Genomic DNA, 115,343 nt, shown 5'->3' with positions numbered 1-115,343 from the left:
CGCAGGCACTTCGTCGCCCGTCGGCTGCGACTGCGGCTGGACGGTCGATCGCGGCGCAGGCGCGATCAGCGCGTGCCGCAATTCATCGATCCGGGAGATCGTTTTCTGCTCGCGATCAGCGCGGCCTGGCACGCGCGCCACCCAGTCGGACAGCAAGCCCTGCCCATGGACCGTCACCAGATGCTTGCCAAGAGCGACGGCATCCGCGACGCCTATGACGCGACAAATCCCGTCGAGCGTTGCAGCGTTCCAGCGCGCGATCGGCTTGATGGCATTTTCGATGCGAGAGACCATGACCGGAGGAAGGCCATAGTCTTCCTCCAGCTGATGCAGGGACAGGGGGCGATCCATCTGTCGTGTGCGACGGAACAGCGCGGCGAGCAGAATAGCCTGTTCTTCTTCCCGCCAGTCAGTCCGCGTTGCGGGACCACGACGCTCAGACCATGAAGCGATATCGAAACCGGGATCGCGAACGTCGATCAACAAAGCCAGCGTATCGGCGTTCAGGCGCTGGCTGATAAGGCGCAATTCGTCGGCTTTGGCGAAAACTTCCCCCCGTTCGATCTTCGACAGGCGGATATAGGGGATTTCGGGAATATGTTCGGCCAGCAACAGCAGCGACTCATAGCCCGCCTGCCGCCGCATATCGCGCAGATTGTTGGGAAACAGGATAGTCCGATAGGGATCGACCGGGACGGACATGTCGACGTCGGTCACCAGCCGCAATGACGATTTGGCACCGCCCTTACGTCGCTTTACCGGCGTTGCCGTTTTCCCGTCCGTCACGTCTGGCCTCCTGTTCGCGCCCTGATACCGCCGTTGCGAGGCGATCTCAATGCGCAGGAGATGTAGCGGATGAAGTGAGACAACTCGCGCAGCAATCTGCTGCGGCCGCAAGCGATGGGCGTGATTGAAAATCATGTCAAAGCCATTACCGGCTTTGTCAACAAGATCGCGAGCTCGGCCCAGGAACAAGCAGCCGGGTTAGGGCAGGTCACCCACGCTATGGGGGGGCCTTGATCAGGCCACGCAACAAAATGCAGCGATGGGGGAACAATGTAATGCCGCCGCCCGCATGTTGCAGTTGGAAGCGGGACGACTGCGGAACCTCGTCCGCGAATTCGAGACATCGGCCAGTCGATAACAGGATCATTTCTTACGAAGCGAAAGGCTCCTTGCGCGTAACGCGGCACCTATCTGGCCGCCGCCGCAGCCTCTCCCGCGTGCTGCATGGTTCTGGCCAATATCAGCCCGGACACGACGGCGACCGCGCCAATCATCACGCCCGGTGTTGCAGGCGAATTTGACCAGTTCTGAAGCAGATATGCCGCATAGGGGGCAGCGCCGCCGAACACAGCCGTCGCGGTGGTTGCGCCCAGCGCCAAACCGCTGAGGCGGACGCGCGCGGGAAATTGCTCGGCCGTTGCGACCGCGCCTACGGCGCTCACCCCGCCTGCTAGCGCGGCCAGCAGCATGACCGCGAGCAGAGCGAGCGTCCTGTCACCATGGGCAATGAGCGAAAACATCGGCACCGGCAGTATGGCGCATAGCAGGCACAGGGCCAGCAGAACTGGCCTGCGGCCGATGCTGTCGGACAACCATCCGATACAGGGCGTGACCAGGATGACAACGAGCGCAGCAACGGTCGATAGCTCCAGCGCCGCCGCTTCGTCCGCCGATTGGACCAGACTGACGAAGGAAGGCACATAGGTAATGCCGACATAATAGGAGATCGAACCGATCGCCGATATCGCAAAGCCGATGCCGATGCCCCGGCGCTGGTTCAGCAGAGCGTCGCCCATCGGCGAACGGCTTGAGGCATTCAAACCTCTATCCGATATGAAGGCAGGCGGTTCGGGGATGATCTGGCGGACCAGCCAAATCCCGGCAGCCAGGGCGGCACCGAACAGGAACGGTATGCGCCAGCCCCAGCTATCAAGGCTTTCCTGCGGTAGCGTGTTGGTGAGCCACGCGCAGAGCCCGACAGCCAGCAGCCCGCCAATCTCGCTCGCGGCTGCCGCACTGGACGTCACAAGACCGCGCCGGTGTTTGGGCGCTGTCTCGAACAAATAGGTCACGACCGCTGGATACTCGCCGCCCACGCTAAAGCCCATGAGGCAGCGCATCACGATCAGCAGCCAGCCCGCACTGGCGCCGATCTGGGCGTGGGTGGGAAGCAGCGCCAATACCAGCATGGAAACCGTCATCAGCGTCATCGATAGGAGCAGGGTAGGCTTACGGCCCCGTCTGTCACCGAACTGACCAAAGGCAATCGCCCCAAGCGGGCGCATCAGATAGGCGATCGCAAACCCCGCGAGCGTTTTGCCCAGACTTTCGCCACCAGCCCCGAAAAACACTCGTGCCAGGGTCGGCGCAAAATAGAGACAGAGTGTGAAATCATACCATTCCACCACCGTGGACAGAGCAACCGCTATCATGGAACGGCGGGGAATGGGTTCGGTGGGGGCAGTCACGCCATGTCTCTGGCCAGCCGCAGTCCCATGAATTGCCAACGGTGATGGGGATAGAAGAAGTTGCGATAGCTTGCGCGCATATGGCCGCGGGGTGTCGCGCAACTGCCGCCGCGCAACACGCACTGTCCGCTCATAAACTTGCCATTATATTCGCCAATCGCGCCATCGGCAGCGCGAAATCCGGGATAGGGACGAAAGGCACTGCCGGTCAATTCCCAAACATCGCCGAAGAAGGAAGGGCCATCTTGCGCCGGACGCGGGCGGATGTCCCCGGCCCTATCCAGCAAATTGCCGCGATCTGGATCATGCTGCGCAGCCGCCGCTTCCCATTCGGCTTCGGTCGGCAGCCTCGCTCCAGCCCAGGTGGCGAAGGCATCCGCTTCATAAAAGCTGACATGACAGACAGGAGCGGCCGGATCGACGGGATTGCGGCCCGATAATGTGAAACTGGTCCAGCCATTTTCACCATCCGCCCAATAAAGAGGGGCCTGTATATCGTTAGCCTGACGCCAGGCCCACCCATCGGACAGCCACAGACGCGGATCATCATATCCCCCGTCTGCCATGAAGGCGAGCCAGTCCGCGTTGGTGACCTGTCGATCGGCGATCTGATGCGGATGCAACAACGCGGTGTGGCGCGGTCCTTCACAATCGAACGCGAATTCCTGACCCCCGGTCGTGCCAGCGCCGATTTCGACCAACCCCTCTTTACCGTCCAACCAATTGAGCGGACTGGGATGCCCGTGAGGCGCGCCACTTTCGCGCGGCCAGAGCGCATTTTCCAGCGGATTGAGGGAAAAGGCATGAAGGATATCCGTCAGCAACAATTCCTGATGCTGCTGTTCATGCTGACATCCCAGGTCCACCAGCGCCAGCACTTGCGGCGAAAGCTGCCCTATTGCGCGATCCATCGCCGCGTCCACCGCGGCGCGATAGTCAAGAATGTCGGCAAGCGAAGGGCGCGACAACATGCCACGCGCCCCGCGCGCCAGTCGCGCGCCTTCAGCTTCATAATAGCTGTTGAACAGAAACGGCCAGTCCGCGCGATAATGGCGGTAGCCCGGTACATGGTCGCGCAGGATGAAGGTTTCGAAAAACCAAGTCGTATGCGCCAGATGCCATTTGGCCGGCGACGCATCGGGCATGGATTGTATCGTCGCATCCGCGTCCGAAAGCGGGTTTGCCAGGTCTCCGGTCAGTTTGCGGACAGAATGGTAGCGATCCTGCGCAGCGCTCATCAGCCCGCCACGCGCAGCAGGTGAACGCTGAACAAGGCGTCCTCGTCCGTCCATACGTCGACGCTATCGAACCCGGCTTCTTTGGCAAGAGAAGCAAATTCGCCGATTGTATATTTGTGCGAATTTTCGACATGGATCGCTTCGTCCCGCGCGAAATCGAACGACCGGCCATCAAGCCTGACCGTCTGATCGCGACGGCTGACCAGCGAAATTTCGATATGACCAGGCTGGCTGACATAACGAGCGCGATGCACAAAGGCGCCAGTGTCGAAATCGGCGGCCAATTCCCGATTGGCGCGATGCAGAAGGTTGAGACTGAACTGCGCCGTTACCCCTTGTGCATCGTCATATGCATCCTCCAGCAGGGCGATGTCCTTCTTCAGATCGACGCCAATCAGCATCAGGCCATCCTGGCCCAGGCGCTGGCTCCATCGGCGCAGGAATGCGCGCGCATCGTCCCGGTCGAAATTGCCGATGGTCGATCCGGGGAAGAAGCAGACGTCGCGCAAATTCCCGCGCGTCGGCAGATCAAGCTCTCCAAGATAATTGCCGCAAACCGAATCGACTTCGATAGCGGGATAGCGCTTCCGCACGGCGGCGGCCGCCGACGCAAGCGGGACAGGCGATATGTCGATACAGATATAGGCGCGCACCTGCTCCATCGCATCAAGCAGGATTTCGGCCTTGCCTCCCGATCCTGCGCCCAATTCTATAAAGCGTATGTTACCGCGGATCGTTTTAGCGATCGCCTTTGCATGCGTCTCCAATATCCGCCGCTCGGTTCGCGTCGGATAATATTCCGGCAATTCGCAAATACGGTCGAAAATTGCCGATCCCGCTGCGTCATAGAGGAACCTGCACGGGATCGCCCGGTCCGGTCTGGACAATCCCTCCACCACTGCCTGTCGAAATTCGGCTGTATCAGAGACGGGCGCGGGGGTGACCAGATCGATCAGCGTTTCATCATTTTCGATCGCATTGCGCGCCATATTGTACATGCAGAGTTCCTGTTAGCTTCAATGGCCGGGGATAAAGCGTGATTCATATCTGAGCCAACAGGAAGGACCGAGCGAGGAAAGCCGTTGGCAACAGAGGAGTCTCATTGTCCTGTTGTGGTTCGATTACAAAGACCCGCGTGGAAGTCGAAATAGCAAAACGATCGCCACGCGATAGCGTTCCGCGGTATGTGACAGGCCAGTTGTTCCAGACCATTTGTCGGTTGCTGCAATGGCGACATCGCGCCTTCCATGTCGTGGACAATGCAGCAACGATACCGGAGCGATGGCCCCAATCTTGCAAAAATCCCATGTCACCGCCATCTCCCCGCTGCATCGTGACATAAGGGGAGTAACATCGTGACCACCGAGACTGCATCGCGGCCTGAGACCCACGCTTTTGAGGCTGACGTGTCAAAGTTGCTGCACATGATGGTGCATTCGGTCTATTCCGACCGCGACGTCTTTTTGCGCGAATTGATTTCAAACGCAGCCGACGCCTGTGAGAAGCTGCGTTATGAAGCCATTGCCACGCCTTCGCTGCTGGGGGACGATCCGCAACCGCGCATCAGCCTGACACTAGATGCTGAACAGGGGCGGTTGACGATCGAGGATAATGGCATCGGCATGACCGCAGCGGACATGGGCGAGACGTTGGGGACGATCGCGCGGTCCGGAACAAAAGCGTTCATGGACAGGCTGGCAGCGGACGCAGGCAAGGCGGATTCGCAATTGATCGGCCAGTTTGGCGTTGGTTTCTATTCAGCTTTCATGGTGGCACGCGAGGTAGAGGTCTTTTCCCGCCGGGCGGGCGCCGACGATGCGGCATGCTGGCGTTCCGACGGGCTGGGAACCTATACGATCGCCCCCGTGGGCCTGGACGATGCGCCGCAACGCGGCACCCGCGTCGTCCTCCATCTGCTAGATGATGCCAAATCCTATGCGGAGCGATCAACCGTAGAGCGGATCGTCAAGGCGCAGTCTGGCCATGTGCCCGTGCCTATCACCCTGTTCGAAAAGGCCGATGGCGAAGGCGCACTCGTCGCCGATGGCGCTGCATTGTGGCTGAAGCCCCGTTCGGAGATCAGCGAAGCCGACTATGCCGACTTCTACCGCAGCGTTGCCGGGCAGTATGATTCACCTGCATATACCATTCACTATAAGGCCGAAGGACGGTTTGAATATTCGGTCCTGACGTTCATTCCGCAGAGCAAGCCGTTCGATCTGTTCGATCCCGACCGCAAAGGGCATATCAAGCTCTATGTGCGCCGGGTCTTCATCACGGACGAAGCACCTGTATTGCCGCGCTATCTTCGCTTCGTACGCGGGCTTGTGGATTCAACCGACCTGCCGCTCAACATGTCGCGCGAGATGATCCAGGACAGCCCGGTCTTGGCAGCCATTCAAAAGGGCGTGACGGGCCGCGTGTTGAACGACCTGCAGAAACTCGCCGACAGCGACAGCGACGCATATCTGCGTATCTGGGAGAATTTCGGGCCGGTTCTCAAGGAGGGCCTTTACGAGGATTTCGAGCGGCGCGACACGCTGCTTGGTCTTGCCCGCTTCAAGACCACGACGTATGGTGATGACTGGCGTTCGCTCAAAGATTATGTCGCGGATCTGCGGGAGAACCAGACGGCCATCTATTATGCCACCGGCAGCGATCTGGATCGGCTCTCAACATCCCCGCAGCTGGAAGGCTTCCGCGCCCGTGGCATAGAGGTGCTGCTGCTTCCTGACCAGGTCGACAATTTCTGGACCTCGATTGGTGTCGACTTTGAAGGCAAACCGTTCAAGTCGGTGACGCAGGGGGGTGCCGATCTTACCCTCATCCCACTGAGCGACGATGCCCCATCGTCGCCTCAGGCAGAGGCAGGCGCGCTGGATAGCTTCATTGCCTTTGCCAAAGAGGTGCTCGCCGGATCCGTATCCGACGTACGCGTGTCGGAGCGGCTGACAAGCAGCGCGGTCTGCCTGGTCGCGTCGGAAAGTGGCATGGACCGACAATTGGAGAAGCTGCTCGCCAATGCCGGGCAGTTGCCACAGGCAAGCCTGCCTGTGCTGGAAGTCAATCCCGGCCACCTGTTGATCCAGAAGCTCGCGACGACCGATGATGCGAATGCGATGAAGGCCGATCTGGCCCATCTACTGCTGGATCAGGCGCGGATCGCCGATGGTGAGCAGCCGAGCGATGCCCGGGCGTTTGCGGAGCGGCTCGACAGGCTCATGCGCCGCGCCGTCGATTAGGCCATGGCCGCGCGGGCACCTTATCGACGGATCGGGATCATAGGCACTGGCCGGGTTGCTGCGGCAATCGGGCTGGTGCTTGCCCGCCAATCTGGCGATCCACTCCATATCTGGGGCCATAATCCGGCAAATTCGGCTGCTCTTGCCGCATCAATCGGCCGGACCAGCGCCGTGACGCAGTTGGCCGATATAGGTGATGGGTGCGATCTGATCATTCTGGCTGTTTCGGACGATGCGCTAGAACCTTGCATCCATCAACTTGCAGCGGTTGCCGGATCGGCACCGGCCTTTGCCTTCCATGTCAGCGGACGCAGTGGCGCAGGGATACTGGCCCCGCTCCATGCCAAGGGCTGGGGTACCGCGGCTGTCCATCCGGCCATGACCTTCACCGGCGATCCGATCGCCGAAGCGCAGCAGATGATGGGCGCGCGTTTCGCCGTGACGGCCAGCACGGCGCAGTCTGTTGCGAAGGCGCGGGCCATAGTCGCGATCCTGGGCGGCGTGCCGGTCGAGATCAGCGAAGCGCACCGACCGCTCTACCATGCCGCGCTCTGCCATGGCGCCAACCATCTGGTTACTCTGATTGCGGGCGCCACAGAAGCCTTGGCGGCGGCAGGCGTTGATGATCCTGCCGCACTGCTGGCACCGCTTGCCCGTGCCGCGCTGGCGAACGGACTTGGCAAGGGTATGGCTGGCCTGTCGGGTCCCCTGCTGCGCGGCGACGCAGCAACGATCGGCGGGCATCTGGTCGCCTTGCGACAGGACTGCCCCCCTCTCCTGTCGCCATATCGTGCCATGGCCTCCGCCACGCTTGACGCGCTGGAAAGGGCAGAGGGGTCAAGCAGGTCTGATGCCTGTCGCTCACTTCTGGAAACGGATGAATGAAGGCGCCGATAATGGATTCGCCACCCTATTGAGCGAGTGGTAATTGGCGGAAATCACGGGCAATGCCGCTTCTGGCCGCAACCGACATCTGCCCCAAATGGAAACAGGGGACGCCTTTCGGCATCCCCCGCTCCTCCCGCTCACAAGGAGTGATCAGGCCTTCTTGGTGCGCCAGCCGTCGGCATAATTGTCGCGAGCAGCTTCCGAATAAGGGACCGAGGAAACGATCGCCTTGATTTCCGTCTGGACGTGAGGCTCGACGGTCGGCTTGGAGGTGCCGCCATTGGGTTCGCCCCAGAGCAGGGTCACTTCGGTGCCCGGTTCAGCGAACTCGGCATCGACCATCGCCAGCGCCAGGAAGCGACCTGCGTTGATGGTATAACCGATCCAGGTGGACAGACCGATGGTCTTGCCGTCCTTCAGCACTGCGTCATAGGGATGCATGCAGTAGACCGCGCTGGGGAATTCAAGGAACTTGGCCTTGTCGCCGGTCTGGAGCATCGAGCTCATGACGCGTACAATATCTTCATTGTCCAGTGCCAGCGTCACCTTCTGGCGATGGGGCTTGTCCTTGATCTTTTCCAGCGCTTCGCGGCCGATGAAGTCATGGTCGAACTTGACCATGATGCCATAGCCCAGCTCCCACGGGTTGAGATAATAATCCTCGATATTGTCGGACACGAAGCTGCCGCCAAGCGAACACATGCCTTCATAGGATTTGGCGGGCAGCCATTCGCGGAACGCCTTGGAGCCTTCACCGGTATAGGTGGCGGGCAGCGGAGACGGGATCCAGCCCGATTCCAGCGTGTTCGAGGAATAGGTACGGCCGCCGCACAGGGTGAGGCCGTAATCCTTGCCTGCTTCGATCAGCGCATTGCGGACGGTGTCATAATCCTTCCAGGGACCAAACAGCTCGTAACCCGGCTGACCGGCCATGCCGTGGCGCAGCGCGCGCACTTCGACGCCCGCGATCATGATCGGCGCCATGTGGAAGAATTTGAGATCCGGCGGGGTTTCGCCCATCGCCTTTTCCAGCACAGGCATGGCGTTTGGCCCCTGCAGCTGGAAGCGATAGTTGCGACGGTAGCCCTGCTGGTCGAGCGGGCGGGCAGCAGTACGCTCGTCGCGTTCGACCTTTACGTCCCACTTGCCGGTCGAGGCCCAATATTCGACCCATTCGATCGAGGGCGCGCGACCGACCAGCTCGAACTTTTCTTCTTCGAGATAGAAGAGGATGACGTCGCCGATGACATAGCCTTCGGGCGTGACGGGAGCGAACTGCTTGGCGCGGTTCGGCACGAAGCCCTTGAAGCTGTTGGGGGCGAGATAGGCCAGCATGTCGAACGCGCCGGGACCGGTGACGAGCAGGTCGACCATGTGGAAGCTCTGGTTGAACAGGACCGAGCTTTCCGCCCAGCTGCGCTGTTCATCGCGCCAGTTGCTATATTCGCCCGGAACGCCCGGATAGGCGTTGGGGCCAACCTGCTGGTTACGCAGGAATTCAACGATGTCGCCCTTTTCGTCGAGCAGTTGTTGCAGGGACTTGTCGGTCATTCAAACCTCTCCTTTGGGATGATGTGCAATGTGAGGGGAAATCATGGGGCTGGGGCGATGGCGAGCCATTCCCCGACCAATTGGTTGAAAACCTGCGGCGCTTCGGCGGGCATCATATGGCCTGCGCCTTCGACGATGCGCAGTTGCGCGCCGGGGATGGCAGCCACGATCGCTTCATGCTGGGCGACCGGCGACCACTGGTCCTGGCGACCGACCATGGCGACAGTCGGACACGCAATGGTCGGCAACTGCGCATCGACTGACGGACGATTGAGCAACGCCTCGATCTGCGCCTCGAACGTTGCAAGGCCAGCCGAGACCGCCATGGCGTAGAGACTGTCCATAAGCGGTTCGTTGCGAAGGCCAGCGAAGCCCATCATCGGCGGCAGCCAGTTCGCGACCAGCGCGGCCATGCCCTGTTCGCGGCCAAGATCGCGCAGCGCATAGCGCGCGTCGCGTTCGCCCGGCTTGGGGCCATGAACGCCAGTATCGACCAGCGCCAATCGCTCGACCCGGTCAGGCGCCTTGCGCATGACTTCCAATGCGATGCGCGCGCCCATGGAATGGCCAAGTAGCGAGACGCGCGCTGGCATACGAGCAAGCACATAATTTGCCATCGCCTCGATCCGGTCGCAGCCGGCATAAAAACCGTCAATCACCTGGGCTTCGGGGAAAGCCGACAGCAGTTCAGCAAACATGCGCGAATCGCACATCAGCCCCGGAAGGATGATGAGGGGTGCGGCTTTGCTGCCCTGATCGGATGATTTCGTATCCATGAAGTTTTCATCTATACGAATGTTTACGGATAGGCTAGGGGAAAAATGCGCCGGGGAGAGGCACGCCGCATCCGTTTTGCGGGCCGCCCCTGATCGAACGCTACCGGGAGAGAGACATGAGCCTGCCGTCGATCCATCCAAACTGGGATTTGCCGCCAAAGGGCATGACCGATGGCTATTCGCTGGAAATCACGGCGAAAGACATTGACGCTCTGCGCGAAGCAGCGCCTGCCATGGCCCCTGAAACCCCGGTCGCCGTGACCTTTCTGCCGGGCGAATCGCTGGAGGCGCGAATCGAGGCCGCACGGACGGTGCGGGCTCTGGGCTTTGAACCGATGCCGCATTTTTCCGCGCGCAGGCTGGAGTCGGGCGACGATTTCGAGGCCTATCTGGCGGCAGTCGTGCGCGAAGCAGGCGTAACCCGCTGCTTCATCATCGCTGGCGATCCGCCTGAAGCCGCCGGTCCCTATTCAGACAGCATGTCGCTGATCCGTACCGGTGCGTTCGAGCGCGCCGGGATCAAGGCGATCGGCGTCGGGGGTCATCCTGAAGGCCATCCCAATATGACGCCTGACCAATGTTTCGACATATTGATCGCCAAATGCGCGGAAATCGAAGCGCGCGGCATGGCCCCACTGATCGTCACCCAGTTCAGTTTCGACGCAGCGCCAGTGCTGTCCTGGCTGGAAGAGTTGCGCGGGCGGGGCATAGATGCGCCGGTACGCATAGGTATTCCTGGGCCTGCCGGGATCAAGACGTTGATGCGCTTTGCCGCACGGTGCGGCGTGGGGGCTTCGGCTTCGGTGCTGACCAAATATGGCATTTCGATCACCAAGCTGATCGGCACCGCGGGCCCAGACAAGTTGGTCGACGCCCTTGGCAAAGGGCTGGGAAGCCAGCATGGCAAGGTTCGGCTGCATTTCTATCCGTTCGGCGGCCTCGCCCGGACGGTCGAATGGATTAATAATTACACAAAAAGCCGCTAAGGGCGGCAAGACTTGAGCGGAGAAGCGATGTGACCGAGATTTGCACCCTGACCCTGCAATGCGACGACCGGCCAGGCCTGGTGGCCGATGTTGCCGGCTTTCTGGCGCAGCAGGGCGGCAATATTACCGACGCCCAGCAGTTTAACGACAAGCTGACCGACCGCTTTTTCATGCGGGTGGAGTTTGAAGCGGCCGACGACAGCGTGGACGGGCTGCGTACGGCCTTCACCAATGTGGCGCAGAAACGCGGCATGGAATGGAGCCTGCGTCGCCGCAGCGAACGGCAGAAGGTTCTGCTGCTGGTCAGCAAGTTCGACCATTGCCTGGGCGATCTTCTGTATCGCTGGCGCATCGGCGAACTGGACATGGATGTCGTGGGCATCATCTGCAACCATCCGCGCGAAGCGCTGACCATATCGCTGATCGGGAATATCCCGTTCCATCATCTGCCGGTGACAAAGGACACAAAGGCGGAGCAGGAAGCGCAGATCAAGGCGATCGTCGAGGAGACCGGCGCGGACCTGATCGTGCTGGCGCGCTACATGCAGATATTGAGCGATGATCTGGCAGGATTCGTATCCGGCCGATGCATCAACATCCATCACAGTTTCCTACCCGGTTTCAAGGGCGCCAAGCCCTATCATCAGGCGTATGAGCGTGGGGTCAAGATGATTGGCGCGACGGCGCATTATGTGACCGCGGACCTGGATGAAGGTCCGATCATCCATCAGGATGTCGAGGCGATCGGCCATGCCGATACGCCCGACGATCTGGTGCGCAAGGGCCGCGACATTGAGCGGCGTGTGCTGGCAAGCGCAGTGCAGCATCATCTGCAAGGTCGGGTGTTCCTGAACGGCGCCCGCACCGTCGTATTCAAGGCCTGACCATGGCGCAGGTCATTGACGGGCGCGCGATGGCGCGCGCCCTCTCGGACGAAACCGCCGCACGGGTGGCGGCGCTGGTCGACCGGACCGGCCAGCCACCCGCGCTGGCGGTTGTGCTGGTTGGCGACGATCCGGCGAGCCATGTCTATGTGCGCCGCAAGATCAGCGAATCTCGCCGCGTGGGCATTACATCGATCGAACATCGATTGCCGGTCGATTGCCCGCAAACAGAGTTGCTGGCGCTGATCGACGCGCTGAACGCAGATGCCCGCGTCCATGGCATATTGATACAGCTGCCCTTGCCAGCCGGTATCGATGCGGCGCTGGTGCTGGATCGGATCGACCCGGCGAAGGATGTCGACGGATTTCACCCGGTCAATGTCGGACGCCTGTCCACCGGGACCGGGGGGCTGGTGCCTTGCACGCCGCTGGGGATCATGAAGCTGCTCGACAGCGTGATCGACGATTATCGCGGTTTGAACGCGGTGGTCATCGGCAAGTCCAATATTGTCGGCAAGCCTGTCGCCATGCTGCTGCTGGAACGGGAGGCGACAGTCACCGTCACCCATATAGAAACGTTGAATCTGCCCGACATTGCACGCAAGGCCGATATCATCGTTGCCGCCGCTGGTGCGCCCAACCTGGTGCGCGGCTATTGGGTCCGCCCCGGCGCGATCGTGATCGACGTGGGGATCAACCGCATCACCAGAGATGACGGCAGCACGCAAATCGTGGGCGATTGCGCCACCCATGAGCTCGACCATGCCAAGGCCGTGACCCCGGTACCGGGCGGCGTCGGACCCATGACTATCGCCTGCCTGCTCAGCAACACCGTGCTCGCAGCCGAAAAGAGCGAAGATGCCTGAGCCAATCTGCACCACCCGCGTCAAGGTGCGCGACCTGCCCTTGCTGGCCGATATCGGCATCAACCCTGACGAGATCGGCCGTCGCCAGCCGCTGGTAATCTCGGTCGACCTGCTGCTGTCCGCCGATCGGGTGGACGGGATCGGCGACACGGTCGATTATCGCAAGGTCGCGCAAGCGGCCGAGGATCTGGCCCTGGTCCACATTCCGCTGATCGAGACATTCGCGCAGAAGCTGGGCGAGCGCTGCCTGGAATTTGCCTGCGTGGTCGAGGCGCAGATCAGGGTCGACAAACCCTTTGCGCTGACGCGGGGGCTGGCAGGCGTCGAGGTGACGGTGCAACGCGCCTAATTTTCGTCGGCAGGGCGAATCCGCGAGGCTAGCAGGACGAAAGCGGCGATGCCCGATCCCAGCGCCAGCAGCAGGGAAGTCGTCCCCCGCCCTGCCCCGGCCGCGAGCAACTGACCCGCCGCGAAGGGGCCAAAGGCAGCGCCAAAGCGCCCGAAGCCTATGACCGCGCCAGTGCCTGTCGCGCGCAGGGTGGTCGGATAGACATTGGCGATGAGCGCGTAGAGGCCGACCACCGACCCGTTGGACAGAAAGCCAAGGACGAAGGCCGCGCCCTGGAGCAGGACAAGTTCAGGTGGCACGGCGCCGAAGGCGGCGACCGCTAGCGCTGCGCCGGCAAGACCAAAGATGACGAGCGGGCGCAGGCCAAGGCGGGGTGACAGCAGGCCCAGGACCAGCCCGCCGATCGCGCCGCCCGAATTCATGAATACCGACACGATTGTCGCACGCGACGGATCGAAACCCAGCGCCACCACCAGCGAGGGCGCCCAGCCAAGCGCATAATAGAAAGTCATCATGTGCAGGCCATACATGACAATCAAAGCAATGGTGACGGCGCGGTAGCGATCGGCAAACAGTGACCGCATGGAGGCTTTGGGTTCCTCCAGCGCGATCAATTGCGCGGCCTGCGGCTGGCCCAGGCGTCGCAGGATCGCGTTGATCCGCGCCAGTGCATTCGGACCACCGCGCGTCGCCAGCCAGCCGATCGATTCGGGGAGAAACGCCAGCACGAGCGGCACCATGGCCAGCGTTGCCACGCCGCCGAACAGGAAGATCGCTTCCCATCCGTGCGTCCGCAACAATTGCGCCGCACCCCAGCCGCCGATGATGCCACCGACCGGATAGCCTGCCGCCATGATGCTGACGGCGAGGTCGCGGCGGCGGCGATTGGCAAATTCCGCCGACATGGCGTTGATCGCCGCCAGCATCGCGCCCAACCCCAGGCCGGTCAGCACGCGCAGCAGGCCAAGCGACACCACGCCCGTGGCAAAGGCGGAGGCGAACATGCCGATGGTCATGATGCCAAGGCAGAGCAATATCTGGCGGCGGCGACCGATGCGATCGGCCAGTTGGCCCAGCGTCAGCGATCCGATGACCATGCCGACAAGTCCGGTCGACACGATGATGCCGATCGCCCCTGGCCCGACCGCCCAGTCCTTCGCAATGCCCGGCGCAGCGAAGGTAACGGCCAGCACATCGAAGCCATCGAGCGCGTTCAGGAGAAAGCAGACAGTGACTGCGACAATCTGCCGCAGGCGCATCGGGCTGTCGGCCATGATGCTGCGCGGATCGTCCGCTGGCAGGGTGGCGATGGCCATATTCATTCTCTCCTGTCGCACCATGCGGCCCGTATGACGAATTTGTATGCTGATGACACAATTAGGCGATCCTGCACGCTTGCACCAGCCCCATGATGAATGTAACGATCGTTATTAAATGGGAAGAGGGTGCAGATATTTATGGGCGAGGCGAGCCGGACCACGACCGGAGAAAGCGCACAGCCAAGCCTGTTGCTGGGGATCGGCTTTGGCCTTTTGTCATCGCTTGGCCCCCTGGCGATCGATCTCTATCTGCCCGCCATGCCCGGCATGGCGCGCGAAATGGCGGCGGATAGCGGTGCGGTGCAGCGGACCTTGTCTGCCTTTTTCCTGGGACTGGCGCTAGCGCAAATTCCCCTGGGCACGCTGGGGGACCGGTTCGGACGACGATGGCCGCTGATCGGCGGACTTATATTGTTCATCCTCGCGTCAACGGCCTGCGCGCTGGCCACAAGTCTGGAGCAGTTGACCGGCTTTCGCTTCTTGCAGGGGATGGGTGCGTGCGCAGGGACGTCGAGCGTACGGGCCATGATCCGCGACCGGCACAGCGGGCATCGCGCTGCGCAGCTGATGGCGTTCACATTTCTGGTGATTGGCATATCCCCGGTGCTGGCTCCGCTTGCAGGGAGCTATTTGTTGCAGCTCACCAGCTGGCGCGGATTGTTCGGCCTGCTGGCGGGCGGCGGCCTGATTGCCATATTGGCGGTGCTGCTGTTCCTGCGTGAAACGCTGCCACCGGAGCGGCGGCAGGCGCGCCAGTCGATGCTCCGATCCTATGGGGATTTGCTGGCGACGCCTGCCTTTATTGGTTGGACCCTGGTCGCCGGGCTGGCGACGACCATCCCCTTCGCCTTCGTAACGGCCGCCCCTTTCATATTCAGCCTTGGCTTTGCCCTGAGCGCGCATGAATATAGCCTGTTGCTGGCCCTCAACGCCGGCACATCGATCATCGCGACGCAATTTGCGCCGGGCCTGATGAAGCGTTTGGGCGCAAGGCGACTTGTGCTGACCATAGCGACGATTGCCCTTGTCGCCACGGCGGCGATTGCGCTAGCGGCGATGAAACAGCCCGTCGCGCTGCCGCTTTTCCAGCTCTATTCCATGTTGCTATTTGCGATAGCGGGCCTGATCCTTACGCCAGCAGCAATTTCGGCGCTGGATGCGGCAGCGGGTGGCGGTGCGGGCGCGGCGGCAGGCCTGCTAGGCACGCTGCAACTGGCGATCACGGCGCTGGCCAGTGGCGTCGTGTCGCTGCTGCCATCCCTTTCCATTTTGCCGCTCGTCAGCGTGCTGGGCGGCGCCTTCGCCATCATGTGGGTGACGGCCGGGTTGATCGGTCCGCGACAGGCGCGGGCCTGATCAATCTAAAGGTCCGCCTCGTCCGGGCGGGTGGATTCGAGGAACCGGCTATTGCCAGCCTCGTCTTTCGCTTCGAGTGTTTCGACCAGCGTATCGAGAAAATGATTGAGCGTATCGACCTGCGCCGCTTCCAAGCCGGACACCAGATAGTCTGCAACCTTGTCGGTCTGCGGGCGCATCAGCCCATAGAGGCGCTGGCCTTCTTCGGTCAGCACCAGCGTCTTGCGCCGCTTGTTGCTGGCGTCACGCTCCACGGTGATACGGCCATGTTTTTGCAGGGCGGCGACCGCGCGCGAGACGCTCATCGGGTTCACCCCGGTCATTTCGGCCAGTTCATGGCTGGCCGAATCAGGGAAGCGGCCGATCAGCATCAGCAGCCGAAATTCATTCAGGCTGATCTTGTAGCGATGCTCCAGATATGTGGAGAAGGGCGCCATCAATTTGTTGGCCAGCCGCAATATCCGATGCAGCGTATCGGATTGGCTGACTTCGTCAGCTCGTGACCGGGGCGACTTGCGCGATGCGGTCGGGCTTTTGGGCGCAGGACTGTTCGACATGACTTTCCGATAGGACATTTGCCGGGCCTCAAGTCAAGCCGGGCATGGGAGAAGCGGGCTCAGGCGGCAGGAACAATCGCGCAGCCAACGCTGGTGAAGTGGCCGTTGGCGACATGATAATGGATATATTGGCGCATCTCCTGCACCTCGCCTTTGCGGATCGGAGCAAATTGATCCAACCCCTGTTCGCGCAAAGCCTCAGCCGTCAGGTCACGGATCCCCTCAACCCGGATGATCCCTTCCAGCGCGACCAGATTTTCGCTGGCAGCGAAGCGTTCGATCGTCAGCGTTTCGATCACATGGGCGTGGAGGAAGCTGTAGAAGCGCTTGAATGCTTCGCGCGTGCCCAAGTCTACGCCGAAGAACTGAATTTTCGCGCCGGGTGCGTAAAAATCGAACACCGTGTCATAGTCGCGATGGTTGAAGGCGTGCGCGTAACGCTCATAATCGGCGCGGTTCATATTGGCCTCTCCATTTTTCGGGACCGCGATTTTTCGCCTGCCCGCTTGCCATATTAATAACGGTCGTTATCGTAACGGCAAAGGGCGATCAAACGCCAGCGAAAAGATGGGATGAGGATGTTATGGCCCGCACAGAGCAGGAAGAGCGCAATCTCAAACTCGTCATGGCGATGTTCGACCATGTGCTCAAACCCATGGATGCCGACGCGGTCGACCGCTATCTGGCCCCTGATTATATCCAGCACAACCAATGGGTCGATACCGGGACTGAGCCGCTCAAGGCGTTTTTGCGGCAGGTGCGCGGGGAAAATCCCGACGCGGTCCACGATATCAAGCGCTGCTTTGTCGAGGACGACCATGTGATCGTCCATTATCATGTCCGGCGACGGCCGGATGATCCTGGTTTTGCCGTGATCGACATTTTTCGCATCGAAAACGGGCTGATCGCCGAGCATTGGGATGTAGTGCAGGATGTGCCGACAGACAGCCCCAACCCCAATTCCCCCTTTTGACGGAGCGCGAGATGCGGTTCAGCGACAAGATCATACTGGTTGTCGGCGGCAATAGCGGCATCGGTCTGGCAAGCGCCCAGGCCTTTGCCGCCGAGGGCGCGATCGTGCGGATAAGCGGACGCGATCAGGCGACGATCGACGCGGCGGTGGCGACCATCCCCGGTGCAAAAGGCTATCGCGCGGACATTGCCGATCCGGACGCGATGGACGCGATGATGGCCGACATCGCGGCACAGGACGGGCGGATCGATACATTGTTCGTGAATGCCGGCGTCGGCGGCTTCGCCCGCTTCCGCGATATGACGCCAGCAGACTGGGATCATGTCCATGGCGTCAATCTGCGCGGATGCGTGTTCGCCATCCAGAAGGCGTTGCGACTGATGCGCCGGGGCGGATCGATCGTCGCGACCGGATCGATCGGGGGCCATGCGTTCGTACCGGGCAATACGGCCTATGCGGCGGCCAAGGGCGGACTTTATGCAGCGATGAAGGTGATTGCCGGCGAGTTGGTAAGCGAGGGTATCCGCGTCAATCTGGTCAGTCCCGGTCCCATCGAAACGCCGCTGCTCCACCGAAATCCGGGGATGAGCGAGGCCGATGTGGCAGCGATGCGCGAGGCCATGATCAATGCCGTGCCGATGAAGCGGATGGGCCGACCGGAGGAAGTCGCCCGCGCGGTGCTGTTCCTGGCGTCGGACGAGGCGAGCTTTATCACCGCGGCTAACCTTTTCGTCGATGGCGGTACACTTGAACTGGGATGATGGAGAATTGGGATGACAGATATGTTTTCGACGCTGGATAATCCGCGACTGGAATTTGCGATGGAGGTACGGCTGCAATTTCCGCGGGTACAGACCATCGTGAATACGCCGATGGGCGGCAATCGCAGCGCCGTCTATGTCGATGGCGGCACGTTCGAGGGGCCAAGGATCAGGGGCAAGGCCGTTCCGGGATCAGGCGGCGATTATGCCTATTTCCGGCCTGACGATGTCGCGGTGTTCGATGCACGCTATATGCTGGAGGAGGAGGACGGCACGCTGATCCTGCTCAACAATCGCGGTTTCCTGTGGGGGCGCAAGCCCGATACGATGACGAAGTTGCGGGACTGGGCCTTTGGCGAGGGGCAACCTGTCGAGCAGCAGGACTATTATCTGCGCGGCAATCCGACTTTCGAATGTCCCGTCGGCAAGCATGACTGGCTGACCAAACATGTGTTCATAGGCGTTGGTGAACGGCGGGCCGATGGCAATGTGTTGCGCTATTATGCGCTGACATAAATGCAGCGTCAGCCATCCGCTGCGAGCGAAGTCGAAAGGCGTTCAGGGCATTGCCTGGCGTTTTTCGACTGCGCTCGGGGCGAACGGAGGCAGGGTCAGAGCGAGATCAGAGCGTCCAGCGCCAACGCGCCCTGTCCTTCGGGATAGACGATGACGGGGTTGAGATCGACCTCGCGAATGGCGGGCGTGGCGGCGACCATGCGGCCCAAGCGCTGGACGACGTCGGCGACGGCGCCGATGTCCATGACCGGCGCACCGCGAAAGCCGTCGAGCAAGGGCGCCATGCGTAGCGTGCGGATGCGGGCGATGATGGCGTCGCGCGGCAGGTCAGGCGGAAGCAGGCAGACGTCATGCAGCAATTCCGCCGCGACGCCACCAAAGCCGACCAGGACGGTCGCGCCCCAGTGCGGATCGTTCCGCGCACCGACAATGAGTTCGACACCCTTGTCGGCCATCCCCTCCACCAGCACGCCGTCGAGCACGAGATCGGGCCGGGACGCTGCAATATTGGCGGCTAGCCTGTCCCAGCCTTCGGCCAGTTCGTCGCGATTTTTTAGGTTGACGATAACACCGCCCGCGTCGCTTTTGTGCGGCAGGTCTGGCGACTGCGCCTTTAGAACGACAGGATAGCCCAGCATCTCGGCAGCAGCGATCGCCTCTTCCACGCTCTGCGCCATGGCGAAGCGAGGGAAGGCGATGCCATGTTCCGCCATGATAGCCTTGGATCGATATTCCGGGATAGAATGGCCGACCTGCGCCAGATCGGCGACCGGGGCGGCATCCAGCGGGGCCTCAGTGAAATCGCGCGCAGCAGCGGCGCTGATCCGGGCGAGCGCGCGCACGGCGCGTTCGGCTGTGGGCAGATAAGTGACGCCTGCCTGACGGAGAGCGGAAAGATCGTCCGCAAATACTGCGCCGCCTTCATCAACGCCGCCCACTATGATGGGCTTGTCTGGCCGGAGGGTGGCGAGCGCATTCAGCACGGCGGTGAATTTGACATGGGATGTGCCGGTGTCGGTCTGGATCAGGGTCAAAAGGATTGTGGCGATACGCTGATCGTCGACCAGAGCGGCCAGCGTGCGACCGTAAAGGCCCGGATCGACCAGCCCCTGCGCCGTGACATCGAGCGGATTGGTGACGGGAACGAAATCGGGCAGCGCCGCGCGCAGCGCCGGGCTGTCGGCGTCGGTCAGGGTTGGCAGGTCAAGCGCGACCGTTTCGGAGAGGTCCAGCATCATCGCCTTGAATGCGCCCGATTCCGCGATGATGCCGGTGCCGCCCGCGCCGATTGCCGCGTTACGCGCCAGCATTTCAGCCACGTCGCCCAATTCTTCCAGCGAGTCGACCAGGATGACGCCCGCCCGTTCGACATGGACCGCCATCACCGCATGATCGCCCGCCATCGCGCCCGTATGCGTGGCGGCGCTGGCCGCGCCCGCCGCGCTGCGACCTGGGTGGAGCAGCACCACCTGCTTGTCGGCCAGCCGTGCCGCGCGGGCGGCGGCAAGGAAACGGGCGGGATCGCGGACATGTTCGGCGATCATTGCGATCACCGCGGTTCCGGGCTCGTCTACCAGATGGGCAAGATAATCCTCGATCCCGCTGGCCGCTTCATTGCCGGTGGAGATGTAGCAGCTGAGCGGCACGTCGCGATGGATCATCGTCGTCGCCAGCACAGCGGCCATGGCGCCCGATTGCGAAACGATGCCCACCCGGCGGTCACCCTGCGCCGTCGCCTCCGGCATTTCGATGAAGGTCAACGAAACATTGTCGCGGAAGTTGACGAGGCCGAGGCAATTGGGCCCTTCGACCACCATACCGGCTTCGCGGGCGATGCGCGCGATTTCCTGCTGGTCGGCCAGACCTTGCGGGCCGTCCTCGGCAAAGCCGGCGGAAAAGATCACGGCCGCGCCGACATGGCGACGGGCCAGGCCGCGCATCGTGTCGAGCACGCCTGCGCGCGGGATGGCAAGAACAGCGGCATCGACACCTTCGGGCAAATCATCGACCGATGCGACGCAGGGGCGGCCGCCGATTTCCGCACGCTTGGGATTGACCAGATGGATGTCGCCAGCAAAGCCCTGCCGCACCAGATTGGCCAGCACCGACGCACCCAGAGCGCCCGGCTTGTCCGACGCACCCACGATCGCGACGGACCGGGGCCGCAGCAACCGGTCGAGCGAGGGGGCTGCCATGGATACTGCCGGCCGGTCAAGGTCGATCATGTCGGTCAAGCGTGTCTCTCCCCAGAAATTCTTCAGTAAGAAGCGGCTCGAATCAACCGCTGTTGCGCGCCAACATTGTGCGCCTGTGATACAATTTACGCAACCGCTTTTGCGTTACCCTGCCAATCAGTCAGCGCTGGCAGCGCGCGGCACTGGACCAAGCTTGCGCAGCAAGGCGCTGAGCGTGCGGACTTCCTCGGCGCTCAGCCGGGCCGTCATCCGCGCGTCGGATACGCGCAGCGCATCGACCATGACCGGCACTTTCGCTTCCCCTTCGGCCGTCAACCACAGCGCGTTGGTACGCAAGTCGCGACCCGGCCGCCGTTCGACAAGCCCGCGTTCCGCCAATATGTTGACCAGCTTCATCGCGCTCGACCGGTTGATGCTGAGTGCCCGGCCCAGGGCAGTCTGGTCGCAGCCGGGATTGTCGCGGATCAGGATGAGCGCCGTCAGCTTGGCGGGCGAGAGGTCGTGCGCCGCCATGGCGGCGCGCGCGTCCGCATCAATCAAGAGACGCGCGCGCTGGACCTGATAACCGACCAGTCCACGAAGATCCGCCCCCTGTTTCATCGTTGCCTTTACCCTCTTGCCAAAATTGTATCACAGGCGCACAAATACATGCTACAGGCTCGCATCGCACAAAGCGATAGGCAAAGCCGATCGAAATCAGGACTTGCATTCAAGGAGAGCGACAATGGATCATGAATACCGCCTGTTGATCGATGGTGAACTTGTGCCGGGCGTCAGCGCCTTCGACGTGGTGAACCCGGCGACCGGCGCGGCCTTTGCTTCCGCGCCCAAGGCCGACGAGGCGATGCTGGAGCGCGCCGTCGCCGCCGCGAAACGCGCCCAGCCTGCATGGTCGGCCCTGCCAGTCGAGGAACGCGCCGCGCTGGTCAACAAGCTGGCCGACGCACTGGAAGCGCGAATCGGTGAGTTTGCAAGCCTGCTGACCGCTGAACAGGGCAAGCCACTCGATCAGGCTGGCTATGAGATCATGGGCAGCGTGTTCACGCTGCGCGGATTTGCCGCGATGCGCATCGAACCCAAGGTGCTGAAGGACGAAGGCGGCAACCGCGTTGTCGAACATCGCACGCCGCTGGGCGTCGTTGCGTCGATCACGCCATGGAATTTCCCGGTAATCCTGCTGATGAACAAGCTGGGGCCGGCACTGATGACCGGCAACACGATGATCGCCAAGCCTGCGCCGACGACGCCGCTCACCACACTGCTGTTCGGCGAGCTGGCGCAGGCCATCCTGCCGCCCGGCGTGTTCAACATCGTGTGCGACCAGAATGAGCTGGGCGCGCTGATCACCGGGCATCCCGACATTGCCAAGGTCGCTTTCACCGGATCGACCGCGACCGGCAAGAAGGTGATGGCGTCGTCGGCCAGCACGGTGAAGCGGGTTACGCTTGAACTGGGCGGCAATGATGCCGCGATCGTGATGGACGATGTCGACGCCAAGCAGGCAGCGAAGAAAGTCTATCAGGGCGCGATGACCAATGCCGGCCAGATCTGCGTCGCCATCAAGCGCGCCTATGTCCCCACCCCGATGTATGACGAATTTTGCGATGAGCTGGCCCGGCTCGCCAATGAAGCGATCGTCGATGATGGGGCCAAGCAAGGCACGACGATCGGTCCGGTGCAGAACAAGATGCAGTTCGACAAGGTCAATGCCTTGATCGAGGATGCGCGTTCGCGCGGCACGGTGATGACCGGCGGCGCGCCGCTCGACCGGGCAGGCTATTTCATTCCCCCCACGATCGTTCGCGATCTGGACGATGATGCGCCCCTGGTCCGCGAAGAACAGTTCGGTCCCGTGCTGCCGGTGCTGAAATATGACGATATCGAGGATGTGATCGCCCGCGCCAATGACAGCGAATATGGGCTGGGCGGCACGGTGTGGGGCAAGGATCTGGCCCGCGCCACGGATGTCGCGATGAAGATCGACACGGGCACAGTCTGGGTAAACCAGCATCTGGCGATCGATGCCAATATCCCGTTCCGGGGCGTGAAACAGTCCGGGCTGGGCGCAGAACTGGGCGAGGCGGGGCTGCTGGAATATACCCAGGCGCATATCGTCAATTCAGTGGAATTTGCCGAAGCCTGATCATTATCCCGACGGGTCGCAAAAAGGGCCGGAGAAGCACATCGCTCCTCCGGCCCTAACTTTTTGACATTTTTACGTCGCATCAATGACGTTTTCAGAATTTTCGTTCGTGTCGTCAGCATAGCCTCGATCCAGGAATTGGCCCCCCTTGTCGAGGAACCTGCCCGATGCGTTTTTCCCATATGGTTACCACCGCTGTTGCGGCATCTACCCTGATCATCGCCACGGCCCCCGCTGGCGCGCATGCCATCTGGTTCGCGCAGCGCGCCAAGCAGACCGCGTTGATCTACGGCGTTGGCGCAGACGATCTGGACATGGTCAAGCGCCTGCCGCTGGTCAAGTCAGTGACCGGCTATGACTCCGACGGTGCGCCAGTCAATACGTCGCTGCGTGCGGCTGGGGCAATTCCGGTGGTCGACAGCGACGAACCGGTCGCGGTCGTCGCGGCAGTTATGGATTATGGCTATTGGAGCAAGACGCCGGATGGCGAATGGCACAATAAGGGCCGCGACGAAGTGCCCAATGCGACGTTGGCCGAACATAATTTCAAATATGCCGTCTATCTGACGCAGATGCAGACCAAGCAGATCCCGCTGTATGAAGGCCACACGTTGCAGGTCGTGCCGGTGGGCACCGCCATTCCGCAGAAGATGGGCGAACCGATGAAGGTGCGGGTCTATTACAAGGGCCAGCCGATTGCCGGTGCGACCGTAATGCAGGATTATGTCAACGATCCTGACGAGGTTAATCCCGCCAAGACCGCTGCCGACGGGACCGCGACGATCAAGGTCCGCAACCAGGGCAATAATGTGCTGATGGCGATCTATGTCGCAAAATCCGATGACAAGAAGGCGGACCATATAGAGCATAGCGCTTCGCTGAGTTTCGTTCTGCCGCACGTGCCGGAATAACATCATTCTGTCCGGAGATTTGCCGTGAATATCCAGTATATCCGCAGCGGCATCGCCGCACTCGCCCTGATTGCTGCACCTGCGATGCTGCAAGCCCATGGCAGCATGAAACCGCAGCATGGCGGTATGGTCCAGATGACCGGCGAAACCGTGTTCGAACTGGTCGCGGGGCCGAAGGGCGTGGACGTCTATCTGAGCGAAGAGGATGAACCGCTGGCCGCAGTGGGCTATACCGCAAGGCTGATCCAGACGGCCGCGGGGACCAAGACCGAGGCCGTCTTGACGCCGGCGGGTGGCAACAGACTCTCCGCACCGGGCTTCAAAGCAGCCAAAGACGCGAAGCTGGTCGTCGCTCTGGTCGACAAGAGCGGCGCCAAGACTTTCGCCACCTTCCAGGCGAAGTAAGGAGCCGGAAAATGCGTAGCGCGATCCGCCGCCAGTCTTGCTACTCAGACGTGCGGCGGATCGCAACATGACAGCTTCCACCCTGCGTCCGCCAGAGGGCGAGTAACCCAGGGAAAAGAAGGACAGACGATGAGCAGCATTGCAGGCCACGCACCCATCACCCCATTTACTACAAGCGCGCCGCCACCAGTCGCAGCCGCCAAAGCGCGCACGCGATTGATAGCGATCGACGCGCTGCGCGGCCTCGTCATGCTGTTCATGCTGGTCGATCATGTGCGCGAGACTTTTTTCCTCTACATGCAGGTGACCGATCCGGTCGATGCCAACACGACCGACCCCGGCCTGTTCTTCACCCGGCTGCTATCCACCTTCTGCGCGCCGACCTTCGTTGCGCTGACCGGCCTGTCGGCCTGGCTCTATGGCCAGTCGCACAGCAAGGGGCAGGTTTCGGAATTTCTGCTCAAGCGCGGGCTTTTCCTGATCTTTCTGGAAGTAACCGTGGTCGGCTATGCCTGGCCGACCCAGGCCCCCGCTTTCCCGCCGACGGCGATCTGGTTGCAGGTGATCTGGGCGATCGGCATTTCGATGGTCGCGCTGGCCGCCTTGCTGCATTTGCCGCGGGCCACACAATTTGGCGTGGGACTGGCGATCGTGGGCCTGCACAATCTGCTCGATCCCATTCGGCTGACCGCAGACCAGCCAGGCTATGTCGCCTGGGCGATTTTGCATCAGCGGTCTCTCATCGAATTTGGCGGGGCGGCGATCAAGACCACCTATCCGGTGCTGCCATGGATCGGCGTCATCCTGCTGGGCTATGCCTGTGGACCCTGGTTTGCCAAGGGCAGCGATCCGCAGCGGCGTATGCGCCGCCTGCTGATGACCGGCCTTGGGCTGATCCTGGGCTTTGTTGCGATCCGCTATCTCAACATTTACGGCGATAAGCCCTGGTTTGTCGGGGAAACGCCTGTGCGTACAGTCATGAGTTTCCTGGCACTGACCAAATATCCGCCATCCCTGCTGTTCCTGATGCCGACCGTGGGCACCGGTTGCCTGTTGCTCGCCCTGTTCGAGAAATATGAGGACAGCGCGGTCATGCCGCATCTGGCGCTGCTGGGCGGGGCGCCGATGTTCTTCTATATACTGCATCTCTATGTGCTGAAGCTGATCTACAATGTGGCGCTCGCCCTTTACGGACCGACCAAAGGAACGGTGTTCGGGGTCGACAATCTTTCCACAGTGTGGATTTGGGTCGCTCTATTGATCCTGCCGCTTTACTTTCCCACCCGCTGGTTCGCGCAGCTCAAGCAGCGGCGCAAGGACATATGGTGGCTGAAATATCTGTAAAGGCGCCGACCCTGGGGACAGCTGGTCGCCTCCCCCTTGGAGGCGGCTATTTCCGGGGCATTTTGACCTCTTTACTGCAAGGATCGGGCGCAGCATTTTCATGCCGTAACAACCGCCGATTCACAATTTTGCGCCGTCCGATGTGCCAAGTTTGACGGATTATTTCTGGAACTCATCCTAGCCTCGAACTCAAGAAGAGGTGGAATAAACACCCAATGGCCGGCGTCCGATGACAGGAGCAACAGTTCGCGTCGGAAATGAAAACCCGTCGGCCCCGTTCGCAGGACGTTCAGAACAGCGATTTTTAAAAGGGGATTTCATCATGCGACCATTCTCCACCCTCCGGCTGGCACTGATCGCCAGCACCGCCACTATCGCGTTGCCGTCTGCCGCGATTGCACAGGCACCGGCCGCCGAGTCCAGCGACATCGTCGTCACCGGTCTGAAGCGCCAATATTTCGGTGACACGCCGGTCAAGGAAATCCCGCAGGCGGTTCAATTTCTGGAAGGCAAGTTGCTGGATGATTTGAATATCACCCGGCTGGACACTGCGCTGGAACTGGCGAGCGGTGTGTCGAAGCAGAATAATTTTGGCGGTCTGTGGGATAGTTTTGCGATCCGCGGCTTTGCGGGCGACGAAAATTTCCCGAGCGGCTTTCTGGTCAACGGCTTTAATGGTGGCCGCGGTTATGGTGGCCCGCGCGACGCATCGAATGTCGAGCGCATCGAAGTGCTCAAAGGCCCCAATTCGGCGCTGTTCGGGCGCGGTGAGCCGGGCGGCACGATCAACATCGTCAGCAAAAAGCCGACCTTCAAGGAGGGCGGCAGCTTTTCCGTCGCCGGTGGCAAATGGAATACCTACCGCGTCGAGGGCGATTATAACCTGCCCATCACCGACATGGTCGCGGTCCGCCTGACTGGCGCGGTGGAAGATGCGGAAAGCTTCCGTGACACCGTGAAAACGCGCAAATATGTGCTGAACCCGTCCTTCCTGGCGAAACTGTCTGACAAGACGATCTTCACCTACGAACTGGAATATGTGAACCAGGAAGTGCCGTTTGAACGTGGCGTGGTGGCGATCCCGACCGTAACGGCCAATGGCATCACCTATGATCTGGGCGCAATTCCCAATACCCGTTTCCTGGGCAATCCAAATGATGGCCCGACCAAAGTAGAAGTGCTGGGCCATCAGGCGCAGTTGCAGCATGACCTGAGCGACGATTGGGTCGTCATGCTGGGTGCTGGTTACAAGGACACATCGTTCAAGGGCTTTTCGAGCGATCCTGAACTGGTCCTTGGTCGGCAGCGGATCGACAATGACGGCCGTACCCTTACCCGCCAGCGTCGCTACCGCGATTATAGCACGACCCATATGGTTTTCCGCGGCGAAATCAGCGGCCAGGCGCAGACCGGATCGATCGTTCACAATATCCGCGTCGGGGCGGACTGGGACAAGTTCGAGATCGACACGTTCCAGACCCGTTATCGCCCCGTGGCGGCGGACCAGTCCTATTCGATCGACATCTTCAATCCCGATTACACCATCCCGGCCCCCGTTCCCAACGTCGTGATCCAGAATGGCAACGAGGTTCAGAAGGCCTGGGGTGTGTATGCGCAGGACCAGATCGAGATCACCGAACAGTTCAAGGTTCGCTTTGGTGGCCGCTACGACCATTTCAGTCAGAATATTGACCTGCGCCTGAACAATACCAACCCCAAGAAAAGCTACAGCAAGTTCAGCCCGATGGCAGGCCTGGTGTTCGAACCGACCAGCAGCGTGTCGCTCTATGCTAGCTATGGCAAAGGCTTCCGCCCCAATAGCGGCGTTGGTTTCGACGGTCAGCCATTTGAGCCTGAAATCAGCACATCCTATGAAGTCGGTGCAAAGTTCATCACCCCCGATGGTCGCCTGACCAGCACGATTTCGCTCTACAAGATGAAGAAGAGTAATGTGCTGTCCACCGACCCGGCCAACCCCGGCTTCTCCAAGCCGGTCGGTTCCGCCGACAGCAAGGGCGTGGAGTTTGACGTCAATGCCAAGCTGCCAGCCGGGTTTGAACTGTTCCTGACCTATGCCTATACCGATGCGGGCTGGGCCACCAATGTGTTCGACCCCAATTTCGGTCTGCCGATCCTGAAGGGCGATCCGCTGATCAACATTCCCAAGCATCAGGGCAATATCCTGCTGTTCAAGAATTTTTCGATCGGCGATCATCAAGCCATGCTGGGCGGTGGCGTAAACCATGTCGGCAAGCGTCTGGGCGAGACGGCAACGACCTTCTTCCTGCCCAGCTATACGATCGCCAAGCTGATGGGATCGGTCACGATCAACGACCAGTTCAAGCTGTCGGCCAATGTCGATAATCTGTTCGACAAGAAATATTATGCCAGCTCTTACGCAGCCCTGTGGATACAGCCAGGCATGCCCCGTTCCTTTACGATACGAGGTACGTTCAACTTCTAGGACAGGTGCCGGGGAGGCTTTCGCGCCTCCCCCTTCGGGCCGTCAACGACACCTCCTCCTCCTGTCGTTGGCGGCCCTTTTCGTTTTTGAGGGCTACCCCATGAACTGCGCGCTGATGTTGCGCCTGCATCGGACAATCGGCCTGGCCGTGGCGGCATTGCTGCTGGTGCAGGCGCTGAGCGGCGCGATGCTGGTCTATCGCGGGCCGCTGGCGCGGCTGATTGATCCGGTGGCGATGACCAGCGGAAAAGCAGGGCCAGCGGTTTCGGTGGGTGAAGTCATCATGACAGCGAACCGGGCGACGGCAGGCTATGCGGTAACGCGGCTGTTCGCGCCCGATGCCGATGGGGCCACCTATTTCGCGCAAATGGGCAATCGTGACGGCGCGGTGCGCTATGCCTCAGTCGATCCCGCCGGCGGCGCGGTGCTGCGGTCGGGCAATGCCCTGGCCTTTCCGGTCGAAGCGGCGTTACAAATCCATTATCGGTTGATGGCCGGCAAGGTCGGCATGGCAGTCATCGTCCTGAACGGCCTGGCCCTGTTGGCTATGGTCGCGAGCGGGCTGGCCTATTGGTGGCCCAAGCGCGGCAAGATGGGCAAGGCGCTGGCGATACGCTGGACATTGTCGCCCAAGCTGGTTCTGCGCCAATGTCATCGCACGGCAGCTGTCTTGCTGAGCGCGTTTCTGCTGTTCATGGCGACGACGGGATTGCTGCTGGTGGTGCCCGAATTGCTGAGCAGGGGTGCCGCCAATGCGCCGTCCGCCGCATCGGCCGCCGCGATCGACCGCAGCCTGATGCTGGCGCAATCGGCTTTCCCCGATGCCAGGCTGCGCGACCTGCGGATCGAGGGCGATCGGCTGATCGTCAATTTCCACGCCCCTGAACATAATGCGCGCGCGATCCACAGGGTCATCCTAGCGCTGGCGCAGCCCCGCATCGTTAGCGCCATGCGTGCGCAGAACAATCCCGCCTTGTGGATGACCGTGCTGCCATTGCATGCGGGCGATGCCTTTGGTCCGATCGGCCAGCCCCTATTGCTGATCACTGCACTGGCGCTGGCTGCGCTGTGTGTTTCCGGATTAGTCATGTGGTGGCAGGCCAGGCGCGCCCGCCGCCCTGCCCCCGCCAGAAAGTCTGTGTGATGACCCTGCTTTATACCTCCGATCCTGAACGCGGCCGCACCTGGCGCGATGTTTTCGCGGCCGAGGCTGCGGATATCGGCTTTGTCGATCCGACCGACCCGCATGACCCCGCCACGATCCGCTACCTCGCCGCGTGGAACCCGTCAGTGGAACTGATCGCCACACTGCCCGCACTGGAGATATTGTTTTCCATCGGCGCCGGTATCGACCAGTTCGACATGAGCCGCCTGCCGCCCCATGTCCGCGTCGTGCGAATGATCGAGCCGGGCATCGCGCAGGGCATGGTCGAATATGCGACGATGGCGGTGCTGGCGCTGCATCGCAACCTGATCGACCATGGTATCGCCCAGCGCGAGGGTCGTTGGGCACCGATCAAACTGACGCCTGCCAGCCAGCGACGGATCGGCGTGATGGGCCTTGGCATTCTGGGTCAGGCGGTGCTGGGCGCGTTGCGGCCGTTCGGCTTTCCACTGTCGGGGTGGAGCCGGTCGGCCCATGCCGTGGAAGGGGTCGATTGCTTTGCCGGAGCGGCGGCGTTGCCCGCCTTCCTTTCGGGATGCGACATATTGATCTGCCTGCTCCCGCTCACCACCGAGACCCGCGGCATTTTGTGCCGCGAAACGCTGTCGCAACTGCCGCGCGGGGCGGGCCTGATCAATGTCGGGCGGGGTGGGCATCTGGTGGAGCAGGATCTGCTGTCGCTGCTGGACGACGGTCATCTTTCAGGGGCGGTGCTGGATGTATTCGACCCCGAACCGTTGCCTCAGGGCCATACATTGTGGGCGCATCCCCGCATCATCATGACCCCCCATGTCGCCAGCATGACGCGGGCGGACAGCGCTGCGCGCGCGCTGATCGCCAATATCCGCCGCCACGTGTCGGGGGCGACCATGGAGGGGGAGGTCGCACGCGACAAGGGCTATTGAGAGCGCAGCAATCTATGCCGAATGGGCCGCGATAAAAGCCCGATATATGCGTTCGCGCCCGTAGAAATGGGCTTCATGTTCCGGCGCGCTCATGTCGTAATGTACCTGTCACATGGCCGCCAGGCCGCGCTTCAAGAACCTGCAAAGGATGATCAGCCGATGCCCAATTTCCGGCCCAAATATATCAGTTTCGACTGCTATGGCACGCTCACCCGTTTTCGCATGACCGAAATGGCGACCGCCTTCATGGCCGATCGCATCGACGCGGAAAAGCTGCCCGCCTTTTGCAAGGACTGGAGCGCCTATCGGTTCGATCAGGTGATGGGCGATTGGCAGCCCTATCAGGAGGTCATCCGCAACTCGTTGCGCCGGACGTGCAAGAAATGGGGCGTTGCCTATAATGAGGCTGATGCCGATGCTGTGTACAACACGGTGCCGACATGGGGTCCGCATGACGACGTCGTTGGCGGCCTGTCAAAGATTGGCGACAAAATTCCGCTCGTCATCCTCTCCAACGCGATGAACGACCAGATCCATCATAATGTGGGGATGCTGGGCGCGCCTTTCCATGCGGTCTATACCGCGCAGATGGCGCAGGCCTACAAGCCGCGGATGCAGGCGTTCGAATATATGTTCGACCAACTGGGCGCAAATCCGGAAGATATGATGCACGTATCGTCCAGCTTCCGCTACGATCAGAATACGGCGACCGACCTGCATTTTGGCTGCCGCGTGTTCGTGGGTCGTGGGCATGAGCCGTCCAACTCCTTCTATCGCGACGTAGAAATCCCCCATATCGGCTGCCTGCCGGCGGTTGTGGGCCTCTGATCGTTCGATGAACGCCTCCCCCCTCTCCTACTGGCTTGCCAGCGCGCCGCCCTTCATGGGCGGTGCGAAGGGCGGGGTCGAAGGGTCGGCTGACATCGCCATCATCGGTGGTGGCTTCACCGGCCTGTCGGCGGCCCTAGCGCTGGCGAAGCGCGGCGCAAGCGTCGTTCTGCTGGAGGCGGGGAAGGTCGTGGGCGAGGCATCCGGGCGCAATGGCGGCCAGTGCAACAACGGCACCGCGCATGACTATGGCGCATTGTCGGCAAGGTTCGGCAAGCCGGTCGCCAAAGCCTGGTACAGGGCGCATTGCGACGCGGTCGATACGGTCGAGCGGCTGGCTCGCGAGGAAGGGATTGCCTGCAATTTTACCCGCTGCGGCCGGGTAAAGCTGGCGGCCAAGCCCAAACATTATGACAAGCTGGCGCGGGCGCATGACCTGCTGGCCGCGGAAGTCGATGAGCATGTGCGGCTGGTGCCCCCGGCGCGGATCGGTGACGAGGTTGGGTCCGACGCCTTTCATGGCGCGCTGATCCAGACCACAAGCGCGCAAATCCACCCTGCCCGTTTCGGGGTAGGTCTTGCTGAAGCAGCAACGAGGGCTGGCGCACATATTTTCGAAGGGGCCGAGGTCACAGGGCTTGACCGGACACAGACCGGTTGGCGGGTTGTCTCTTCACGCGGGTCCGTCGATGCAAAGCAGGTGCTGGTCGCCACGGGCGGCGCGCCTGCCGCTGCACCGTTCGGCTTCTTCCGTCGCCGGATCGTGTCGGTCGGCAGCTTCGTAATCGCGACCGAGCCGCTGGACGACGCGCTGATCGAAACGTTGCTGCCAGGACGCCGCAATTATGTGACCAGCAAGAATATCGGCAATTATTTCCGTCTGGCGCCCGACAATCGCCTTATCTTCGGCGGGCGGGCGCGCTTTGCCATCAGCGATGCCCGATCGGATTTAAAAAGCGGGCGTATTTTGAAGGAGACGCTGGGGGAGATATTCCCAGCACTCAGGGGCGTGGGCGTCGACCATGTGTGGGGCGGGATGGTGGACCTGACCGCCGACCGCCTGCCCCGCGCGGGCGAGACGGGCGGCCTTTATTATTCGATGGGCTATAGCGGCCATGGCGTGCAGATGGCGACACATATGGGGCAGCAGATGGCGCGCGTGATGAGCGGCGAGCCCGACGCCAACCCTTGGGCCGAACTGGACTGGCCGAGCGTGCCGGGGCATTTTGGCAAGCCATGGTTCCTGCCGCTGGTTGGGCTATGGTATAAATGGCAGGACGTGATCCATTGACCGATATCTTGTCCCCCTATTCCCGCCGCGGCCTGATCGGTGCGGGCCTTGGCGTTGGCGCTGGACTGTTGCTGCCCGATAGCGCGATGTCCGCCAGCCGCCCTCGCCGCGGCGGACGCATCCGCGCCGCCGGGATGACGGCCTCGACCGCCGATACGCTTGATCCCGCCAAAGGCGCAAACTCAAGCGATTATATCCGTCACTACATGTTCTACAGCCTGCTGACCCAGCTGGACCGCAACCTGATCCCCCAGTTGGAACTGGCCGAACGGATCGAGAGCAGCGACCAGATCAACTGGCATATCAGGCTGCGCAAGGGCATCACATTTCATGATGGTGCGACGCTGACGGCGCAGGATGTCGTCTGGACCCTGATGCGACACAAAAATCCGGCGACCGGATCGAAAATGGCGCAAATTGCCGAGCAGTTTGCCGAGATTCGAGCCACGAGCAAACAGGATGTGTTCATTCGCCTGACCGGCCCCAATGCCGATCTGCCCGCCATTCTTGCACAAACGCATTTCGGGATATTGCGCGAAGGGACGAGCGATTTCCGCACCGCCAACGGCACCGGCCCGTTTTTGTGCGCACAATTTCGCCCCGGCGTCCGTACGCTGGCGCGGCGCAATCCCAATTTCTGGAAGCCGGGCAAACCCTATCTGGACGAAATCGAGCTGATCAGCATTCCCGACGAGACCAGTCGGGTCAACGCGCTGCTGTCGGGCGACGTCCACATCATCCTGGCGGTCAACCCGCGATCGAGCAAGCGCATCCATGCCTCGCCCCGCCACAATCTGATGGTGACACCATCGGGGCTGCACACCAACCTGATCATGCGACAGGATCGCCTGCCGACCGGAAACCCGCATTTTGTTGCAGCGATCAAATATCTGTTCGATCGCCCCCTCATAAAACGGGCGCTCTTCCGCGGCTATGCGACGATCGCCAACGATCACCCGATCCCGCCTTTCCACCCCTATTATCGCGCCGATCTGCCGCAGCGGGTGCTCGACCTGGACAAGGCGCGCTGGCACTTGCAACGGGCTGGATTGAAGGGAACGCGGCTGCCGATCTATGCCTCACCCGCGGCGGAAGGATCGGTCGATATGGCGTCGGTCCTGCAGGAATATGGATCGCGCATCGGCCTAAATCTGGCCGTCAATCGCGTGCCCGCCGACGGATATTGGTCGACCCACTGGATGAAACACCCAATGGGCTTTGGCAACACCAACCCGCGTCCGACCGCCGATCTGATGTTCAGCCTGTTCTACAAGTCGGATGCGGCGTGGAATGAGAGCGGCTGGAAAAATTCGCGCTTCGACCGCCTGCTGGTGGAAGCGCGCGGCGAAGCCAACCAGGCAAAGCGCAAACAGCTTTATGGCGAGATGCAAGAGCTGGTCCGCGACTATTGCGGGGTTTCCATTCCGGTTTTCATCAACCTGATCGATGCCCATGACCGGCGGTTAAAGGGCATGTATCCAATCGCCATTGGGGGCATGATGGGTTACCAATTTGCCGAACATGTCTGGTGGGAAGGCTGATGGCGGGCGCATCCTCCCGCAGCGGCATGAGCGCCGCGCTGACATTGATCGGCAAGCGGTTCGCATCATCTTTGCTGACGCTGTTGCTGGTGTCAATGACCATCTTCGTGATCGCCCAATTATTGCCCGGCGACGCGGCGCAGGAAGCGCTGGGGCAGAGCGCCACGCCGGAACAGGTCGCGGCATTGCGCCATGAAATGGGCCTCGATCGCCCGGCCCATGTGCGATATGTGAGCTGGCTTGGCGGCATGCTGACGGGCGATCCTGGCCAATCGATGGTCGCGAACATGCCGGTCGGCGAAGTCATTGAGGAGCGCTTGCCCAACAGCCTGCTGCTCGCCGCTCTGGCCGCCATGGTCGCGATCCCCGTCGCCCTGTCCATCGGCATCGGATCCGCCATGAACCGCGGCGGGCGGATAGACCGGGCGCTCAACGTCGTGACGCTCGCCATGGTGGCGGTACCCGAATTTCTGGTTGCGACCATCGCCGTGCTGATCTTTTCGGTGAAACTGCGCTGGCTGCCCTCAATCGCGCTGGCGTCGAGCGACATGGAGTGGGGCGAGTATCTGCGCAGCGTCGCCATGCCGGTCCTGACATTATGCGTGATCGTTGTCGCGCAGATGGCGCGGATGACGCGCGCGGCAGTGATCGACCAGATGGACCGGCCCTATGTCGAAATGGCGGTGCTGAAGGGCGTTGCGCCGGTGCGGGTCATATTGCGGCACATCATGCCCAACGCCATCGCGCCGATCGTGAACGCCATGGCATTGAGCCTGTCCTACCTGCTGGGCGGGGCGGTGATCGTGGAAACCATCTTCAACTATCCGGGGCTTGCCAGCCTGATGGTCAATGCGGTCACCAGTCGCGACATGCCGTTGTTGCAGGCGTGCGCGATGATTTTCTGCGCCGCCTATCTCATTCTGATGCTGATCGCGGACGTCACCGCGATTCTGGCCAACCCAAGGCTGCGGGCGCAATGATGGGCAATGTCTTTCAAAGGGCCAAAGCCCTGCCGCTGTCGGGCAAGCTGGGGTTGGCCCTGGTGATCTTCTGGCTGGCTGTCGCGCTGTTCGGACCCATGCTGGCCCCCTATCCGGTCGGCGCGTTCGTCGCCTATGACGTGTTTGACGGCCAATCAGCGAAGCATTGGCTGGGCAGCGACTATCTGGGTCGCGATGTGCTGAGCCGGCTGATGTCGGGCGCGCGCTATACGGTGGGGCTGGCGGCGGCAGCGGCGCTGCTGGCGAGCACCAGCGGCACGGCGCTGGCACTGACGGCGGCAGTGGGCGGAGCCAAGGTCGATGAGCCGCTTTCGCGCTTCATGGATATGCTGATTTCGATCCCCTCCAAGATATTCTCTCTGGTGCTGGTCGCAGCATTCGGATCCTCACTGGGGCTGCTGCTGCTGATCGCGGCCTTCACCTATATTCCCGGCAATTACCGGATCGCGCGAGCACTGGCCGTCAATCTGGCGCAGATGGATTATGTGCAGGTGGCGAAGGCGCGCGGCGAACGGCGCTTCTACATCGCGATCGCTGAAATATTGCCCAATATGATCCACCCGCTTCTGGCCGATTTCGGCCTGCGCTTCGTCTTCATCGTGCTGCTGCTGTCGGGCCTGTCCTTCCTTGGCCTTGGCGTGCAGCCCCCCGACGCTGATCTGGGATCGCTGGTGCGCGAGAATATCTCCGGGCTGGGCGAAGGCGCGCTTGCGATCATAGCGCCAGCCGTTGCGATTGCGACGCTGACGGTAGGAGTGAACCTGTTGATCGATGCGATCGGCTTTTCAGGCAAGGGCAAAGGCCAATGAGCGCGACGCCCCATGTCGAGGTAAAGGGCCTGACCGTTACCGCGCGCAATAGCGCGGGCGAGATATTCCCGATCGTCAGCGACATTGATTTCGCGCTGAATCGCGGCGAAGTGCTGGCGCTGATCGGCGAGAGCGGATCGGGCAAGACGACGATCGCGCTGACGCTGCTGGGCCATGCCAGGCCGGGGGCGAAGATCGCGGAAGGGTCGATCCGGGTGGGCGAGTGCGACCTTACCAAACTCGATCGCGGCGCGCTGGCACAATTGCGCGGCAATCGCATCGCCTATATCGCACAAAGCGCGGCATCCGCCTTCAATCCATCGCGCACCATCATGGATCAGGTGGTCGAGCCTGCGCTGATCCACAATCTGATGCCGCGCGCGGAGGCCGAGGCCAAAGCGGTCGACCTGTTCCGCGCGCTCGCCCTGCCCTTTCCCGAAACGATCGGCGCGCGCTATCCGCATCAATTGTCAGGCGGACAGCTGCAGCGGTTGATGGCCGCGATGGCGCTGATCACGGACCCGGAACTGGTCATATTGGACGAACCGACGACTGCGCTGGACGTGACCACCCAGATCGAGGTGCTCCGCGCGTTCAAGACAGTCGTGCTGGAACGGGGCGCAACCGCCATCTACGTGTCGCATGACCTGGCCGTCGTCGCACAGATGGCAGACCAGATTGTCGTGCTGAACCAGGGGCGCATCCGGGAGGCGGGCGCGGCTGCGCAGATCCTCCACGCCCCCGCGGATGACTATACCAGGACGCTGATGGCCGCCGCCCGGCCCGCGATCCGCCCGGCACCCCCAAAAATTGCCCTGCCCGCCGCGCCGCTGCTGGAAATACGCGGCATGACGGCGGGCTATGGCAAGATTGGCAAGGATGGTCGTCCGCGTATTCCGGTACTGCGCGACATCAACCTGACGATCGAGCGGGGCGCGACTTTGGGCGTGATCGGCGAAAGCGGATCGGGCAAATCCACTATCGCGCGGGTCATCGCCGGGCTGCTGCCACCCGCCAGCGGGCAGGTGCTGCTGGATGGCGAAACGCTGCCGCCAGGCTTGCACGGGCGTAGTCGCGACCAGTTTCGCCGGGTGCAACTGGTGTTCCAGAATGCCGATACGGCGCTCAATCCCGCGCACAGCGTCGGTCGGATATTGACGCGACCGCTGGCCTTTTACCATGGACTCAAGGGCAATGCGGCGCGGATGCGCGTGCTGGAGCTGCTCGATCTGATCCGCCTGCCAGCCTCGCTGATCGACCAGCCGATTGGCGGCCTGTCGGGCGGCCAGAAGCAGCGGATCAACCTGGCGCGCGCGCTGGCGGCCGATCCGCAACTGATCCTGTGCGACGAGGTGACGTCCGCGCTCGATACTGTCGTGGGCGCGGCGATATTGGAACTGATGGCCGAATTGCGCCGGGAACTGGGCATTGCGACCATGTTCATCAGCCATGACATTTCAACAGTCCGGGCGATCTGCGACGACATATTGGTGCTTTACGCCGGTACGATGGTCGAGACCGGGCCGCGTGAAGCGTTCGGCGTCGCGCCGTTCCATCCCTATACCGACCTGCTGATCGGATCGGTGCCAGAAATGCGGGCGGGATGGCTGGAGGAGAGCCATGCCGGGATCGCGCCGCCGCCGGTTGGAGGACAGGGCGATCATCCAGACCTTTGCCGTTTCCTGCCGCGGTGCCCCGCGCGGGTGGATGGGCTTTGCAATACCACGCCCCCACCCCGCCGCCCGCTCAGCAAGGGCAGCCAGATATTGTGCCATCTTGGAGATGAAAGCTTGCGTCCCTCATGAGCCGCTTCGTTCGTCTGGGTGAAACCGATCGCCCCGCTATCACCGTGCATGTCGATGGCGCCCCCGTCGGGGCGCTGGAGGGTGACACGTTGATGGTCGCATTGTTGAACCAGGGCAGCGTGTTGCGCCAGTCAGAGTTCGGGCCAGAGAAACGGGCCGGTTTCTGCCTGATGGGCGCCTGCCAGGATTGCTGGGTGTGGACCGAAAGCGGCGACCGCCTGCGCGCCTGTTCGACCCTGGCCGCATCGGGCCAGCGCATCCTGACCAGCCAGCCGGAGGCATCATGGCCGAACAACGCATGAGCCCAAGGGTCATTATCGTTGGTGCAGGGCCAGCCGGGACACGCGCGGCGCAAGCCTGCGTGCAGGCAGGCGTGCGCCCGATCCTGCTGGACGAGGGACGCCGCGACGGCGGCCAGATCTATCGCCGCCAGCCGGATAATTTCACCCGGCCCTATGCCAAGCTGTACGGCAGCGAGGCCGGACGGGCGCAGGCGCTGCATGAAACATTCGATGGGCTGAAGAGCGCGATCGATTATCGCCCGGAAACGCTGGTGTGGAACATTGCTGGCGGGCAAGTCTGGACAGCGAGTGCGACATATGCGGACGCAATTCCGTTTGACGCATTATTGCTGTGCACTGGGGCGACCGATCGGCTGATGCCGGTCAAGGGATGGCAGTTTGCCGGCAGCTACAGCCTGGGCGGGTCGCAGGTGGCGCTCAAGAGCCAGGCGGTATCGATCGGGCACAATGTCGTGTTCATGGGATCGGGGCCGCTGCTCTATCTGGTCGCAAGCCAATATGTCGAGGCAGGGGCGAATGTCGTCGCCGTGCTCGATACCGCGCCCTACAGCGCGCGCATCAAGGCTTTGCCCGACCTGCTGGCGGTGCCGTCCGTGCTGTGGAACGGCGTCGCGCTGACGATGAAATTGAAGCGCGCGGGCGTAGCCGTGCACAATGGCATCACGCCGCTGGAAATCATCGGCAACGCCGATAGCGGCGTGAGCGCCGTGCGCTTTCGCACCGGAGCGGGGATCGAACAGGACATTGTCTGCGACGCGGTAGCGATGGGGCATCATCTGCGCCCGGAAACGCAACTGGCCGATCTGGCGCGCTGTGCCTTCGCATTCGATCCAGGCACGCGGCAATGGCTGCCGGAGCGGGACAGCGATGGACGGTCGAGCGTGGCGGGCGTTTACCTGGCGGGCGACGGGGCCAAGATATTGGGCGCGCGATCAGCCGAAGCCAGTGGGCGGCTGGCGGTGCTGGCGGCACTGGCCGATCTGGGGCTGCCGGTGGACAAGGGCGAGATGGCGTCGCTGCGCGGCGATGTCGGCACCTATGCGAAATTTGCGCGGGGATTGGCGAAGGCCTTTCCATGGCCCTCACGCCAAGCATCGCAATTGCCCGACGATGCGATCTTGTGCCGGTGCGAGGGGGTGACCGCTGGCGACCTGCGCGGCATCATGCGCCAGACGGGCGCCAAGGAGGCGAACCGGGCCAAGGCGTTCAGCCGGGTCGGCATGGGGCGTTGCCAGGGCCGTTATTGCGGACTGGCGGCGGCCGAACTGATCGCGGCGGAAGCGGACATTCCCATTGAGCAGGTTGGCCGATTGCGCGGTCAGGCGCCGGTCAAGCCGCTGACCATAGCGATTGGAGACGATCAATGAGCGGGGCCAGCGATGTCATCATCGTGGGCGGCGGGCTGATGGGGTCATCGGCAGCACTTTTCCTGCGCGGCCATGGCCTGTCAGTGACCTTGCTGGAAACCGACCTGATCGGTCGGCAGGCAAGCGGCACCAATTTCGGCAATGTGAGGCGACAGGGGCGCCCCATCCATCAATTGCCGCTGGCCAATCGCGCCATTGCCATCTGGCGGAAATCGCGAGAATTATTGGGGGCCGATGTCGAATATCTCCAGTCCGGACATATCCGCGTCTGTTATCGCGAACGGCCCGAACTGGTCGGTTCGATGGAGGATTATGCGGCAAATGCGCGCATGGAAGGGCTGGATCTGGAATTGGTGAGCGGCAATGTGCTGCGCGACAAATTTCCCTTTTTCGGGCCTGACGTGCTGGCCGGTTCCTATTCGGCAGCGGATGGTCACGCCAATCCGCGCCTCGCCGCGCCTGCCTTTGCGCGGGCAGCGGCGCGGCTGGGCGCGGTGATCCATGAAAATACCAAGATTGTCGATGCGCAGAAGGTCGGCGAGGATTTCATCGTCACGGCAGCGGACGGACGGACATTCCGCGCGCCTATATTGCTGGTGACGGCGGGCGCATGGGGCAATGCGTTGTCATCGCAATTTGGCGAGCCGGTGCCGATCGTCCCCAAAGGCCCGACCATGAGCGTGACAGAGCCGGTACCTTACGCCATTTTGCCGACGGTCGGTGTGATGACCCCATTGGAGCAGGAGACGGTCTATTTCCGTCAGGTAGCGCGGGGTAATATCGTGCTGGGCGGCAGCACGCGGGGACCATCCTTCCCCGACCAGTATCGCGCCTATGTCGAGCCGCAAAATACGGTGAGTCAGTTGAAGCATATAAGGCGGCTCGCCCCGTCGCTGGGCAAGCTCAACATCATCCGCGTCTGGTCCGGGATAGAGGGCTATATGCCCGACAGCCAGCCGGTGATGGGACCGAGCGCGACAACCAACGGGCTATATTATGCGTTCGGCTTTTCAGGATCGGGTTTCCAGATCGGGCCAGGCGTGGGCGAGACGATGGCGGAGATCATCGCAAAGGGCGCGACCGACATCCCGACCGAACCCTATCGCGTCGAACGGTTCGCTACCCAGGCCTGACATAGACAAGCTGACATTGCCGATTGCGCGCCACGCCCTATAAGCGCGATGTCAGACAGGGCGGAACTGCGCCGCCCTGTCTGTGCCGGGGGCAGGATGGAATATCAGGACAGCCGAGCATCGACCGGTAGTGACAGGAGGCTGCGCGCGGGTCTTTTCGCGCCGCGCATCGCGGCGCTGAATGCCGCGTTGGCGCTGGCCTATTGCGTCGTCGGGTGGCTGGGCCTGAAAATGGCGATCCCGCCCGGCTATGCGACAGTGATCTGGCCGGCGTCGGGTATCGCCGTGTCCGCCATCCTGGTTTTCGGACGTACGCTGTGGCCGGGCGTTGCGATCGGCGCGTTTCTTGTCAATGTCGCAATCGGCATGATGCGACTGGAAACGGCAGGCCTGCCGCTGATCCTGTCCAACGCGCTGTGCATTGCAATCGGATCGACCTTGCAGGCATTGGTCGCCGCCTGCATCGTACGTAAGCGCTTCGGGACGCCGATCCAGTTGACGTCGGCATGGGACGTTGCGCTGATGGCGGCGCTGATCTGTCCGCTGGCCTGCGTCATCGCGCCCAGCATCGGCGTCACCACTTTGTACCTGAACCACTCCATCCCTGCGACCGCCATTGCCGAAAGCTGGGCGACATGGTGGACAGGTGATCTGCTGGGGGTGTTGATCGTCACCCCGGTCATCATGCTCGGTCCCTGGAAGGGATGGCGCATATTGTGGCGCGGCGAGCCGATCGCGCATTATACCGCGACGATGAGCGCGGTCATGATGGTCATGATCGGTGGCACGTTGACCGCATGGAAGGTCACGTCCGAATTCGTCCATGACCGCAACCAGGCGAGCTTTGCCGTGCTGGCGCATGAAAATGAGCGGGCATTGCGATACCGGCTGGAAGCCTATTCCCGCAGCCTGGACGGCGCTGCGGCGCTATTTGCCGCGTCGGACGAGATAACCCCGGACGATTGGCGCGCCTATGTGGCGGCGCTGAACATGGGCACATTCCTGCCCGGTCTGAACGGCATGGGCTATATCCGTCCCGTGACACCTGCGACGCTGCCCGCGTTTATGCGCGCGCAGACGCAGCGTTTCCCCGGCTATCGCATCCATCCCGACAGCAACGCCCCCCTGCGCGGCGTGATCGCTCAGATCGAACCGATAGCCACCAACCGCGCCGCCATGGGGCTGGACATATTGGCCGAAGCCCGGCGGCGATCCGCCGCGCTGCACGCGCGCGACACCGGCAAGGCGACGATCACCCGGCGCATCATATTGGTGCAGGATGCGCAAAAGCGCCCCGGATTCCTGCTGTTGCGGCCGCTCTATCAGCCCGGCCTGCCCCATGCGACCGTGGAGGAGCGACGCAAGGCCCTGATCGCGTGGATCTATGCGCCGTTCGTCGCCAACCGCCTGATGGAGGGCTTGACGCAAAGTCAGGGACGGTCGCTGGACATCCATATTTTCGATGGGCCTGTGACGGCCGATGATGACACTATTTATGCCAGCGCTGCCAAGGGGAATCATCGACCCAAATATAGCGTAACCCGCACGCTGTTGCTGATGGAGCAGAGATGGACGGTGCGCTGGACCAGCACGCCCCAGTTTGAGCGAAGCGTATCGACGAGCGAAGGCTGGCTGGTGCTGCTTTGCGGGCTGGCGATCAGCTGGATATTCGGCATATTGACGCTGTCCTACATCCGGCGCGAAGCCTATGCGTTGCAGCAGGTGGAGATAAAGACCAGCGAGTTGATGGAGCGCGAAACGATGCTCCAGCAGGCGGTGAGCGCGCTGGAGGAAAGCGAACGGCATTTTTCCGCGCTGGCCAGCCTGTCACCTGCCGGGATTTTCCGCACGGACGATCTGGGCTTTTGCAATTTCGCCAATGACGCCTGGCTGAAAACCACTGGCCTGTCTCGCGACGCGGTCATGGGCGTTGGCTGGATGGCGGCGATCCACCCCCATGATCGTGAGAAGATACGGGCGCAATGGCGGACCGCCATGTCGCAAGGGCGGACATGGCGAGTGGAATTGCGCTTCTGCCACAGCGATGGCGGCATTTGCTGGGTCGACCTGATCTGTGGCCCGGAGGTCGATACGCAAGGGCAGTTGATCGGCCTGATCGGGGTTGGCACCGACATCACGCGGCGCAAGGATCTGGAACAGGAGAATGAGGCAGCGCTGGTGCGCCCTGAACAGGCAGCCAATGCGAAGGCCGTTTTCCTGGCGAATATGAGCCATGAGATCCGCACGCCGATGAACGGCGTTATCGGCTTTACCGAATTGCTGTTGCAGGATGAGCCGCGGCATGCGCAGCGCACCAAGCTGGAGCTCATCCTGGAATCCAGCCAGTCGATGATGGAATTGCTGAACGACATATTGGATTTTTCACGGATCGAGGCGGGGCAGATGGTGCTGGAACCCGAACCTGTGAACCTTCAGAAGAAGTTGCAGTCGAGCGTTGCCGCACTCCATGCGCTGGCCGAACGCAAGGGGCTGCCCGTGTCCGTCATCGTCGACCCGGCTTTGCCGCAGATGATCCTGTGCGATCGGTTGCGATTGCGCCAGATCATCGTCAACCTGTTGGCCAACGCGATTAAATTCACCCATGAAGGGCATATCACCATCCGGGCGATCAAGCTGCCCGATGGCGTGTTGCGCATAGAGGTGGAGGATACCGGCATTGGTATAGCCCATGACCGGCAGACCGCGATATTTCGGGAATTTGTCCAGGCGCATGGGGCGGCGGCACAGCGCCATGGGGGTTCGGGCCTTGGCCTGGCGATCTGCGACAAGCTGGCGCGGTTGATGGGCGGACAGGTCGTGCTGCGCAGCAGTCCGGGCGAGGGCACGATCGTCGCGCTTCAGATACCGCTGGTAGCCGCCGAGGGCGAAGCAGTGGCGCCTGCGCCCACCATGATGGATCCACCGGTCAGGGCCACCATCGCGCGCCGCATCCTGCTGGTCGAGGACCATGACATCAATCAGTTGCTGGTGTCGGAGATGCTGGAGCGGCTGGGCCATGAAGTCGCCATCGCCTCCAACGGTGCCGAAGCGATCGCCATGGTGGATGACGCCCATGCGCGGGGTTTGCCCTACGCGCTGGTGTTGATGGACCTGCGCATGCCGCACATGGACGGGATGACGGCGACGCGCACGTTGCGCAGGCGTGGCTATGGTCCCGACCGGCTGCCGATCATCGCGATCAGCGCAAATGCCTATGCGGACGATATTACGGCCTGTCTGGATGCGGGCATGCAGGGCCATGTGGCCAAGCCGGTCAGGATGAGCGATTTGCAGGCGGCACTGAAGCCGTGGTTGCGCGTGGAAAACGACGATCGGATGCTGACAGGATCAGCGCCGTCCCCGGAACTGGCGCGCATGTATCGCCAGCGGCTGGATAATATCGCCGCACTATTCGCCGATGCCGCCGCGCCCGATGGACTGACGAGCGAGACAAAGGCGCAGTTGCGCAACGCCATGCACCAGTTGGCCGGGACGGCCGGCCTGTTTGAGAGCGCAACGACCAGCAGCGCGCTACGCGAGCTTTATGAAGAGCTGGAGGCGTGGTCCGACGAGCAATGGCGAGACCTGATTCGCGGAGCAGCCGAACGGTTCACGCTGATCACAGGCCAGCCAGAAAGGGCTTTGTAGCGCTACAAATGCTGGCTAAAGCTATTTGGTCCCTCTGCGGAACACCTGCCGCCGCATTTACCCATCACGGCGCTTGATGGCGGGATATAGTTGGGTTAGCGCGCATGTATAACAAATGTTTAACAAGCTGGGGTCGACGTGATACATAAGGTTTATGTCGTCGATGACGACGAACTAACATGCGTCGCGTTGCGCGACCTGCTCGAAATCGTGCCGGGGGTCGATGTCGAGATGTTTGCGTCGGGCCAGGATTTCCTCGACGCCATGCCGGTTGCTGGCGGGCTTTTGCTGATGGACGTCATATGCCCGGCCTGGACGGGTTTGAGACAGTCGCAAAGCTGGGAGCGAGGCGCAGCCAATTTCCCACCATCATGATGTCGGGCCGGGGCGAAATCCGTCAGGCGGTGCAGGCGATGAAGATGGGCGCGATCGATTATCTGGAAAAGCCGTGCCAGCCGCAAACGCTTTATGCAGCGGTCAAGGCTGGCCTGGGCCAATTGAAAACGGTGCTTGATGACCAAAGCGCCAATACCGAGGCGCAGCAGCGCATTGCCAGCCTGACCGAGCGGGAAAGCGAACTGCTGCGCCTGCTGGTCAGCGGTATGACCAACAAGGATGCGGCCGAGCAGATGGCGATAAGCGTAAGGACGGCGGAGGCCCATCGCGCCAAGATCATGCTGAAGCTGGGCGCGGACAATTTCACCGAAGTCATGCGGTTGGCCTATGCATCGGGCTTTGCCACGCTGAACCCGGACAACGGCCTGCCGCCCGTGCTGCAACAGGCTTAACGTTGCGGTAAGCATTTGTGCTTACGTATTTATACCAATTCGCGAGCATAACGGCGTAATGCGGGATGGCAGCATCATTTCATACCCCTTGATGCGGGTCATCCTGTTCGCCGGAGCCATGGCTTGTTCCAGCCTTGCCATGGGGCAAACAGCGAATGCCGCCTCCGGCGGCGCGGCGGTGACGATCTTGCGATCGCTATCGGCGACCCAGGAAGAATCGCTCGATTTCGGGCGTATTCTTCCTGCGGCGCAGGACGGGATCGTGACGGTGCGGCCTGATGGCGGGACCGATTGCAGCGGCGCAATGCTGTGCCTGGGCAAAGGGAAGCCCGCCCTGTTCCGGTTGACCGGCTCAGACTCGCCATTGTTCGTATCGATCGACCCGGCAGTCGCGATGATGGGACCGGATGCCGCGAGTCTGATGGTGACCCTGTTGCCATCCGGGCCTGTGACGACGGCGAGTCCCGCAGGGGCATCCTATGCGGTGGGCGGACAGATGATCGTGACGGCGGGGACGCCGCCGGGCAGCTATGCCGGGCAATATAATATTAGCTTTGAATATCAGTAATTTAGGATAGATTCCCTGGTCATTTCGATGGTTAATCGCGGCTTTACCATGCCCATTAGCCTTAGATAGACGGACATTTCCTATCCATGCCTCTGTCGGAGCTGGAATGCCGACGCTGACCAAGGGGTATATCACATGACCAATAAATCCGTTCAAGCCCTGAGCCTGACTGCCATGCTGTTTGCGGGCGCTGCGCTCTCGATCGAACCGGCCCACGCTGCATCCGCCACGGGCGATGCGACGGTTAAGATCCTGCGCGCCATCACCGTCACCAAATCGTCGGACCTGGACTTTGGCAAGATCGTGCCGTCGGCCGCTGCTGCGACCGTCGCCATCGCCAAAGACAATAGCCGCGTGTGCGGCAGCGGCCTGTCCTGCTTCGGCACCACCACCGCGGGCGCCTTTGCCGTCGTCGGTGCCGCGAATGAGACCGTGACCGTGGCGATCGACAATCCGTCGATCACGCTGACCGATGGCGGATCGAACAGCATGGCGGTGTTGCTTGCCACGACGACGTCGGCAATGACCCTGTCCGGCACGGGCGATGGCAGCTTCAAGGTTGCCGGCACGCTCAATGTCGACGCCAATCAGGCCGCCGGCACCTATTCGGGCCAATATGCGGTTTCGGTTTCCTATCAGTAATCACGGTCGGCAGGGGCGGCGCATAAGCGCCGCACCCACGCCGATGCCGAAGGGAGGACGGGGCGATGCGTGCAATATCCGCCATGGCGGCGATTGCCCTGAGCCTGTCCCCCCTGCCCGGCCATATGGCCCATGCCAACCCGCGCAAGCAGGCGCCGATTGTCGAGGCGGCCACAGACATCAGTTTCGGGACGATCGCCGCCAGCGCTGCCGGCGGCACGATAGAGCTGACGCCATCTGGCACTGTGCGCTGCTCAGCAGGGCTGCAATGCCTGGGCGGTGAGCGGGCCGGACTATTCTATGTCACCGGTCCCAAAGATTATATGGTCGGCATCATGCTGGCCCCTGCGCAACTGACCAACGGCCGTGGCGAAAGCATGACGGCCATTCCCAAAGCGTCGCAATCGACGATGGTGCTGGATCCCGGCAAGCGCAAAAACAAGTTCAGCGTCGGCGGCAAGCTGACCCTGTCGGCGGCGCAGCCCGAAGGCGCATACACCGGCAGTTATGAAGTGATGGTCGAATATTTCTGACCCCACCCGGCATGGTTAGCGAGTTGCTAACCTATTTTCGTCATCTTTGCCCATTGCGGCCCGCTGGACACGAAGCCGCTGACATGGGGTAATGATATGAAACGCACAATGATGATGGCGGCGGTTGTCGCCAGCCATGCCCTTGCGCCGACCATGGCGCAGGCTGCCGCCGGCGACCTGCTGGTCGCGCCGACCCGCCTGATCATGGGCGCCAATAGCGGCGGCGAGGTCGTGGTCAACAATACTGGCGACAAGGCGACGACATATCGCATATCGCTGGTGCTGCGGAAGATGACCGAACAGGGCACGATCGAATCGGTCGATGAGGCCACCGCGTCGCAGCGCGATGCCGCAGCGCTGGACCTGATCACTTATGCACCGCGCAAGATCACGCTGGCGCCGCAACAGTCGCAGACGGTTCGGATCGGCGTGCGGGTGCCGCCGACCATGCCGGGTGGCGAATATCGCGCGCACCTGCTGTTCCGCGCGGTGCCTGACGTCGCCGACGCGGCCGCGCCGCAACCCGCCGCTGACGGTATGTCGATCAGCCTGACACCGATTTATGGCGTCACCATTCCCGTCATCGTGCGCGTGGGCGAGCCGAAAGGCAGCGCCAGCCTGAACAACGCCCGTTTGAGCGTACAGGAGGGACAGGCGCAACTGGATGTCGACCTGATGCGTGCGGGCGACCGATCCGTCTATGGGACGCTGGAATTGATGCAGGCCGACGGCAAAACGCCGATCGCCACGATCAAGGGGATCGCCGCCTATCCTGAAGTAGCGCAGCGGCACATCATGCTGCCGGTGGACCGGGCCGCGCTGGCGCGGGTAAGCGGGCCGCTCAAGGTGCGGTTCGTGGAGACGGACCCCGCGGCGGGCGGCGCAGTGAGCGAAACAGCCGTGGCGCGACCCTGACACCAGACCACAGGTCCATATCCCATGAACGCGCAGCCCCGGCTGTGGCGTGTTTTGCTGTCATGCCTGCTGGTCCTGCTGCTGTTGCGCGCGGGTCCGGCGATGGCGGCGGCCGCCCTGCTGTCCGCCGACGACGCGCTGTTATTCGATGCGCGGGTCGGGTCACTGTCCGTCGGCAACGGCATTCGCGGCTTCACGGTCGAGGATGCCATCTGCCTGGATATGGGCGATGTGATCGACGCACTGAAGATTGCCGTGGTGCCGAGCGAGGACAAGCGCCGGGCGCAAGGTTGGGCTTTTGACGAGGCGCGGCATATCGCCATCGACCGCGATACCGGCGAGGCGCGGTTCGGGACGGAATATATGCGGCTGGGCGCAAATGACATTCATGACAGCCGGTCGGGATGGTGCGTGGATACCCACGCGCTGGGCCGATGGCTGGGCGTTACATTTGATACCGACACGACCAACGCGATCCTGACCATCACATCCCCCGCGCCGCTGCCCATCGAAGCCGCGTTGCGCCGGACAGCGGCGGCCGAGCGGTTGGCGACGAAAACGCAGCCACAGACAGCGGGACTGGAGAAGCACCGCTTCCCCTATCGGCTATGGCGCATGCCTGCGCTGGATGCATCATTGGCCGCCGGGTGGCAGCGCGACGCAAAGGGCGCGCAGGTGCGAACGACACGATATGAAATGCTGGCGTCGGGCGAACTGGCCTATGCGTCTGCCGAAGCGCGGCTGGCGTCCGATGCGAACGCCATGCCGGACAGTTTGCGGCTGCGTCTCTACCGGGCCGATCCCGACGGGCAATTGCTGGGGCCGTTGGCAGCGACACAGGCCGCCATAGGGGATGTGGACAGTTTTGCCATCCCCCTTGTTGCCGGATCAGCCAGCGGACGCGGCGTGGCGCTGACCAACCGGCCGCTCGATGCCATTGGCGAATTTGACAAGGTGGCGCTGACTGGCCTGCTACCGCAGGGGTGGGACGCGGAACTCTATCGCAACGGCGAATTGCTCCGCGTGGTCCCCGCGGATGCGAATGGACGCTATGCCTTTCGCGATATTGCGTTGCGCCATGGCGTCAATGTGCTGGAAGTCGTCCGCTATGGCCCTCAGGGGCAGGTCAGACGTGAACGGCGGGTCTATAATATCGCCGCGCAATCGCCGGGGCCGGGCGAAACCTGGTGGTCCACCAATATCGTGCAGGGCAATCATGATCTGCTGCGTTTCGGCACGAGCCGGCAAACCCCGGCATCGGGATGGCGCGGCAGCATGGCTGTCGACCATGGACTGGGCCGGGGAACGTCGATCGGCGCCGCGATCATACGTGCGCCCACATCAGATGGCAGCGCCGATTTTGGCCATCTAAACCTGCGCGGCGGGTTGGGTGGAATGCTGGGGGAAGTGTCCTGGGCAGGCCGCAGGGGCGGCGGATCGGCCATGCGCGCTTCTGTCGTCGGCGATCTGTTCAAGACCAGCATAGCGGTAGAGGCTGTCCATAATCGCGGGTTGCGATCCGAGCGGATGGACCCTGCACTGCGGTCCTATGTCGGGGTAGCGCTCGACCGGCCGGTCCATGCAGCCGGTCTGATCCTGCCACTGCATTTCGACCTGCGCTCGACCCGGCAGCAGAGCGGACAGGGGGTAGAGGCGAATGGTCGCCTGTCGGTTGCGACACGCAGCGTGGCGGCCAGTCTGGTGGGTGGATGGAGCCGGTTCCAGTCGAGCGACGGCATGGCCCGCGAGAGTGCGACAGCCGGGCTGCTGGTCAGCGGGCGGGCCGGCAAGGTGAGGTTGCGGGGCGAGGTCCATTGGCGACTGAAGCCCGATCCCACGTTGATGGGGGTCCAGCTGACCGCGAACCGGGCGCTGGGGGCAACCGACATGGTGCAGATTTCCGCCAATTATGCGGCGAGCGAGAAAAAGGTCGCGATCGACGCAGCCTATGCGCGCGATTTCGGCCCGGCGGCGCTGACGCTGAACCTGTCGGGCGACAGCCGCCGGGCGGTGGCGATCGGCCTGGGACTGACGTTAAGCGTAGGCCCAGGCGCGAACGGACGGTTTGGCCGGGTACGTTCCGCGTCTCAGGCACGGGGCGGCGGATTGCTGGTGCGGGCCTTTCACGATCTGGACGGCAATGGACGGCGCGATGCGGGCGAACCGCCCTTTGCCGACCCGGTCGGGGTACTGGTGAACGATCTGCCGTTACCCGCCCGGTTGCGCGGGGAAGAGGCACGGGACATCGAACTGGACGGGCTAAGCCCCGCTACCCCGATCAAGATTGCGCTGGACGAAGCATCATTGTCCGATCCGTTCGATATACCGAGCAATCCCGGCGTCCTTGTCACCCCGCGCGCTGGCCTGCACGAAGTGGTCGAACTGGGCGTATCGCCTTCCGCCTCGGTCGAAGGGACGCTGGCGATGAACGGGCGGGCGCTGGCGGGCGAGACGATCGAATTGCTGACGATGGATGGTACAAGCGCCTATCGCGCGCGCACGGAGTTTGACGGCATGTTCAGTTTCGAGCGGGTTCGGTACGGCCGCTATCGGCTGAAGGTGGCGCAGGGCCGCCACCCACAGGTCGAGCAGATCGTCGAACTGGGCCAGGCCCGCAGCATGGCGCGGCTGGGCGTCATCGATGTCGGCACTGTGCAGCGCATGGCGGCGCGCTGATCAGAATTCGACGAGCGCCACCTTGGTCTTGAGATTGGCGACATAGGCTTCGCGGCCCAGATCCTTGCCGATGCCCGATTGCTTGAAGCCGCCAGTCGGCAGGATGAAGTCGTTGCTGCGGCCATAGCGGTTGACCCAGACAGTGCCGGCCTCCAGCGCGCGGGTGGCGCGCAGGGCGCGGCTGAGGTCGCCGGTATGGACGCCCGCGGCCAGCCCATAATTGCTGTCATTGGCCAACGCATAGGCTTCCCCTTCGTCGGCGAAGGTCTGGACGGTCAGCACCGGTCCGAAAATCTCACCCTGTACCGCCTCACTATGCTGCGCAGCATTTTGCAGCAAAGTGGGCAGGAAATAGCTGCCATCCTGCGGTGCGGTGGCGCGTGTACCGCCGGTAAGCACCTGTGCGCCATCAGCGACGGCGCGCTGGACGATACCGTCGATCCGATCGAGCTGGCCATCGGAGATGATCGGGCCAAGCGTGCTGTCGCTGGCCCAGGTTGGTCCCGGCTTGTGCGCCGCAAAGGCCGCCATGATGCGATCGATGACCTGATCGGCGACCTTGTCCTGCACCAGCAGGCGCGATCCTGCGACGCAGACCTGCCCGGCATTGAGCGTGATCGCGCGCGCGACGATGGCTGATGCTTTGTCCAGACCTGCATCGGCGAAGATGATCTGCGGGCTTTTGCCGCCCAGTTCCAGCGTCACCGGCTTGGGGCCGGTCTGGGCGCAGGCGGTCATGATCGCCGCGCCCGTCGCGGTTGACCCGGTGAAGGTGACCTTGGCGATCTCAGGACGCCGCACCAGCGGATCGCCAACGCTGCGTCCGTCACCTTGCACGATGTTGAAAATGCCGGCGGGCAAGCCAGCCTCGATCGCCAGTTCCGCCAGCCGCACGATGCTGAACGGCGTTATTTCCGACGGCTTCAGCACGATGCTGTTGCCTGCCGCGATGGCGGGCGCGATTTTCCATGCGGCCATGACCAGCGGCAGGTTCCACGGCGCGATCGCAGCGACCACGCCATAGGGTTCGTGGATGGTAAGGCCCAGCTTGTCCGGCGTGGTAGATGCGACTTCGCCGCCAATCTTGTCCGCCCATTCGGCAAAGAAGCGGACGGTTTCAGCGGTATAGCTCACATCCCAGGCGCGGATTTCGTGGATCATGCGCGTGGAGCCAAGCGCCTCCAGCGGTGCGAGCATTTCCATCTCGCCTTCAATAAGGTCGGCCCAGCGGCGCAGCACCCGCATCCGGCCGCGCGGGTCGGTCTGCGCCCAGCCGCTGCTTTTATAGGCGCGCTGCGCGTCCTCGACCGCCTGCGCCAACTGCGCATCATCGACACTGTCGAGGTCGGCATAGATCCGCCCGTCCGAGGGGCGCCGCACGGGGATCGCCTGTCCGCGCCCGACAACACGCCGTCCCCCGATGAAATTGCTGCCCTGCGGCAAGACGATGAGATCGGGGTTGAAAATGTCCACAGCGCAGCTTTCCTTCATGCAGGCTGGACGGGAGAATATGGATCGCGCGCGGCATGTGTTGCAGTTGCGGGGGAAAATCTGCGCGATAATCTTCCAAAATCGGGCCGAAGGCAGCAGCCAATGCTTGGACACGCCGATTAATACCGATCCAAGTGATTCCTTATCTGGGCAGGCGGACGACCCATTTCCGCCGGGGAGCAAGATGCATGGCGACAGACATAGAGGCGATGGTGGACCTGCGGGCGATGACCGTGGAAGATCTGCCCGCTGCGCACGCTCTTTCCAGCGAACAGAAATGGCCGCACCGGATCGAGGATTGGGACATGCTGCTCAGCCTTGGCTTTGGTTATGTGGCGGAACGTGACGGAGAGGTTATCGGCACGGCCATGGCGTGGCTGTACGGGACCGACGCGGCGACGCTGGGGATGGTGATCGTATCGCCGGCAGCGCAGGGCATGGGGCTTGGTCGCCGGTTGATGGAGGCGGTGATGGCCGATCTTGGCGACCGCACGATCCTGCTCAACGCCACGGATGAGGGCGCGCCGCTCTATCGCAAGCTTGGCTTTGAACCGGTCGGCCCGGTGTTCCAGCATCAAGGGGCCGCCTTTGCCGTGCCGGTCGCCGAACTCATCCCCGACGAACGGGTGCGGCCATTGGGGGCGAAGGACATGCCGACGCTCCATGATCTGGCGCGGCAGGCGAGCGGCATGAACCGGGACACGCTGCTGGATGCTCTGGTGCCAGGCGCGCAAGGCGTGGTGCTGACGCGCGCCAATGAACCGGTGGGCTTTGCCCTGTTCCGCCGTTTTGGCCGCGGCTATGTCGTCGGGCCGACGGTGGCCCCGGACACTGGCGGCGCAAAGGCGCTGATTTCCCACTGGCTCGGATCGAACAGCGGGATTTTCTGTCGGCTCGACGTGCCGGAAGAAAGCGCGTTGAGCAATTGGCTCGATGAATTGGGCCTGCCCTGCGTCGGCCGGGTGATGCGCATGGTGCGCGGGCCGATGCCGCAGACAGACCCCTCGATCAAAGTCTTCTCTCTCACGACACAGGCGCTCGGATGACTCTTTCCCTTTCCAACCCCGCCCTTTTCGTCGAACGCGCCTATATTGGCGGCGCGTGGGTCGGCGCAACGTCCGGTGCGACCGTGCCGGTGGACAATCCCGCGACCGGCGCGATCATCGGCACCGTGCCCGATTGCAGCGCGGCTGATACCCAGGCGGCGATAGATGCGGCAGAAGCCGCCTTCCCGGCATGGAAGGCGCGCACGGCAAGCGATCGCGCGGCGATGCTGGAGCGTTGGCATGCGCTGGTGATGGACAATCTGGTCGATCTGGGCCGGATCATGACCGCCGAACAAGGCAAGCCGACCGCGGAAGCCGAGGGCGAAATTCGCTACGCTGCAAGCTTTATCAAGTGGTTCGCCGAAGAAGCCCGGCGGATCGACGGCGGCATCATCCCCGCCCCCGAAGCCAATCGCCGCATATTGGTGATGAAGGAGCCGGTTGGGGTATCGGCGGCGATCACGCCATGGAATTTCCCCTCTGCCATGATCACGCGCAAATGTGCGCCTGCGCTGGCGGCCGGTTGTCCGGTGGTGGTCAAGCCGTCGGAACTGACGCCCTATAGCGCGCTGGCCATGGCGAAGCTGGCAGAGGAAGCAGGTTTCCCGGCAGGCGTGTTCAACGTCGTCACGGGCCTTCCGACAGCGATCGGCGGTGCGCTGACCGCCAGTCCTGTAGTGCGCAAATTGTCCTTCACCGGATCGACCCGCGTAGGCGCTTTGCTGATGCGGCAGTGCGCCGACACGATCAAGCGGGTCAGCTTCGAACTGGGTGGCAATGCGCCGTTGATCATATTCGATGATGCCGACATCGATCTGGCCGTTGCCAGCGCGATGGTCAGCAAATTCCGCAATGCCGGCCAGACCTGCGTCTGCGCCAATCGCATACTGGTCCAGGACGGCGTTTATGACCAGTTTGCCGAGAAGCTGGCCAAGGCCGTGTCGGCGCTCAAGGTCGCGCCGGGCGACATGCAGGGCAGCACCATCGGGCCGCTGATCAACACTGCCGCCGCCGAGAAGGTGAAGGCGCATGTCGACGACGCGCTGTCGCACGGCGCGACCCTGTTTGCGCAAGCGCCCGAAGGTGCGACAGGTGAGCGCTTTGCGCGCCCCGTCGTCCTGACAGGCGCGACACGGGACATGCGGCTGGCGGAAGAAGAGACGTTCGGCCCGGTCGCGCCGCTGTTCCGCTTCACCCATGAGGACGAAGGGATCGAACTGGCCAACGCCACCAGCTATGGCCTTGCCAGCTATTTCTACACCGAAAATCTGCATCGCGCCTTCCGCGTTGCCGAGCGGCTGGAGGCGGGCATGGTTGCGCTCAATACCGGTTCGATCGCTATGGAAGTCGCGCCGTTCGGCGGGGTCAAGATGTCGGGTCTGGGCCGAGAGGGCGCCCATGCGGGGATTGAGGAATATCTGGAGACAAAGGCGTTCCATATCGGCGGGCTGAAGATCTAGAGCCACCCGTCCCGCCCGCTTAGCCCAGTTCCCGCCGTCGCTGGCACACGTCCCTCGTAAAGGATGCATCATGCGCAACTATAACGTCTCCGTCATCCCCGGCGACGGCATTGGCAAGGAAGTCATGCCCGAAGGCATCCGCGTGCTGGAGCGGGCGGCGAGCCTCTATGGCTTCACGATCGGCCAGAAATGGCAGGATTTCGCCTGCTGCGATTATTACGCCAAACATGGCCAGATGATGCCGGACGACTGGAAGGAGCAGATCGGCAAGCCTGACGCGATCTTCTTTGGCGCGGTCGGCTGGCCCAACACGGTGCCGGATCATATTTCGCTATGGGGATCCTTGCTCCAGTTCCGGCGGGAATATGATCAATATGTCAATCTGCGCCCTGTCCGGTTGATGCCCGGCGTCCCCTGTCCGCTGGCCGGCCGCGAGCCGGGTGACATTGATTTCTGGGTGGTGCGCGAAAATACCGAGGGCGAATATAGTTCGGTCGGCGGCAAGATGTTTCCGGGTACCGATCGTGAGATCGTGATCCAGGAAACGGTGATGACCCGTCACGGCACCGACCGGGTATTGCGCTATGCTTTCGATCTGGCCGCCACGCGCGAGCGCAAGCATGTGACGTCCGCCACAAAGTCGAACGGCATCGCCATCACCATGCCCTGGTGGGACGAGCGGGTGGAGGAGATGGCCAAAAATTACCCGACCGTCACCCATGATAAATATCATATCGACATTCTGACGGCGCAATTCGTGCTGAACCCCGATCGTTTCGACGTCGTGGTGGCGTCCAACCTGTTTGGCGACATATTGTCGGACCTTGGCCCGGCCTGCACCGGAACGATCGGCGTTGCACCGTCGGGCAATATAAACCCGGATGGCACCCACCCGTCGCTGTTCGAACCGGTCCATGGCTCGGCGCCCGACATCGCCGGCAAGGGCATTGCCAATCCCGTGGGCCAGATCTGGTCAGCCGCGATGATGCTGGAGCATCTGGGCGAGGCGGATGCCGCTGCCGCCATCATGCGCGCGGTCGAAACAGTATTGGCCGAACCTGCCCTGCGGACAGGCGACCTGAAGGGCAAGGCCGGTACCGAGGAATGCGGCAAGGCCATTGCCGACGCGCTGGCCTGAGCGGGACCGGCGCGGCACAATATGCCGCGCCGTTTCGCCAATACGGCCCCGGCAGGCTTGTAAACGGGTCGATTGAGACTTTCCCGCTGCGTCACAAGGATAGGCTGCGTCCCATGACCACCATGGCGAGCACCCCCAAGATGCACCAATCCAACCGTAACCTGCTGGACATCGACCGCGATCATCTGATTCATTCGGTCACTTCCTTCCGCGCCCATGAAGCGCGCGGCGCGACCATGTTGCAAAGCGGCAAGGGCATGTGGCTGACCGATATGGACGGCCGCGAAGTGCTGGATGCCTTTGCCGGGCTGTGGTGCGTCAATGTCGGCTATGGCCAGGACAGCATCGTCGAGGCGGCAGCTGAGCAGATGCGACGCCTGCCCTACGCGACCGGCTATTTCCATTTCGGTTGCGAGCCTGCCGCGCGGCTGGCCGAGCGTCTCGTCGCCCTTTCGCCGGAGGGGCTTGAGCATGTCTATTTCACGCTAGGCGGGTCGGATGCGGTGGACTCGGCGATCCGCTATATCACCCATTATTACAATGCCATCGGCAAGCCCGCCAAGAAACAGTGCATCGCGCTGGAGCGGGGCTATCATGGATCGAGCAGCACCGGCGCGGGCCTGACGGCGCTCGCCAACTTCCATCGTAATTTCGATCTGCCGCTGCGCTGGCAGCATCATATCAGCTCGTCCTACCCCTATCGCAGCGATCTGGAAGGGGACGATGCAGCGATCATCGCCCGGTCGGTTCAGCAGTTGAAGGACAGGGTCGCAGAACTGGGCGCGGACAATGTCGCTGCCTTCTTCTGCGAGCCGATACAGGGCTCTGGCGGCGTCATCGTGCCGCCGGTCGGCTGGCTCAAAGCCATGCGGCAGGCGTGCGACGAACTGGATATTTTGCTGGTCGCCGACGAAGTGATCACCGCCTTTGGCCGCACCGGGCCGATGTTCGCCTGCGAAGCGGAGGGCGTGACGCCAGACCTTATGACCGTCGCCAAGGGTTTGACCTCCGGCTATGTGCCGATGGGCGCGGTGCTGATGTCCGACAAAGTGTATCAGGGGATTGCCGATGGCGCGGCCGCCGATGTCGTGATCGGCCATGGCGCGACCTATTCGGGCCATCCGGTGAGCGCGGCGGTAGGGCTGGAAGTGTTGCGGCTCTATACCGAAGGCGGAATATTGGCGAACGGCCAGAAGGTCGCAGCGCGATTCGATGCCGGGCTGGCCGGGCTGGCTGACCATCCGCTGGTGGGCGATACGCGTGGACGCGGCCTGCTGGGCGCGATCGAGCTGGTGGCGGACAAAGGCACGAAAGCGCGGTTTGACCCGGCGCTCAAGGTCGCCGACCGCCTGTTCAACGATGGCTATGCCAATGGCGTCATCTTCCGCGCTTTTGCCGACAATATCATCGGCCTGGCTCCCGCGCTGTGCGCGACTGATGCCGAGATGGACGAGATATTCGCGCGCATCAGGAAAACGCTCGACGGCTTGCTCGAACAGGCAGATATTCGCGCGACGCTGGGATAAATATAAGGGGGAACAAGGACATGTTGGGCGGACCCAGACTGGACAGGATCGACCTGAAAATCCTGACGCAGCTACAGCAGTCGGGCCGGATCACCAATGTCGAGCTGGCCGATGCCGTCGGCCTGTCCCCCAGCCCATGCCTGACCCGCGTCAAGCGACTGGAGAAAGCGGGCTATATCACCGGCTATGGCGCGCATATCAATTTGCACAAGCTGGGCGAATTTCTGACCGTCTTTACCGAGGTGACGCTGACCGAACATCGGTCGGGCGACTTTTCCCGGTTTGAAACCCGCATTCGCAAACTGGACGAGATTGTCGAATGTCATCTGGTCAGCGGCGGATATGATTATCTGCTGAAATTCGTGACCCGCGGGGTCGGCCATTATCAGTCGATCATCGAAGGTATGCTGGAAAGCGATTATGGCATCGAAAAATATTTCAGCTATGTCGTGATCAAATCGCCCTTCATCAAACATCATTATCCGATCCAGCATCTGTTTGGCGAGCAACGCTAGGATTGGAAGCGGAAGCTTGTTGATAGATTATGAATGACATCACCGACCTGATCGAACCGCTCGTTGCGTTCCGCCGCGACATTCACGCCCACCCTGAACTGGGCTTTTGTGAGCATCGCACAGCCGGACGGATTGCCGAGCAGCTGCGTGCGCTGGGGCTCGAAGTGCATGAAGGGATCGGGCGTACGGGCGTGGTCGGCGTGCTACGCAACGGCACGTCGGGACGCAGTATCGGGCTGCGGGCGGATATGGACGCACTGCCGATCGAGGAGCAGACCAACCTGCCCTGGGCCAGCAAGACGCCCGGGACCTTCCATGGCTGCGGCCATGACGGGCATGTTGCGATGCTGCTGGGCGCGGCCCAGCAGCTGACGCGCAGCCGCAATTTCGACGGGACGGTCCATTTCTTCTTCCAGCCAGCCGAAGAGGGGCAAGGCGGTGCGCGCGAAATGGTGCAGGAGGGACTGTTCGAGCGTTTCCCGTGCGAGCGCGTGTTCGGCCTGCATAACTGGCCCGATCTGCCTGCCGGCACCATCGCGACGCGGCCCGGCCCGATCATGGGCGCAGCCGACAAGTTCGAAATCCTGCTTGAAGGACGCGGCGGCCATGCCGCGATCCCGCAGGATACGCCCGATGCCATATTGGCCGCAGCGACGCTGGTGACGCAATTGAACGCGATCATATCGCGCCGGATCGCGCCTACTGCGTCGGCGGTGCTGTCGATCACGCAAATCCATGGCGGGCATACCCATAATGTGATCCCCGCCGAAGTCCGTATCGGCGGCACTGTGCGAACGTTCGACGAGCAAGTGCAGGACAGGATCGAAGCATCTATCCGCGAGATCGCGGCAGGCGTGGCGCTGGCCAATGGGTTGAGCGCGAGCGTCGATTATCAGCGTTACTATCCCGCGACGATCAATGATGCACAGGCGGCGCAGGAAGCGCTCGACGCGGCAGCGACCGTTGGCGTCGCACAGCTCGCACCCGACCCCGCCTTCACGTCGGAGGATTTCGCCTTCATGCTGAAAGCCTGCAAGGGTGCCTATATCTGGCTGGGTCAGGCAAAGCCCGAGGGTGGCGCGCCACTCCATAACCCACATTATGATTTCAACGATGATGTGCTGGGGCTGGGTATCCGGCTGCATGTCGCCCTGGTCGAACGGCATTTGGCGATTTAGGGCAGTAGTAACAGCCTTCGATCGAAGCGATAGGAGCAGCGGACGAAGATGACCTGCCCTATCGCGCAATGACTGGCGGTTGATAGCCAGTCCGCTGGGCTGAAAGCCTCCTTGAATTCCCTCAGGCCGGCACGAATCCCGGCCCATATCGTGTCGACGCGTCACGACGCGCCGGCCTTGTATGAGCCGGGATGCTTTGCGCTTACCGGATCGTCAATTGCACGCCGACCGTTCGCGGCGCGTCGACCAGGGCACTGATGCTACCGGGCGCGAGTGGGATCGACTGTTTATATTGCGTAGTCAGCTTGTCGGTCAGGTTCTTGCCGACCAGCGCCACTTCCCAACGACCATCCTGCGGCCCGAACCCAATGCGCAGGTCGACCTTGGTATAGCCGCGCTGCTCCAGCAGCGGGTCGGCAGTAGCCGCCATGAAATAGCGTGACGTGAAATAGACCAAGGGATCGACCGTCAGATTGTAATTGCCGACCGGGATAGACGCCCGCGCGCCCACATTGCCGCTCCATTCCGGCGCGTTGGTGCGCCGTTTGCCCGACAGATCCTGAGTACAGCCCCCGCCGACTTGCGCCAGTGCCTGAATAGTGCAGGCACCGTTGGGATAATCGGTATATTTGGCGTCGAGATAGGCAACACTGGTATTGAGCGTGAGCCAGGAGGTTGTGCGCAGACTGGCATTGAACTCGACACCTTGCGAGCGCGATGCGCCGACATTCTGCACCAGCGAGGTGATGGTCCCGTTGGGCTGAAGTTGAAGACTGGTTTCCTGCAGGTCCTTATAGTCGCTGCGATAGAATGTCAGGTCCATGTTCAGCCGCCGGTCAAGGAAGCTGCCCTTTATACCCAGTTCATAGGCGTTGACCGTTTCCGGCCCGAAATCCTCGTTCTGCGCACCAAAGCTATAGCCGCCGGCCTTAAAGCCGTTGGCATAGCTTGCATATATCATGACGTCGCGCGACAGATCATATTGAATGCTTGCGGACGGCATGAATTTATTGTCGGTCCGCTCCGGGCGCGCAAAGTCCGCGGTATTGGTGGCGAGAAGCCGCGCCACAATTGCTGTCTGGGCGGGGGAAAGGCTCTGAAATCCCTCGAACGATGCGAGATTGTCGCCCAGTCCTGGCGCGGCCGTACGGTGGGCACGCTTCTGGATGCTGGAGTAACGAGCGCCCAGATTGATCCGGAAATGCTCGATCGGACGGATGGTCGCCGACGCGAAGCCCGACCAGGTCGTATCATTTTGCGTAATGATATTGTTACCGGCGAATAATGTGGAGGCATTGAAAGTGCCCGTGGTGTCGCGCGCGCCAAAGGGCTGGAACGAAAAACCAACAACTGTTCGCGTGCTCAACCGACCATGCGAGGCATAGCCGCCAATCATATATTCCAATGTGCCGCCGGTGGCCGACTGATAGCGAATTTCCTGGCTCACTTGGCGATAACGTTCATCCTGACGCGTGGGATAGCCATTGGTCCCGCCAATCGCATCGGTCAGCGGGAATGGAATGCCCTGCCCCAGGTTCGTGGTGTGATGCCAGAAATAGCCGGAGATCATGTTGATCGATCCGCTGCCGACGTCGACACTGTTCGTCCATGCACCTTCAATGAAGTCATAGTTGGTTTGAGTAGGGCCGGTCGCAGAATGATAATCGAGCGTGTCGTCAATGTTGCCGCCATTCTGATTGAGATAGCGATTGCAGACATTGATCGGGGCGAGCGCGAAGCCCGGCGGAGGGGGACAGTTGATAACCTGGTACATCCCCGAACCACGGGTGCGCGAGCGCGCGCCGTCTATCCGCAAGTCCGACCGGAAGTCGCTGTCCGGCTCCCATTTGAGAGCGATACGTCCCTGGGCCGTGCGGTCATGCGGCCCATCTTCGCCGGTAATGCTGCTTTTGATATATCCGTCGCTACCCGACACGCGACCAGCAATGCGGGCGCTGAGCGATGGGCTGAGCGGCGCGTCCACCCCCATCTGCACATCATATTCCTGGGTCGAGGGAACATAGGTCGCAACCGCATTATAATTCAATTCTTCGCCTGGCTTTCGCGTGACGATGTTCAGCGCACCGGCAATCGCGTTGGCCCCGAAGAAGGTTGTCTGCGGTCCCTTGAGCACCTCGACCCGTTCAAGGTCAAACAAGGCTGCGCGAGTGGAGCGCGAACGGCTGCGATAGACGCCGTCGACAAAGGTTGCGACCGACTGTTCGAAGCCGGGATTGGGCCCTGACCCGACGCCCCGGATCGTGATCGCATTGGCGATGGTGCCGGTCGAAATCCGCACGTTGGGCAGGCGTACCGCCATGTCGTTCAGGCTGGTGATGTTCTGGCGTTGCAGCGTTTCGCCGCCGACGACTGAAACGGCGACTGGCACGTCCTGCAGTCGCTGTTCGCGGCGCTGGGCCGTTACGACGATTTCGCCGTCGGCATTTTGCCCTGCCGCATCTGCCTGCGCAAACGCTGGCGTCGTTAGCAAACCACAGATGGCAGTTCCCAAAAGCAGATGGCTTTGTGAGATAATTTTCATCACTCCCTCCCAATATTTATTTGGATATAACGTCTATTATTCAAAATATATAATGTCGCTCATAAGTTTATTACTATATTTCTCGCAATTTATAATTCTATTTTGATAGATCTATCGATTGAAGATCTTTGCCGATTAAGATGGGGCCGCTGTAATGCGCCCTTATTCCTTGTTCGACGACCTGCGTGGATTGGGGGGTCAGGAAGCCCGCGATATGCATCAGAACCAGCTTCTTGACCCCAGCCTTGGCGGCGAGCTTGCCAACTTCCTGCGGCGTCAGATGTTCGAGCGTCATGTGCGCGGCAAGTTCGGTGCGAACTGATCCGCTGTTGTCCACAGGCGCCGCGTCGACGCGCGGCGGCAGGACTTCGCTGACCAGAATGTCGGCGCCTTTCGCCAAGGCAGCGACGGCGTCACTTGGTCCGGTATCGCCAGTGAACACCACGGATCCGCTTGGCGTATCGAACCGATAGGAATAGCTTTTGTCGACCTTGCCGTCAGGCCCTACGGACTTGTGCCCGAAATGCGAGTTCTCGACCGCCGTAACCCTGACCTTGTCGTCAGAATAGATCAGGCCCGGCTGTTTGTCGTGACCGACAAAGCGCGTCTTGGCTTGTGGCAGGCTAGGGATGCCGGCGCGAAAAATCCGCTCCGACACGCTTAGGTAGCGCAACGCTGCGTCGACCAGGAATTCGGTCGCGGGCGGACCATAGATTTCGACCGGCGGCCCTTTGGCGCCGCGAAGCCCCGTACCAATCCAGTTGAGCGACATCAGCGGTTCCAGTCCCGCCGTATGATCGAGGTGATGATGCGTGATGAAGATTGTTCGCAGCGCGCCAATCGGAAATCCCGCCGCTACAAACTGATGTGCGGTACCCGCGCCCGCGTCGATCAGGTAGGGCGTGCCGCCGATGACGAGCAGGGAAGCAGGCTCCGACCGCTCAAGGTCAACGACCGGACCACCCTTAGTTCCCAACAGGATGATCCTGTCCTGCTTGGTCGGCGTTGCAGCGGAGGGCTGAGCCGTCGCGGCCCCTGACATTGCGGCAAAGGCAGTAGCCGCGAGCAACAAAAAGCGTGTCATTCCTTGATCTCCGGACGAAATCCTTGGTTGGGGCGCGGGCCCCCTGATGATCGGAACCGGGCCGGGCCATCACATGCGGGCCCGGCCTTGTTCCAGTGGAGCATCACGATGGTTTGGCCGTGCCGACCGTCACTTTCTCTATCTCACACCCGCAGGTCCGCGGTCCGGTGCGATCGTCCAGCGCTGGCCGCCCGATAATCGCTTCGCCGGCAAGGATGCGAATGATGCGATCGACAGGTGCAGTCTGGGTCACCTTACCGTCGACCTTCATGGTCAGCGTGAAGCCCTTGTCCGCAGGAACGAATGCGACCGAAATCTCATGAGTGCCAGGAGCGAGCGCGCCGCCGCCCTTCACTGTTCGGCGCTCCTGCGCCCGGCCCGACGGATTATACGTAAAGACCGGGACCCCGTTTTCCAGCGACAGCGCATAGCCCGACGGCACGCCCCCCTGGTTGAGGATCGGCCCGTTCTCCATGCCCTGAACTGTTACCTTCGCAACGGCTTCCCAGCCCGGCGTCAGTTCGGGGAAGGCAGCCGCCGGATAGCGTATGTCGCTCGGATAGTAGACATGGGCGACATTGGCTTCGATCGCTGGCGGTCGGAATTTCGAGTTGATCCGTTCAAAGAAGTCGGCGGACAAGGGATAGATGTTGAACTTTGCAGCAGCCTTGTCGAAATCCGCCCTCAATTCGGCGAGTTTTTCGGGATATTTGGCAGACACATCAACGGTCTGGGAATAATCGTTATTCAGATTGTAAAGCTGCCAGGTCGCTTTGTAGGGATTGGTCTTATTTGGCCCCCAAGGCTTCCAGTTCACGTCTGTTCCTGCCAGCCACCCGTCCTTGTAATAGGCGCGGCTGCCAAGCATTTCGAAATATTGCTCGCGATGGCGGGTCGGGGCTTTGGCGTCCTTGAAAGTATAGTTTAGCGCCACGCCATCGATCGGTTGCTGCACAACGCCATCCACCTTTTCCGGAGGTGCGATGCCGATGGCCTCATAGATGGTGGGGGCGATATCGATCACATGACTGAATTGGGTGCGAACGCCGCCCTTGTCGGCGATGCCCTTGGGCCATGAAATGACCATGCCATCGCGCAGTCCGCCCAATTTGGACGCGACCGTCTTGCCCCAGGGGAAGGGCGTGTTGGTGGCATAACCCCAGCCGACCGGATAGTTGCTCAGCACATGCTCGCTGCCCAGTCGATCGATGTCTTTCAACATGTCTTCGTCCGAAGGCTCGATACCCGCGAACAGCGAATAGACATTGTTGGTGCCGCGTAGATTGTGCAGCGCCGCGCCATTGTCGCCCTGGATGAAGATGATCAGCGTGTTGTCGAGTTGTCCGGTATCCTTCAGCCGCGCGATGATCCGGCCGAACTGATCGTCGGTATAGGCAAGCTGGGCGGCAGCGACCTCCATCATGCGCGCATAAAGACGCTTCTGGTCGGAAGACAGGCTGCTCCACGCGGGCACACCCGGCAACGGCGGCGCCAGCTTCGTATCGGGCGCGACCACACCCATTTTCTTTTGGCGAGCAAGTATCTGTTCGCGGACGACATCCCATCCCATGTCGAACTTGCCTTTGAACTTGTCGATCCACTCTTTGGGCGCCTGCTGCGGCCCGTGCATGGCACCCGGCGCATAATAGGCAAAGAAGGGCTTGTCGGGGTTGGAGCCATTTTGCGCGCTCATCCAAGCGAGCAAATGGTCGGCCATGTCCTTTTCGAAGATATAGTCGGGATCGTTGGGATCACGGCTGACACCGATATGATTTTCAAGCAACGGCGGATTGGCCTGATCCGTCCCGGCGGCGTTGAAGCCATAGAAATAATCGAAGCCCATGCCGCTCGGCCAGTGCGTGAACGGTCCCATCGGCCCCAGTTCCCAGTCTGGCGTATTGTGGTTCTTGCCGAACCAGGCGGTGTCGTAACCGTTATTTTTCAGCACCTGGCCCAGAGTTGCCGAGCTGTCGGGAATGACAGATGTATAGCCCGGCTCATCCACGGACACGTTGCTGATCGATCCGGATCCGACCGCATGATGGTTGCGTCCGGTCAGCAGCGACGCCCGCGTGGGCGAACACATGGCCGTCGTGTGAAACTGCGTGTATTTTAGTCCATTGCGCGCGAGCATGTCGAAATTGGGCGTCGGGATCGGCCCGCCAAACGTGCTCGACGCGCCAAAACCGACATCGTCGGTCAACACCAGCAGGACATTGGGAGCGCCTTTGGGCGCCTTGGGAATATTGGGATAATAGCGCCAGTTCCCGTCAGCCTGCGTGCGCAGCGGTTGCTGCTGCTGCGCAGATGCCGCGTCGCCACCAGCCTGTGCCAAAGCCTGCCCACTGAGGGAGGCGACGAGGCCGGCGGCAATCACACGCGCCATATCCTTCGCCAATCGCGCACGCACCCGCTTCAGATACCCTTGCCGCATCATCAGTCCTTTCCCAATCTTCTTGTCGACCCTGCTTGCGAAGGCCTTTGCTTTCCGCCGTTAGTCGGTAATCAAGCGCGCCGTCGTGCCAGAGGGGGTATCCGGCCAACTTGAGCGCAGTGCATATTGGTTCATACGCTTGGCGACTTGTTCCTGTGTGCACCCACAGGGGGCAACCGGGCCGGATATTTCTATCGCGCGCCGGTTTCCTTCTCCTGGCTGATCGTTACGGACAGCAGCCGCCCTTGATAGGCAAAGGGCAGTTGCATATCGTCGGCGACAGATTCATCACCCAACTGCCCAACGGAGCCAGCAAGGCCGAGGAAAGAGGACGACATGGGTGTAGTCTGGCGAGCCACTTCCTTGCCATCGACCGACAGTTCCAATGTCCCTCCCCGGCCCGGCATGGCGTCCGGGACGAAGCGCCCCATAATGCTATGCTTGCCTGGGGAGAGTGGCTCAGACCCGCTCAGCCGGATGGCGGTATCATGATCGGAAGGATCGTAGAGAAAAACCGGCTTGCCGTTGATGACGAAAAGCCCCCAGCCCATCGCCCAGCCGCCTTGCGCGACCAGGGTTCCGTCCCCTCCTGCCGATGGAACATCTACTTGTGCGCTGGCTGACCATCCGGTCCGCATCAGGCTGGGGAAGGCGCCATAGTTGAACCGCGCCGTGCTGGGATAATATGTCACGCTGTTGCGTCCCCCCAAAATCGACGGACGAAAACGGGCATCGAGACGACTGAAGAAATCGGAGGTCAAAGGGAAGACGTTGTTCGCCTTCGCAGCCGTTTCGAAATTGGCCTGCAACGCGGCGAGCTTTTCGGGATGTTTGGCCGCCAGATTGACGGACTGCGAATAATCCCGATTGAGATCGTATAATTCCCACTTGAATGCGAGCGGGTCGACATGCGTCGGACTATGATCCCATGTCGGGCGTGCCGGGACCGTGTTGGCGAGCCAACCGTCCTTATAAAAACCGCGATTGCCCATCAGTTCGAAATATTGCTCAGTATGGCGGTTCGCGGCCTTTGCCTCCCGAAAGGTGTAGGCAAAACTCACGCCGTCGATCGGCATCTGATCGACCCCGTTCATCTGCGTGGGCGGAGTAATGCCGATCGCTTCGTAGACGGTCGGCGCAATATCGATGACATGGGTGAACTGCCCACGGGTCTGCCGCTGGTCGGCGACATGGCCCGGCCAGGATACCACCATGCCGTTCATCGTGCCGCCAAGATGTGACGCAACCTGCTTGGAATATTGGAAGGGCGTGTTCATCGCATAAGCCCATCCCGCCTGATACACGCCCGCGCTGTGCGGCCCGCCCAGACTGTCTTCCTTGCCAATCATCTGATCCCATTCAGGATCATTGTTGTTCATCGAGGCATATTCATTGTTCGTACCCCGCGGCCCGGCCTCTTCCGACGAGCCATTGTCGCCCTGAACGTAGATGATCAGCGTATTGTCATATTCGCCAAGCCGCTTGAGTTCGCCAATTACCCGGCCGAATTGATCGTCGAAGAAGGCGAGTTGGGCGGCGTAAACCTCCATCATCCGCGCCGACACTTTCTGCTGCTCGGGCGTAAGGGAATCCCATGCCGGGAGAGCGGCTTCACGCGGATTGAGGCGCGCATTCTTGGGAATGACGCCCATTGCCTTCTGGCGCTTGAATATCTCGACGCGCAGCTTGTCCCAGCCCATATCGAACTTGCCGCGAAACTTGGCGATCCACTCCTTGGGTGCCTGCTGAGGGCCATGCGCTGTACCGGGCGACCAATACATCAGGAAAGGCGCATCTGGGCGCAACGACTTCTGCCCGCCCAGCCACTGGATCGCATGATCGGCCGTATCGCGATCCAGAATATAGTCAGGCTTGCCGATATAGGGACGGATGGTGTTGAGATTTTCGGTCAGGATCGGCGCGAACTGGCTGGTTGCCGGTCCATTGAAACCGTAAAAATAGTCAAAGCCCAGCCCCAGTGGCCATCGGTCGAACGGCCCGTAGGGCGTCAAATCCCAGGGAGGCGTATTGTGATTCTTGCCAAACCAGGAGGTGTCATATCCATTGGCCTTTAACACCTGACCGATCGTCGCGGCAGTTTTCGGGATGGACGCATTATAGCCGGGCGCGTCCATCGACACCTCGGATATGGCGCCAAACCCTACCCGGTGATGGTTACGGCCCGTCAACAGCGGCACGCGTCGGGGAGCACATCGCGGTCGTGTGGAAATTATTGTATCGAACACCCTGCGCCGCCAGTGCGTCGTAATTTGGCATGGGAATGAGCCCGCCAAAGGTGCTGCTTGCCCCGAAACCGACGTCGTCGGTCAGGACGATGAGGATATTGGGTGCCTGGGCGGGAGCCTGCGGGCGGGCGGGATAGGTCTTGAATGCCGGCTGCGGCGCGGCGAGGCTAGCGCCGCTGGCAAGAACTGCAGTTGCCGGCATAACCATTGCTGTGGTTGCAGCTATCAGCTTGATCCAGTTACGCACGGTCGCAATTCTCCTTAGTAATCGTCGGCAGCGCCATGATGCCGGTTCGCTCTGCCCTGCCGATGATCAACACCCATGCGATGCACAGGGCGACAGGGATAAGAGCGGCGAGCATGAAGCCGCCGACACCTGCTACATGAGCGACCAGCCAGCCGCCGGCCAACGGCCCGCAGATCGCACCTGATCGCGTGACGGCGATTGACAGGCCGACAAAACTGGACAGCAGATGCTGCGGATAGAAAATCATGCCAAAAATGGTGATGGCGATATGGGCCCCGGAAATTCCTACGCCTATGGCCAGTAGCAACAGTGCCCAGAGCGTCCCGCTATAGGCAGTGACGGCGATGCCGATCAGTCCGGCGGCTGCGCAAAGATATCCGCCAACAAACGTCCCGACCGCGCGACCCCGATCCAACTGATAGGCGAAAAAAAATCCGCCCACGATGCCGCCAAACTGAAATAATCCGCTGAGCCGTGCGGCCGTGTCTACCGGCATGCCACCACGAGGCAGCAGGGTCGGCAGCCAATTTATCATCATATAGATGAGAAACGTATTGGTCGTCGCCAACCCCAGGAGCAGCAATGTCTTGATCCGGTGGGCAGGCAGGAATAGCTCAAAAAGCGGAGAGGCTGAAGGCTGCCGCTTGGTTTTGGTGGACGAAGACGGGATCGTCTGCTGATGCGACGGCATCAGGATCACCAGACCGGCTATTGCGATCAGCGTCAGCAGCCCCGCTATCACGAACAGCGCCTGCCAATTGCCTATTCTCACCACCGGCGCAACAATCAGGGCGGCTGTCACCGAACCCACGGGGATCGCCGTATTGACGATCGCCAGAATTCTGGCGCGCATATGCACGGGCGCGATGTGGGCCACGCTGGCCGTGACATTGGGCAGGCACGCGCCAAGGCCGATGCCGGTCAGCAAGCGCCAGACGACGAACGCCCAGATATTGTCTGCTGTGGCGGTGCCGAAAGTAGCCCCCGCCGCCAGCATGCCCGTCCAGACGATCATCCGCTTGCGACCGAACCGTTCCCCCAGCGGGGCGAGCAACACCGACGCGAGACCGATGCCTATCAGGACGGCGGACAGGCTGAGGGCGAAGGCAGAGGGAGGCTGGCCCCATTGCGCGCTCACGCGTGGCACGGCGAGCGGCATTGCAGCGAGGTCCAGCCCTTCGATCAGCATGAAGAAAGCGCAGAAGAACAGGATTGCGACGGTTCGCGCGGTTAGCCGGTCATGAACCGTGCCAGAGGCGTCGATCGCCTGGTCAAGCATCATTCCCACCTCTCCTCGCCAGCCTTCTGGCCTTATGCGCCGCCGCCGCTGGCACTGCGTCCATGGTACAACGCATAGGCCCACCAAAGACGGGAGAGAACGTGTTAAATCGATAGGGAGTGATAGCATTTTACCTATCGCAACCTTTCGCTTTTTGGGGTTCCCCTGGCCCCCTCTGACGAGCAATTGAGGGTCATAAGCTGTCTCCAGAGAACAGGAGAAAGCGCGGACGAAAGAGGATGGCGAAGAACGGCAAGAAGGGTGGTAACAGGAGCGGGTCAAAGGCCACCGGGTTGGCCGCTGGCGCAATCCGCTTCCGATTTCATCCTGACGCGCCTTGTCGCGCCTGTTCGCCTGATGGGCTGAGAGATCGTTACATGAAGGGCATCGCAGGACTGGCGTGGATGGCAGGCATGATCGCCTTGCTGAGCGCCTGTGGCGGGACGGATCGACATTCCGCCACCCGCGATGGTGCCGACTGGCCGACGACCGGCGGGACGCTTGACGCCCAGCGCTTCAGTCCGCTCAACAGCATCAACCGGGACACGGTGGGCCGACTGGGCCTTGCCTGGTCGGTTGATCTCGACACCAATGCCGGTCAAGAAGCCACGCCGATCATGCGGGACGGCACCCTTTACATCATCAGTGCTTATGACGTGGTGCGCGCGGTGGACGCGCGGACCGGCGAGGTGCGCTGGACCTATGACCCGCAGGTGCGTGCGGCGGCCGCACGCTCATGTTGCGGTCCAGTGTCGCGCGGCGTAGCGGTGGAAAACGGGCTTGTCTATGTGGGGGCGCTGGACGGTCGCCTGATCGCGCTCAATGCGCAGGACGGCACAGTGCGCTGGCAAGTGCAGACGCTGGACGACGCCTGGCCGCCCGCTGTCAACTATTCGATCACGGGTGCCCCCCGCGTCATCAAGGGGCGTGTCATCATCGGCAACGGTGGCGCGGAATTCGGCGCGCGCGGTTTCATCACCGCCTATAACGCCCAAAGCGGGAAGAAAGAGTGGCGCTTCTACACAGTGCCCGGCAAACCGGGGACTAGGGACAATGCCGCATCCGACGCGATGCTTGGTAAGGTACAATCGACATGGAACGGGCAATGGTGGCGCTGGGGCGGCGGTGGCACTGTGTGGGACGCGATCGAATATGATCGCGAACTTGACCTGCTCTATTTCGGCGTCGGCAATGGCAGCCCGACAAATCATGGGCTGCGCAGCGACGGCAAGGGCGATAACCTATTCCTGGCCTCAATCGTCGCTGTCCGTCCCGATACCGGCGAATATGTCTGGCATTATCAGGAAACACCGGCCGAAAGCTGGGACTATACTGCGACACAGCCGATCATCCTTGCGGACCTCGAAATAGGCGGAAAAATGCGCAAGGTGCTGATGCAGGCACCGAAAAACGGGTTCTTCTACATTCTGGACCGCGCGACCGGCGAATTGCTGTCCGCCGACCCCATCGCCAAGACGACATGGGCCAGCCACATCGATCTCAAAACCGGGCGCCCGGTGGAAAATCCGGATGCCCGCTACTATCGCACTGGCAAGACGACGATCCTGTATCCAAGTTCCGGCGGCGCCCATAATTGGCAGCCCATGTCCTACAGCCCACAAACCGGGCTGATCTATCTTCCGGTCATGGAAATGGGCATCCCGCTCAGCCAGGGTGGCAGTCAGACGCCGGTCCCCGGGGTCTATAACACCGGCACCGACATGCAGGGCGGAACCGCCTGGAACGCGGAACAACTGAAAACCATCCGCCAGGATACAAAAGGGTTCCTGATGGCGTGGGACCCCGTACGGCGAAAGGTCGCATGGAGGCGCGAGCTCGCTGCCAATTTCAACGGCGGCGTGCTTTCGACGGGGGGCGGCCTGGTGTTCCAGGGTAACGCTGAACGGAAATTCGCCGCTTATGATGCCAAGAATGGGGAATTGCTCTGGCAGTTCGATGCGCAGACCGGCATTGCCGCCGCGCCGATCACCTACGCGATCGATGGCATTCAATATGTCGCGGTCATGGCCGGATGGGGTGGCGCATGGCCGATGCTAGGCGGGCAACTGGCGGAACAGCCGGTAAACGGGGTAGGACCCAACCGCCTGCTGGTGTTCCGCCTCGACGGCAAGGGTATCCTGCCACCCCTCTCGAATGCAGCGCCTCGGCAGCTCGATCCGCCGACCGAAACGGCATCTGCAGACCTGATTGCGCGCGGTAACGGTCTCTATGGAGAAAACTGCCTGCGCTGTCATGGCATGGCGGCGGTTAGCGCCAGCATGGTGCCCGACCTGCGGTACAGCGGCGCGATCCACAACGCCGACACCTTCAACCAGATAGTGATAGGCGGCGCGCTCAAGGACCAGGGAATGCCCGGTTTCAGGACGCAGATCACCGCATCCGACCTTGAAGCGATCCGCGCCTATCTCATCCATCGCGCCAATCAGGATGCGAAAAGCAACGGGTCTGGCACCCGGTAACGCGACGTACGTCAATGTTAATCAGTGCAGTAGAGGATTTTCCATGACCATCGAGGCCAAGTTACAAGCTCTCACCGAAGCTCTGGCACGTGTTGAAAAGCGCGCGCAGGCGGCAGAAGACTATATCGCCATTTCCAATCTCCAGCGGACCTATGGCTATTATGTCGACAAGTTCCAGTGGGAACAGGTCGCCGACCTGTTCGCCCGCGACGCGATCATCGAAATCAACGCGCGCGGCAAGTTCAAGGGGCATGAGCGTATTCGCGAATATATGCGCCATTTCGGGCCGGCGCAGCGCGGCGTGCTGATGAACCATATCCAGTTGCAGCCAGTCATCCACATCGACGAGGATGGCGAGACCGCGCGGGGCCGCTGGCGTGCGATGATGCAGGTCGGCGAATTAGGCGGTGTCGCCCGTCTCGGCGAAGCGATATACGAAAATCGCTATATCAAGGAGGATGGTGTCTGGAAAATCGCATCGCTGCGCGCATACCAGACTTTCTACGTTCCCTACGAAGGCGGCTGGGGCAAGGAAGCCCTGCCCCTCGTTACCCATTTCGACGACCTGGAGCCGGACGAATATAGCGAACCCTATCCGGTCTTTCCCGATGTCTTTGTTCCGCCCTATCACTACACCAATCCCGTGAGCGGGAGGGAGTGAGGAGGAAGCGCGTGTCGCGATGTTGACGATCCGGCAGATGATCATCTTTGCCGCCGTGGTCAGGCATGGCAGTTTCCGTGCCTGCGCGGAACAGGCTGGCCTCACCCAGGTGGTCGTGAGTGCGCATATCCGCGAACTCGAAAACAGGCTGGGCGTGTCGCTCTTTGAGCGGCGCCCCGGCCATGCCGCCGCATTGACCACGAAAGGGCAGCATGCGTTCGAACGCATCTCCGCGATCCTGGCCGACCTGAACGATCTGCAACGCGAACTGACGGGCGAACAGACCCGCAGGACACTGAACCTTACGACCTATGGCTTCATCATGCTGAAGTTGCAGGACAGGATCGACGCCTTCGAGGACGCAAGGCCGCAGATCGAACTGCACATTCGGCTTGATCCGCCGGATAATCGGACGCTGGCTATGCAGGTGCATCGGGGCGAGGTTGATCTCGCCTGTTTTTATACAATGGATCAGGATGAAGTTCCGGGCAGCGTACATGTCGGGCACGAGCAGCTCGCCATCTACGTCGGACCGGACCATCCACTGGCCAATGCAAAAGATGTGACCGGCGCAGAGCTCGGCCGTCATCCGGCCATCATGCTCCGGCATGAAAATCCGCAACGCCGTCTGACCGATCTGGCGTTGGATCGCATCAGTGCTGTTCCGGGCAAGATCATATTGGAAACGGACGCGCTCGCGCTGATGCTCAATAATGTGCGTCGCAACCGCGCCTGGATATGCTTGTTTCAGGATTCGGTAGACGACATGATCCCTGGGCTTGTACGCGTGGACCTTGCCACGCCGTTGCCGCCTGTCGAGATCCGGCTGCTCTCACGCCCCTCGGCGCGGCATGACCCCAATCTGATCGCCCTTCGCGACAGTTTTTGCGGATAGACGTCCGCAACGATGCACGAGCCGCGACGGAACATGCCGAAATCGGTCTTCATGCCATTCTGGCCTGACAGGTCCCTTGCTCCAATGCCTTAAGACCGGAGCCGTATCGGGCCTTGCAGTATCCCTAACGAATGTTACTGTTATCTAAACAACTAAACACGCTTTGCCCCGTCGGCGTGAGCGAAACGAGGAAGAGGATTTTCAGATGCGAGATCAAACGCCCGTCACGATCCTGATCCCGGCGGCGCAGGTGCCCGAAGGCCAGACTCCGCCTATGATCGCAGCCGATCATGATGCGCTGCTGGGCAGCGATGATCCGCGCCTGCGTGCCAACAAGCAGTTATGCTACGATATGTATCGGACGTTGTTGCAAGCCGGTCGCGCCGACCGCGTGCGTGAATTCATCGGTCCTCACTATATTCAGCACAACCCCAATGTCGTCAGCGGTGCCGCCGCGCTGGAAGAGTTCATTCGCAATTCGCGGCCCGAACGACCGATTGAGGATCGCATTGCGTTGCCCTTGACCGCCATCATAGCGGAACGAGATATGGTAACGTTCGTGTTCGTGCGCCAGGAAAAGGACGAGGCTGGTGATACCTATTACACCAGCTGGTTCGACGTTTTCCGGGTCGAAAACGGCCTGATCGTCGAACATTGGGACCCGGCAATGAAGAGCGCGGAGATGCTGAAACTGGACCCGAACAAGAAGCGGATCGATCCCTGATTCCTACTCGATTTCCGGGCAGCGCCACTATCAGGGCAATGCGTGGGTTGCATGCCGTTGGTCGACGGAACAGGCAACGGTCTGGCCGAACAGCGGAGTGCGCCTGTTGAAATATAGGTAGCTGCCCATCGTCCGAGCGAGGCGCGTAATGGACGAAAGGGCCGCCCGTCCTGCACTAGGCAGGAGGAGCCGCCCCTAGCCGACCCTAGACGCGTCGGTATCTCGCCGCCCAGATAAGATGCAGGCCGCTCCATATATAGAAGGCACCAAAGCATGCGATTGCCAGCCGGATGCCGGTCGCGCCGGCTTGCGCACAAGCCGATCCGGACACTTGCCCTACAGCGCCAGCGCACTGGGCCGCGAAATTGGCTGATCCATAGGCCCAGGCAGAAAGATGATCGCTGGCGAGGCCGGCAATCGGCGGACCAAAGCCCTGCCCCGTCAAATACATGATCAGCAAGAACAGCGCCGATCCGGTCGCGCGACTACGCGAATCAAGCAGTCCATGGAGCGCGGCGATGGCCGGTCCCATCGCCATGTAGAAAAATAGCGAACCCGCCAGCATCAGGCAAAAGGCGGGAACCAGATCCTTCTGCATGACCCCTATAATGAAGATCGGTGCGCCAACGATCGCACCGATGCCGGGCACCGCGATCAACATTCGCGCATCGCGCCGGGCCAGCCATTCAGCGCCATAGCCGCCTGCGATCGTTCCGATGGCAGACGCTATGCCGCTCAACAGGCCGAAGGCAAGCCCCGCCTGTCCTACGTCCAGATTGAAGCTGCGGGCAAAAAAGGCAGGGAGGAAGGTGTTGATGCCAAAGGCACCCAGGCTGACGACAGATACGCCGATCAGGATATGCCGCATGCAACGATCGCGTACCAGGATCAGGAAAACATCCTTCAAACGCATTCGTTCGGCATCGATCGCAACATCCTGGCGTGCAGGCTCACGCATCACGAGCAACGCCAGGATCGATACAAGCAACCCGATGCCACCGATCACGTAGAAGGTAGCGCGCCAGCCGTGCGAGGCGGCGATCGACCCGCCAATGGAGGAGCCCAGGAAAGCCGCGACGGGAACGCCCAGCATGAACAATGATATGGCCGATGCTCGCTTTTCAGGAGGATACATGTCCGAAATCATCGAATGGGGTGGCGCTTCTGTCCCCGCACTGCCACCAGCCATCCCGAACCGCGCTGCAATCAACTGCATGAAACTGCTCGTCGCGCCGCAAAGCATGGTGAATGCCGATGCGAACATGAGCGATCCAGCCGCTACCCATTTGCGCGGATAGCGATCCGCCAGCCAGGCGAGCGGCAGCGACGCAAAGGTGTTGATCACCGCGAACGCGGTGCCGCCAAGCAGGCCGATCTGAAAATCGCTCAGGCTGAAATCGGCCTTGATCTGCTGCGCGACCAGCGCAATGACAATCCGGTCAATGAACCCGAAGCCGTAGATGGCGGTGAGCAGGAACAGCGCGATCCTGCGTGCGCCGGGCGTCATGGTCGCCCCCCTGTTACCGGCGGGCGAGTCGGAAAGATGGATTGCATGGTCGATCCTCTGGGTGATTGGGGGAAGGGCAGCAGACGGCACATCAAAACGCGCGGCGGCTTTCGTCGCCACGGTTAAGCTCCCTTCCCCAGCCGGTTTCAGTGAAACAGGCGACTGCTGCGAAAGGCTCTGGGCGTTTCGCCGAAACGCCCCTTGAACGAGCGGCTGAAGTGCTGGGAATCGTTGAAACCCCAATAATGCGCGATGTCCGTGATCGAGCGGTGGGCCTGCGCAGGGTCCAGCAAGTCCTGCCTGCACCGGTCCAGCCGCCGATGCCAGATCATCCGGCCCAGCGTTTCGGCGTCATCGGCGAACAGTTTATGCAGGGTCCGTTTGGCGTAACCCATTTCCTGCGCGATCCGGGCCACATCCAGATCGCGGTCGGCCAGGTTGCGATCGACGAAGTCGATCACCGCGAGGCGACGAGCGCGCGTGCTATTGGCGCTCTGCGCGACAGGATCGGCATCCCATACCGTGTTGAGCATCTGGATCAGCGCATTGCCCATCTGGCCACGATCGCGTCGCCCCATGGCAGTTGCGGCATTGACCGCCGCACTGGTGCTGCTGTGCAGAATGCTGGCCGCACCTTGCAGAAAACTCTGCGGCAGGATTGGTTGCCGCGCGCCCTTGTCCCATGCTGCGAAGCGGTGGCGTGGCAGCGCCAGCGCAAGCAACCGGGTCGCCTGAGGCGCTATCATCGAATAGGAAACCGCCTTGTCAAAGGCGCACCATTGACCAGAGTCGAGCCGAATAGTCTGTCCGCTCTGGACGATGTCGCAATGACCTTCCTCCATGAACAGGATCTTGATCAGATTATGCCTGTCCGGCCCGCAATGTTGGCCCACACTGTCGATTTGATGTTCGCCCATGGACACGGCGCAGATACGCAAGTCCCCCAGGTCGCATCCGCGTATCGACGCTTCCTGGTCGTCGCCGAGTTCGGCATGAGGGGCCTGCGTGATATTGCGCCATTGCGCACTGCGCTCCTGACGGGTCGCCGCCTTGGTCGCAAAGCTCAGATAATCCATCGAATCATCCTTCTCCTCCGGCTATCGGGCGGCTCTTCGCTGTGAACAGCGCCATGCCGCTTCTATATTGTATCCATAGCGTACACTCCCCCGCCTGCATAGCAATCTTATCCGGCCCGAACGCCCCTCATGCGGGCGCGCTTGAACAAGTCGGTGCTCCATCCCCGCGCTAAAGAGCCGCGATACAAAGACAGATTAAAGGTGGGGATGCTTTGGCTATCATGGGTGTGCAATGGATGGCAGACAGGCGCGCATCCAGCATCTTTGTCGGAGGCGAATGGCAGGATTGTGCTAGCGGCACGACCATAGACGTCATTAATCCCGCAACCGGTGCGTCCATCGGTGCGATCGCGGCAGGCGGAAGGGTCGATGTGGATCGAGCTGTCACCGCCGCAACCAATGCGCTGCACGACGCGCGCCTGCGCTGGGCACCAGCCGCACGGCAGGATGCTCTGCTGGCGCTGGCCCGCGCGATCGAGGCGCATGGCGAGGAATTCGCGCAACTCGAAATGCACGATACGGGCAAGCCGATAAGTAATGTCCGGCGGGTCGACGTTCCCCAATCGGCGGCCGGGCTGCGCTATTTCGCCGGCTGGGCGACGAAATTGGCGGGCGAAACGATGGATCTGTCGGTGCCTGGCAACTGGCACGCCTGCACCCTGCGCGAACCTGTAGGAGTGGTCGGCCAGATCATTCCCTGGAACTATCCCCTGATGGGCGCGGCGATGAAGATCGGCCCCGCTCTGGCCGCGGGTTGCGCGGTGGTGCTCAAACCGGCCGAACTGACATCCCTATCTGCTCTGCGACTGGCGGATCTGCTGAATGAATGCGGCGTCCCGCCGGGGATGGTCAACATCGTGCCGGGTCGGGGTGGAGAGGCCGGTGCGGCGCTGGTCGATCATCCCGGTGTCGCGAAGATCGCCTTCACTGGATCGACGATGACCGGCAGGCAGATCCTGCGCGCCGCTTCGGACCAGATGAAGCGAGTGACGGTGGAACTTGGCGGCAAGTCGCCGGTGATCGTACTGCCAGACGCAGATCTGGATGCGGCTGCGCAGAGTATTGCGATGGGCATCTTCTTCAATTCGGGCCAGACCTGTTCAGCGGGCTCACGGCTTCTTGTCCATGCTTCGGTCGCGGACAGGTTGGTGGAGCGGATCGCGAAAATCACGTCGCGCATGGCAACAGGCGACCCGGCCGACCCCGCCACCCTGCTCGGCCCGGTCATTTCAGACGTACAGCGCGATCGCATAATGGGGTTTGTCGAACGCGCAACAGCTTCTGGCGGTCGCTGCTACACGGGTGGCGTACGGCCTGAAGGTCCAGGCTTTTTCGTGCCCCCTACGATCATAACCGACGTGCGTGCGGACATGGAAATCGTGCGCGAGGAAGTATTCGGGCCGGTACTCGCGGTCCTGCCATTCGAAACCACCGACCTTGACGAAATCGCTGGCCTGGCCAACGACAATGATTACGGGCTGAGCGCCTATATCTGGACGCGCAATATCAGCCACGCGCTGGGCCTTGTGAAACGCATCCGTTCGGGCACGGTGCGCATCAACACCAGTGGCGGCAATGATTTCGCCATGCCGGCAGGCGGGGTGCGCCTTTCCGGCAACGGGCGCGAAAATGGCCGAATGGGCGTCGAAGCCTATACCGAGGTCAAAGCCGTGACGATCGCGCTCTGAGGAGCAGGGATAATGATGATGGATTTTTCAACACAAGACATGCCCTCGCCCGACCTTGAGGAAGCGTTTCGGGTAACGCTCGTCTTTGGCGCGACGGCTGATGTCGGTCGACTGGCGACCGGCGGCGCGCGTACCGTCCGGCCCGTGACTGGCGGTCGCATCGACGGTGCGCGGCTTCAGGGTGTGATCGTTAGCGGCAGCGAAACCAGCCTGACGCGGCTGGATGGCGTCACCACCGCCGAACTCTCCTACTTGATCCAGACTGAAGACGGCGCGATCGTCCGCATGGCGGGCATGGGCGTGACGAGCGATTGTCGGGGGGCTGACGATCAAAGCTTCGATGGCATGCGGATGACGATCATGTTCGAAGTTGACGAACAGTCGTCCCATGCTTGGCTGGCGACGCGGGCGTTCATCGCCGAACGGCCACGCGACAGCGACACCAGCATCATCATGCAGATCGTTTGAAAGAAGAGCGCCATGAAACTCGAATTCGCGCTGGAGATGCAGATTTCCCTGGGCCAGCGGATCCATATCCAAGTGGCCGACGATTATAAACGCGGCGCGGTTCTCATCGAAAGCGGCCACTTCGTCGGGCCTGGGCTGTCGGGCAAGATCGTGCCGTCAAGCGGTGGCGATTTCCCGATGGTGCGCGCGGATGGCGGCGGCCGCTTTGAATCGCAATATCTGTTACAGACGGACGATGGCGCAGTGATCCTCAAGCGCAGCACCGGCGTTCGCCATGCGCCGCCCGAAGTGGTGAAACAGCTGCTGGCAGGCGAACCCGTTGATCCGCACAGCTATTATATGCGCATGACCCCGCGGTTCGAAGCGCCATCTGGCCCTTATGACTGGATGAACCGGACCATCTTCGTGGGTGTTGGCCGACGCAACCCGACGGGGTCTGTCTTTCGATTCTGGAAGGTCGTGTGATGCAGGACGAATTGCAGTTCGACTATGTGATCGTCGGCGCAGGCTCTGCAGGCTGCACCCTCGCCAACCGTCTGACGGAAGATGGGCGGACCCGCGTCCTCCTCCTGGAAGCGGGCGGCACCGGCAAGCGGCTGGATGTGTCATTGCCGCTGGCCGTGTCGAAGCTTTGGCCCAATCCCGACATTACCTGGGGATTTCTTTCGGAACCAGAGGCGGAACTTAATGGTCGCCGCCTGCCAGTGGCGCGCGGCAGGATGCTGGGTGGCACTTCTTCGCTGAACGGAATGATGGCAGTGCGTGGCCACCCGGCCGATTATGATGGTTGGCGCGACATGGGCCTGCCGGGCTGGGGCTTTGACGACGTTCTACCTTATTTCCGCAAGCTGGAAAATCACTGGCGCGGCGATACACCGTTGCACGGTGGCGCTGGTCCGGTGTCGGTGCAGCCGCACCCTTCGCCAAGTCCACTCTATCCGTTGGCGCAACAGGCCGCGGTGTCGCTGGGATACAATCTTACAAACGATTTTAACGGCGAGCGGACCGACGGCTTCGGCATGCCGGATTTCACCATTACGCGACGGGGTCGCCGCGCCAGCACGGCACAGGCTTATCTGGACCCTGCCCGGCGCCGTCCCAACCTCACGGTGATGACCGATGCGCCAGTGCACCGGATATTGATCGAGAACGGGCGGGCAAGCGGTGTCCTGTTCTGCGTCGGCGATCAAGAACGCATCGCGCGGGCCAACGCTGAGGTATTGCTGTGCGGTGGAGCAATCAATTCGCCGCAATTGCTGATGTTGTCGGGCATCGGTCCCGCAGCTGACCTTCGCGCGCTCGGGATTACTCCACTTGTCGACAGCGCTGAAGTCGGCGGCAATCTTCAGGACCACCCCGGCGCGGCGATGGAATTCGAACTAGATCGCCGCTGGGCGTTCGAGGAAGAAGTGCGCTTCGACAGGCTGGCGACATCCTTGGTGCGCTGGTTCACAACCGGGAAAGGCGTCATGGGCGCTCCGCCCCTCGCCATTTCCGCCAATGTCGCGACTCAGCCAGGCAACCCGGAAATTGACCTCCATTTCCTGCTGGTCCCGCTGGCGATGGAAACGCGAGTCTGGTTCCCCGGCATCGCGCCGCGCCACGGGTCCAGGCTTGGCGCCATGTGGTCGCTCAACTATCCGCACAGCAGGGGACGGCTGACAATCGCCAGTGCCGATCCAAAAGCCCACCCGTTAATCCATTTCAACCTGCTGTCCGACCCGCGCGATCAGGCGGCGATGATCCATGGTTATCGCACATTGCGTGATCTGGTGGCGCAGCCCGCACTGGCGGCCGCTACGGGAGCCATGACCCGGCCCTTGCGCGAACCGCAAAGTGATGCCGAGATCCTGGCCCATGTCCGGGACACTGCGATGACCGCCTATCATCCTTCGGGCACGTGCCGCATGGGTGGTGACGCGAAGTCAGTGGTCGATGGCGCCCTCAAGGTGCGCGGCGTTAGTGGTCTGCGGGTGGTCGACGCGTCCATTTTCCCGCGCCTTCCGGGCGGCAACACCAACCTGCCCGTGATCATGACGGCGGAAAAAGCCGCCGACATGATCCGCAGGGGAGATGGGCCGGGTTGACCGCCAATATCCTGCTATAGGGTCAGAACCAGAAACGCGCGCCCAGCACCAGACTGGTAACAGAAGCCCCCTCCCCCGCGGCGCGCGCGTACCGCGCCGTGTCGCCCAGTTTTCGTTCCCAATGGACGCCGACATAAGGCGCAAATTCGCGGGCAAATTCGTAGCGCAGGCGCAGGCCCAGTTCGATGTCGGATATACCAGAGCCAATGCCCAATTCCGGCACGTCCTGGGCGGCGACGTTCATTTCAGCGGCTGGTTGCAGGATCAGGCGCTGGGTGATGCGCTGGTCATAGCTTCCTTCCAGGCGCAGATGGGCGTCGCCCTTGTTCGACAGGAAAGCCTGCGCGCCGACTTCGAACCAATAGGGGGCAAGTCCTTCGATACCGACTACGGCGTAAGTGCGCTGGGGTTGCGGACGAAAATCCTGCCGCACGCCCGCTTCGACATTGAACCACGGATTGAGGGCGCGGCTATAGAGCCCCTGTACTTCGGCGCTTTCCAGCGGGCCGCCCACTTCGCCTTCCCCTTCCGTCTTGAACGCGAAGCGGTTGATGTCGCCCCCGATCCAGCCTTCGCCTTCCCAGGCATAACCGTTCGCGCCCTTGTGCGCGCGATATTCCAGGCGGTCGAGCATCAGCTGCGAGAAGGTCATGCCGCCGCTTTCCCGGATCATGGCGGCGCGGGCGCGGGCCATGGTGGCGGCGGGGTAGAAAGCTTCGGCCGCGTAATCGGTCGGGATTGGCGGGGCAACGCCCTGCGGCACGCTGTCGTCTGTCGTGGGTATGATGTGACCGGCATGGGGGTCGGCTGGAACTTCGCCCACAGACGGCATAGGCTTCTCATTTTGTTCTTTATTATCAATAATTTGATGGACGTGAATCTCTTGTCCTACGGCGGGCGCGGCGAGTAGCAGGGTCGCGGCGGCGATCAGTTGCTTCATGCCGCGCCCTCCCCGTGGCGAACGGTCACGACCCGCATCATCCCCGCATGCATGTGCATCAGCATATGGCAGTGAAATGCCCAGTCGCCCAGCGCGTCGGCGGTCAGGTCGAAACTGACCTTGCCGCCCGGCAGCACGTTGACTGTATGTTTGCGCGGGTTGTGGGCCGCATCCTCACCCGTGATGAGCTGAAAGAAATGGCCGTGAATATGGATGGGATGCGGCATCATCGTGTCGTTGATGAGCGTAACGCGCACCCGTTCCATATGGCGGAAGGCAATGGGGTCCGCGCCGTCGGACAGCTTCACCCCGTCGAATGACCACATATAGCGTTCCATGTTCGCGGTCAGGTGGATGTCGAGCGCGCGAGTGGGCGCCCGAGCGTCCTCGTTCGGCTCCAACGCGCGCAGGTCCGCATAGGTCAGGACGCGATGGTCGACATCCTCAAGGCCCGTTGGCCGGTCCGCCGTGCGATCGGCCGGCATGGAGGACAGCGTCGCCACCCCCGGTCCCATCGGCACGTCTGGCGCCACGGACGGGTCGAGCATCTTCATGCTGTGGCCAGCCATGCTGTTATTGGCGGGCTGGCTAAGGTCGATCACGCCCCCTTGCCCGATGTCCATGCCGGACATGTCCATCCCCATATCCTTCATGGTCAGCAACGGACGGGCGCGCAGCGGCGGGATGGCCGCGACCATGCCGATCTGCGGCGCCAGGGTCGCACGGACCAGACCGGAGCGGTCGATGGCTTCGGCGATCAGGGCATAGGCCCGTGCGTCGGTCGGCTGGACGATCACGTCATAGGTTTCGGCGATGCTGATCTGAAATTCGTCGGTTTCGACCGGCTGGACATGCTGGCCATCGCACTGCACCACGGTCATCGCCAGACCCGGCAGGCGCAGATTGAAATTGGTCATGGCCGACGCATTGATGATGCGCAGGCGGACCCGTTCGCCCGGCGTGAACAGGCCGGTCCAGTTTTCCGCCGTGCCATGGCCATTGACCAGATAGCTGTAGGTGGAGCCGGTCACGTCCGAAATATCGGTCGGGTCCATCCGCATCTTGCCCCAGTCGATCCGTTCGCGGAGCGGCTGGTCCTTGCCCTTGAGCAACCCTGCGAGCGTCTGCCGCTGCATGTTATAATAGCCGCCCGATTGTTTGAGCCGCTTCAATTGAACATGGGGATGGACGGGCGACCAGTCGGACAGGACGATCACATGCTCGCGGGTCGCCTGCACCGGATCAACGCCCGCGGGGTCGATGACGATGGGGCCGTAATGACCCATCGCTTCCTGCATTCCCGAATGGCTGTGATACCAGTAGGTGCCCGACTGGCGGATCGGAAATTCATAATGGAAGGTTTCGGCCGGCGCGATGCCGGGGAAGCTTATGCCCGGCACGCCGTCCATCTGAAAGGGGACGATCAGGCCATGCCAGTGGATCGACGTATCTTCCTTCAACTGATTGGTGACGGACAGGCGGACATTCTGTCCTTCGCGCAGGCGGATCAGCGGCGCGGGGACAGTACCGTTAATCGTGATGGCATGGGCAGAACGTCCCCCGGTCGCAAAATGGCTGTTGGCGACGGTTAGCGCGATACTGTCACCCGACAGGACGCCGGGCGCCGGATCCAGCCCGTGGGTGCCGCTTTGCGCCCAGGCTGGAAAGGCGTTGCTGAGGCTGAAGGCAGCCGCGCCCTTTAACAAGGCGCGGCGGTCGAGGGTCAGATGGGTCATGCCCCTTCATACGCGGGGGGCAGCGTCATCCCTCAAACTTTCCGACAATTTTGCACGCGCGCGGTAAAGGCGGGTTTCGACCGCCTTTTCGCTGAGACCCAGCGTGGCGGCGGTGTCAGCCTGGCTCATCGCCTCTATCGTGCGCAGCAGCAGCACATCCTTGAGCGGAGCGGGCAGCGCGGCGATGGCGGCGTTGATGCGAGCGAGTTCGCGCTGCGATTGCAGCGCGGCTTCAGGATCGGGCGCAACATCGGCGATGTCCCCCGCTTCATCGATGGGGCGGGCAAAGGCGAAGAAGCGCCGCACGGCACGGCGGCGGCCCCAGTCGCGGCATTTGTTGAGCGTGATCCGCGCGATCCAGGCGCGGAAAGGACGCGCGCCGTCATAGCGGGCCAGCGCGGCAAAGGCGGCGATGAACACCTCCTGCGTGATGTCGAGCGCTTCGTCACTATCGCCCACATGGCCGCGCGCCAGTCGCCACACGGCATCCCGATGTCGGCGCATCAGTGCGGCATAGGCGTCCTGATGCCCGGCCATCGCATGCGCCGCCAGCGTCCTGTCATCGGGTTCGCCGGGCGTCACCGGCCTGCGGGCTGGGTCAGTGCCTTGACGACCGCGCTGTCAAATTGCGCTGCCTGATCGGGACGCAGCACAGCGCGCATGGCGAAAATATGTTGCAGCGTTTCCTTTTGCAGGGCGCCCATGACATGATGGGTGCGATCCACCGCCTGCGCGACCTGCGGCCCATAGCCATGTTCTGCGGCAATCGCCTGCGCCAGGCGCGCATTGTCGGCGCGCATTTCCGCTTCCAGGGCTTCGCGCCGGATGGCGAAGGCAGCTTCAAGCGTGTGGATGCGCTGTTCCTGCGCCGCATCGAGCATCAGCTTTTCATGCAGCAGCGCGTGGATTTCGCTTTCGACGCGGGGCTGCGGCGCGATCCACACGCGCGCAAACAGCACCGCCGCCAGCGCCGCGGCGAAGGCGACAAGCGCAACGAGCAGATAGCGCCGGGTCGTCATTGGCCCAGCAGGCGCGATGGCGCGTAATCGGACATGCCGATCGGCGCGGGCGCCGCCTGCGCTGGGGCCGACGGCACGATACTGCCCGCCCAGCCGATGCCGACCGCCAGCAACCCGGCGAGCATCAGACTGCGCCGCGCCACGCCCTGTTCGCGGCGGCGGGTAAGCCCCTGCATCACCGCACCGTCCATCTGCTCCAGCCGGTTATCGACCGGCATGGCCCGTATTTGCGCCAGCATCTGATCGAGATCACTCATCTCTACATACTCCATCCTCACCACGGCATACGCGCATCAGGCGCCGATCCCTCATTGGGTGAGGACAAAAATCATGCACCTGTGATGAGGGATCGGGCAAGTCCATGCGTAATGTTGCGTAATACCCATCATGGAGAAGCCAGCATGTCCCGTTTCCTGACCGCCGCCCTTGCCCTGTCGATCGCGATCCTGCCGGGCGCGGCGATCGCCCATTCCAAGCTGCTGTCGTCCAGTCCCGCTGCAAATGCGACGGTCGCCAAGCCGACCAAGCTGACGCTGACCTTTTCCGAGACGTTCCTGGGCCCGCTTTCGGGCGTCGATCTGGTGATGACCGGGATGCCGGGCATGAGCGATCACCCGCCGATGCCGATCAAGGGCTTCAAGACGGCGGTTGCGCCTGACGGCAAGACGATGGTCGTCACCCTGCCCCGCGCGCTGCCCGCCGGCAGCTATGACCTGAAATGGCATATTGTCGGCGCCGACCAACATAAGATGGAAGGCGGCTACAGCTTCAAGGTCAAATAAGCCGTCATGGATGGCGGGATACAGGCGCCCATGCTGTTACTGGCGCGCTTTGGCCTGATGGCCGACCTTGCCCTGCTCATGGGCCTGCCGCTCTTCTGGTGGGCCATGGGCATGGCGGGGCAGCGCGTGCTGCTGGCAGGGCTGGCATTGGGGGGCATGCTATTGTCTGCGCTCTGGTTGCTGGCGAGCGCGGCCAGCATGGCGGGGACCCCGATGCTGCCGCCCGACTGGGCGACGGCGAAGATAGTGCTGACTATGTCCCCGATCGGCCCGGTGCTGGCGGTGCGGGGCGGCGCCCTTCTTGCCGCGCTGGGCCTGGCTATGGCGGGGCGGGATCGCTGGGTACTGGTCCCGGCGGCCATCGCCGCTGCAACCATGGCCTGGACCGGCCATGCCGGCGCGAGCGAGCATGGCGCAGGCGCGATCCACCGCATCGCCGATGTCGCACATATCTGGGCTGCGTCCGGCTGGATCGGTGCGCTCGCCGCACTGCTATATGCCGTGACTAGGCGGCATCCCCCGGTCGACCGGATCGCCGGGATGCTGGCGAAGTTTTCGCTGCTGGGCACCATGTTCGTCGCCACGTTGATCGTGACCGGCGCGGTCAACGCCGCCATGATCGTGGGCGTGGCTGACATGGGCATGCTGACGGGCAGCCGCTATGGCTGGCTGCTGGGCGCTAAGCTCGTCCTGTTCTGCGGGATGCTGGCGCTGGCGGGGATTAATCGCTGGCGGCTGACCCCGGCGCTGGAACGGGGCGAAAATGCAATTGCCGCGCTGCGTCTCTCACTCTGTGTGGAGACGAGCGCGGCAATCGGCATTTTGGCACTGGTGGCCTGGCTGGGGACGCTCGATCCCCTGGCCTGAGCCATCAGGCCGGACGGTAGATCGCATATATTTTCTTGACGTGCACCTGGCTGTCCCAGCTGCACGAAGCGCCCTGTTCGACCAGGAAAATGTCGCCCTTGCCAAATGTCGCAGTTGCATCTGCCCCATCGACAAAGGTGACGCTGCCTTCCAGCAGATACATCAGTTCATAATGGCGATAGAACATGGAGCGGCGGTGATAGGGGGTGGAATCCCAGGTGCCGCAGACAAATTCGCCATCGGCCGAGCGGTAGTCGGTAAAGTTGCGGCAGGACGGGGTCGGCCCGACCAGCAATTCGGCCAGCGGCGCACCTGACGGTTCGAGCGTCGCATTGGTGTCGATCGGGATGATCGCACCGTCAGCGGCAGACCCGCCAGTGCGGCGCACGAACAGCATGCGCGCATCGGCGGCGACAGTCCAGCCAAAGGTTGCGCCTTCACACAGGACGATGCTGTCGCCTTCGTTGAGCGTGCGATCATCGATCTGCACGCTGCCCGATTCAACGATCACGAATTCATCGGCAGGCATTGCCGCGACCGTGCCGCTCCCTTGCGGCAGGGCGATCAGCCCGATCGAAACGGGGCCTTCAGGCTGGGGCAGTTCGGCGCGGGCAGACAGGAAGGTCTCGCCCTCCCCTGGCTGGGCGGTTACCCCCGCCGCCCAGGCGCGCAGGTCGACAAAGGAGCGGGTTGCGGTCTGGCTGGTCGTCATTTTGGCTTCCCTCAAGAAATTTGCGGCAAGCTAGCGTGATGCTGACGGCAGGTTGCACCAAGCGCGCATCAGCGACGGGCAAATGGTGCCGTTTGCATCTGCCGGGACGTTCAAAGCTGCCGCAGCGCGCTGGCCGGACGCACCGACAGCAGCGGGATTGACCCGGCCAGGCCGATGCCCAGCGTCAGCAGCGCGCCACCGCCCAGCGTCGCCAGAACCACCAGCCAGTCGGGCGACCAGCTGAATTCGAAGATCCGGACGATCACGAACCAGGCGGCCATGGACCCCAGCGCCAGCGCGACCAGCGCGAGCATGATGGCGAGCAGGCCATATTCGAGCGCCTGTCCGCCCAGCAGCTGCGCACGGGTCGCGCCCAGCGTCTTCAATATCACGCTATCATAGCTGCGCGCCTGTCGCGACGCAGCGATGGCGCCGACCAGCACGGCTATGCCCGCCAGAATCGCGACCGACGCTGCTGAAACGATCGCCGCGGACATCTGCGTCATGATCTCGCCCACCTGCGCAATGATCTGTCCCACGGCAATCACCGATATGCCGGGAAAGGCCGCCAGCAGGTCGCGCGTGACGGCGCCATCCTTGCGCGTGTCCATGGTGATGGTCGCAGCCAGGCTATGCGGTGCGGCGGAGACGATGCCGGGGGAAAAGACGAGGATATAGTTGAGACCCATCGTGTCCCAGTTGATCTTGCGCAGCGAGGCAATGCGGGCGGTGATTTCGCGCCCCAGCACGCTGACAGTCAGCGTATCGCCAAGGCCAACACCCAATATCCTGGCCGCTTCAGCGTCAAAGGAAACGAGCGGCGGCCCGTCATAGTCGCGCGGCCACCATTGGCCCGCGACCAGTTCGCTGCCCGTCGGCAGGGCCGCGCTATAGGTCACGCCACGTTCGCCACGCAGGAACCAGGCACCTTCGGGCAGCTCTTTCAGGTCAGTGACACGCTGATCGCCATAGGCGACAATCGTGCCGCGCAGCGCGGGGACGATGTTGAACTGGGCGTCGGGGGCTTGTTTGCGCACGATGGATCGGAACCGGTCCGCCTGATCCGAGGGGATGTCGAGCACGAACTGGGCCGGGGCTGTTTTGGGCACGACATTGCGGATTTCGCTGTCAAGGCTGGTCTGGATACCAGCTAGCGTCACGAACAGGGTGAGCGCGAGGCCAAGCGCGACGATCAGCGCGGCAGTCTGCGCGCCGGGCCGGTGAAGATTGGCCAGCGCCAGCCGGAACAACGGCCGACGCGGCCGCGGCGCACGCTGGGCGATCTGGCGCACGCCCCAGCCGATACCAAGCAAGAGCAGCAGGACCGCCGCCGTCGCGCCAAGGACAGCCGCGGAAAAGAGCGGCTCGCGCGCCGTGCCGAGCGCCAGTGCAACAAGCAGCAGGTCTGCCGCCGCCATGGCAAGGATAGTGCGCCGATCAATGCCGTGGCGCGGATCTACGACGCCGCGAAAGATCAATGCGGCAGGCTGGGTCCGCGCGCGCGCCAGCGGCGGCAGGGTGAAGAGGAAGGCGATCAGCAAGCCATAGGCAGCACTGGTGACGAGCGGCAGAGGATGAAGCCGAAAGCCAGGACTGACGGGCAGCACATCGCCGGCCAGTAGGACGATGACGGAAGGCAGAAGAGCGCCCACGACAAGCCCGCAGCCGATACCGATCAGCGCGACGCAGCCGATCTGCAGCAGGTAGATGCGCGCAATATCGCGCGACGTTGCGCCCAGCACCTTGAACGTCGCGATGCCGGGCCGTTTGAGGGCGAGATAGGAGGCAACGCCATTGCTGACGCCGATGCCCGCGATCACCAGTGCGGCAAGGCCGATCAGCGAGAGAAATTGGCCCATGCGGATGATGAAGCGGCTGGCGCCGGGCGCCGCCCGATCGCGGTCCTTGAACTCCCAGCCAGCCGAGGGATATTGCTGTTCGAGGCGCTCCCGCACGGCCTGCGCATCCACGCCGGCGGGCAGGCGCAGACGATATTTGCTTTCATAAAGACTGCCCGGCTGGATCAGCCCGGTACGGCGCAATCCATCAAGCGAGACGATCGCGACCGGGCCAAGCGTGAAGCCTTCGCCCAGCCGGTCAGGCTCATCGGCAATGATCGCGGCGATTGTGAAAGTGGCTGTGCCATAGACCAGCCGGTCGCCCGGACCGACATTCAGCCGATCGGCAAGGGCGGGGCCGATCAATATGCGGTCGGGCGCAAGCGGCGCGCGATAATCGCCCTGCCGCAACGCCAGCGTGCCGTAGAGCGGATAGGCATTATCGACGCCCTTGAGTTCGGTCAGAACGGCGAGCGCGTCCGGCCGGTCGCCCCGCGCCATGGCGCGCAGGCGGATCGTTTCGCTCACTGTGCCCAAGCGACGGAATACCGCCTTGTCGCCATCGCCTGCTTCGCGCTGTGTCATGGCGATTTCCACGTCGCCGCCAAGCAACCCCTGCCCGCGCAGGCTCAATTCCTGCGTGATCGCGGAGGTCAGGCTGCCGATTGCGGCCAGCGTGGCGACGCCCAGGAACAGGCAAAGAAAGAGCAGCCGCAATCCCCGGAAACGACCCACAAGATCACGCCGGGCAATGCGCCAACTTGTCGCCCAATCCAGCGCGTTCATGCGGTGCGATCCGAGACGATCTGGCCATCACGCATTTCGACGATCCGGCCGCACCGTTCAGCCAGTGAAGGATCGTGCGTGATGATAACAAGGGTTGCACCAGCCGCGCGCTGCCGATCGAACAGCAAATCCATGATGGTGATGCCTGTCGTGGCGTCGAGATTGCCGGTCGGTTCGTCGGCAAACAGGATGGTCGGCCGTGGCGCGACGGCGCGGGCGATGGCGACGCGCTGCTGTTCACCACCCGACAATTGGGCGGGATAATGGTCGAGGCGGTGGCCAAGGCCGACTGCGCGCAATTCATCCGCGGCCCGGGCGAAGGCATCGGCATCGCCCGCCAGCTCCAGCGGCACGGCGACATTTTCAAGAGCGGTCATGGTCGGGAGCAGGTGGAAACTTTGCAGGACGATGCCGATGCGACCGCGCCGGGCGCGGGCCAGCGCATCTTCATCCAGAGCGCCAAAATCGACCCCGCCGATATGCACATCGCCGCTGCTGGCCCGCTCCAGCCCGCACAGCACGGCCATCAGCGAACTTTTGCCCGATCCCGATGCACCCAGGATCGCGATGCTTTCGCCACGCAGCATAACAAGGTCGACCCCCTTCAGGATCTCGACCGGCGCATCGCGAGTGCCAAGCGAGAGGGTGACATTATGCGCGCGGATCGCGATAGTGGCCGGATCGATGGGCATGTGCATGAAGAAGGAGCGCTCCTTGGCGGGCAGATATTGGCAATATGGGGCGCTGGCGCTCATTATCCAACTGGGCTCGGCCTGTTCAGACAAGGCCCCTCCTCCACCATCGGCCGCCAATAGCGCGCAGGCAACGCCATCGGCGGCGCCAACCGCCGATGGCAAGCTGATCGTGGCATTTGGCGACAGTCTTTATGCCGGTTATAATCTGGACCAGGGCAAGGGGCTTGCCCCGGTGCTGGAGCGGGCCCTGGCCGCGCGTGGCGTCAAAGCGCAGGTCGTCAATGCCGGCGTGTCCGGCGATACCAGCGCAGCGGGACTGGCGCGGCTGGCCTTCACGCTGGACGGCCTCGCGCGCAAGCCCGACCTGATGCTGGTCGGACTGGGCGGAAATGACATGCTGCGCGGCTTGAGCCCGAAGTCGACGCGCGACAATCTCGACGCGATCCTGGCTGAACTGAAAAAGCGGGATATTCCCGTGCTGCTGACAGGCATGTTAGCCTCACCCAATATGGGGCCAGACTATGCCGCTTCATTCAATCCTATCTTCCCGGCACTGGCGAAGAAATATGGTGCAACGCTCTACCCCTTCATGCTGGACGGGGTCATCGGCAATCGCGCGCTGCAACTGCCCGACGGCATTCATCCCAATGACAAGGGCGTTGGGATCATCGTGGGGAGGCTGGAACCGATGGTCGAGAATGCGTTGCGTGGCTGATGGTATCCATGCCGGATTGGTCGGCTATGCCCCCACCGGACGGATATGCCTTTGCCATTGCTGCGCGCCGTTCCGGCTTTGGCGTTGACGAGCATCCGCACCAGCCATGCCGATGACGTCGCAGCCCCCGGTCGATACCGAAAATCCGACGTGTTATCAGTGACCATCCAACGTGATTTCAGAATCCTGGCATCGTGTTTTCAAACCGGATCGGACGTGCGATCGAATTTGGCAGAGCCTATCCAACTGACGGAAATTAAAGCGAAAATCATCAGAACCCTGGACCCTAACCCTGCTAATCCCAGAATAAATCTCTAAGCGGATGGTTTGGCACGGCAGGAGAGGATGAGTCGAGGTTCGCTACCCAACGCAACTCTCGGCATAGGATTGAAGTTCACGGGCTATCAGGTGACACCAAGCCCATCCGGCATCTGGCAGGATCATGGTTATGGTTTGGCGTTGACGCAGCGCGGCAAGTTGGGATCACCGGCACCCTTCTCCGCCGGTTTGACTTTCAGGGCAAAATAGGAGCATTAAACACAAACTATTTTACGGCCCATGATTCGGCCATGCGAGGCACCATGTCGTTTACAGTCAACACACTGCGTAACGTCACCACAGCCTGCCAACAGATGCGCGATCATATCAAGACGATCGTGTTCAGGCCGGAAAATCATAAGACGCTCGACATCACTTTTGGCCCCACGGTCGCAGCCGAGCTGATCGGTCGCACGCCCGAAGCGCTGGCCAAGGCCGAAGCGAAAGGCCGCCTGCCCCAGCCCAAGCAATTGCCTAATGGCCGGCGCTATTACACGCTGGAGGATCTCACCCAGATTCGCGCCGCACTTGGCATACAGGTCGGCAAGCAGCCGGACGAAGATGCGGTCGTGCTGGCGGTGCAGAATTTCAAGGGCGGCGTTGGCAAGAGCACCATCACCAAGCATCTCGCCGACTATCTCGCCCTGCATGGCTACAGCGTGCTGGTGATCGACTGCGATCCGCAGGCTTCAACCACGACGATGTTCGACATCCAGCCCGAAACGCTGATCGACGACGAACAGACACTTGGCGCCTTCCTCTCGCCGCGCAGCACCTTCAGTGATTTTTCGCAAACGATCCGCGACACGCCCTGGCCCACGATCAAGATCGTGCCATCCAGCCTTGGCCTGCAGGACGCCGAATGGGATCTGACCTCAACCTTGCGCGAAGGCGGGCAGGCCGTGCGTGAAGGGTTGCAGGCGCTGCGCATCGGCATTGCCAGTGTGACCAAGGATTTCGACGTCATCCTGCTCGATCCGCCTCCAGCCATGGGCTTCCTGGGCCTCAACGTCATGGCCGCGGCGACGGGCATGCTGATCCCCGTGCCGGCGCGGCAGCTCGATTATCTTTCGACCATCCATTTCATGGAGACGATCGCAGATAATATCGAGATACTCGAAGAAAATGGCACGCCAGTGGATTATGGCTTCATTCGCGTGGTCTGTTCCGCCTTCTCGCCGAGCAAGCCGGGCGAAAATGATATGTGGCGGATCATGCAGGCGACCTATGCCGGCCTGCTGCTGGGCCAGCCGATCCTGGCGTCCGAGGAGATCAAGAACGCGACCCAGGCATTCCGCTCAATCTATGAGTCCAAGCCGTCCGCCTCGCACCAGACATATACGCGGTGCCGCGACAATCTGGACGCCGTCTTTGCCGAGGTCGAGCAGCAGATCCGTCAGCAATGGCCGTCGACAAGCCTGACCGCCAACGCCAGTGTGGGTGTCGCGGCATGAGCCGCCGTTCCCTGATCAGCGAAGCTCTTGCCGCCTCGCTTAACGATCCCGCACCTGCGCCGGTCGTCGCAAGCGATGCAGGCGCTCCGGCTCAGCGGTCGAACTTCACCAACAAGCGGCTCGAAGCCTTTGGCGAGGCGGCGCGGATCGTCAAGCGACCGACGATCCGGTTGAAGCCTTGTGAATGTTCGATCTGGCCGGGCAACGCGCGTGATTATTCGCTGCTCGACGAACATCGGCTGCGCAGCCTGATCGATTCCATCCTGGCCGAGGGGGGCAATCGCATCCCTGCCGTGGTGCGACGCACGCCGCAGGGTGACCATCCCTATGAACTGGTCACGGGAACACGGCGGCACTGGGCCATCGCCTGGCTCAACGCCAATCATTATCCCGACATCGAACTGATCGCGATCATCGAGGATCTGGACGATGAGGCGGCCTTTCGTCTGGCCGACATTGAAAATCGCGAGCGGGAGGATATTTCCGATCTCGAACGTGGTGCCAACTATAAGGCGGCGGTTGATCGCTTTTATGGCGGCGTTCAGCTGCGCATGGCGGAACGGCTCAAAATCTCCAAATCGCAATTGTCCCGCTATATTGCCCTTACCGAAATTCCACCCTTGCTGGTCAGCGCCTTTCATTCGCCGATGGACCTGCAGGCCAAATATGCCGAGAAGCTTCTGCCCTTGCTGCGTGATCCCACCACACGTAGCAAGCTTGAGGCAGCGGCCGACCAGATTGCATCGGAGCAAAGCTTTCGTCGGTCGGGTGACGAACAGCCGATCGCAGGATCGGAAGTGCTGGCCCGGCTGCTCAAGTCGGTAACGACCAAGGGCCGAGTGCAAAAAGCCGCGATTGCGAGTGCCGACGGGGCGACGGTGGGACAGGTGGAGAAGGACCAGCAGAAGCTTTTGACGCTGACGCTCACGCCATCGGACCTGTCCACCGATGCGATATTGGAAGCGTTGCGGCCAGTGATTGATCAGGCGAAGATCATGCGCGCGCGTCGGCGCTGAGCAAGTGAGATTAAAAAGCTGAAATATCAGCTTTTATCGTTATATTTCAAAGTGTTATATTGATTTTCCCGCTGGGGGGAATGCAGGGCGAGGCAGATAGGGTGGAGACTGAGGGCGAACTAAAGACGGCGCTTAAGGAGCGCAAGGTCCAGTTCGAAATGTTCTTCACCCTGCCCGATTTCAGCGATATTTCGTTGCGTGATTATCAGGAGACGATGCAACGGCCCTTCTTCAGCCTGTCGAAGCGCAAACGCATCAAGCCGATAGAGTATACCAGTCCCGATAAATCGGTCAGCGTCCATGTCTCCCCCAACCCTGTTTATGGCATGGCGACGATTTGGGACGCAGACATCATGATCTATCTGGCGTCCCACCTCAACGAGTTGCGCGAACGTGGGGCTAACGATCTGTCTCCCGTTATCCGGTTGCAGCCAGGCGACCTTCTCAAGCGCATTTGCTGGGGGACGAGCGGCCGCGCCTATGAGCGGCTGGTCAATGCGCTCGACAGGCTTCAGGCGACGACGATCAAGACAAATATTCGGGCCAGTGCCAAGAGCCGCGAGACGACTTTCTCCTGGATCGATAGCTATACCCATTTGGTGGACGAGCGCACCCAGCGCTCGCTCGGTATGGAGATTACCCTGTCCAAATGGTTCTTCGATGGGGTGATGGACAAGCGCAACGTGCTATCGATTTCGCCGCTCTATTTCGAGATTACTAGCGGCCTTGGCAAATGGCTCTATCGCGCCTCACGCAAGCATGCCGGGGGGAATGGCGCGGAAGGCTTTACGATCGGCTTTGAGACGCTCCATCAGAAGAGTGGGAGCGAAAGTCTATACCCCGTGTTCAAGCGCAAGCTGCTTGATCTGGCACGGGTGAATGATCTGCCCGATATCAGCCTGGAGGTCATCGATGGCGATGGCCCGCGGCCCAAAATGAAGATGGTGATGCGGCGGCATCTGAGCGAACGGGCGGGAAGTCGGGTGCGCAACGCCCTCCCCTCCCCTCCTCCCTCATTCGAAAATGATGAGGATATGGTCGATCCCCGTCTGGCGCTGGGCATGATTTCGAGTCTGTCCAAGGGGATGCGTGTCAGTGGAGACGATGCGCCGCGACGTGTGATCGGATCATCTACGCCCCGCCGATCCACTGCGACCGGCCGCGCTATAGCCAGTCGAATGATCGATGCTGAAATCTACAGCGCCATCCGCGCCGATTTCCCAGGTTGGGACTATGATGAATTGCTGGGCCGCTTTGATGCCTTTCTCGGTGCAAATCCGTCGGAACTCCCGCGCAATTACTCGAAGCGCTTCTATGGCTTCGTGAAGGAACATCATCGGCGCAACAAATATCGTCTGTGATGGCAGGCAGGCTGTCACCGCAACGACGGCCTCGACGTGTTTTCAGAATCACGCATTGAGGCCATAACTGGGCTGCGTTCACAGCCTCCATCCTGGTCGGTGGCATTCATCGGTACCGACGATGTTCCATAAAGTCCTGTAGATACTGGCTTTGGCGCGTGTGATCGCGGCGGAGAACCATCGTCAGATGCAATGTTGGTCTGCTGGCATGAATGATTCTGAAAACACGTTGAGCAGATGGGTTTGTCGATATGGCCGTTCGCGTGGCCAACATGACAAGCATATCACTCAGTCGAATAGGGCGGAGATACGAGTCTTGCGCCTTGCCCTCTTGGCCCATCATCACCAGCGCGCTGATCCCTACGTGTTTTCAGAATCATCCTCGGACACGCGTCGTTGCGACCAGCGACGCAGGAAAATGCCACGCGAGAATGTGAACAAAAGACGAAAGTCGCGATATGGCTCTTTAGAGGCCCGTAGAGCGCCTCTGTCGCGCCGACATATATTGGGTCATCGAGCGCTCCAAATCGCTCTTAGAAAGGCTCTGGCGAGGTCTTATTTTCTGGCTCGTCGGACCAAAAATCGTCGATGAGCCAATCCTGAGGAGGACGACGGGCGGCAATCGGCGTCATGTTGATCGGCAGGGCGTAGCTGCGGTAGCTCGCCTGACCTGATTGTTCGATCAGCAAGCCTTCAGATTCCGCAATCGCCAGCAACTTGATTGCGCCAGCAGATGTCAGACCCAAGGCCTTGGCGACAGAGCCGCTCGATATACGCGGGTGGGTCATGGCCAGCCGCAGGACATCCTTCAGGCGTCCCGGCCGCCGTCTCTGTTCGATGTGCTGGGCCGCCCGCCACGCATAGGCGCGAAGACGTGTTTCCAGGTCAAGATGGGCGTGCGCGCCGGTAGCGATCGCCTCAAGCCAGATCAGGTCCAGGCGTTCGCCCGATGCTTGCCGCCATGCCCCACTGCTGTTGTCCAGTCCCAGCGCGATCAATCCTCCGGCAGACCCTGCCCACCGCCCCGGCCCCCAGCGATCGCCGACCAGCAGGCTGGCGACGAGATCGCCGTGTCCGATCGGCGCGTGGCGCTGCCAAAGGTGGAATAGTTGCGCGCTTTGAAGCAGGGGAGGGGAGGGGGGCAGCGCGGCCGCCGCCTGCTGCCATAAGGCGATGGCTGGCAGTATGTCCTCTGGACTCCGTCCGGACCGTAGGGCGGGAGTTGCATCCATCCCGCTCGCTGCCACTATGCCGAGCCAGCGCATCACGCCCAAACCGTCATTGAGCAACATGTCTAGCGTAATGGGCGCGCCGACTGCCTGCCGCCAATGGCTAAGGTCGAACGCCGAGGGGAGAACTGCGCCGCGCCCGTCGATTGTGAAGGCCTGATCATCGATCGGGCTATTGTCGATCCGGGCAAGCGCTTGCCGCTCAGCGATAAGTGTGCGAATTCTCCAGGGGCGACGAACCGGGCTAAGCCTGCGGCGTTCCTCCAGCCGTTCCAGCGCGCCTTGTGCGTCAGCGTAGGCCAAAATGAGCCGGGATCCATGGTCCAAGGAGGGAAAGGCGGGCTGCATCGTGCGTATTTGTTCAATATATGAGTATGATAAAAATCGTTAAATAACAGCAGTATGATGACATATATTAAACGATATATGCCACATAGCAAGTATGCTCCTACATCCCCTCTCTGCACTCGTCGGCGCATCGCGGAAGCGATCCTTGATGGCCTGCGTTGACGCGATGATGGGCCCTGGCCAAATCATTCAATCCTATTGGCATTCGCCAGAAAGCTGACAGCATGACCATCGCTCTTGCCGATCCGTCCCTATTGCGTGACCAATGCCTGATCGGCGGCATGTGGACCGGGGTGCCGACTATCCCTGTGACCGACCCGGCGACCGGTGCGGCTATCGGCTCCATCCCCGATCTGGACGCAAGCGACACCCGATCCGCCGTCTGCGCAGCGGATGCGGCGCTGCCCGCATGGCGCGCAAAGACGGCAGCGGAACGCGCCCGCATTCTGCGCCGCTGGTTCGACCTGCTGACGGCACATCAGGATGATCTGGCGATGATCCTGACCCGTGAACAGGGCAAGGCGCTGGCGGAGGCCAAGGGCGAGATTGGGTATGCCGCCAGTTTCGTCGAATGGTTTGCGGAGGAGGGGCGGCGTATCTATGGCGAGATCATCCCGACGCATCGGGCCGACAGTCGCATCGTCGTTATCAAGCAACCCGTCGGCGTCGTCGCTGCGATTACGCCGTGGAATTTCCCGGCGGCCATGATCACCCGCAAGGCCGCCCCGGCATTGGCGGCAGGCTGTACCATGGTTCTGAAGCCAGCGACCCAGACTCCGCTGACCGCGCTGGCGCTTGCCGTTCTGGCCGAACGGGCAGGGGTGCCACCTGGCGTTTTCAATGTCGTTACGCGTTCGTCACGAGTTATTGGTGGTGAACTGACGGCCAATCCGCTGGTGCGTAAATTGAGCTTTACCGGATCGACCGAGGTTGGCCGGACATTGATGGGACAATGTGCGCCGACGATGAAGAAATTGTCGATGGAGCTGGGCGGCAACGCGCCATTCATCGTCTTTGATGACGCGGATTTGGACGCCGCGGTCGAAGGGGCAATTGCGTCCAAATATCGCAATAGCGGGCAGACTTGCGTGTGCGTCAACCGCTTCTTCGTGCAGCGCGATGTGGCCACTACCTTCGAACAGAAGCTGGCGGATGCCGTTGCCAAGCTCAAGGTTGGACCAGGCACCGAGGCGGGCGTTACTCAGGGTCCGCTGATCGACGACAAGGCGGTCGACAAGGTGGAGGAGCATGTCGCCGATGCTCTGGCCAAGGGCGCCCGGCTGGTACATGGCGGGCATCGTCATCCGCTGGGCCACAGTTTCTATGAACCCACCATCATTGCCGGTTGTACGCCAGCCATGGCGCTGGCCAGCGAGGAGACATTCGGACCGCTGGCCGCGCTTTTCACCTTCGATACCGAAGAGGAGGCGATAGCGATGGCCAATGACACCGATGTTGGCCTGGCGGGCTATTTCTACACGCGCGATCTGGCGCGTGCCTGGCGGGTAGGGGAGGCGCTGGAGGTCGGTATGGTCGGCATCAATACGGGTCTGATCTCTACCGAAGTCGCGCCATTTGGCGGTATCAAGCAATCAGGCATGGGCCGCGAAGGATCGCGTCATGGTATCGAGGATTATGTCGAGATCAAATATATGTGCATGGCAGGCATCTAGGCAAAATCAGGGCGGGACCAAGCGATGACAGGCATAGTGGCGGTTACGGGCGCAGCGGGCGCGCTGGGCAGCAAGACAGTCGAAATATTGGCCGCGGGCGGTTGGACGGTTGTCGGCATCGACCTAGGCGAGGTGGCATCGGATGGCGTTGCGCTCGCTTTGGGCGGCGTCGATCTTTCCGATGAAGCGGCGGTCGGCGTCGCTGCCGCTCGGATAGAAAAGGAGCTTGGGCGGCTTGACGGCCTGGTCAATATCGCAGGCGGTTTCAGTTGGGAAACCGTGGCAGACGGCAGCGTCGCGACATGGGACCGGCTCTATGCCATGAATGTCCGCACCGCACTGATCGCAAGTCGCGCACTTTTGCCAATGCTGCGCGCCAGCCACGGGGCCATCGTCAATATCGGCGCAGCCGCTTCGGTGAAGGCCGGGGTTGGCATGGGCGCCTATGCCGCCTCCAAGTCCGGCGTTGCGCGCCTGACCGAGGCATTGGCCGAGGAATTGAAGGAAGAGGGCGTGCGGGTAAACGCCATATTGCCCAGTATCATCGACACGCCCACGAACCGCGCCGATATGCCAGACGCTGATGTCGCAAAATGGGTATCCCCGGCACAGCTTGCAGGCGTGGTGGCCTTCCTGTTGTCCAGTGACGCCATGCCGATCACTGGCGCAATGATCCCGGTGACGGGGCGGGTCTGACGCCGCGTCCCGACCGAAAGAGTGGTCGAAACGATCAAGGCACCGACCGCGCCAGTCTCCGTTCAGCCAATCGTCTGCCGGAGCAGCGCCAAAGTCCGCGCCCAGGCAAGATCGGCCGCCGCCTTGTCGAAACGCGGGGTCGTATCATTGTTGAACCCGTGCTCCGCGCCCTCGTAGATATAGGCTTTGTAGTGCCTCCCGGCCTGCTTCAACGCCGCCTCATATTCGGGCCATGCTGCGTTGGTCCGCGCGTCATTGCCGGCATAATGGATGAGTAGTTGCGCCTTGATCTTCGGCACATCGGCCAGCGCAGGCGGGCTGCCGTAAAAGGGCACGGCCGCGCGCAGGTCAGGCAGGCGTGTTGCCAGCAGATTGGCGATCCAACCGCCAAAGCAGAAGCCGACTGCCGCGATCTTGGAGTTGCTGCCCGCCATGGTGCGCGCGTGGGTTGCCGCGGCGACAAAATCCTCGCCAATCTTGGTCCGGTCCAGCGTGGCAAAGGCAGCGCGCGCCTTGTCCTCGTCGCCCGGATAGCCGCCGATCGTTGTCAGGGCGTCGGGCGCAACCGCCATATAGCCATCGACCGCCAGCCGCCGGGCAATATCCTCGATATGCGGGTTAAGGCCGCGATTTTCATGGGCAACGATGACGACGGGCAGCTTTGCGGTGGTCTTTCCCGCTGGCCGCGCCACATAGGCGCGCACCGTCCCGTTGCCAGCGGGTGAAGCTATATCCACATGGCTGATGACGATCCGCTTGTCGTCGGGTTTGATCACCTGTCCGCGCGCGAAATCGGGGCTGAGCGCGGCCAGCATCGTCGTGGCCGCCGCCGCGCTGCCGACATGGACGGCGCATTGGGTTACAAAGCCGCGCCGGTCGATCGCGCCATGCACATAGGCGTCAAACAAATCGAGCACCGCGCGGGGGTAGGCGGCGGCGCCCTTCCTGTCAGCGTCCTGCGTCATGTCACTGTCCTTCCATTCTGCCCGATACCACGAGTTTATCGCCGTCTTTTGCGGTCAAGCCAAGAAAAACCCATAGCCTCGGGCCGCTAAGCCTCGCTATGGGAAGCCACCCCCCAAGAGACACAGGACATTGCCCCGATATGAGCGCCCCGCTGTCGCCCCGCACCATTGGTCCATTCACGGTCAAGGCTATCGGCCTTGGCTGCATGAATTTGAGCCATGCCTACCTGCCCCGGCCCGAACCTGCCCAGGCGGAACGGCTGTTGGGCCACGCGCTCGACATCGGCGTCGACTTTTTCGACACCGCGGCGCTGTACGGCTTTGGCGCCAATGAGGAACTGTTGGGCCGTACCCTGATGCACCGGCGCGACGACTTTGTCCTCGCCAGCAAATGCGTGCTGGGTGGGAAGGATGGCAAGCGCGGTATTGACGGATCGCCCCAAGCCATCACCGCCACGCTGGAAGATTCGCTCCGGCGGTTGAATGTCGATCATATCGATCTCTATTATCTCCACCGGCTCGATCCCAATGTTCCGATCGAGGAGTCGGTCGGTGCGCTGGTGCGTGCTGTCGAGGCTGGCAAGATCGGTGCCATCGGCCTGTCGGAAATGTCCGCCAAGACGCTGCGCCGCGCTCATGCGGTTCACCCCATAGCGGCGATGCAGACCGAATATTCGCCCTGGAGCCGCAACGCTGAAGTTGCCGTGCTGGCCGCCTGCGGCGACCTGGGCGTCGGCTTTGTCGCCTTTTCACCTGTCGCGCGCGGTGTGCTGGCGGGCGCGGTGGGGCCAGATGGGGTGCAGGAGGGCGATGTCCGCGCCTCCATGCCGCGCTTCCACCCGCCGCACCTGCCCCATAATCTTCAACTTGCTGCCGCCTTCGGCCGGATCGCTGCGAATGCTGGCTGCACGATGGCGCAACTCTCGCTTGGCTGGGTGCTGTCGCGCCGCCCTTATGTCGTGGCAATCCCAGGCACCACCAGCATCGCCCATCTGGACGAGGATATGGCGACGCTGGCGATAGACCTATCTGCCGAGACGCTCGCAGCGGTCGATGCGTTGTTCACCTTCGAGGCTGTATCCGGCCCGCGCTATCCCCGTGCGGCGCAGGCGCAGATCGACACTGAAACCTGGGACGGCGAACCGCTTGAATAACGGTCTGAGCCGCCATGGCCCGGCCCGCCTGCCCGACAGTCAGGCTGTGTCAAAAGGGCGAGGGGGCTTCGAACCGAACCATCAAGCTGCTTGATCCGTCCTCGATATCCATTATATTGAGGACAGGAAGGGGTCGCCATGTCCAGACCGATCACACTTAATGTACGTGTAAGCGGCGCGCTGAGTGACTTCGTTGCTGCCAATGTCAGTGACACCGGAGCCTATGACAATGTCAGTGAATATGTCCGTGATCTGATCCGCCGCGACAAGGAACGGGTAGAGGCCGATCGCTTCGCCCGGCTGAAAGCCGAGCTGGCGCGCGCCTTCGCCGCTCCGGAGGCAAGTTATGAGATATTGGATGCAGACGCGGTAATCGCCCGCAATCGTCGCGCCTGACACCGATGGCGGCATTCCGGGTACAGGACGCGGCGGGCCGCAGGTTGGACGAAATCTATGTCTATACGCGCGACACATCGGGTGAAGCGCAGGCCGATCGCTATATTCGCGCCTTGTTCGCTCAGTTCGAGGCCATTGCGACACGAGACGCGGCCTGGCGGGTGATCCCGGCAGAGTTTGGCGTGGACGGCTATTACTGCCGGTTCGAGCATCATTATATCTATTGGCGTGTGTTGAACGATGGTGCCGTCGGGATCGTCACGATCCTCCATGAGCGGATGCACCAGATGGATCGCTTCCGCGAGGATCAGCCCTGATCCGGGTGACGCAATAGCTGCGGCTTTGGCATATTCGCCTGGCCAGAAATCAGCGCGTCATCCAAGCGTTAGTGAGGAAAAAGGGCTGTCGCACCAATCCTGAAATCCCGCAGATCGTCCAGCTTAGGATGATCCTATAATTTCATCCATTATTAACGGCATGGCCCTAATGTGAGCGTTTAACATGAGCGATCTCAGCGCCGATTAGAGAGGGTGGTTCCAGTGTCAGCGCTTGCCGGTCTTTTCAAGCTGGACACCGATGACGGAGACTTGTTGCGCGCGCAGTTTCAGTCTTTTTCCAAGCAGATGCCGCTTCTCTATATCATATTGATATTCAATGCGGTCGCGATCTGGGTCGATTTCTTTCGACCCGACATGATTTTCAAGACGGCCATTACGCCGCTTTTCATATGTACCCTCGCTTTGACCAGGGCAATCTGGTGGATGCGCCAATCGCGCGGCGATAATTTCACCGACGAGCAGATAGCCGGATATATCAAACGCACCTGCACGCTGGCCGTGGTGATGACGTTGGCCTTCGAATTATGGTGCATATGGATATATGATGGCGGGAGCGCCTATGCTCGTGGTCATCTGACCTTCTTTCTGGCCCTGACGCAGGTCAGCTGCGTCTTTTGCCTGATGTCGCTGCGTGCTGCGGCCATGCGTGTCGCCGTCGTAAGCACTTTGTCCTTCGTGATGTTCTTCAGTTGGGCAGACGAGGGTCGCATGCTCGTGGAGGCAGTCGTCCTGGGCTTTGTCGGTGCGGGGATGATGGTCGTTACGCATCGCTATAATCTGGATTTCTCCCAGCTTGTTCGTTCGGAGCGCGACCTGCGGGGCCGTCAGGCGGAAACCGAACAGTTGAGCGAGGAAAATCGCCGGATTGCGTTGACCGATGCCCTGAGCGAACTGCCCAACCGACGTCAATTGCTGGCGCAACTGGATGTGGTGGAAGGGCGCCAACGTCAGGTGGCCGATGGACTGGCAGTCATCTTCATCGACCTGGATGGCTTCAAGGACATTAATGATATGCATGGGCATCAGGCCGGCGATTGCCTGATCCGTAGCCTTAGCGAGCGCCTTCGCGCCCTGTGCCCGCCATTTGCCATGCTGGCGCGCGTCGGTGGCGATGAGTTTGTCATCCTCATCGAGACGCCCGGCGCTCTTGGAGTCGCTGCCGAGATCGCGCAGCGGGTGAACGAAGAGGTTTCGCTACCGATCCTGGTGGACCGTCATATATTGCAGGTCGGCGCCAGCATTGGCCTGGCCGGAAACGGCGATCTGGTCAGCGCGCATGAATTGCTGCGTCGCGCCGACACCGCGATGTATCATGTCAAAATGTCCGGCAAGGGCGAGATCGCCGTCTATGATGCGGCTTTCGAACAGGGTCGGCTGCGCCGGCTGGAGATTGAACAGCAAATCGGCGAAGGACTGGCGAAAAGCCAATTCGATGTTTTCTATCAACCGGTGGTCGATGCCAATACGCGCGCGATCGTCGCTGTCGAGGCATTGATCCGCTGGCCACGACGCCCTGCCGGACCGATCGATACGCAACAGGTCATCGAGATTGCGGAGCTTACGGGGCAAATTCATCCCCTTGGCCTGTTCGTGCTGGATCGCGCCTGTCGCGATATTTTGTCATGGGACAACGTCAAGCTGAGCGTGAATGTATCGCCAGCGCAGTTTCGCGATCCCGGATTTGAACGGCAGATTCTTCACGTTCTGGAACAGACGAAATTCCCGCCCCATCGGCTGCAACTGGAGATAACCGAAGGCTATCTCCTGACCCATCCGGAAAACGCCATTCGTGCGATCAAGGCGTTCAAGGCGATGGGTATTTCGATCGCGCTCGACGACTTCGGCACGGGTTTTACGAGCATACATTATCTGCGATCCTATGGGTTCAGCCATGTGAAGATCGACAAATCCCTGCTTGCTGGTCTTCCCCATGACAAAAGGGCGACCCTGCTGGTGACGGGCGCGATCAACCTGGCCCGCGGACTTGACATGCGTGTCGTCGCGGAAGGGGTCGAACATGAAGAACAGGCCGCCATTCTGTCTGCTTCTGGGTGCGACGAGTTGCAGGGCTATCTTTTCGGAAGACCCATGCCAGTCTCCGATATACTGACGATGTATGATGCGAGTGCGGATCGGGACGCGCGGCAGGCGCCACGCCTGCGTTCTGCCTGACCGGGATCAGGCTGTGCGCCTGACCCCGGTGCGCAGTCAGGCGCGCATCTCTTCGGGCCAGTAGAGACGCATGGGATTGTCGATCAGCAGCTTGCGTTGCAGATCGGCGGTGGGCGCGATGCGCGGGATTATGTCGACCAGATGGCCGTCATCGGGAATGGCATCCTGCATATTGGGATGCGGCCAATCGGTGCCCCACAGCACCCGGTCCTGATAGTCGGCGACCAGCGGCGCGACCGCGTCGGCAAAGCTGTTCCATGGGGCGCCCGTCGGGTCGAGCCGGTCGGGGCAGGTTGCCTTGAACCAGATGTCGTCGCGGCTGTCGAGGAAGGCGCGAAATGCCTTCATGTCCGGGCCATCGGACCCCTGGGTCACGTCCGGGCGGCCCATATGGTCGATGACCAGTGGCATGGGGATGGCGTCCATGAAGGGGCGCAATTCTTCCAGAATATCCGCCTCGAAATAGATGACGACATGCCAGCCCGCGGGCAGTCGCCGGGCAACCTCCAGAAACTTGTCCTTGGGCGCGTCATCGACCAGGCGTTTGAGGAAATTGAAGCGGATGCCGCGTATCCCGCCTTCATGCAGGGCGGCAAGGTCCGCGTCGGATATCGCCGGATCCACCACCGCGACGCCGCGCGCTTTGCCGTTTGACTTGGCGATAGCGTCCAGCGTCGCTGCATTGTCGGTACCGTGGCAACTCGCCTGGACGATCACATTGCGGGCAAAACCCAGATGGTCGCGCAGGGCGAACAGCATGTCCGGCCCGGCATCCTGTGGCAGATATTTCGCCTTCGCGCTGAACGGGAAGTCCGCCATCGGCCCGAACACATGGCAATGGGCATCGATCGCGCCGGGCGGCGGGGTGTAGAGCGGCCTGGACGGGCTGCCGTGCCAGCTGGTGATGCGATCGGTCATGCGAAAATATCTCCATCCATCAGCTTGCGGGCGGTACGCAGCATGGCGGCGCTGGTGACGGCCCCGTTTTCGTCCAGTTCCATGACGCAGGTGGTTTCGCCGGTCGGATGTTCGACCGACAGCGTCTTGCGATTGCCTTCCGGGATGCTGGCGACCTCGGCCGCGGGTGATCCTTCGATCAGGCAGGCGGTGGCGACGCTGACTGCGCCCAGAACGCCAATGGAGGCATGGGCGCGGTGGGGGATGAAGCTGCGCACCGTCACCGCGCCGCCATTACGGGGCGGGGCCACGAGCATCATTTTCGGTACCGATTTTTCCCTGACGTCGCCCAGGTTCATGCGTTCGCCCACAGCCAGGCGGATCGCCTCTATCCGGGCTTTGAGCGCAGCATCCTTGTCCAGCGTGTCGCGGTCTTCATAGCCGGTGATGCCAACATCGCTCGCCTTCATGATGACGCAGGGCATCCCGTTGTCGATCAGGGTGACCGGCACGCCTTCTACTGTATCGAAGGCGTTGCCGGTGGGCAGCAGCGCGCCGCAGGAGGAGCCGGCGGTGTCGCGAAATTCCAGCGGGACGGGGGCGGCGCTGCCCGGCACGCCGTCAATTCTTGCGTCGCCATCATAGCGGACGACGCCACCGGGCGTCTGGACCGTGGCGATGGCGATCTGACCGGTATTTTCCATGAAAATGGCGACGCGGGTTTCGTCCTGCTGCGCGGGGACCAGCCCGCGTTCAATGGCAAACGGGCCAATGCCCGCCAGAATATTCCCGCAATTTTGCGCGTCGCTGACGATCGCCTGATCGACAAAGACCTGCAGGAAGAGATAGTCGATATCGACCCCTTCACGCTGCGACTTTTTGACGAGCGCGACCTTGCTGGTCAGTGGATCGGCCCCGCCCATGCCGTCGATCTGGCGCGGGTCGGGCGATCCCATGGCGCGCAGCAGAAAGGCGTCGCGGGCAGCGGCGTCGGCGGGCAGGTCGTCCGCGAGGAAATAGCCGCCCTTCGACGTGCCGCCCCGCATCCACATGACGCGGGCGCGCTCAAACATATTTGAGGCCCATTTCTTCAAGCCGCGGACGCATGTTATAAATGTCGAGGCCGAGTTCACCCGCCGCGAGGCGGACCCGCTTGGCTTCTTCGGCCGCTTCGCGCGCCTGCGCCTTTTCCAGCACCGATGCGGCATCGGCGCGGGGGACGATGCAGACGCCGTCATCGTCGGCGATCACGACGTCGCCCGCATTGACCAGAGCATTGGCGCAGACGATCGGAACATTGACCGATCCCAGCGTAGCCTTGATCGTGCCCTGCGCATGGACAGCCTTGGACCAGACCGGAAAATTCATCTGCTTCAGGTCACGCAGGTCGCGGACGCCTGCGTCGATGATGAGGCCGCGGCAACCGCGCGCCTGGGCGGAGGTGGCGAGCAGGTCGCCGAAATAGCCGTCAGTGCAGGGGCTGGTCGGCGCGAGGACGAGAATATCGCCTTCCTTCAATTGCTCGATCGCGACGTGGACCATCCAGTTGTCGCCGGGAGGGGCGGAGATGGTGACGGCGCTGCCAGCGATACGCGCACCGTGATAGATGGGGCGCATATGGGGAGCGAGCAGGCCAGTGCGGCCCTGGGCTTCATGCACGGTGGCGACGCCGCAGTGGGCGAGGCCGTCAATGACGGAAAGCTCCGCCCGTTCGATATTCTGGACGACGATGCCGGACATGGCGCTGATCCTTTTCCTAAAACCGACAGTGACATGGACATATGCAGCGCAATGCTCAAATCGGTTATGGCGCGGGCACATAAAATTTTGCTAATTATCAAAAATGGAGGCTGATCAGTTCAATATCCGGCATCTGGCCGCGATGGCCGCCGTGGTCGATCAGGGCAGTGTCAGCCTGGCGGCGCGGGCGGTCAACCTGACGCAGCCTGCGGTGACGCAGGGGATCGCCAAGCTGGAAGCGCAATTGGGCGTACCGCTGTTCGAGCGACGGCCGGGCGGGATGGTGCCGACCGACGTGGCGTTGCGGTTCAGGCCGCGTGTCGAGGTTGCGTTGCGGCTGATCGGCAGCAGCCGGGTGACGGCGGCGCAAATCCGGGCATTTGTCGCGCTGGCGCGCGCTGGCAGCTATGCGGCGGCGGCGGCCATTGTCGGGGTAGCGGAGCCGTCGCTGCACCGCGCGGTCGGCGATCTGGGGCTGGCGCTGGGGGTGCGGCTGGCCGAGCGGCGGGGGCGGGGGCTGATGCTGACCCGCGCCGGCGTGGCCCTGGCGCGGCGGTTGCGCCTCGCGCTGGCCGAACTGCGGCAGGGGCTGGAGGAGATCGCCGAACTGCGGGGGCAGGAAAGCGGACGGATATTGGTAGGGGCGATGCCGCTCAGCCGAGCGCGGCTGCTGCCGCTGGCGATCACCAATTTCAGGCGCGAATTCCCGCAGGTCGATATTTCGGTCGTGGAAGGGTCGCATGCCGAACTGGTCGGGCCGCTGCGCGATGGCGAGATCGACATGATGGTCGGCGCCTTGCGCGATGCGACGATCGGACAGGATCTGGTGCAGCAGCCCCTGTTCGAGGATCGACCGACCATCTTTGCGCGCGCGGGGCATAGGCTTGAGCAGGGATGGGACGGCGACGACCTGCGCCGCTTTCCGTGGATATTGCCGCCGGAAGGGACGCCGCTGCGCCAGTTGTGGCGGGCGATGTTCGCAGCGCTGGGCGGCGATTTGCCTGCGGTTCCGATTGAGTGCGGATCGGTGATGACGGTGCGGCAATTGCTGGTGAGCGGCGACTATCTGACCCTTTTGTCGGTCGATCAGTTGCGGGTCGAACTGGATAGCGGAATGGTGGCGGATATAGGCCCGGCGCCCGGCGAGATCAGCCGCACCATCGGCCTGACCAGCCGGGCAGATTGGCGACCGACGCGCCTGCAGCAGCAATTCATGGCAGCGATCGAGCAGGCAGCCGGAGAAGTAAATTCGTAAATTCTTATAACCTGTCCCCGGATGTGATTGGCCGTTCGGCATACAATCCGGCATCCCCCTTTTCATGGAGCAGGAAGTCGGTCTGATCGGGTTTGGCGAAGCAGGGTCCACCTTTGCATTGGCGGGGGACTGGGCTGCCGCGGCGCATGTCTATGACATCAAAACCGAATCCGCGGCCACGCGCGAAGCGATGTTGGCTGCCTATGCGCAGGCGGGCGTGCTGCCTGCGCACTTTATCGAGGATGCGCTGGATGGCGTGAATCTGATCCTGTCGCTGGTGACGGCGGACCAGGCGCTTGTCGTGGCGGAAGCGGCGGCGGCGCTGATCGCGCCCGGCGCGATTTTCTGCGACTTGAACAGCGTGGCGCCGCAGACCAAGCAGGCGGCGGCGCAGGCGATCGAAGCGGCGGGCGCCCATTATGTCGATGTCGCGGTGATGGCCCCGGTCGATCCGGTGCGGCTGAACGTGCCATTGCTGCTGAGCGGCGACAAGGCACCGATGGCCGAGGCCGGGCTTCAGGCCCTGGGTTTTGCGAGGACTCGCGTCGTGGGCGCCGACGTCGGACGGGCATCGTCGATCAAGATGATCCGGTCGGTCATGGTCAAGGGCATCGAAGCGCTGACCGCCGAGTGCGTGCTGGCGGCGGACGCGGCCGATGTGCTGGACGAGGTGCTGGCCTCGCTCGACGCGAGCGAAAAGGCGAAGCCGTGGGACGCGCGGGCCGATTATAATCTCGACCGGATGCTGGTGCATGGCCTGCGCCGCGCGGCCGAGATGGAGGAAGTCGTCAAGACGCTCGACGGGCTTGGCACGGGCGCGGCGATGACACGCGGGACGGTCGAGCGGCAGCGGGCGATCGGTGCTCTGCGGGCGTCGACGGTCCCGGAGGGTCTGGGGGCGAAGATTGGGATGATTTCTGCTTCGGCGTCGGTGGCGCGGGAGGCGGCGGAATAGACTTATGTGCTCCCGCCAGGGCGGGAGTCCAGCCCCGCCACCCGAACCGGGCTGCCGCCTTCGCGGGAGCGCGGGAGCGCGGGAAAAAGGGGAGGGGCGTTGGATAGGATAGTTGGAGACAAGCGCGGATGAGCCTGATTATCGATTGCCACGGCCATTATACGGTGTTGCCCAAAGGGCATGACGCCTGGCGCGAAGAGCAGAAGGCCGCGTTCAAGGCCGGGACGCCCTGTCCGCCCTATCCGGAGATTAGCGACGCGGAAATTCGCGAGACGATCGAGGCGAACCAGTTGCGTCTGATCAAGGAGCGCGGCGCGGACCTGACGATCTTTTCGCCGCGCGCGTCGGCCATGGCCCCGCATGTGGGCGATGAGGCGATGGCGAAGGAATGGGCGATCCGCTGCAACGACCTGATCGCGCGGGTGGTGGCGATGTTCCCCGAAACCTTCGTCGGCGTATGCATGTTGCCCCAGTCGCCCAAGGCGGACATGAGCAACAGCATCGCGGAACTGGAGCGGTGCGTCACGCAGCTGGGCTTTATCGGCTGCAACCTCAATCCCGATCCGGGCGGCGGACATTTCACCCATCCGCCGCTCACCGACAAATATTGGTATCCCTTTTACGAGAAGATGGTCGAGCTGGACGTCCCGGCGATGATCCATGTGTCGGGCAGCTGCAACCCGGCGATGCATGCGACTGGCGGCTATTATATCGCGGCGGACACGATTGCCTTCATGCAGTTGCTGGAGGGCGATCTGTTCAAGGATTTCCCGACGCTGCGCTTCATCATCCCGCATGGCGGCGGCGCGGTGCCCTATCATTGGGGGCGGTATCGCGGACTGGCCGACATGCTGAAAAAGCCCGATCTGTCGACCCATCTGATGAACAACATCTTTTTCGACACCTGCGTCTATCATCAGCCAGGCATCGACCTGCTGGCCGACGTGATCGACAACAAGAATATCCTGTTCGGGTCCGAAATGGTGGGCGCCGTGCGCGGGATCGATCCGACCACCGGCCACTATTTCGACGACACCAAACGCTATGTCGACGCGCTGGACATCAGCGATGCCGAGCGCGCCGCCATTTTCGAGGGCAATGCCCGTCGCGTCTTTCCCCGGCTTGACGCCAAATTGAAGGAGAGGGGACTATGATCACCGAAGATCCCAAGCATCAGGATATTCACGAATATCTTGCCGAGTTCGAGGATATTCCGGGCACGCGCGTCTATACGGCGGCGCGCGCTCGCAAGGGATATCATATGAACCAGTTCGCGATGAGCCTGATGAAGGATGAGAATCGCGCAAGGTTCAAGGCAGACGAGCGTGCCTATCTGGACGAATGGCCGCTGAACGAGGAACAGAAGGAAGCCCTGCTGGCGCGTGACTATAATCGCTGCCTGGACCTGGGTGGCAATGTCTATTTCCTGGCCAAGCTGTTTTCGACCGACGGCATTCCGTTCGCCGAAGCGGTCAGCACCATGACCGACATGAGCTTTCCCGAATATCGCGAAATGATGATGAACGGTGGCCGGTCGCCAGAGGGCGTGCGGTCGATCAGGGCCAACGCCGCGTCGAGCGGCGAAACCAACGAAGGAGCCAGATAATGGCGCGGATAACTGCTGGTGTGGCGTCGAGCCACGTGCCGCTGCTGGGCGTGGCGTCCGATTTCGACAAGGATCGCGACGATTATTTCGGGCCGATCTTTGCCGGCTATGACTGGACGCGGGAATGGGAGAAGGCGGAAAAGCCCGATGTCATCATCCTGGTCTATAACGATCATGCGTCCGCCTTTGACATGAAGATCATCCCGACCTTCGCCATTGGTTGCGGCGAACGCTATAAATCGGCGGACGAGGGCTGGGGTCCGCGCCCGGTGCCCGACGTCGAGGGGCATCCTGACCTGGCCTGGCATATTGCGCAGAGCCTGGTGCTGGACGAATTCGACATGACCATCATCAACGAGATGGATGTCGACCATGGCCTGACCGTGCCGTTGTCCATGATGTTCGGCAAGCCCGACGCCTGGCCGTGCAAGGTCGTGCCGCTGGCGGTCAATGTCGTCACCTATCCGCCGCCGTCGGGCAATCGCTGCTGGGCGCTGGGCGAGGCGATCGCCAAGGCGGTCGACAGCTTCCCGGAAGATCTGAACGTGCAGATATGGGGCACGGGCGGCATGAGCCACCAGTTGCAGGGGCCGCGCGCCGGGCTGATCAACAAGGAATGGGACAATATGTTCCTGGACGGCCTGATCGGTGACAGCGACCATCTGCGCCGGATCCCGCACATCGAATATCTGCGCGAGACCGGCAGCGAAGGCATCGAGATGGTGATGTGGCTGGTGATGCGCGGCGCACTGGGAAAGAAAACCCGCGCGTTGCACCGCCATTATCATGTGCCCTGCTCCAACACCGCGATCGGCCATATGGTGTTGCGCCCCGACAATGGCGAGGGGCTGGACATGACCGGAAGCGATACGGTGAGCGCGATCGCGGCTGAGTAGTAATGATGTGAGGCAGGGCGCCCGATCTACTTTGCGCTTGCCTCACGCCCCCACCCCGACCCCTCCCCCGAAGGGGAGGGGCGTACATTTACGGAGTTTCTCATGCGTATTGCCCTGGCTGGTGCCGGCGCCTTTGGCGAAAAGCATCTGGATGGCCTGAAGAATATCGACGGCGTGAGCGTGACGTCGCTGGTCGGGCGCCGTCTGGACGCGACCCAGGCGATTGCCGACAAATATGGCATCGGTCATGCGACCACCGACCTTGCGGACACATTGGCCCGCGATGATGTCGACGCCGTGATCCTGTGCACGCCGACGCAAATGCATGCGGCGCAGGCCATTGCCTGCATGGATGCAGGCAAGCATGTCCAGGTCGAAATTCCGCTGGCCGACAGCTGGGCCGATGCGCAGGCGGTGCTGGCCAAGCAAAAGGAAACCGGGCTGACCTGCATGGTCGGCCATACGCGGCGGTTCAATCCCAGCCACCAATATGTCCATAACCTCATCACGGCAGGTGAGCTGAACATCCAGCAGATGGATGTGCAGACCTATTTCTTCCGCCGCAAGAATATCAATGCCAAGGGTGAGGCGCGGTCCTGGACCGACCATCTGTTGTGGCACCATGCCGCGCACACGGTCGATCTGTTTGCCTATCAGGCGGGCAAGATCGTGTCCGCCCATGCGATGCAGGGACCGATCCACCCGGAACTGGGCATTGCGATGGACATGTCGATCCAGTTGAAGAGCGAGAGCGGGGCCATCTGCACCCTGTCATTGTCGTTCAACAATGACGGGCCGCTCGGCACCTTCTTCCGCTATATCGGCGACACTGGCACCTATATCGCGCGCTACGACGATCTGGTGAACGGCAAGGAAGAGCCGATCGACGTCAGCAACGTCGCTGTGTCGATGAACGGCATCGAATTGCAGGACCGCGAATTCATCAGCGCGATCCGTGAAGGCCGCGAACCCAATTCGAGCGTTGCAAAGGTGTTCGATTGCTATCGCGTGCTGGGCGAGCTGGAGCAGCAACTGGTATAGTGGAGATCCCTTCGGGGTCGCAAGAAAGGCGCGGCGGGAAACCGACCGCGCCTTTTCCGTGTGTCAGGCGGTGACGAAAGGATGCGCCAGCCTGAGTTCGTCGAGCAGGGTTTCGAGCCGGGCGACATCGGCAAAGGGGCCGGTGGGCGTGACCGACCAGTTGCAATGGGGGTGGGTGGCGCGGCTGTAAAGGCGGATCGGGCCGATCAGCGTGCGCCAATGATGTTTGCTCTTGCCATGGTCGCGCAGCAATTTCGCCACGAGCAGGTCAGTCAGCTTATCCACGGTCATGCGCCACGCATAGGGCCGTGGGCGGGCGGGTTCAACCGTCTCTGGCAGCGCGCCAGACACGGGGCGGCTGGCCGATATGGCGGGCGAAGAAGCGAGAGAAATAGGCGGGGTCTTCAAAGCCTGTGGCATAGGCTATCTCTGCCACCGACATTTGCGAATAAAGCAGCAGGCGGCGTGCCTCCAGCAAGGCGCGATCATCGAGCATCTGGGCAGGCGATGTGCCCGCGACGCGCGCGCAGGCGTGCCGCAAGGCGGTAAGGCTGACGCCCAGCGCGCGGGCATGCTCCGATACCGGCTCGCGCAGGCGGAAGCGCCGTTCGATCCGTTCGCGCAACCGCGCGACGAGTGCTGCCTGACGCGCGGTGCCGGGCTGCGCCTGTTGCGTGAGGGCAGCGTGGCGCAGCGCCAGGACCATGAGGTGCAGCAGCGCGGATTCGACCGCAGCGCGCTGGCCGGGGCCGGACCAGCCCAGTTCCTGCGCCATCCGCGCGATCGCCGCTTCGGCAGCGTCGCCCTCCGCATGTGGCAGCATGACCGCATGGGGATGGGCAAAGAGCGGCGCGAGATCGGCGTCGCGGGCGACAAGATGGCGCAGATAGGCCGCCGCGATGGTGGTGACATGGCCGCTCGATTCGCGATGCCAGGTGAAACCGTGGACGATCCCCGCCGGGACCAGCAACAGGCAGGGCGCCTCGAACCGGAATTCGTGGGCTTCGGCCTGCATCGCGCCACCGCCCCGCGCGATCAGGATGATATGGTGGAGATCACGATGGACGTGCGGGCGGATCGTCCATTCGCTGGGGCGGGATCGGTCGTCCAGACTTTCGACATGGACGAACCCTTCCGCCACGCTGCGCTGCGGTTCGCCATAAAGGTAGAAGCTGGGGACCGGGTCGACCGACATGCGCGGGCGCGTCAGGCGGGGCGGGGACGCAGCGGGATGAGCAGGCCTGCGCCGATCAGCGATCCAAGCGCCATGGCGAATGCAACCCAGGGCAGGCTGACATCGAGGCTGAACAGCAAGCCTGCCAATATGGGGCCCAGCGCCGCGCCGCCTCTGCCGACGCCGATGACAATGCCGGTTCCCCCGGCGCGCACGGCGGTCGGGAAGGATTGGGCAACCAGCGCGTAAAGGCCGACGACCGCGCCATTGGTGCAGAAACCGGCGGCGGCGGCAATCAGGCTGAGCCCCGGCAGCGTCGTCTGCTCCTGACCGAACAGGGTAACGAGGCAGGTCGAGGCGACCATGGCGATGATGACGAGCGGCCGGATCGCGATCCGCCAGCTGAGCGCGCTCAGCAGCAAGGCGCCAAGCAGGCCGCCGACATTGGCCCATACCAGCACACCGCCCGCGGCCGAAGGCGCATAGCCCATGTCGACGACAATCTTGGGCACCCATTTCAGGATGAAATAGAAGGTCATGATATGGCAGAAATAGGCCAGCGTCAGCAGGATGGTGGTGCGCGCCAGGCCCGGTGCGAACAGTGCGGCGAAAGAGGCTTTGGGCGCGCCGGCATCAACCGGGGGCAGGGCGTCGATCAGCGGCTGGCCCAGTCGGCCAAGCGCATCATTGATCCGCGACAAGGCGTTGGCGGGGCGCTTTTGCAGCAGGAAGCCAATCGATTCAGGCAGCAGGAACCAGATGAACGGCAGGAAGAGGGCCGTGGCGATGCCGCCCAGCAGGAAGATGTCGCGCCAATTGCCCGCGACCAGTAATTGGGAGGCGACCGATCCACCCAGGATCGCCCCCGCCGGATAGCCCGCCGCCATGATGGCGACAGCCAGGCTGCGCGCGCGGGCATTGGCGAGTTCGGCGACCATCGCGTTGGTGCAGGCGAGCATCCCGCCAATGCCAAGGCCTGTGGCCAGGCGGATGATCGAGAGCGAAATGACGTCCCACGCCTGCGTCGCCGCGCCCATGCCGAGCGCCATGACGATGAGGCAGAAGATAATGGTCGGGCGTCGTCCGATCCGGTCGGCAACATTGCCGAGCAGGACCGATCCGACCGCCATGCCGATCAGTTCCATCGAAAGGACGAGGCCAAGCGCGGCGCGATCGACACCCCATTCCTTCGCGATGCCGGGCGACGCGAAGCTGATGGCCAGCACATCGAACCCGTCCAGCGCATTGAGCAGAACACATAATATGATCGCAATGATCTGAAGCCGCCCCATCGGCGCTTCGTCCAGTTGCCGCCGGAGGTCCGTTGCCTGTTCCGCCATCCTCAATCCTTTATTTTTAGCCAACCGCGAAAATATCGAGCCGCACATGGTCTCTATAGCGCGCAGCGGTGCAGAGAAAGACCGTGCGGCCAAGCCATGCGTGCGGACCATCGCTCGCCACCTCGAACCGGGGGATGGTGCGGAAATAATAGAGGGCAGGGTCGATTATCTCGCCCGCTGCGATCCGGGCCAGCACCGGGGCGGGCCCATGGCGATAGCCCGGATTGACGATGGACAGGATAGCGCCGTCGCTGGCCTCGATCGAATAGCGGGCGAGAATGTCGGCGGTCCCATCCGGGCGGATGGACTGCCAGTCTGCGCCGCCGGCCAGGATTTTGCCGGTCAGGCGCGGGCCATCCACGCTGCCGCCGGTAATGGGAATGACGCGCTTTCGCACACCATCGACCGTTCCAAGTTCCTGCGGCGTGCCGATCAGCACGCGCAGCCGCATGGCAAGGGTGAGCGGCGGCGTAGCCAGTGCGTCGGAAGGTGCCGCCATGGCCGGGGCGGCTGCACCGGCAAGCGCGAAACCCGGCATGGCCTTGAGCAACGTGCGGCGGGGCAGGGTATCGGGCATGTCTCTCCTCTCCACTCTATGGCGGATCGTCCATTATCGATCCTGGCGAAATCTCATGCGGTAATGCAACATGTCGGTCAAGTCGCTGCATTGTTCGCTGCAAAAGCTGTTGCATCGTCCATATATATGGTTGCTCCGCCCCTGTGCTGGTGGCTGCCAAATGGGCATGATGGACGCAAATCCGTATCGGTTGGAGAGGCTTTTCATGAAAACCCAGGTTGCGATCATCGGTGCAGGCCCGGCGGGACTGTTGCTGGGCCATTTGTTGAGGGCTGAAGGGATCGAAACCGTCATCGTCGAGCGGGCCGCGCCCGACTATGTGCTGGGCCGCATCAGGGCTGGCGTGCTGGAGCGCACGATGACCGACCTGATGGACCAGTTGGGGCTGGGCGGGCGGATGCATGCCGAAGGCCTGCCGCATGACGGCTTTCACCTGGCTGATGGTGAACGGTTGATCCGCATCGACGTCGCGGCGCTGACCGGCAAGCAGGTGATGGTCTATGGTCAGACCGAAATCACCCGCGACCTGATGGAGGCCGCGCCTGAGCGCGGGCTGGAGATCATCTATGATGCAGGCGATGTCGCCCTGCATGATGTGGATAGCGATGCACCCTATCTGACCTATAGCAAAGATGGCGCAACCCATCGGATCGACGCGCAATTTCTGTGCGGATGCGACGGTTTCCATGGCCCCTCGCGAAAGGCGATCCCGGCGTCGGTCGCGACTGCTTATGAAAAGGTCTATCCGTTCGGTTGGTTGGGCAT

103 protein-coding genes and 1 pseudogene (2 of these 104 only partly in view) are annotated in these 115,343 nt (G+C 61.9%); 67 read left to right on the top strand and 37 right to left on the bottom strand.

Annotation, left to right across the window (positions count from 1 at the left end; translation table 11 throughout):
- The 4 genes from IWY39_RS20740 to egtD all read right to left on the bottom strand — a co-directional run.
- A protein-coding gene (locus tag IWY39_RS20740) for an XRE family transcriptional regulator (RefSeq protein ID WP_145169789.1) crosses the window boundary here: on the bottom strand, positions 1-786 show its 5' portion. The gene continues 366 nt to the left of window position 1, outside the view; 786 of the gene's 1,152 nt are visible here — the first part of the coding sequence; it begins with the start codon at positions 784-786; the stop codon falls past the left edge of the window.
- A gap of 407 nt (positions 787-1,193) precedes the next feature.
- The gene (locus tag IWY39_RS20735) at positions 1,194-2,474 is read right to left on the bottom strand and encodes an MFS transporter (protein ID WP_409994371.1); all 1,281 of its coding nucleotides are present in this window, start codon (positions 2,472-2,474) and stop codon (positions 1,194-1,196) included.
- Positions 2,471-3,712: an ergothioneine biosynthesis protein EgtB gene (egtB, locus tag IWY39_RS20730; RefSeq protein WP_107125363.1), complete on the bottom strand. Its 1,242-nt coding sequence runs from the start codon at positions 3,710-3,712 to the stop codon at positions 2,471-2,473. The genes IWY39_RS20735 and egtB overlap by 4 nt, the downstream gene beginning before the upstream one ends.
- Positions 3,712-4,710: an L-histidine N(alpha)-methyltransferase gene (gene egtD, locus IWY39_RS20725; protein WP_107125362.1), complete on the bottom strand. Its 999-nt coding sequence runs from the start codon at positions 4,708-4,710 to the stop codon at positions 3,712-3,714. Before egtD ends, egtB begins: the two co-directional genes overlap by 1 nt.
- 357 nt (positions 4,711-5,067) lie before the next feature.
- Between egtD and htpG the strand changes: the two genes are divergently transcribed.
- Both htpG and IWY39_RS20715 read left to right on the top strand, forming a co-directional pair.
- Positions 5,068-6,954, top strand: a complete 1,887-nt coding sequence (gene htpG / locus IWY39_RS20720) for a molecular chaperone HtpG (protein ID WP_107125361.1) — start codon at positions 5,068-5,070, stop codon at positions 6,952-6,954.
- 3 nt (positions 6,955-6,957) lie between these two features.
- Entirely contained in the window at positions 6,958-7,839 is an 882-nt protein-coding gene (locus tag IWY39_RS20715) for a Rossmann-like and DUF2520 domain-containing protein (RefSeq protein ID WP_107125360.1), read from the top strand.
- A 153-nt stretch (positions 7,840-7,992) separates the two neighbouring features.
- Here the strand turns inward: IWY39_RS20715 and desA are convergent, their stop codons facing one another.
- Positions 7,993-9,393: a syringate O-demethylase gene (gene desA / locus IWY39_RS20710; protein ID WP_107125359.1), complete on the bottom strand. Its 1,401-nt coding sequence runs from the start codon at positions 9,391-9,393 to the stop codon at positions 7,993-7,995.
- 41 nt (positions 9,394-9,434) lie between these two features.
- The gene (locus IWY39_RS20705) at positions 9,435-10,169 is read right to left on the bottom strand and encodes an alpha/beta fold hydrolase (RefSeq protein WP_107125358.1); all 735 of its coding nucleotides are present in this window, start codon (positions 10,167-10,169) and stop codon (positions 9,435-9,437) included.
- 116 nt (positions 10,170-10,285) lie between these two features.
- Here IWY39_RS20705 and IWY39_RS20700 point away from each other — a divergent pair, with 116 nt between their 5' ends.
- The 4 genes from IWY39_RS20700 to IWY39_RS20685 are packed head-to-tail and all read left to right on the top strand — an operon-like array spanning position 10,286 to position 13,254.
- A complete protein-coding gene (locus tag IWY39_RS20700) occupies positions 10,286-11,155 on the top strand; it encodes a methylenetetrahydrofolate reductase (RefSeq protein WP_107125357.1) in 870 nt (289 codons plus the stop codon).
- A 29-nt stretch (positions 11,156-11,184) separates the two neighbouring features.
- Positions 11,185-12,039: a formyltetrahydrofolate deformylase gene (purU, locus tag IWY39_RS20695; RefSeq protein WP_107125356.1), complete on the top strand. Its 855-nt coding sequence runs from the start codon at positions 11,185-11,187 to the stop codon at positions 12,037-12,039.
- Between the two features lie 2 nt (positions 12,040-12,041).
- Positions 12,042-12,905 carry a bifunctional 5,10-methylenetetrahydrofolate dehydrogenase/5,10-methenyltetrahydrofolate cyclohydrolase gene (locus IWY39_RS20690; RefSeq protein ID WP_107125355.1) on the top strand — a complete coding sequence of 288 codons (864 nt, stop codon included), beginning with the start codon at positions 12,042-12,044 and terminating at the stop codon, positions 12,903-12,905.
- On the top strand, positions 12,898-13,254 hold the full coding sequence (locus IWY39_RS20685) for a dihydroneopterin aldolase (RefSeq protein WP_017181842.1): 357 nt from the start codon (positions 12,898-12,900) through the stop codon (positions 13,252-13,254). Before IWY39_RS20690 ends, IWY39_RS20685 begins: the two co-directional genes overlap by 8 nt.
- Here the strand turns inward: IWY39_RS20685 and IWY39_RS20680 are convergent.
- Positions 13,251-14,570 (bottom strand): MFS transporter, encoded by a 1,320-nt coding sequence (locus tag IWY39_RS20680; RefSeq protein ID WP_229380686.1) that lies wholly within the window; start codon positions 14,568-14,570, stop codon positions 13,251-13,253. The two genes, IWY39_RS20685 and IWY39_RS20680, sit on opposite strands and share 4 nt — an antisense overlap.
- 129 nt (positions 14,571-14,699) lie before the next feature.
- Between IWY39_RS20680 and IWY39_RS20675 the strand changes: the two genes are divergently transcribed.
- The gene (locus tag IWY39_RS20675; protein ID WP_229380685.1) at positions 14,700-15,929 is read left to right on the top strand and encodes a Bcr/CflA family efflux MFS transporter; all 1,230 of its coding nucleotides are present in this window, start codon (positions 14,700-14,702) and stop codon (positions 15,927-15,929) included.
- 5 nt (positions 15,930-15,934) lie between these two features.
- Here IWY39_RS20675 and IWY39_RS20670 read toward each other — a convergent pair whose 3' ends face one another.
- Together IWY39_RS20670 and IWY39_RS20665 are read right to left on the bottom strand one after the other, a co-directional pair.
- Positions 15,935-16,486 carry a MarR family winged helix-turn-helix transcriptional regulator gene (locus IWY39_RS20670; RefSeq protein WP_229380684.1) on the bottom strand — a complete coding sequence of 184 codons (552 nt, stop codon included), beginning with the start codon at positions 16,484-16,486 and terminating at the stop codon, positions 15,935-15,937.
- A gap of 59 nt (positions 16,487-16,545) precedes the next feature.
- Complete coding sequence (locus tag IWY39_RS20665) at positions 16,546-16,947, bottom strand: nuclear transport factor 2 family protein (RefSeq protein WP_107125352.1); 402 nt, start codon at positions 16,945-16,947, stop codon at positions 16,546-16,548.
- Between the two features lie 122 nt (positions 16,948-17,069).
- Here IWY39_RS20665 and IWY39_RS20660 point away from each other — a divergent pair, with 122 nt between their 5' ends.
- Genes IWY39_RS20660 through IWY39_RS20650 form a run of 3 tightly spaced genes read left to right on the top strand, consistent with a single transcriptional unit; the run spans position 17,070 to position 18,736 of the window.
- On the top strand, positions 17,070-17,459 hold the full coding sequence (locus IWY39_RS20660) for a nuclear transport factor 2 family protein (RefSeq protein ID WP_107125351.1): 390 nt from the start codon (positions 17,070-17,072) through the stop codon (positions 17,457-17,459).
- A gap of 11 nt (positions 17,460-17,470) precedes the next feature.
- The gene (locus IWY39_RS20655; RefSeq protein WP_107125350.1) at positions 17,471-18,220 is read left to right on the top strand and encodes an SDR family NAD(P)-dependent oxidoreductase; all 750 of its coding nucleotides are present in this window, start codon (positions 17,471-17,473) and stop codon (positions 18,218-18,220) included.
- 12 nt (positions 18,221-18,232) lie between these two features.
- Positions 18,233-18,736: a DUF3237 domain-containing protein gene (locus IWY39_RS20650; RefSeq protein ID WP_017181849.1), complete on the top strand. Its 504-nt coding sequence runs from the start codon at positions 18,233-18,235 to the stop codon at positions 18,734-18,736.
- Between the two features lie 95 nt (positions 18,737-18,831).
- Here the strand turns inward: IWY39_RS20650 and IWY39_RS20645 are convergent, their stop codons facing one another.
- Positions 18,832-20,961, bottom strand: coding sequence for an acetate--CoA ligase family protein (locus tag IWY39_RS20645; protein WP_181316789.1), 2,130 nt, complete (start codon positions 20,959-20,961; stop codon positions 18,832-18,834).
- Between the two features lie 126 nt (positions 20,962-21,087).
- Positions 21,088-21,531, bottom strand: a complete 444-nt coding sequence (locus IWY39_RS20640; protein ID WP_107125348.1) for a MarR family winged helix-turn-helix transcriptional regulator — start codon at positions 21,529-21,531, stop codon at positions 21,088-21,090.
- A gap of 124 nt (positions 21,532-21,655) precedes the next feature.
- Between IWY39_RS20640 and IWY39_RS20635 the strand changes: the two genes are divergently transcribed.
- From IWY39_RS20635 to IWY39_RS20525, 24 genes are all read left to right on the top strand, one after another.
- Positions 21,656-23,074 (top strand): aldehyde dehydrogenase family protein, encoded by a 1,419-nt coding sequence (locus IWY39_RS20635; RefSeq protein WP_107125347.1) that lies wholly within the window; start codon positions 21,656-21,658, stop codon positions 23,072-23,074.
- A gap of 167 nt (positions 23,075-23,241) precedes the next feature.
- On the top strand, positions 23,242-23,985 hold the full coding sequence (locus IWY39_RS20630) for a DUF4198 domain-containing protein (RefSeq protein ID WP_196871699.1): 744 nt from the start codon (positions 23,242-23,244) through the stop codon (positions 23,983-23,985).
- Between the two features lie 24 nt (positions 23,986-24,009).
- Positions 24,010-24,390 carry a hypothetical protein gene (locus IWY39_RS20625; protein WP_107125345.1) on the top strand — a complete coding sequence of 127 codons (381 nt, stop codon included), beginning with the start codon at positions 24,010-24,012 and terminating at the stop codon, positions 24,388-24,390.
- 129 nt (positions 24,391-24,519) lie between these two features.
- Positions 24,520-25,734 (top strand): DUF1624 domain-containing protein, encoded by a 1,215-nt coding sequence (locus IWY39_RS20620; RefSeq protein ID WP_107125344.1) that lies wholly within the window; start codon positions 24,520-24,522, stop codon positions 25,732-25,734.
- A gap of 322 nt (positions 25,735-26,056) precedes the next feature.
- Positions 26,057-28,198, top strand: coding sequence for a TonB-dependent siderophore receptor (locus tag IWY39_RS20615; protein WP_107125343.1), 2,142 nt, complete (start codon positions 26,057-26,059; stop codon positions 28,196-28,198).
- A 100-nt stretch (positions 28,199-28,298) separates the two neighbouring features.
- Positions 28,299-29,342, top strand: coding sequence for a PepSY-associated TM helix domain-containing protein (locus tag IWY39_RS20610; RefSeq protein ID WP_107125342.1), 1,044 nt, complete (start codon positions 28,299-28,301; stop codon positions 29,340-29,342).
- Complete coding sequence (locus IWY39_RS20605; RefSeq protein WP_107125387.1) at positions 29,339-30,268, top strand: 2-hydroxyacid dehydrogenase; 930 nt, start codon at positions 29,339-29,341, stop codon at positions 30,266-30,268. Before IWY39_RS20610 ends, IWY39_RS20605 begins: the two co-directional genes overlap by 4 nt.
- A 159-nt stretch (positions 30,269-30,427) precedes the next feature.
- Complete coding sequence (locus tag IWY39_RS20600; protein ID WP_181316788.1) at positions 30,428-31,096, top strand: haloacid dehalogenase type II; 669 nt, start codon at positions 30,428-30,430, stop codon at positions 31,094-31,096.
- 7 nt (positions 31,097-31,103) lie between these two features.
- Entirely contained in the window at positions 31,104-32,387 is a 1,284-nt protein-coding gene (locus tag IWY39_RS20595; protein ID WP_107125340.1) for an NAD(P)/FAD-dependent oxidoreductase, read from the top strand.
- A complete protein-coding gene (locus IWY39_RS20590; RefSeq protein ID WP_107125339.1) occupies positions 32,384-33,928 on the top strand; it encodes an ABC transporter substrate-binding protein in 1,545 nt (514 codons plus the stop codon). The genes IWY39_RS20595 and IWY39_RS20590 overlap by 4 nt, the downstream gene beginning before the upstream one ends.
- Positions 33,928-34,908: an ABC transporter permease gene (locus IWY39_RS20585; protein WP_181316785.1), complete on the top strand. Its 981-nt coding sequence runs from the start codon at positions 33,928-33,930 to the stop codon at positions 34,906-34,908. Before IWY39_RS20590 ends, IWY39_RS20585 begins: the two co-directional genes overlap by 1 nt.
- A complete protein-coding gene (locus IWY39_RS20580) occupies positions 34,905-35,738 on the top strand; it encodes an ABC transporter permease (protein ID WP_107125338.1) in 834 nt (277 codons plus the stop codon). The genes IWY39_RS20585 and IWY39_RS20580 overlap by 4 nt, the downstream gene beginning before the upstream one ends.
- Entirely contained in the window at positions 35,735-37,543 is a 1,809-nt protein-coding gene (locus IWY39_RS20575; protein ID WP_107125337.1) for an ABC transporter ATP-binding protein, read from the top strand. The genes IWY39_RS20580 and IWY39_RS20575 overlap by 4 nt, the downstream gene beginning before the upstream one ends.
- Positions 37,540-37,845: a (2Fe-2S)-binding protein gene (locus IWY39_RS20570; RefSeq protein WP_019053327.1), complete on the top strand. Its 306-nt coding sequence runs from the start codon at positions 37,540-37,542 to the stop codon at positions 37,843-37,845. The genes IWY39_RS20575 and IWY39_RS20570 overlap by 4 nt, the downstream gene beginning before the upstream one ends.
- A complete protein-coding gene (locus IWY39_RS20565; RefSeq protein ID WP_107125336.1) occupies positions 37,842-39,212 on the top strand; it encodes an FAD/NAD(P)-dependent oxidoreductase in 1,371 nt (456 codons plus the stop codon). Before IWY39_RS20570 ends, IWY39_RS20565 begins: the two co-directional genes overlap by 4 nt.
- Complete coding sequence (locus IWY39_RS20560; protein WP_107125335.1) at positions 39,209-40,345, top strand: NAD(P)/FAD-dependent oxidoreductase; 1,137 nt, start codon at positions 39,209-39,211, stop codon at positions 40,343-40,345. Before IWY39_RS20565 ends, IWY39_RS20560 begins: the two co-directional genes overlap by 4 nt.
- A gap of 48 nt (positions 40,346-40,393) precedes the next feature.
- A complete protein-coding gene (locus IWY39_RS20555; protein ID WP_229380682.1) occupies positions 40,394-43,993 on the top strand; it encodes a CHASE domain-containing protein in 3,600 nt (1,199 codons plus the stop codon).
- Between the two features lie 138 nt (positions 43,994-44,131).
- The gene (locus IWY39_RS24185; RefSeq protein ID WP_229380681.1) at positions 44,132-44,368 is read left to right on the top strand and encodes a hypothetical protein; all 237 of its coding nucleotides are present in this window, start codon (positions 44,132-44,134) and stop codon (positions 44,366-44,368) included.
- Positions 44,296-44,781 carry a response regulator transcription factor gene (locus tag IWY39_RS20550; RefSeq protein WP_229380680.1) on the top strand — a complete coding sequence of 162 codons (486 nt, stop codon included), beginning with the start codon at positions 44,296-44,298 and terminating at the stop codon, positions 44,779-44,781. The genes IWY39_RS24185 and IWY39_RS20550 overlap by 73 nt, the downstream gene beginning before the upstream one ends.
- A 91-nt stretch (positions 44,782-44,872) precedes the next feature.
- The gene (locus IWY39_RS20545) at positions 44,873-45,349 is read left to right on the top strand and encodes a DUF4402 domain-containing protein (protein WP_231377856.1); all 477 of its coding nucleotides are present in this window, start codon (positions 44,873-44,875) and stop codon (positions 45,347-45,349) included.
- Between the two features lie 135 nt (positions 45,350-45,484).
- Positions 45,485-45,991 (top strand): DUF4402 domain-containing protein, encoded by a 507-nt coding sequence (locus IWY39_RS20540; protein WP_107125333.1) that lies wholly within the window; start codon positions 45,485-45,487, stop codon positions 45,989-45,991.
- Positions 45,992-46,056: 65 nt separating this feature from the next.
- Entirely contained in the window at positions 46,057-46,524 is a 468-nt protein-coding gene (locus tag IWY39_RS20535) for a DUF4402 domain-containing protein (RefSeq protein WP_107125332.1), read from the top strand.
- Positions 46,525-46,620: 96 nt separating this feature from the next.
- Positions 46,621-47,439, top strand: a complete 819-nt coding sequence (locus IWY39_RS20530; RefSeq protein WP_229380678.1) for a DUF916 domain-containing protein — start codon at positions 46,621-46,623, stop codon at positions 47,437-47,439.
- A gap of 24 nt (positions 47,440-47,463) precedes the next feature.
- Positions 47,464-50,115 (top strand): carboxypeptidase-like regulatory domain-containing protein, encoded by a 2,652-nt coding sequence (locus tag IWY39_RS20525; protein WP_107125330.1) that lies wholly within the window; start codon positions 47,464-47,466, stop codon positions 50,113-50,115.
- On the opposite strand, the gene IWY39_RS20520 is transcribed toward IWY39_RS20525, so the two are convergent.
- Positions 50,116-51,588 carry an aldehyde dehydrogenase family protein gene (locus IWY39_RS20520; protein ID WP_229380677.1) on the bottom strand — a complete coding sequence of 491 codons (1,473 nt, stop codon included), beginning with the start codon at positions 51,586-51,588 and terminating at the stop codon, positions 50,116-50,118.
- Positions 51,589-51,794: 206 nt separating this feature from the next.
- Here IWY39_RS20520 and IWY39_RS20515 point away from each other — a divergent pair, with 206 nt between their 5' ends.
- From IWY39_RS20515 to IWY39_RS20490, 6 genes are all read left to right on the top strand, one after another.
- Positions 51,795-52,652, top strand: coding sequence for a GNAT family N-acetyltransferase (locus tag IWY39_RS20515; RefSeq protein WP_107125328.1), 858 nt, complete (start codon positions 51,795-51,797; stop codon positions 52,650-52,652).
- Positions 52,649-54,112 carry an NAD-dependent succinate-semialdehyde dehydrogenase gene (locus IWY39_RS20510; protein WP_107125327.1) on the top strand — a complete coding sequence of 488 codons (1,464 nt, stop codon included), beginning with the start codon at positions 52,649-52,651 and terminating at the stop codon, positions 54,110-54,112. Before IWY39_RS20515 ends, IWY39_RS20510 begins: the two co-directional genes overlap by 4 nt.
- A 70-nt stretch (positions 54,113-54,182) precedes the next feature.
- Positions 54,183-55,250 carry a tartrate dehydrogenase gene (locus IWY39_RS20505; RefSeq protein ID WP_107125326.1) on the top strand — a complete coding sequence of 356 codons (1,068 nt, stop codon included), beginning with the start codon at positions 54,183-54,185 and terminating at the stop codon, positions 55,248-55,250.
- 113 nt (positions 55,251-55,363) lie between these two features.
- A complete protein-coding gene (locus IWY39_RS20500) occupies positions 55,364-56,776 on the top strand; it encodes an aspartate aminotransferase family protein (protein ID WP_107125325.1) in 1,413 nt (470 codons plus the stop codon).
- A 20-nt stretch (positions 56,777-56,796) separates the two neighbouring features.
- Complete coding sequence (locus IWY39_RS20495; protein WP_017181880.1) at positions 56,797-57,291, top strand: Lrp/AsnC family transcriptional regulator; 495 nt, start codon at positions 56,797-56,799, stop codon at positions 57,289-57,291.
- A 29-nt stretch (positions 57,292-57,320) separates the two neighbouring features.
- Entirely contained in the window at positions 57,321-58,469 is a 1,149-nt protein-coding gene (locus tag IWY39_RS20490) for a M20 aminoacylase family protein (RefSeq protein WP_107125324.1), read from the top strand.
- A 202-nt stretch (positions 58,470-58,671) separates the two neighbouring features.
- Here the strand turns inward: IWY39_RS20490 and IWY39_RS20485 are convergent, their stop codons facing one another.
- The 5 genes and pseudogenes from IWY39_RS20485 to IWY39_RS20465 all read right to left on the bottom strand — a co-directional run bounded on the left by IWY39_RS20485 (position 58,672) and on the right by IWY39_RS20465 (position 68,304).
- A complete protein-coding gene (locus tag IWY39_RS20485) occupies positions 58,672-61,011 on the bottom strand; it encodes a TonB-dependent receptor (RefSeq protein ID WP_107125323.1) in 2,340 nt (779 codons plus the stop codon).
- Between the two features lie 97 nt (positions 61,012-61,108).
- The gene (locus IWY39_RS20480; protein WP_107125322.1) at positions 61,109-62,095 is read right to left on the bottom strand and encodes an MBL fold metallo-hydrolase; all 987 of its coding nucleotides are present in this window, start codon (positions 62,093-62,095) and stop codon (positions 61,109-61,111) included.
- A gap of 103 nt (positions 62,096-62,198) precedes the next feature.
- The gene (locus IWY39_RS20475) at positions 62,199-64,532 is read right to left on the bottom strand and encodes an arylsulfatase (protein WP_107125321.1); all 2,334 of its coding nucleotides are present in this window, start codon (positions 64,530-64,532) and stop codon (positions 62,199-62,201) included.
- Between the two features lie 188 nt (positions 64,533-64,720).
- Positions 64,721-66,977 (bottom strand): annotated as a pseudogene (locus tag IWY39_RS20470) (arylsulfatase).
- A gap of 37 nt (positions 66,978-67,014) precedes the next feature.
- Positions 67,015-68,304, bottom strand: a complete 1,290-nt coding sequence (locus IWY39_RS20465; RefSeq protein ID WP_107125320.1) for an MFS transporter — start codon at positions 68,302-68,304, stop codon at positions 67,015-67,017.
- A 374-nt stretch (positions 68,305-68,678) separates the two neighbouring features.
- Here IWY39_RS20465 and IWY39_RS20460 point away from each other — a divergent pair, with 374 nt between their 5' ends.
- From IWY39_RS20460 to IWY39_RS20445, 4 genes are all read left to right on the top strand, one after another.
- A complete protein-coding gene (locus IWY39_RS20460; RefSeq protein ID WP_107125319.1) occupies positions 68,679-70,781 on the top strand; it encodes a PQQ-dependent dehydrogenase, methanol/ethanol family in 2,103 nt (700 codons plus the stop codon).
- Positions 70,782-70,824: 43 nt separating this feature from the next.
- Positions 70,825-71,442, top strand: coding sequence for a nuclear transport factor 2 family protein (locus tag IWY39_RS20455; protein ID WP_107125318.1), 618 nt, complete (start codon positions 70,825-70,827; stop codon positions 71,440-71,442).
- A gap of 19 nt (positions 71,443-71,461) precedes the next feature.
- Positions 71,462-72,337, top strand: coding sequence for a LysR family transcriptional regulator (locus tag IWY39_RS20450; protein ID WP_107125317.1), 876 nt, complete (start codon positions 71,462-71,464; stop codon positions 72,335-72,337).
- A 205-nt stretch (positions 72,338-72,542) separates the two neighbouring features.
- Positions 72,543-73,061 carry a nuclear transport factor 2 family protein gene (locus IWY39_RS20445; RefSeq protein ID WP_107125316.1) on the top strand — a complete coding sequence of 173 codons (519 nt, stop codon included), beginning with the start codon at positions 72,543-72,545 and terminating at the stop codon, positions 73,059-73,061.
- Positions 73,062-73,266: 205 nt separating this feature from the next.
- Here IWY39_RS20445 and IWY39_RS20440 read toward each other — a convergent pair whose 3' ends face one another.
- Positions 73,267-74,688 carry a spinster family MFS transporter gene (locus IWY39_RS20440; RefSeq protein WP_261376018.1) on the bottom strand — a complete coding sequence of 474 codons (1,422 nt, stop codon included), beginning with the start codon at positions 74,686-74,688 and terminating at the stop codon, positions 73,267-73,269.
- Between the two features lie 26 nt (positions 74,689-74,714).
- A complete protein-coding gene (locus tag IWY39_RS20435; RefSeq protein ID WP_017181893.1) occupies positions 74,715-75,644 on the bottom strand; it encodes a helix-turn-helix domain-containing protein in 930 nt (309 codons plus the stop codon).
- Positions 75,645-75,880: 236 nt separating this feature from the next.
- On the opposite strand from IWY39_RS20435, the gene IWY39_RS20430 reads away from it, so the two are divergent.
- Genes IWY39_RS20430 through IWY39_RS20415 form a run of 4 tightly spaced genes read left to right on the top strand, consistent with a single transcriptional unit; the run spans position 75,881 to position 79,887 of the window.
- Positions 75,881-77,332 carry an aldehyde dehydrogenase family protein gene (locus tag IWY39_RS20430; protein WP_229380676.1) on the top strand — a complete coding sequence of 484 codons (1,452 nt, stop codon included), beginning with the start codon at positions 75,881-75,883 and terminating at the stop codon, positions 77,330-77,332.
- Between the two features lie 12 nt (positions 77,333-77,344).
- The gene (locus IWY39_RS20425) at positions 77,345-77,800 is read left to right on the top strand and encodes a DUF3237 family protein (protein ID WP_229380675.1); all 456 of its coding nucleotides are present in this window, start codon (positions 77,345-77,347) and stop codon (positions 77,798-77,800) included.
- Positions 77,801-77,812: 12 nt separating this feature from the next.
- Complete coding sequence (locus IWY39_RS20420; RefSeq protein WP_017181896.1) at positions 77,813-78,265, top strand: DUF3237 domain-containing protein; 453 nt, start codon at positions 77,813-77,815, stop codon at positions 78,263-78,265.
- Positions 78,265-79,887 carry a GMC family oxidoreductase gene (locus tag IWY39_RS20415; RefSeq protein WP_107125312.1) on the top strand — a complete coding sequence of 541 codons (1,623 nt, stop codon included), beginning with the start codon at positions 78,265-78,267 and terminating at the stop codon, positions 79,885-79,887. Before IWY39_RS20420 ends, IWY39_RS20415 begins: the two co-directional genes overlap by 1 nt.
- Positions 79,888-79,909: 22 nt before the next feature.
- Here the strand turns inward: IWY39_RS20415 and IWY39_RS20410 are convergent, their stop codons facing one another.
- The 5 genes from IWY39_RS20410 to IWY39_RS20390 all read right to left on the bottom strand — a co-directional run bounded on the left by IWY39_RS20410 (position 79,910) and on the right by IWY39_RS20390 (position 83,839).
- The gene (locus IWY39_RS20410) at positions 79,910-80,719 is read right to left on the bottom strand and encodes a copper resistance protein B (RefSeq protein ID WP_409994370.1); all 810 of its coding nucleotides are present in this window, start codon (positions 80,717-80,719) and stop codon (positions 79,910-79,912) included.
- Between the two features lie 104 nt (positions 80,720-80,823).
- Positions 80,824-82,563 (bottom strand): copper resistance system multicopper oxidase, encoded by a 1,740-nt coding sequence (locus IWY39_RS20405; RefSeq protein ID WP_107125310.1) that lies wholly within the window; start codon positions 82,561-82,563, stop codon positions 80,824-80,826.
- 6 nt (positions 82,564-82,569) lie between these two features.
- The gene (locus tag IWY39_RS20400) at positions 82,570-83,145 is read right to left on the bottom strand and encodes an RNA polymerase sigma factor (RefSeq protein ID WP_107125309.1); all 576 of its coding nucleotides are present in this window, start codon (positions 83,143-83,145) and stop codon (positions 82,570-82,572) included.
- Entirely contained in the window at positions 83,142-83,582 is a 441-nt protein-coding gene (locus tag IWY39_RS20395; RefSeq protein WP_107125308.1) for a periplasmic heavy metal sensor, read from the bottom strand. Before IWY39_RS20395 ends, IWY39_RS20400 begins: the two co-directional genes overlap by 4 nt.
- Entirely contained in the window at positions 83,579-83,839 is a 261-nt protein-coding gene (locus IWY39_RS20390; RefSeq protein ID WP_017181902.1) for a hypothetical protein, read from the bottom strand. Before IWY39_RS20390 ends, IWY39_RS20395 begins: the two co-directional genes overlap by 4 nt.
- Before the next feature lie 144 nt (positions 83,840-83,983).
- On the opposite strand from IWY39_RS20390, the gene copC reads away from it, so the two are divergent.
- Positions 83,984-84,364 carry a copper homeostasis periplasmic binding protein CopC gene (gene copC / locus IWY39_RS20385; RefSeq protein ID WP_107125384.1) on the top strand — a complete coding sequence of 127 codons (381 nt, stop codon included), beginning with the start codon at positions 83,984-83,986 and terminating at the stop codon, positions 84,362-84,364.
- A 6-nt stretch (positions 84,365-84,370) separates the two neighbouring features.
- Positions 84,371-85,231 carry a copper homeostasis membrane protein CopD gene (copD, locus tag IWY39_RS20380; protein ID WP_231377805.1) on the top strand — a complete coding sequence of 287 codons (861 nt, stop codon included), beginning with the start codon at positions 84,371-84,373 and terminating at the stop codon, positions 85,229-85,231.
- A 4-nt stretch (positions 85,232-85,235) separates the two neighbouring features.
- Here copD and IWY39_RS20375 read toward each other — a convergent pair whose 3' ends face one another.
- From IWY39_RS20375 to IWY39_RS20365, 3 genes are all read right to left on the bottom strand, one after another.
- Positions 85,236-85,943 (bottom strand): cupin domain-containing protein, encoded by a 708-nt coding sequence (locus tag IWY39_RS20375; RefSeq protein ID WP_107125307.1) that lies wholly within the window; start codon positions 85,941-85,943, stop codon positions 85,236-85,238.
- 110 nt (positions 85,944-86,053) lie between these two features.
- Complete coding sequence (locus IWY39_RS20370) at positions 86,054-88,567, bottom strand: ABC transporter permease (protein ID WP_107125306.1); 2,514 nt, start codon at positions 88,565-88,567, stop codon at positions 86,054-86,056.
- Positions 88,564-89,265 carry an ABC transporter ATP-binding protein gene (locus tag IWY39_RS20365; protein ID WP_107125305.1) on the bottom strand — a complete coding sequence of 234 codons (702 nt, stop codon included), beginning with the start codon at positions 89,263-89,265 and terminating at the stop codon, positions 88,564-88,566. Before IWY39_RS20365 ends, IWY39_RS20370 begins: the two co-directional genes overlap by 4 nt.
- On the opposite strand from IWY39_RS20365, the gene IWY39_RS20360 reads away from it, so the two are divergent.
- From IWY39_RS20360 to IWY39_RS20345, 4 genes are all read left to right on the top strand, one after another.
- The gene (locus tag IWY39_RS20360) at positions 89,264-89,977 is read left to right on the top strand and encodes an arylesterase (protein ID WP_107125304.1); all 714 of its coding nucleotides are present in this window, start codon (positions 89,264-89,266) and stop codon (positions 89,975-89,977) included. The genes IWY39_RS20365 and IWY39_RS20360 overlap by 2 nt on opposite strands.
- A 581-nt stretch (positions 89,978-90,558) precedes the next feature.
- On the top strand, positions 90,559-91,749 hold the full coding sequence (locus IWY39_RS20355; protein ID WP_019053290.1) for an AAA family ATPase: 1,191 nt from the start codon (positions 90,559-90,561) through the stop codon (positions 91,747-91,749).
- The gene (locus IWY39_RS20350) at positions 91,746-92,765 is read left to right on the top strand and encodes a ParB/RepB/Spo0J family partition protein (protein WP_107125382.1); all 1,020 of its coding nucleotides are present in this window, start codon (positions 91,746-91,748) and stop codon (positions 92,763-92,765) included. Before IWY39_RS20355 ends, IWY39_RS20350 begins: the two co-directional genes overlap by 4 nt.
- 80 nt (positions 92,766-92,845) lie before the next feature.
- Complete coding sequence (locus IWY39_RS20345; RefSeq protein ID WP_107125303.1) at positions 92,846-94,126, top strand: replication initiator protein A; 1,281 nt, start codon at positions 92,846-92,848, stop codon at positions 94,124-94,126.
- Positions 94,127-94,659: 533 nt separating this feature from the next.
- Here the strand turns inward: IWY39_RS20345 and IWY39_RS20340 are convergent.
- Entirely contained in the window at positions 94,660-95,658 is a 999-nt protein-coding gene (locus IWY39_RS20340) for a hypothetical protein (protein WP_229380673.1), read from the bottom strand.
- Positions 95,659-95,927: 269 nt separating this feature from the next.
- Between IWY39_RS20340 and IWY39_RS20335 the strand changes: the two genes are divergently transcribed.
- Complete coding sequence (locus IWY39_RS20335; RefSeq protein ID WP_107125301.1) at positions 95,928-97,376, top strand: NAD-dependent succinate-semialdehyde dehydrogenase; 1,449 nt, start codon at positions 95,928-95,930, stop codon at positions 97,374-97,376.
- 24 nt (positions 97,377-97,400) lie between these two features.
- The gene (locus tag IWY39_RS20330; RefSeq protein WP_107125300.1) at positions 97,401-98,072 is read left to right on the top strand and encodes an SDR family NAD(P)-dependent oxidoreductase; all 672 of its coding nucleotides are present in this window, start codon (positions 97,401-97,403) and stop codon (positions 98,070-98,072) included.
- Between the two features lie 62 nt (positions 98,073-98,134).
- Here IWY39_RS20330 and IWY39_RS20325 read toward each other — a convergent pair whose 3' ends face one another.
- Positions 98,135-99,037 carry a dienelactone hydrolase family protein gene (locus IWY39_RS20325; RefSeq protein ID WP_107125299.1) on the bottom strand — a complete coding sequence of 301 codons (903 nt, stop codon included), beginning with the start codon at positions 99,035-99,037 and terminating at the stop codon, positions 98,135-98,137.
- 140 nt (positions 99,038-99,177) lie between these two features.
- Here IWY39_RS20325 and IWY39_RS20320 point away from each other — a divergent pair, with 140 nt between their 5' ends.
- The 3 genes from IWY39_RS20320 to IWY39_RS20310 all read left to right on the top strand — a co-directional run bounded on the left by IWY39_RS20320 (position 99,178) and on the right by IWY39_RS20310 (position 100,904).
- A complete protein-coding gene (locus IWY39_RS20320) occupies positions 99,178-100,191 on the top strand; it encodes an aldo/keto reductase (RefSeq protein WP_107125298.1) in 1,014 nt (337 codons plus the stop codon).
- Positions 100,192-100,329: 138 nt separating this feature from the next.
- Positions 100,330-100,587: a ribbon-helix-helix domain-containing protein gene (locus IWY39_RS20315; protein ID WP_181316784.1), complete on the top strand. Its 258-nt coding sequence runs from the start codon at positions 100,330-100,332 to the stop codon at positions 100,585-100,587.
- A 5-nt stretch (positions 100,588-100,592) separates the two neighbouring features.
- A complete protein-coding gene (locus IWY39_RS20310) occupies positions 100,593-100,904 on the top strand; it encodes a type II toxin-antitoxin system RelE/ParE family toxin (RefSeq protein ID WP_107125297.1) in 312 nt (103 codons plus the stop codon).
- A 225-nt stretch (positions 100,905-101,129) separates the two neighbouring features.
- On the opposite strand, the gene IWY39_RS24180 is transcribed toward IWY39_RS20310, so the two are convergent.
- Positions 101,130-101,357, bottom strand: coding sequence for a hypothetical protein (locus tag IWY39_RS24180; protein ID WP_229380672.1), 228 nt, complete (start codon positions 101,355-101,357; stop codon positions 101,130-101,132).
- Between IWY39_RS24180 and IWY39_RS20305 the strand changes: the two genes are divergently transcribed.
- The gene (locus IWY39_RS20305; RefSeq protein WP_229380671.1) at positions 101,349-103,097 is read left to right on the top strand and encodes a putative bifunctional diguanylate cyclase/phosphodiesterase; all 1,749 of its coding nucleotides are present in this window, start codon (positions 101,349-101,351) and stop codon (positions 103,095-103,097) included. The genes IWY39_RS24180 and IWY39_RS20305 overlap by 9 nt on opposite strands.
- 36 nt (positions 103,098-103,133) lie before the next feature.
- Here IWY39_RS20305 and IWY39_RS20300 read toward each other — a convergent pair whose 3' ends face one another.
- The 3 genes from IWY39_RS20300 to ligK are packed head-to-tail and all read right to left on the bottom strand — an operon-like array spanning position 103,134 to position 105,734.
- The gene (locus IWY39_RS20300) at positions 103,134-104,015 is read right to left on the bottom strand and encodes an amidohydrolase family protein (protein ID WP_107125295.1); all 882 of its coding nucleotides are present in this window, start codon (positions 104,013-104,015) and stop codon (positions 103,134-103,136) included.
- The gene (locus IWY39_RS20295) at positions 104,012-105,067 is read right to left on the bottom strand and encodes a 4-oxalomesaconate tautomerase (protein WP_107125294.1); all 1,056 of its coding nucleotides are present in this window, start codon (positions 105,065-105,067) and stop codon (positions 104,012-104,014) included. The genes IWY39_RS20300 and IWY39_RS20295 overlap by 4 nt, the downstream gene beginning before the upstream one ends.
- Complete coding sequence (ligK, locus tag IWY39_RS20290) at positions 105,060-105,734, bottom strand: 4-carboxy-4-hydroxy-2-oxoadipate aldolase/oxaloacetate decarboxylase (protein ID WP_107125293.1); 675 nt, start codon at positions 105,732-105,734, stop codon at positions 105,060-105,062. Before ligK ends, IWY39_RS20295 begins: the two co-directional genes overlap by 8 nt.
- A 103-nt stretch (positions 105,735-105,837) precedes the next feature.
- Between ligK and IWY39_RS20285 the strand changes: the two genes are divergently transcribed.
- From IWY39_RS20285 to IWY39_RS20260, 6 genes are all read left to right on the top strand, one after another.
- Positions 105,838-106,989 carry a LysR family transcriptional regulator gene (locus tag IWY39_RS20285; protein WP_019053276.1) on the top strand — a complete coding sequence of 384 codons (1,152 nt, stop codon included), beginning with the start codon at positions 105,838-105,840 and terminating at the stop codon, positions 106,987-106,989.
- Between the two features lie 64 nt (positions 106,990-107,053).
- On the top strand, positions 107,054-107,944 hold the full coding sequence (locus IWY39_RS20280; RefSeq protein WP_107125292.1) for a DUF1932 domain-containing protein: 891 nt from the start codon (positions 107,054-107,056) through the stop codon (positions 107,942-107,944).
- 128 nt (positions 107,945-108,072) lie between these two features.
- Positions 108,073-109,098 carry an amidohydrolase family protein gene (locus tag IWY39_RS20275; RefSeq protein WP_107125291.1) on the top strand — a complete coding sequence of 342 codons (1,026 nt, stop codon included), beginning with the start codon at positions 108,073-108,075 and terminating at the stop codon, positions 109,096-109,098.
- On the top strand, positions 109,095-109,550 hold the full coding sequence (ligA, locus tag IWY39_RS20270; protein WP_017181927.1) for a protocatechuate 4,5-dioxygenase subunit alpha: 456 nt from the start codon (positions 109,095-109,097) through the stop codon (positions 109,548-109,550). The genes IWY39_RS20275 and ligA overlap by 4 nt, the downstream gene beginning before the upstream one ends.
- The gene (locus IWY39_RS20265; protein ID WP_107125290.1) at positions 109,550-110,446 is read left to right on the top strand and encodes a class III extradiol dioxygenase subunit beta; all 897 of its coding nucleotides are present in this window, start codon (positions 109,550-109,552) and stop codon (positions 110,444-110,446) included. The genes ligA and IWY39_RS20265 overlap by 1 nt, the downstream gene beginning before the upstream one ends.
- 102 nt (positions 110,447-110,548) lie before the next feature.
- Positions 110,549-111,487: a Gfo/Idh/MocA family oxidoreductase gene (locus tag IWY39_RS20260; protein ID WP_017181929.1), complete on the top strand. Its 939-nt coding sequence runs from the start codon at positions 110,549-110,551 to the stop codon at positions 111,485-111,487.
- Positions 111,488-111,550: 63 nt separating this feature from the next.
- Here IWY39_RS20260 and IWY39_RS20255 read toward each other — a convergent pair whose 3' ends face one another.
- The 4 genes from IWY39_RS20255 to IWY39_RS20240 are packed head-to-tail and all read right to left on the bottom strand — an operon-like array spanning position 111,551 to position 114,578.
- On the bottom strand, positions 111,551-111,778 hold the full coding sequence (locus IWY39_RS20255) for a hypothetical protein (protein WP_017181930.1): 228 nt from the start codon (positions 111,776-111,778) through the stop codon (positions 111,551-111,553).
- A 31-nt stretch (positions 111,779-111,809) separates the two neighbouring features.
- Complete coding sequence (locus IWY39_RS20250; protein ID WP_107125289.1) at positions 111,810-112,682, bottom strand: helix-turn-helix domain-containing protein; 873 nt, start codon at positions 112,680-112,682, stop codon at positions 111,810-111,812.
- An 11-nt stretch (positions 112,683-112,693) separates the two neighbouring features.
- Positions 112,694-114,001 (bottom strand): MFS transporter, encoded by a 1,308-nt coding sequence (locus IWY39_RS20245; RefSeq protein WP_019053269.1) that lies wholly within the window; start codon positions 113,999-114,001, stop codon positions 112,694-112,696.
- 16 nt (positions 114,002-114,017) lie between these two features.
- Positions 114,018-114,578 (bottom strand): DUF3237 domain-containing protein, encoded by a 561-nt coding sequence (locus IWY39_RS20240; RefSeq protein WP_107125288.1) that lies wholly within the window; start codon positions 114,576-114,578, stop codon positions 114,018-114,020.
- 205 nt (positions 114,579-114,783) lie between these two features.
- Between IWY39_RS20240 and pobA the strand changes: the two genes are divergently transcribed.
- A protein-coding gene (gene pobA, locus IWY39_RS20235) for a 4-hydroxybenzoate 3-monooxygenase (protein WP_181316783.1) crosses the window boundary here: on the top strand, positions 114,784-115,343 show its start. The gene runs 610 nt beyond the window's last position; 560 of the gene's 1,170 nt are visible here — the first part of the coding sequence; its start codon is at positions 114,784-114,786; the stop codon falls past the right edge of the window.

This window comes from Sphingobium sp. JAI105 (assembly GCF_015752145.1).
Taxonomy (GTDB): domain Bacteria; phylum Pseudomonadota; class Alphaproteobacteria; order Sphingomonadales; family Sphingomonadaceae; genus Sphingobium; species Sphingobium xenophagum.
Note: the sequence above shows the minus strand (reverse complement) of the source record. Positions and strands in the feature narration are given on the sequence as shown.

Coding starts and splice junctions, on each gene's coding strand:
- egtB (WP_107125363.1), bottom strand. CDS start 3,712: ATGAGCGCTGCGCAGGATCGCTACCATTCTGTCCGCAAACTGACCGGA.
- egtD (WP_107125362.1), bottom strand. CDS start 4,710: ATGTACAATATGGCGCGCAATGCGATCGAAAATGATGAAACGCTGATC.
- IWY39_RS20715 (WP_107125360.1), top strand. CDS start 6,958: ATGGCCGCGCGGGCACCTTATCGACGGATCGGGATCATAGGCACTGGC.
- desA (WP_107125359.1), bottom strand. CDS start 9,393: ATGACCGACAAGTCCCTGCAACAACTGCTCGACGAAAAGGGCGACATC.
- IWY39_RS20705 (WP_107125358.1), bottom strand. CDS start 10,169: ATGGATACGAAATCATCCGATCAGGGCAGCAAAGCCGCACCCCTCATC.
- IWY39_RS20700 (WP_107125357.1), top strand. CDS start 10,286: ATGAGCCTGCCGTCGATCCATCCAAACTGGGATTTGCCGCCAAAGGGC.
- IWY39_RS20690 (WP_107125355.1), top strand. CDS start 12,042: ATGGCGCAGGTCATTGACGGGCGCGCGATGGCGCGCGCCCTCTCGGAC.
- IWY39_RS20685 (WP_017181842.1), top strand. CDS start 12,898: ATGCCTGAGCCAATCTGCACCACCCGCGTCAAGGTGCGCGACCTGCCC.
- IWY39_RS20680 (WP_229380686.1), bottom strand. CDS start 14,570: ATGGCCATCGCCACCCTGCCAGCGGACGATCCGCGCAGCATCATGGCC.
- IWY39_RS20670 (WP_229380684.1), bottom strand. CDS start 16,486: ATGTCGAACAGTCCTGCGCCCAAAAGCCCGACCGCATCGCGCAAGTCG.
- IWY39_RS20665 (WP_107125352.1), bottom strand. CDS start 16,947: ATGAACCGCGCCGATTATGAGCGTTACGCGCACGCCTTCAACCATCGC.
- IWY39_RS20660 (WP_107125351.1), top strand. CDS start 17,070: ATGGCCCGCACAGAGCAGGAAGAGCGCAATCTCAAACTCGTCATGGCG.
- IWY39_RS20655 (WP_107125350.1), top strand. CDS start 17,471: ATGCGGTTCAGCGACAAGATCATACTGGTTGTCGGCGGCAATAGCGGC.
- IWY39_RS20650 (WP_017181849.1), top strand. CDS start 18,233: ATGACAGATATGTTTTCGACGCTGGATAATCCGCGACTGGAATTTGCG.
- IWY39_RS20645 (WP_181316789.1), bottom strand. CDS start 20,961: ATGATCGACCTTGACCGGCCGGCAGTATCCATGGCAGCCCCCTCGCTC.
- IWY39_RS20640 (WP_107125348.1), bottom strand. CDS start 21,531: ATGAAACAGGGGGCGGATCTTCGTGGACTGGTCGGTTATCAGGTCCAG.
- IWY39_RS20635 (WP_107125347.1), top strand. CDS start 21,656: ATGGATCATGAATACCGCCTGTTGATCGATGGTGAACTTGTGCCGGGC.
- IWY39_RS20630 (WP_196871699.1), top strand. CDS start 23,242: ATGCGTTTTTCCCATATGGTTACCACCGCTGTTGCGGCATCTACCCTG.
- IWY39_RS20620 (WP_107125344.1), top strand. CDS start 24,520: ATGAGCAGCATTGCAGGCCACGCACCCATCACCCCATTTACTACAAGC.
- IWY39_RS20615 (WP_107125343.1), top strand. CDS start 26,057: ATGCGACCATTCTCCACCCTCCGGCTGGCACTGATCGCCAGCACCGCC.
- IWY39_RS20610 (WP_107125342.1), top strand. CDS start 28,299: ATGAACTGCGCGCTGATGTTGCGCCTGCATCGGACAATCGGCCTGGCC.
- IWY39_RS20600 (WP_181316788.1), top strand. CDS start 30,428: ATGCCCAATTTCCGGCCCAAATATATCAGTTTCGACTGCTATGGCACG.
- IWY39_RS20595 (WP_107125340.1), top strand. CDS start 31,104: ATGAACGCCTCCCCCCTCTCCTACTGGCTTGCCAGCGCGCCGCCCTTC.
- IWY39_RS20585 (WP_181316785.1), top strand. CDS start 33,928: ATGGCGGGCGCATCCTCCCGCAGCGGCATGAGCGCCGCGCTGACATTG.
- IWY39_RS20580 (WP_107125338.1), top strand. CDS start 34,905: ATGATGGGCAATGTCTTTCAAAGGGCCAAAGCCCTGCCGCTGTCGGGC.
- IWY39_RS20575 (WP_107125337.1), top strand. CDS start 35,735: ATGAGCGCGACGCCCCATGTCGAGGTAAAGGGCCTGACCGTTACCGCG.
- IWY39_RS20570 (WP_019053327.1), top strand. CDS start 37,540: ATGAGCCGCTTCGTTCGTCTGGGTGAAACCGATCGCCCCGCTATCACC.
- IWY39_RS20565 (WP_107125336.1), top strand. CDS start 37,842: ATGAGCCCAAGGGTCATTATCGTTGGTGCAGGGCCAGCCGGGACACGC.
- IWY39_RS20560 (WP_107125335.1), top strand. CDS start 39,209: ATGAGCGGGGCCAGCGATGTCATCATCGTGGGCGGCGGGCTGATGGGG.
- IWY39_RS20555 (WP_229380682.1), top strand. CDS start 40,394: ATGTCAGACAGGGCGGAACTGCGCCGCCCTGTCTGTGCCGGGGGCAGG.
- IWY39_RS20550 (WP_229380680.1), top strand. CDS start 44,296: ATGCCCGGCCTGGACGGGTTTGAGACAGTCGCAAAGCTGGGAGCGAGG.
- IWY39_RS20545 (WP_231377856.1), top strand. CDS start 44,873: ATGCGGGTCATCCTGTTCGCCGGAGCCATGGCTTGTTCCAGCCTTGCC.
- IWY39_RS20540 (WP_107125333.1), top strand. CDS start 45,485: ATGACCAATAAATCCGTTCAAGCCCTGAGCCTGACTGCCATGCTGTTT.
- IWY39_RS20535 (WP_107125332.1), top strand. CDS start 46,057: ATGCGTGCAATATCCGCCATGGCGGCGATTGCCCTGAGCCTGTCCCCC.
- IWY39_RS20530 (WP_229380678.1), top strand. CDS start 46,621: ATGAAACGCACAATGATGATGGCGGCGGTTGTCGCCAGCCATGCCCTT.
- IWY39_RS20525 (WP_107125330.1), top strand. CDS start 47,464: ATGAACGCGCAGCCCCGGCTGTGGCGTGTTTTGCTGTCATGCCTGCTG.
- IWY39_RS20515 (WP_107125328.1), top strand. CDS start 51,795: ATGGCGACAGACATAGAGGCGATGGTGGACCTGCGGGCGATGACCGTG.
- IWY39_RS20510 (WP_107125327.1), top strand. CDS start 52,649: ATGACTCTTTCCCTTTCCAACCCCGCCCTTTTCGTCGAACGCGCCTAT.
- IWY39_RS20505 (WP_107125326.1), top strand. CDS start 54,183: ATGCGCAACTATAACGTCTCCGTCATCCCCGGCGACGGCATTGGCAAG.
- IWY39_RS20500 (WP_107125325.1), top strand. CDS start 55,364: ATGACCACCATGGCGAGCACCCCCAAGATGCACCAATCCAACCGTAAC.
- IWY39_RS20495 (WP_017181880.1), top strand. CDS start 56,797: ATGTTGGGCGGACCCAGACTGGACAGGATCGACCTGAAAATCCTGACG.
- IWY39_RS20490 (WP_107125324.1), top strand. CDS start 57,321: ATGAATGACATCACCGACCTGATCGAACCGCTCGTTGCGTTCCGCCGC.
- IWY39_RS20485 (WP_107125323.1), bottom strand. CDS start 61,011: ATGAAAATTATCTCACAAAGCCATCTGCTTTTGGGAACTGCCATCTGT.
- IWY39_RS20480 (WP_107125322.1), bottom strand. CDS start 62,095: ATGACACGCTTTTTGTTGCTCGCGGCTACTGCCTTTGCCGCAATGTCA.
- IWY39_RS20475 (WP_107125321.1), bottom strand. CDS start 64,532: ATGATGCGGCAAGGGTATCTGAAGCGGGTGCGTGCGCGATTGGCGAAG.
- IWY39_RS20465 (WP_107125320.1), bottom strand. CDS start 68,304: ATGATGCTTGACCAGGCGATCGACGCCTCTGGCACGGTTCATGACCGG.
- IWY39_RS20460 (WP_107125319.1), top strand. CDS start 68,679: ATGAAGGGCATCGCAGGACTGGCGTGGATGGCAGGCATGATCGCCTTG.
- IWY39_RS20455 (WP_107125318.1), top strand. CDS start 70,825: ATGACCATCGAGGCCAAGTTACAAGCTCTCACCGAAGCTCTGGCACGT.
- IWY39_RS20450 (WP_107125317.1), top strand. CDS start 71,462: ATGTTGACGATCCGGCAGATGATCATCTTTGCCGCCGTGGTCAGGCAT.
- IWY39_RS20445 (WP_107125316.1), top strand. CDS start 72,543: ATGCGAGATCAAACGCCCGTCACGATCCTGATCCCGGCGGCGCAGGTG.
- IWY39_RS20435 (WP_017181893.1), bottom strand. CDS start 75,644: ATGGATTATCTGAGCTTTGCGACCAAGGCGGCGACCCGTCAGGAGCGC.
- IWY39_RS20430 (WP_229380676.1), top strand. CDS start 75,881: ATGGCAGACAGGCGCGCATCCAGCATCTTTGTCGGAGGCGAATGGCAG.
- IWY39_RS20425 (WP_229380675.1), top strand. CDS start 77,345: ATGATGATGGATTTTTCAACACAAGACATGCCCTCGCCCGACCTTGAG.
- IWY39_RS20420 (WP_017181896.1), top strand. CDS start 77,813: ATGAAACTCGAATTCGCGCTGGAGATGCAGATTTCCCTGGGCCAGCGG.
- IWY39_RS20415 (WP_107125312.1), top strand. CDS start 78,265: ATGCAGGACGAATTGCAGTTCGACTATGTGATCGTCGGCGCAGGCTCT.
- IWY39_RS20410 (WP_409994370.1), bottom strand. CDS start 80,719: ATGCCGTCTGTGGGCGAAGTTCCAGCCGACCCCCATGCCGGTCACATC.
- IWY39_RS20405 (WP_107125310.1), bottom strand. CDS start 82,563: ATGACCCATCTGACCCTCGACCGCCGCGCCTTGTTAAAGGGCGCGGCT.
- IWY39_RS20395 (WP_107125308.1), bottom strand. CDS start 83,582: ATGACGACCCGGCGCTATCTGCTCGTTGCGCTTGTCGCCTTCGCCGCG.
- IWY39_RS20390 (WP_017181902.1), bottom strand. CDS start 83,839: ATGAGTGATCTCGATCAGATGCTGGCGCAAATACGGGCCATGCCGGTC.
- copC (WP_107125384.1), top strand. CDS start 83,984: ATGTCCCGTTTCCTGACCGCCGCCCTTGCCCTGTCGATCGCGATCCTG.
- copD (WP_231377805.1), top strand. CDS start 84,371: ATGGATGGCGGGATACAGGCGCCCATGCTGTTACTGGCGCGCTTTGGC.
- IWY39_RS20375 (WP_107125307.1), bottom strand. CDS start 85,943: ATGACGACCAGCCAGACCGCAACCCGCTCCTTTGTCGACCTGCGCGCC.
- IWY39_RS20370 (WP_107125306.1), bottom strand. CDS start 88,567: ATGAACGCGCTGGATTGGGCGACAAGTTGGCGCATTGCCCGGCGTGAT.
- IWY39_RS20360 (WP_107125304.1), top strand. CDS start 89,264: ATGAAGAAGGAGCGCTCCTTGGCGGGCAGATATTGGCAATATGGGGCG.
- IWY39_RS20365 (WP_107125305.1), bottom strand. CDS start 89,265: ATGCACATGCCCATCGATCCGGCCACTATCGCGATCCGCGCGCATAAT.
- IWY39_RS20355 (WP_019053290.1), top strand. CDS start 90,559: ATGTCGTTTACAGTCAACACACTGCGTAACGTCACCACAGCCTGCCAA.
- IWY39_RS20350 (WP_107125382.1), top strand. CDS start 91,746: ATGAGCCGCCGTTCCCTGATCAGCGAAGCTCTTGCCGCCTCGCTTAAC.
- IWY39_RS20345 (WP_107125303.1), top strand. CDS start 92,846: ATGCAGGGCGAGGCAGATAGGGTGGAGACTGAGGGCGAACTAAAGACG.
- IWY39_RS20335 (WP_107125301.1), top strand. CDS start 95,928: ATGACCATCGCTCTTGCCGATCCGTCCCTATTGCGTGACCAATGCCTG.
- IWY39_RS20330 (WP_107125300.1), top strand. CDS start 97,401: ATGACAGGCATAGTGGCGGTTACGGGCGCAGCGGGCGCGCTGGGCAGC.
- IWY39_RS20325 (WP_107125299.1), bottom strand. CDS start 99,037: ATGACGCAGGACGCTGACAGGAAGGGCGCCGCCGCCTACCCCCGCGCG.
- IWY39_RS20320 (WP_107125298.1), top strand. CDS start 99,178: ATGAGCGCCCCGCTGTCGCCCCGCACCATTGGTCCATTCACGGTCAAG.
- IWY39_RS20315 (WP_181316784.1), top strand. CDS start 100,330: ATGTCCAGACCGATCACACTTAATGTACGTGTAAGCGGCGCGCTGAGT.
- IWY39_RS20310 (WP_107125297.1), top strand. CDS start 100,593: ATGGCGGCATTCCGGGTACAGGACGCGGCGGGCCGCAGGTTGGACGAA.
- IWY39_RS20305 (WP_229380671.1), top strand. CDS start 101,349: ATGCGCCAATCGCGCGGCGATAATTTCACCGACGAGCAGATAGCCGGA.
- IWY39_RS20300 (WP_107125295.1), bottom strand. CDS start 104,015: ATGACCGATCGCATCACCAGCTGGCACGGCAGCCCGTCCAGGCCGCTC.
- IWY39_RS20295 (WP_107125294.1), bottom strand. CDS start 105,067: ATGTTTGAGCGCGCCCGCGTCATGTGGATGCGGGGCGGCACGTCGAAG.
- ligK (WP_107125293.1), bottom strand. CDS start 105,734: ATGTCCGGCATCGTCGTCCAGAATATCGAACGGGCGGAGCTTTCCGTC.
- IWY39_RS20285 (WP_019053276.1), top strand. CDS start 105,838: ATGGAGGCTGATCAGTTCAATATCCGGCATCTGGCCGCGATGGCCGCC.
- IWY39_RS20280 (WP_107125292.1), top strand. CDS start 107,054: ATGGAGCAGGAAGTCGGTCTGATCGGGTTTGGCGAAGCAGGGTCCACC.
- IWY39_RS20275 (WP_107125291.1), top strand. CDS start 108,073: ATGAGCCTGATTATCGATTGCCACGGCCATTATACGGTGTTGCCCAAA.
- ligA (WP_017181927.1), top strand. CDS start 109,095: ATGATCACCGAAGATCCCAAGCATCAGGATATTCACGAATATCTTGCC.
- IWY39_RS20265 (WP_107125290.1), top strand. CDS start 109,550: ATGGCGCGGATAACTGCTGGTGTGGCGTCGAGCCACGTGCCGCTGCTG.
- IWY39_RS20260 (WP_017181929.1), top strand. CDS start 110,549: ATGCGTATTGCCCTGGCTGGTGCCGGCGCCTTTGGCGAAAAGCATCTG.
- IWY39_RS20255 (WP_017181930.1), bottom strand. CDS start 111,778: ATGACCGTGGATAAGCTGACTGACCTGCTCGTGGCGAAATTGCTGCGC.
- IWY39_RS20250 (WP_107125289.1), bottom strand. CDS start 112,682: ATGTCGGTCGACCCGGTCCCCAGCTTCTACCTTTATGGCGAACCGCAG.
- IWY39_RS20245 (WP_019053269.1), bottom strand. CDS start 114,001: ATGGCGGAACAGGCAACGGACCTCCGGCGGCAACTGGACGAAGCGCCG.
- IWY39_RS20240 (WP_107125288.1), bottom strand. CDS start 114,578: ATGCCCGATACCCTGCCCCGCCGCACGTTGCTCAAGGCCATGCCGGGT.